A 115,343-nucleotide genomic window follows, 5' to 3' on the forward strand; every position below is an offset into this window, starting at 1 on the left:
TGGTTCTTCCCCACTTTTGGTGGTAATACCATCATATTTGTCTTCAATTAGCGTTCATATTTTAATGAATGCATCAAAACTTGTTTTTTCGGACGATGGTGATAACTTCAGGATTATATCAGTAGATAACCAGCAAGATGTACTGGTAGTTTATGTGCAGAGTACTACCCAAAGTGCTGTCTGCCCAAACTGCTGCATCACTTCGAAAAGAATCCACAGCTATTACACCCGCAAGATCACAGACCTTCCTGTCTTCGGTAAAACTTCCAGAATTATTCTTCGCTCTCGTAAATTTTATTGTCATCAAGACGAATGTCCGTTCAAAATATTCACCGAGAGGTTCGAGAGTCATTTCAGGCCATATAAACGGAGGACTGAGCGTCTGGAAAGTAAGATCAGACAACTTGGGCTTCTTGCCGGAGGAAGGCCTGCTCAGCGGATTTGTACCATATTGTCGATACCCACGAGCGATACGACTATACTACGGTTGATTGAAAAATGCGATTTTTCACCAGCAAAAGGTGTAACCGCCATTGGCGTAGACGATTGGGCTTACAAAAAAAGGAAAAGTTACGGTAGTATTTTGGTCAATCTCCACACAGGGAAAGTGATAGATCTATTACCAGACCGTGAACAGGAGACATTGCGTAAATGGCTACAGGAACGTCCAGAGATTGAAGTAATGAGCCGGGATAGATACAGTAACTATCGAAAAGCTATTACTTTGGGTGCTCCCCAATCTATCCAGGTCACCGATCGTTGGCACTTGTTGAAAAATTTAAGTGAGGCGGTACAGAAAGTTTTGATCAGGCATTACAGCAAAGCCACAGCTTTGTTGGCCAATAAGCAGTTGCGGGTTGACGATCAACAAATAGCTGAAAATCAAAGCACACTATCTGAAAACAGAAGCTCTCCGGATTCAGCTCATGGCGGGATCCGCTTAAAGCGGTTTGAGCAACTGAAGGAATTACAGAAAAAAGGATATTCCATACGTGCCATGGCACGGCATCTGTGCATGCACAGACAAACCGTCAAAAACTATCTGGACATGGAGACCTTGCCCCGGAAATCTCAATGCAAGATTAATCCGCTTGAAAAATTCTTTACGCATATAAAAAAGCGTATGGAGGAAGAGCCGAGCATATTGATCACCACATTGTGGCAGGAGCTCAGAACCCAAGGATATAAAGGAGCCTATTCAACTTTCTCAGAAGGCTTGAAATTCTATGGGATCCGAGTGGGCAAAAAAGCTGGGTTCACTAAAGAATTACCGAATCATGGTGCAGCAACTTTTAAAACATCATCAGCGGCGATATGGTTTCTGTCAGATCAACAAAATCTGTGGGATGACCAACGGAATATCATCCGCGAATTATGCAAATCCTCCAAAGAGCTGAATAAGACTTTTATCCTAGTGCAATCCTTCCGTAAAATAATGGCTGAGAAGTCGGGCGATACAAAATTGAGGGAGTGGATCGAGAAATCAAGCACCTCGGGACTAAAAGAAATAGCATCATTCGCAAAAGGACTGCTCGCCGATTGCCCCGCTGTTGAAAATGCGCTCACCTTACCATGGAGTAATGGTCCCGTGGAAGGAAACGTGAACCGACTGAAAATGATTAAGAGGCAGATGTATGGTAGAGCGGGGTTTGACTTATTGAGGAAACGTGTAGTATACGCTCCGTCTTGACCACCAAAAGTGGGGAAGAACCGCAAGCTGCCCCCTCAAAATTGAATTAGATCTAGGAGGTCATATTGCATTTACAGTCCACATTCGCCTGCCATACTGGCGGATGTTGACCCCCTAATTTCGATTTTCAGTTCATTGCGCTGGAGCATACTGCCCCCTTAGCGAGTAGTTTTTGTTACTTAGTGATCAAACAATTCGGATCACTGATGGCTGGAAAACCAAAACGAATGAGTCAGATAAAACAATTAATCAGATTGTACCAGAGCGGTAACGGGATAAAAACAATCGCGCGCATCCTTGGGATGAGCAAAAACACGGTGAGGTCCTACCTTAAAAAGATGGCCGAAGGCGGGTTCAATACGGAAGAACTACTCAGGCAAGATGATCCTTTACTCGAGAAATCCTTTCATGCCGGTAATCCTGCCTACAAAGCCGACAAGTTTGAGTACCTGAAAAGCCGTCTTGATTATTACGAAAAGGAACTTAAACGCACCGGTGTCACCAAACAGTTGCTCTGGCAGGAATACATCGAAAGTGATCCCACCGGTTATAGCTATCCGCAGTTCAACTATCATTTAAGACAGCAGCTTGTCTCCCGAAAAGGAAGCATGGTGATGGAACACACCGCCGGGGACAAACTATATATTGACTTTTCAGGAAAGAAACTCCATTATATCGACCGCTCCACGGGAGAGCTGGTCGCCTGCGAGGTATTTGTGGCCTGCCTGCCCTTTTCAGACTATGCTTTTGCCCTAGCTGTACCATCCCAACAGACCCCCGACTTTCTATACGCACTGAGTTGTTGTCTGGAAGCCATCGGTGGCGTCCCCAAGGCCATTGTTCCCGACAATCTGAAAGCAGCGGTGACCAGAGCCGATAAATACGAGCCACTCCTGAACCAGTCCATGGAAGACTTTGCCAACCACTACGGTACTGCTGTAGTCCCTGCGCGTGCAGGACGCCCCAAAGACAAATCACTGGTAGAGAATCAGGTAAAAATGATCTATACCCGTGTTTTTGCACCATTGAGGGACCGACAGTTCTTCGATATCCATTCGCTCAATGAAGCTATAAAGACCTGCATGTTAAAACATAACCAGACGCGGATGCAGCAAAAGCCCTATTGCCGGGAAGAACGCTTTTTAAGCGCGGAAAAGTCCACACTGGGTGAGCTTCCCAGAGAGCGCTTCGAGCTGAAGTACTACGCCGAGCTCAAAGTCGGGGAAAACGGACACATCTACCTGCAGCGCAACAAACATTATTACAGCGTACCTTTTGTCTATATCGGCACAAGGGTTAAGATCATCTACACACGTAGCATGGTATCGATATATTGTCAGGGCAAACAGATTGCTACCCATATACGCAGTTATCAGGAAAACACCTATACCACGGTTGCAGAACACCTCAAATCCGAGCATCAGGCCTATAAGAACCGATCCCATGGGACGTACCTGACAAGGGCAAAAGCGCATTCTGCAGAGTTTGCCGAACTACTGGAAGCCCTCTTTGAGCACGCTCGCTATCCAGAACAGTTGTTCCGTACCTGCGACGGGCTGTTCAGGTTAAAACGTGACTTCCCGACAGAAGAGTTCGACAGGGCATGTAAGTACGTTCTAAAAAACAAGCTATATACCTACTACTACTTTAGGAACGTACTTGAGAACGGGACGGCAAATAACCAGGAAGAAACTCCCGTAAAAAGCTCTTTGCCGGATCATGCCAATATCAGAGGTAGGGCATATTACGCAGGTAGCCAGCCCACACTCTTCGATCCGCCCAGCGGTGGGCCGGAAATGAGACCAGAATAGAATACGATAAACTATAATAAAACAAGATGAATATTGAAACACAGATGAGAGCGTTGCGCTTACATGGTATGGAGCGTAACTGGAAAGCGTTGAATGAAACACGACGTAGTACAGAACTCACCCTTTCCGAAGGATTGGCCCTATTGCTGCAGGCAGAAGCAGATGAACGGGATGAAAAGCGGTTTGACCGGCTTAAGCAGAATGCGGGGTTCCGCTATCAGGCTTCGATAGAGGAGGTAAACATGGTAGCTTCCAGAGGACTGGACAAGGGAACGATCTCTACGCTGGCCACCGGCGAGTACATCAGAAAAGGAGATCCCATACTCATCAGCGGTGCTACGGGATGTGGGAAGAGCTTTCTCTCTTCAGCCTTGGGACACCAGGCCTGTGCCCAGGGCTATAAAGTCCTGTACTTTAACCTGCAAAAACTACTGTTAAAGACCAAAATGGCACGTTTGGAAGGTACACTGCACAAGCTGATGGATAGGATATCAAAAACGGACCTGCTGATTATCGACGACTTCGGACTGGTAAATCTGGACCAGCAGCAAAGACTGGATCTGATGGAAATAATTGAAGATCGGCACGCTAAGGCATCGACCATCATTGCCAGTCAGTTGCCCGTAGCCAGCTGGTATGATGTGATCGGTGAAGATACCATTGCAGATGCAATACTTGATAGACTGATACATAGCTCATATCGGATTGAACTAAAAGGTGAAAGTCTAAGGAAAAAGAAGTAATATTGTCAGGTCATCAGTTGGACTGAGATACTAACTCCATAGAGGGGTCAGTATGTCCAGCGGAGGGGTCAATATCACCATTATATCCACGTAAGAGAGAGTTCAATCTATTCCCTATTTCCTATGCTGAATATGAGCATAACACGGGTTTTCTTAATGCTGTCGGCGATTTGGAAACTAGATTGGTCTATGGGTTTTACCCAGAATCGATAGCTAGCCGCGGTGAAGAAAGGGAAGTCCTCAATGAGATTTCTCAAAGTTATTTATATCGGGATATTTTAGCCTTGGCGAATATAAAGAAACCAGAAGTTCTCGAAAAGATCCTTCAAGCTTTAGCCTTTCAAATTGGATCTGAAGTCAGTTATAATGAAATTGCCCAGCTGACAGGAGTTGATAAAAACACCGTGTCTAATTATATCCATCTCTTGGAAATTTCTTACATTATATTTCCCCTGACATCGTTTAGCCGAAACCTGCGTAATGAAATAAAGACAAATCGAAAAATATATTTTTATGACAACGGAATCCGCAATGCTGTGATACAAAACTTTAATCCGATGGAATTAAGAGATGATGTGGGGGCACTCTGGGAGAATTTTTTGATTTCAGAACGCTTAAAACACAATAGTTATAGCCGGCGTTTTGTCAACCGGTATTTTTGGCGAACTAAACAGCAGCAAGAAATTGATTACGTAGAAGAAGCGGATGGTAAAATAACTGGTTACGAATTTAAATGGAATCCTAAGGCGAAAGCAAAAATACCATCAAATTTTGTGGAAACCTATAGCGCAGATGTTCAGGTAATCTCAAAAGATAATTTTAGAGCGTTTATTGGTCTTGAATAGCATTTGAAATAACGGTGCTTAGGCTTCTATTTTCAATGATCTCTTTTATTCAATTTGTACCTGCATTGTTTGGTTTGAAATTTTCTCAAAATAGCATTTCATCTCATCGTTACACTTTTCGATATATGTTTTGGTGTGTTGCTGCAATATCATACAAAAATGGAGGGCCCTAGACGCTGTCAAATTTGAGGTATTGAATTAATTTTGAAAAATACTCCTGACTCCAGATATCGAGAGCAGTATGATCGGGAATAAACCTTACGATATCTTCTTTCACACTATTCATATTCACTGTATTTATTTTGATCTTGAGTAGATCTAGTATATCTTCTTTTGATATTGTAGATTTTTTCCAATCATTTGTGTCTTGGGCACGTAATAGGAAGTGATTAATATCCAAAGGAACACCTTTTTTTATATACCATTCCAAATCATACCAATCTCTTCCCTTCACTCTATTTTTCCATTTTCTAAACAATAATGCGTGCATTTTACCCGCAAATAAGCTCGGCAGTGTAAAGCATTTAATATAAAAAGAGAATGGGCGAAGTAATAACTTATCTTCAGTTTCAAAACCTAATGGAGGTTTTTTGTCGACTTCTATTTTAATCTTAATGACAGGCATATTTCCCAGGCCCGCCTGGGGTATGACTTCTTCTAATACTAATTCTTTCCAGATAGTGTCAGATTTCAGAAAGGCAGATTCTACGGAGAAGGTAGCAGTTTTCTTTTTTTCATTTATGCTGATTGTCATTCCCAACGCTTTAAACTCATTTGTAATTGCCTCAAAATAGGGTTCAAAAGAAAAATTGGGATCTATTGATAAAAGTGAAAAATCAAGGTCCTCGGAGTACCTATCCAATTGGTAAAAAATACGAAGTGCTGTTCCGCCATAAAATGCAGCCTTTTCGAAAAAACCAGATCTTTGAAGCCCTGCTAATGTAACCTCTTGCATAATCTCCCGGATTGCGTCAAAGGTTTGTTGTTGATTCTGCGGGTTATATTCTTTGAGCCATTCTCTTATCATAAGTTGTGGAGAGTTTTGATTAACATTTCTAAGCTGTTTTTTTTCGGCGCATCAGGAATCCATGACGCTATTTCTGAAAGATTGAGTTCTTTGAGTTTTTCTTCGTCTATCCTCATATCTTCTATTAAAAAATCTATTACTTGATTTGTGCTTCGGAGAAGTATTCCAGAAGTGGTAATGATTTTGTCACATAATGCTTTTTCGGGTGAACCGATTATTATAGATTGTTTTGGGGTGAGTTGTGCCGTCTTTTGGCCAAAGGAATAATAAGGGAGGCCAAGGTGAGCGAAACTAAACCTACCAATTTTTGGATTAAAAACCTTTGTCGCTTTTAGAGTAATTGAACTAATTTCATACACTTTTTCAGGAATATAGCCCCAATAAGAAAGTGCAGATTCCATAGATATATAACTGGGGCCCCATAGATGGTTTGCTATTAAAAATAACTCTGGACCTAAGATTTTACTTTTGGGACCAGGTATATAAAATCCTCGCTTCAGTGCTGTCAATATTCCCGATTTCACAAGCTCATTTATTTTGTCGTTGGGGCGCTTGTAATCCTTAAGAATGGACAAGGCTATTTGTCGCGTAATAGGTGTTTCTGCGTAATTTTCTAAAGCCTGTTTAATATCCATTTTGTTAAATATTTATATAATAATCGGAATAATTCCGATTATTTGCAAATTATTTGACATGATTGTAGTTGGTTTTGTTACTTTGTAATATACTTTCTATTCAACTTGTTCGAGCAGCTGTTCTGTTGGTTTGAAATTTTCTCAAAATAGCATTCCATCTCTTCGTTACACCTTTCTATAAATGTTTTTGTGCGTTGTTGCAATTCTATAATTGCTAATGGATCTCCTTTATAATTTGCATTATACCTAAATTGCTGCTGTGCTTCCGTAATGTTCTTAAAAGCGGCGAAAAGTTCCTCATGGTCAAGGCAGAATGTTGCGTAGGCATTAGGGACTATCAATTTGCAGAGTGTCATCAGAAAAGTCAGGTTGACACGTTGCGGTCTGTATTGGAGTACCGTATTAATGACGCCGAGACAAATTTGTTCCAATGCGTGCGAAAGGGTGTAATATGCCGCCTCTACACCAAAAGACCAGCCCTCTTCAAAGGCGTAATATAAGCAACGTGCGTTGTCATAGCGCTTCTTCCATTGTTGACGTACATATTCAAGATTAAGTTGTGGGGCAACGATGCTTTCCAGATCGATATTTGCTATTGATGGATTCTGAAACCAGATGTCACCGGCTTTCAGGAGCGAAAGAAAAAAGGGATGACCCTTTGAAAGCTGTTTGCTGAAAGCGGTGGAGTTTTCAGTGGCGAGCGTAAGCGTTACATTGTTGGGGAGCAAATCCGTTATGAGCTGCGTTAGATTATTGATCTCGGCGCTTAAAATATCATAAGCGACAAAAATATAGTAGGCATGCGTGATACAATCATTTTTTGCCCTTCGGAGCGCATTCTGATATTTGTGATGATCAGAATCATAACCGAAACATACTACCAGCGCAGGCGTGCAATAGCGCTCTATAGCGTTTAAAATGAGGTCTCGATAATTGGTATTACAATAGTTTTGTTTGTATATTTCATTGTTATTTTTGTAATTTTCAACTTTGTTGTTAGCAACTGGGACTGGGTTAAGTTTTGACTTAATTTCTTCGAATAAAAGATTAGAATAGTCGTAGATCCAGTTTAACGTGTTTATTAAAATTTGATAGCCTGTTTCTAATACAGCTTCATCTATAAAATAGTCTTGATTATAACGATAACCAATATAAGCTTCATCGATTTTAGCTAAGGTTTGTTTTTCTTCTTTGTTGTCGATTAGTCTCGCTAGTTTGGAGTCAAAAGTTTTAAGGTAGCCCATACTACCTGTAAGCGAATGTGATTTTCGATCATCATTTAAAAGGATGTGTTCTGCGGTTTTTAAGGATAGTTCGATGGCCTGATGTAGCATAAAGGCTGCGTGTGCATAATTTTTATGCTCGAAATAGAAATTGTAGCCATCTATAAAAGATCGAATCTTGCCCTTTTCCTTATCGATATACGTCCGTGTTTTTTCGATGACTTCGTCACTTTTATTATTTGGTAAGACAAGGGGGATATCTTGCACAGGATTCTGATAAATGCGGTTTTCAGGTTGGCAAATAAGATAGGCCCGGCCTAAACCTTGATTTATTTTTTGTTGTATTTCGTGGGTGAAGTTCACATTGATATACACATTGGGATAGGAACCAACGGTTTTGTTTATCAGACTGTTTGCATCGGAAAATCGAATTCCGGCATTTGATGTGAGATTGACCTGTAACATTTGATACTTTTTGCCATCGTGGTCAAAAGTCCATTGGTAGATTTCATCGACAGCAACAGCACGAAGTATTGCTTCGATAATAGGGTTAATATCGGTGTTCATAATTAATTGGTTTGGTGTTGTGGTTATTTATCTATTTTTCCTTCATTTAGATGTATGGTTTTCAAAACAATTGGGAGATCTGAGAGTGTTTCTTGAAGAGGTATGAGATCTTCTGAATAACTTAAAAAAGTGCAACTAAAACTTGGGTCCAAGTAGGAAAAGAGAAGTTCGTCTATAGCGGTATACCAGTCTCTGTGACTTTGGTAGCTAAACATTTTCGTTAAAAAATCGGGAGGATATACTTCTAGACGATAATTACAGGAGCAGTCAATCTCGTCGCTATGGTTCGGAAGAACATATTTTTTATTCTTTCTTCTTAATCCGGATTTGTTAAATATCAGCCAAGCAAGATCGATCGCTTTACCGAGTTCTAGATAAGCATGCGTTGAGTTAAAATCCTTACAGCGGATCTCTTTGCATAAACACATGTTGATAAAATGCAAGAAATTTTTACTGCAATTTTTTTTATCCTCTGAAAAGTTTTTGAGGGTCAACAAGTGATTATTGAATTGGCCTTTACGGAGGTATCTAAATTCTCTCCATGTTATTTTTCTGCTTTTCTTTTTCATCTTCTTAGGTTATTTGATTATCAATTGTTTTTTTGATTGAGTTATTTATACTACACCAGAGAGGCGCAGTTGAGCTGTAACTTTCTGAGTACCTTCGTGGACGCACAAACTAGGTCTTTATTAAGCGCTGTTTTAAGCAATATTCAACGAGCCTAATGCCACTTATTAATTCCCCTCGTAATTACTCATGCATAGTTTATTTTTCAGCTGTATTCATGAATTCGTTGTATTTTGGTTGAATAAATTATGCGGATTTCATTGATCTTTAGTGCTTTAAAAGCGTTAGTTTATTGTTTCTGAGTTGCTACTTCGCTTACGGGGATTTCTGATATGTGTGAGTTTTGGCTGTCTTCAATATCATTGCTGTTTTCCTGCACTTCTTTTTGAGCATATTTTTTATCAATACTTTCTTCTATGATTTGCCGTAATTTAGTTTTCTCTTTGGTAGACTGATGAGGTTCATCATTTATAGCTTTTACATAGCATGGAACATTTAAGGATATTCCCTCATCTTCATAGATATAGTGTAGGGCGAATGCGAGTCGCATCAGCAATTCTCGTATGGCCATAATTTGATCGCCAAAATATTCGTAGTTACCTGAGTCGGATACCGTTAGATAGTGCATGATATCATCCATTGTTTGATACCATTTTTGAAGAGATTGGTATGAGAAAAACTTACTGATGGTGTCAGAAGGATCTATATGTCCGTTGGTCGTATATTCCAGTTTAAATAGATAATTGTGGTAGTCTTCTTTTGTCGAAAAGAAATTCAATGGCGTTTCTTGTATAGAGAGTTGACATTGATGAAAAATTACAAAAGCCACTTCAATCTGTTTGATCATTTGTTTGCAATGATATCCGTTTTCAGCAAAATTGTGATCTGCCATTTCGGGGACAGTTGCTGCGTTGACAAAAAGCTGAATATGATTCACCCAGTAAATAATATTTGTTTCATAGCGATAGAAATCCCTGATATAGATCATTGGATTTTTGACTATATCCTTGCTTAAATAGCGAAAATGTTTCGCTTTTAGTTTCTTTTGCGTATTTTTCATCAGATTATATTTTTTTAGTTGATGAAACTGCTACTTGGGCATATACCGATCTGTGCACTGATCTAAAGCCTTGTTGGTTTCATAAATTTTTTGGTTTGTAAAGTAGTTTATAATTGTCTTCGTTGACACTAAATTAAGAACTATTTTTCGGTAAAACAAATATTTTATATTAAAATTTTCGGTAATGAGTTCTATTTTGAAGAGAATTAAGATTGTTGCGGATAGGGAGGGGATGAGTGTTTCAGCTTTTGAAGCTACAATAGGGGCCAGTAAAGGGGTTTTTACTCGTGCGCTTGCCAATGGAACTGATATACAATCTAAATGGCTAATAAATCTTGTTGAAAAATATCCGCAATATTCTTCCGAGTGGTTGCTAAAGGGTGAAGGCGAGATGCTAAAGCCTAAGCTCGTATTAAAAGAAGAAGAGGAAACTTATTTAACTCCCGAATTGGAGGGAATTACGAACTCTGTAATCAATAGTTTGAGACAGGTTATAGCTTCACAAAATATCACGATAAAATCTCAAGAGAAGACAATTATGTCTTTGGAGAGATTATTGTCTTCATTGGAGCGGGAGATCGAATCCTTAAAGAATTAGTAATTAATCGACGATTTTTAAAAGGGACCTATAGGTGAATGTAAAGGAACGAGTGCTGCTTATTGCTGAAACCAAAGGGATCAGCAAAACCGAATTTTTCAAAGATGTGCAACTTTCCTATGCAAACTTTAAGGGAGGGCAGAAAAATACGGCACTCAGTTCCGATGCCATGGTTGCTATACTGTCTAAACATCCCGACATTAGTCCGGCCTGGTTACTCATGGGCGAAGGAACTATGATGCGGAAGGATGATAGGGATGTAGTCAGTGCCCCGTCTGCCGAAGCCGCTCCTGTCACCACCGAAGGCCTCGGAATTTATAAGCAGCTGGTCAATGCCTTAGAGCAAACAGTCAAGGCACAGGAAAAAACAATCCAGTCATTGGAAGGACAGGTGAGTTTATTGCAGCGCAAATAGCCATATCGCGTAGTTTAGAAACCTGATCGTTTCCTACCTCAAAAAATACCTGATTCCGGTGATTTCATTGGCCTCCTTTTTGTTTTAATTTCGTTATTGAAAAGGTGTTTGTTTTACCAGCATCTGGGAAGGCTTCTGTTGCATTTATGATGTCTCGTTCCCTGCTGTTGATCGCAATGGAACGATCGCTAGTCATGTATTCAAAGAATTAATTTTATGTCAAAAAAAGGATTACTTATACTGTGCTTTTTTGTTAGTTGGTTTGTGCATCACGCAGTAGCACAGCCAGCGGGTCAACGGCCAATGTATACCTCAACATGGGGGCACCTCTACTGTGAAGCAGGAAATAATAAAGATCTCTTAGGTGTTTTTCCGACCGAGGCACCTGTCTACCTGCTAGATTCCACCAGTACACAATATAAGGTGCAGGTGAGTAATGGGGATATCGGTTATATTGACCGTCAGCCTTTGACAAGTGCAATGTTCGGAAAGAGATCTGCCGGAGAGCCAAGGCAATATTTCTATCGTGGAATAACAGAAGCCCAATGCCCACATTTCTATGTACAGGTTGCTCAATTGCGCGTGCGTCAATCACCGACAACAGCAAGTCTTGCCGTACGTCGAGCCGGACTCAATGAAATGGTATGTATCGATTATGTGCCGCTCTACACAGATGGATGGGTCTACATTGGAGACCACTTTCATGAAAGTCCAGAATATATTCAGATGAAATTTTTGGGGTCTGAACTAACGTATGACAAAGTGCTAAAAGAATATCTGGCCGTAAAAGGAAAGGACCAGGAGAAAGAGCTGGCAGCAGCCGGCCGCCTGCGTGAAATCGGCTGGACCAAGTATCCTAAATTGAAACAGGCCCTTACCTATTGGAAGGAATCCTATACTCAAGCGGGAAAAGTGGATCCTAAGGTAGATATCGATTTTGAATTACTATTGGCCAATAGATTCCAAAATGAGCTCCAGTCCGAAGCCTATGCAAAGAAACTGAAAGCGTTGAACTTCCATTTCGAATGGAAAGGAGTGTCGTTATCTGACGGCAAGATTACGGATGTGCAGATGAAGCAACTGGCTTTACAACGAGTTTCCGAAATCCCCGATATGCCCGAATGTGGTTGGGAGCCGCGGTATTACTATAAATCACCGAATATGATCGTTGCCTTCGAAGAAAACTATAAAGGGAAAGTGGTCGGAAGCTTGTACAAGCTATCTTTTAGCGATGGTGAGGCTATTGTGTTAGGTGATCAGCGAATGGATGCCAATTACGCAGAAAAAGACTTTGTAAGCCACTTTGGTGAACTGCTTTCGGCAGATTGGATTTCAACGCCACATGTTTACCATATTCAAAATGGCGATGCCGGATTATTTATCTTCAGATTTGTCGATGGAAAACTGGCCAGCTATGAGTGCATGTATTATTGTTAATACTCTGAAATTGTGTCGGGTTCATGTATAGACTTCCAAGCATTTGAAAATGTCCTTCGTTTGTGATGTTCGCAAGGATTTTATGAACGAGGAGGAACAGGTATGCTTAAAAAAATAAGGCCCTTTGAAGGGGAATTAAAACTCCGCTTTCAAAGGGCCTTTATATGTTATTGAAATCTTGATCAGAAGACTTGCATCTCAAAGAGTTGCGCAATATGTCCTTTCAATTTTTCTTTCACGTCTTCCATATCGACTTCCTTGCCAAGTTCCCGTTTTAAAGACGTTACATCCTTATCGTCGATGCCGCAAGGAATGATGTTGCCAAAATAGTCAAGGTCTGTGTTGACATTGAATGCAAAACCATGCATGGTCACCCAGCGTGAAGCGCGAACGCCCATTGCGCAGATCTTGCGTGCGGTTGGTTTATCCGGTTCTATCCATACCCCGGTAAATCCAGGATATCTCCCGGCTTCGATTCCGTAATCAGCACAGGTCAGTATGATGGCCTCTTCCAATGTACGCAGATAAAGATGTATATCGGTAAAGAAGTTGTCGAGATCCAGGATCGGGTAACCGACAATCTGTCCCGGACCGTGATAGGTAATGTCGCCACCACGGTTGATCTTGTAGAATTTGGCCTCTTTCTCTTCGAGCCCTTTTTCATCTAACAGCAAGTATTCCTCATGTCCGCTTTTCCCCAAGGTATACACATGGGGATGTGCTGTAAAGATCAAGTAATTCGGGGTACTCGTTGCTGTGGCGTTGACTCTATTGTCGTGCTTAATGTCCAATACTCCCTTAAAGATGGCTTCTTGTCTGTCCCAGGCTTCTTGGTAATCGACAAGACCCCAATCTTGAAACTGTACCTCTTTGTTCATTTTGTATTTTTTTAAGCTGTGAATGGACATAAGGCCCATTCACAGCATTGTTTGTCAAAATTAATACAATAAGTTATTGTATGGGTAACGTTCATTGTGCATCTTCACAATGATATCGTAAAGTTTTTGTTTGAACTCTTCGATATTCGTTTTATTTGTTGCTGACAGAAAGATTGCAGGATCTGAATTTTTTGCCATCCAGGAATTACGGAAATCATCCAATGTTACCTCGATCTCCTCGCCATCGTGTCCTTCTTCGACGGCCGGTTTATAAAGGTCAATTTTGTTGAACACCGTAATCACCGGTTTGTCCAGCGCTTTAAGGTCCTTCAATGTTTCGTTTACCGCCTGGATATGATCTTCAAAATTCGGATGCGAGATGTCGACGACGTGAATCAGGACATCGGCTTCCCGTACTTCATCCAATGTGGATTTGAAGCATTCCACCAAGTGATGTGGCAGTTTGCGGATAAAACCAACGGTATCTGAAAGCAAAAAGGGAAGGTTGTCGATAACAACTTTACGTACTGTCGTATCTAATGTCGCGAAAAGTTTGTTCTCGATCAAGACGTCAGACTTGGAGATCATGTTCATGATCGTCGATTTTCCGACGTTGGTATAACCTACAAGGGCTACGCGGATCATCTCACCACGGTTTTTTCGTTGTGTCTCGTTTTGCTTGTCGATTGCTTTTAGGCGTTCTTTGAACAAGGAAATTTTGTCCAAGATGATCCGTCTATCGGTCTCGATCTGCGATTCACCCGGACCACGCATACCGATACCCCCGCGCTGACGTTCCAAGTGGGTCCACATACGGGTCAATCGTGGTAAAAGGTATTGCAGCTGTGCCAGTTCCACCTGTGTCTTCGCCTGCGCAGTTTTGGCATGTCGGGCAAAGATGTCTAGGATGAGATTGGAGCGGTCCAATATCTTGCGTTTCAGTTCTTTTTCAATATTACGCAACTGTGAAGGTGAAAGCTCATCGTCGAAAACAACAATGTCAATTTCTTCGGCTTCAACATATGCTTTTATTTCTTCCAGCTTTCCACTACCGACAAATGTAGCGCGATCGGGGAAACCTAGTTTTTGTGTAAACATACCTTTGGTCTCGCCTCCGGCAGTCTGCACCAAAAATTCAAGTTCCTCCAAGTATTCTTTTGCTTTTGTCTCCGTCACACTTGGCGTGATGACACTCACCAAGACGGCTGTTTCGGGTTTTATAGCTGTATCGTGTATTTTAAATCTGGCCATTTTGTACTATTAAGTCTTTCAAGTGAAGTCGATAAGTCTTCAAGCCTGCAATGTGCGCTATTGCCTACCTCTTGTTATACGTTCACTTTTTAATTATTTTCAACGAGCTCGCAAGCTCGGTTTTTGGATGCCGGTTATGACATAATTCTCCATTAACCAATAAATTTCCTGTGATTTGCTTACCAGGGCAACTCAAAATATGTAAGCGTTCGGTCGCCATCTTTTGCCTAGTAAAAGAAGGGATATTTTCTATATCATGTTCATAATGATGCAAAAGTAAATAAATTTGGTTTTATATACAAAAAAGATAAATTGTCTTCAAGCGCTAATTAACAACAATTCGTATCTTATTTATGTTGACGAACGGCCTTTAGATTCCAATGCGCTCTGTTTATTCACTTAAACACCTTATCGATTTATTTGCTGGTCCCGTTTTTTTTCGCGAAAATGACATGCGGTTAAGAAATCTTGTCCCAAGCAATGCCATCTGATTTTCTGGCGAGGAAGCTTCGTAGCAATTGATTCTTTTCGCTTTGTAGTGTTGGGTCTTCTTTGAAGATCTCAATGACGGTGTTACGGCATTCAGTAAGCAATGCCTGATCTGTTGCTAGGTTCGCCATCTTGAGGTCAAGTACACCCGATTGTTGGGTGCCCGATATATCGCCCGGACCACGCAGCTGCAGATCTACCTCTGCAATTTCAAACCCGTCATTGGTACGCACCATCGTATCTAGCCTTAACCTTCCTTCTTTGCTCAGCTTATTGCCCGACATCAGGATACAGAAAGACTGTTCGGCACCACGGCCTACGCGGCCACGCAATTGGTGCAGCTGGGATAGCCCAAAACGTTCGGAATTTTCAATGACCATGACCGAGGCATTGGGAACATTAACTCCAACCTCGATAACGGTGGTGGCAACCATGATCTGTGTTTCATGTTTGACAAAACGTTGCATCTCAAAGTCTTTATCTTTTACGGGCATCTTGCCGTGAACAATACTGATCTTGTATTGTGGCAGTGGAAATTCGCGTTGCAAGTTCTCAAGGCCTGCTTCCAGGTAAATCAGGTCCAGTTTTTCGCTTTCCTTGATGAGGGGATAGACCAGGTAGACCTGCCTACCCTTGGCGATCTCCTCGCGCATGAAGCCAAACATCCTTAGGCGTGAACTTTCAAAAAAGTGAACGGTCTTGATTGGTTTACGACCAGCAGGTAATTCGTCTATCACGGAGATGTCCAAGTCGCCGTACATGGTCATGGCCAATGTCCGTGGAATAGGTGTGGCTGTCATAACCAGCATGTGTGGTGGAATGACATTCTTTCGCCAGAGTTTGGCCCGTTGTTCCACGCCAAAGCGGTGCTGCTCGTCAATAACAACGAAGCCCAGGTTCTTGAACTGCACCTTATCCTCGATCAGGGCATGGGTACCAATCAAAATATCTAAGCTACCATCTTCCAGTGCCTGGTGGATCAAACGGCGTTCCTTTGTGCTTGTGGAGCCTGTAAGTAGCTTGATATTGACGATGTCATCGCCTACGAGCTGCTTTAGTCCATGATAATGTTGTGTCGCCAGGATTTCTGTTGGTGCCATCATACAGGCCTGAAATCCATTGTCGACAGCAAGCAGCATGCTCATGAGGGCAACAACTGTTTTCCCGGAGCCAACATCGCCCTGCACAAGCCGGTTCATCTGCGCCCCTGTATTGGTATCTATACGGATTTCCTTCACAACGCGCTTCTGCGCTCCGGTCAACGGGAACGGAAGACGCTCATTAAAGAACGTGTTGAATTTTTCACCGACTTTATTGAAGCGCTGGCCTCTAAACTTCTGGGTATTGAGCTGTTTGTTGTTGAGCAACTTGAGCTGAATAAAAAATAGCTCTTCAAACTTGATGCGTTTAATCGCTTGGTTCAGCTCCTTTTGATCGCTTGGAAAGTGTATGGATGCGAAAGCCTGCTGTCGCGATATGAGGCCATGTTTAGTGAGGACATCCTGAGGAAGGGATTCGCCTATAGTGCGAAATACGGTTTCCAATGCAGTCTGCTGTAGCCGCTGTATTCCCTTGGCATCAAGGTTGAATTTTTTGAGTTTCTCCGTTGAAGAATATACAGGCTGTAAGCTCATATTGCCGACCTGTTTTACCTGCGGGTTGTACAGGTCCATTTCGGGATGAGTAATGGATAGCTGTCCATTAAATTCGCTCGGCTTGCCATAAATAATATAGGCGGAACCAACTTTCAATGATTTTTGAAGCCATGGGATGGACTGAAACCAAACGAGTTCCATGGAGCCGGTCTCATCCTTGAATGAACCGACAAGACGTTTCGTTCTTTTCTCGCCCACGAGCTGTAGTGATACTAGGCGGCCAAGCACCTGTGCCGCCATCATATCGGGATGAAGTTTCCTGATTTTATGGAATTCCGTACGGTCGATATAACGGAAAGGGTATTGTGTCAGTAGATCACCAATGGTAAATACCTGCAGCTCTTTTTTGAGCACATCCGCCTTTTGTGGACCTACACCTTTGAGGTATTCTATGGGGGTAATTAAACTTAATTCAGCCATTCTTCTAGAATGGCTAAATTACGAAAAATTTATGCGTTTAGGGAGCCGCTTCTTGGGTAACCTCGCTATTTTGAAGCGGGTTCTTCATATTTAATGGCTGCTTTTCCTTCTTGACAGATCACGGTCAATGGTTTGCGATAAGGTATACAAGTTATTCTGGGCGCCATCATTGGCTGGTATATTTCCATTAGTCGGTTGTTGTCATGGATCATATTTTGCAAGGTTATTTTGTCAACGGATTTATGGTAGGGAATGTAACTTGTTCCGCAGACTGTCTGTATTGCTATCATTTCCCATTCCGTCGCATCATTGCATGCTTTGGGACTAGCAAAGGCAACGATTTTCTCGTATTTTTCATTGGATAGGGACTCGAGTTCCTTTTCTGTTTTGTCTTTTTAGGGATTTTCTAAATGTGATTCTGATTTACAAACAATAAATAGCATGCAACATGCCAAGAGAGTGGTTATACCCAAAATGGAAAGATTTTTCATAATGTTCTTCTTGGTTTTCTAACTAAACGGGTAATTCCTGATGATTGCTACAGAAGATTTCTATTAAGTTTTTGTTAAGAGACGTTTGATTTTGAAAGGTATTACAGAAGATTTCTGTTGTATTGAAGGTTTGAAACAACAATATTATCTTTAAAATGTAGTTTCAAAACAACATAATTTAGTTGTATTTGTAATATAGAAACAACAATATGGAAACTTTGATCAACTTTCAAGATATTCTTTTGCAGGGCATCAGCAATGATTTCAGGAGATACCTTCATGAAAAAATTAACTGGAATCAACGGATGATAGGGATCAAAGGGACACGTGGGGCAGGTAAGACGACGCTTTTATTGCAGCATATGAAATATGACCTGGGCGCATTAAAAGATAAAAGTCTATATATTGATTGCGGCAGATGGTATAGAAACTGGTTTTGGTGCAAAGATTCCACTACGGTTATTCGGATTTCTATATTAGTATTACCGTTGGATCATTGATCTTGCTTTCCCACATTCGGACCTTGCATAGATCATGACCCTCTCTGTGCCCATAAAATGACTTTTGAGTTGATAATAAAAGCAAAGCAATTGAATTAAGAGGAAGTATATGCATTGGGTGAGAGGGGTAACTTTGAGCATTGAATATCCGAAATGACGTATTAGCAGAATAAGTATAAATTGCATAAAAAGGGCTGTCCAATCATTTTGGACAGCCCCGTTTTGAAATTTATCTCCTTTTTGAGATTTATCCCGGCTAATCTCTCGATTAGAAATTACCCTTATTTACATCCCACCAAAGTCTGGTGCCACCATTGTCAGGTCCGCCCAACAAGGAGATTGCAGATTGTACTTCAGCGGCATTGGTATTGTATTCATTTTGTGGGAACGGTAAACGACGAATCTGTATTTTCGTGTCGATCAGTCCACCGCTATTGTTGACAACAACTGGGAATAGACGTGGATATCCTGTGCGGCGGAATTCACTCCATGCTTCTTGTCCTTCAGGGAAGATCGCCAACCATTTTTGTGTGATAATGCGTTCCAGTTTTTCTTCATTGGATGCCGCATCATCCCATTTGATTGTGATAGCACTTGGTGAATCTGCGTTATTCTTTGCATTGAAAGGGTCCTCGTAAGCTGCTGCTTTACTTGTGTTGTCATTAAGGTAAGTACTTAAACCAGATGTTACGCCCCATTGCGTAAAGGAAGTCTCGATCCCTTTTTCATAGAGCGATTGCGCTGTTCCGCCCGCATTGTTCCAACCTCTAAGCGCAGCTTCTGCACGCAGAAAATAAACTTCGGCTGCGGTCATTAATACCGGTGCGGTAGTCGCTACGAAAGTTGGCGTTGTACCTTCGGTATTCAAAGCGGATAGCTTTTGGTATTTGTCCTTTTCGATACCCTCTGCACCTGTACGGATTCCGATGTATTTACCAGCGAAAGCTGTTGTTGTTTCATCTTTAATGACCGGCGCCATATATTTAGAGATACGAGGGTCATTTAGTCCCACCATATAAGACGAAAGTGTCGCATTGATACGTGTGTCGGCCCAGTTTTTGGAAATAAACCAAAGCGGGTTGCTGTAGGTTCCGTCTGTCGGTACAGTGACTTTGAAGTTTTCGCTATTGCTCTCCAATACACCGCCATTTGCCGGATCCAATGCTTTTTCAGCTTGTGTCTTCGCTAATGTTGCGTCGATTTTAACTAAGCGCATTGCTAGACGGAGACGTAAAGAATTGGCGATTTTCAACCAATTTGCAAATCGGACCTGATTATCTGTATTTGGAAATACAAGATCAATCTCATCAATTTTAGCAGCCATTGGACTATCCGCTGTGTAGGATTTGAATGTGGCTACAGCCTCGTCAAGCTCTTTAAAGAAGGCTGCATATACATCGGATTGTTTGTCGTAAGGAATGGTATTAGAAGTACCTACTTGACTGTATGGGATCGGGCCATAGATATCCGTAACACGGCTTGCAGCCTCTACTTTGATCACCAAAGCGGAACCCCATAAAGCGGGATAGGTCTCGGCAAGTCCATTGCTTTTTAGCTTTTCAATAGATTTAATGACGTCAAGATAAAGGACTTTAAATGCTTCACCGTTCCATCCGTTCACCATCGCATAATTCAGGTTATTTTGTCCACTATTGAAAGGTGTAGGAGACATGAAAAATCCCGAAAAAACGTCTGCATTCAAGTTTTGTTGAACTTGATAGGAGTTGGGGTCTCCGGCTCCTGAGAAATTGTAAATAGACATTTGGGCTTTTTTGAAAAACGCCACAAGGTCCTGACCGTCACCTTTTAGGTCTTCATCTGTCAGGCCGATATTATTTTTATTATAGTCTTCGAAATTCTTTGTACAGCTACTCATTGTTCCACCAAGGAGTAAAAGTGCAAGTGAGAATTTGGCTATATGTTTGTTGTTAAATTTCATTGTTGATTGTTTAGAAAGTTGCATTTAATGTAAGACCATAGTTGCGTGTTGCAGGCATCATAAAGATATCCACACCACTCAGTGAATTGCCTGTTGACATCGTTACTTCCGGGTCAAAAGGAGCTTTCTTCGAAATGTAGAATAAGTTTCTACCTACAGCATTTACACGCAGTTTTTTGAAGAAGCTGTCTCTGATATTAAAGTCATAACCAAATGTCAGTTCGCGCAATCTTACCACAGTTCCATCGTAGATATATTGACTACTGACTGGACCCATGCCAGCGGTAGAGGTGTACCATTTTTCGGCGTCTACAGTTGTTACGGCTTGTCCACTTGGTGTAACCCCGTTGATACTAACACCGCCGTTGGCCCGAGCATCTCCAGTAGCTTTTGATACACCATAACCGTCCATTAAAGCTTGTGTGACAGACATTACTTGATAATCAAATTTGCCGTCGATGAGGAAGCTTAAATTGAAGTTTTTATAATTGAAACTGTTGTTCCAGCCCATTTGCCAGATTGGATTCGAATTTCCTAGCTTAGTATAGTTGCTGTTTTTTTGAGGGATACCATCGTCTGAAATAAGAATCCTACCTTGGTCATCACGAACAAAATCCAGTCCATAGATATCTCCGAAAGAGCCACCTTCTTCAAGTTTTGAGGCAAAATTATTGCGACTTTCACCTGTCAGGGTAAATTCCGATATACCATCAGCAAGTTTTACGATTTTGTTTTTGTTGTACGTGAAGTTGATGCTTGTTGTCCATTTGAAGTTGTCATTTCTGATCGCATCCAAAGACACTAACGCTTCTACCCCTTGGTTTTGGATATCACCGGCATTGATGGCATACTGTTCGTTGAGTGAAGCATGACTTGCGGCGATTTTGAAGAATTGGTTCGTAGTGTTGGTTTTATAATATGTTACATCCACATTCAGACGGTTGTTCCACATTTTCCATTCTGTACCTATTTCCAAAGATTTTGTTTTCTCAGGTTTTAATGTTTTGAGAAATGCAATATCATTGACCGTTAATACCCCATATGCACTCATTGAATTTGTCAGAAAACTGGTGTATGGAGGTAAGTCATTGCCCACGACAGCATAAGAACCGCGAACCTTGGCCATATTAACAAATGTAGGCAAGTTTAACTTGTCGTTCAAGACGATGCCCAAACCTGCGGAGGGATAGAAGAAAGATTTTGAATCGGTATAAGCTAATGTACTTGACCAGTCATTCCGGGCAGTCAGATCCAGATAAATCCAGTTGTCATAAGCTAAGTTGGCCGATGCAAATACCGATTGTAATTGTCTCCGGTTAGCCGACAAGGTAGAAGTAACAGGAGTTGTTGTGTTCTGAATAAAGAACTGATTAGGTATTGTCAGACCGTTTTTGCCTGAGTTGAAGTCTGTTCCTTCTGTTTTCCAGTCCGTGATACTCGTTCCGACCAATCCTGTGATCTGGAATTTGTCATTGACATGAAAGTTCATGTTGGCAACGAGGTCTCCGTATTGTTGCGTGATAGTCGTGTTGGTATAGCTATAAGCACCGTTTTCGCGCGCTAAGATGTGTTGTGTGCCGGCGTAGGCTTTTCTATCCCAAACTTCACTTGTACGATCGAGACTACCGCGAGCTTGGACGCTGATCCATGGCGCTATTTTGTATTTTGCGCTACCATTCAAGAGGAGACGATTGCGTGTAGAGCGTGTTGAATTGCGGTTTGCAATCCACCAAGGGTTCTGTTGTGTCGTTTCGTCGTCAGAAAGAGTAAACCAGTTTTGGTCGTACAGATTGCGGCTTGAATCGAAGGTTTCGTAATTTTTATAGTCTGCAATATTTAAGCTGCGAGGCAATAGATAAGTTCCAACCAATGGGCTATAATAAAAACCTGCGGTAGGTGCGTTATCCAATTTTTGTGTAATGTAGTTGGCACTTCCTTCTACGGTCAATTTATCATCAAAAAAGTTTGCACTCTCCTTGAGATTAAAATTATGCCTTGTCAGATCGTTTTCCGGAAGTATACCTTTCGCTAGTGTATTGGCATAAGAGAAGTAAGTCTGATTCTTTTCGTTACCTCCGGAAAGGGTCAATGAATTGGTGAAGTTGCTTCCCGTGCGGAAAAATTGACCTACATTGTCGTAGTTGGTGCCGTCCGTTTTGTCGCCCCAGCTAAAAATACTGGTGTTACTGTTTTTGCCACCTGAGCCCTGGCCATATTGGCTTTGAAACTCTGGCGTGGATACAGCTTGTTCAATTTGTGCACTTGAGGAGAAGTTGATTGTGGTACGGCCTTGTTTACCTGATTTTGTTGTAATCAGGATAACGCCATTGGCAGCTTGGCTACCATATAGTGCTGCCGCAGATGCTCCTTTTAGTACAGAGATGTTTTCGATATCCTCGGGATTGATTAATGAAATCGGGTCGCCACCATCGCGCTGGCCACCGAAGACATCGTCTGGCTGGTTTGCTAAAGTCTGGTTGTTGATCGGAACCCCATCGACAACATAAAGGACCTGGTTATTACCGGAAGCCGATTTGTTACCGCGTAAAATAACTTTTGCTGAACCACCCGGTCCAGAAGAGCTCGAGGCAATGTTAACACCGGCGACTTTACCGTTTAAATTATTAGCCAAGTTGGTGCTTTTAACCTTGTTTAATTCGTCACCACTGACTTGTTGTGTAGAGTATGTTAATGATTTTTGTGCACGGCTAATACCCAAAGCGGTAACGACCACACTTTCCAGTTGTTGTGTCTGTTCATCCAAACTCACCGTTACTGTCGTTTCCCCGGGGCCCAGTGTAACCGTTTTATTTTCGTAACCGACCGTACTGATGTTCAATACGCGGTTTTTGTCATCAACATTGATCTGGAATGCACCTTTAATATCCGTAGAACTTGCGTTGGAAGTACCCAATACTTTGATCGTGGCACCTGGAATAGGAGCTTTGGTTTTAGCGTCTACAACCGTTCCCTTTATCTGGTTGGTTTGCGCGTGCAATAAAGATGCTGAAAAAAGCATTGTCGGAACAATACCTAGCACCCTTAGTGTAGAGTATAATTTGTTATTCATATAGTATATGTGTTATATTCAGTTTTTTATATACATATTTTCATAACGGTGAAATTTCTAATGAAATGGGCTAATTCCATTTAGCATTTTGGTTAGAAGAGAGGGATATTGAATAATCGGGGGGCAAAATAAATGATTATTTTTTAATAGTGTTTGCTATTCAATACCTTGTTATAGGAAGAAAGAGCCGTGTGATTTCTCTTAATAAGGGTCTAATTTACTATTGTTGATCAAAAATCAAAAATTTCATGAAACAAAAATGATACAAATCATGTAATTTATGTGTTCAATATGTTGATAATCATGTTGATGTGTGTTTTGTCATTTTTTTTACCCGTATTTTAATTAATGAGCTGATATGAATAAAATAAATGTGTTTTACCTCAGATCAGTCATTTTCTCTGATTTGAGGTACGCTAATTCATTCAGGGTATTGTGCTTAGCTTTGTGATGGTCTGTGAAATCCCTGTTTTATGTTTGTTAGGTTAAATAGGGCGATTGCTATAAGTATAATACCGTATGCTACATATTTGACTGGCGAAACAGGTTCGTTGAAGTAGGTTGCTGCTAAAGTAAATGCGATTAGTGGATTGATATAGAGGAGAACGCCAGTCGTTGTCGATGAAATGCCAATGAGTGCATACATGCTCAGGAAAAGGGGGATAATCGTGAATAGCGATGCAATAAGAAATATCGTGCCCCAAAATAGAGGTTCTGCTGGAATGGCATGATGATTATAGCTAAGTTTGGGGATTACAAACAAGGCACATATGCTAAGCTGTATCAGCAGTTGGTTGAGTTTGTCGAAACCCGTAGATACCCTTTGTACGATCAGGTAAAAAGCGTAGCAGGTCGCAATAGTAATCGCCCAGAGGACATCGTGTAATGAACCATTTGCGAGTAGACATACGCTGCCGAAAGCAATAAAAAGTGCTATTTTTTGCCAGAGGGTCAGTTTCTCCCTGAGTATGAGGTAGGCTCCAGCTGCGGTGATCAGCGGACAGGTCAGGTAGGCTAAGGCGGCAGATTGGATGCTGATATGGTTGACGGCATAGATATAAGTAAACCAATTTCCAAAGATTAAGGCCGACGCGAGCAGCGTAAGGCAGATCTGGCGGAGCTTGCCTGTTTGAGGTAGCAGCTGGAACTTACGGATATCAGCTGCCATGGTTTTTCTGCGGAAAAGCAAAAGATATATCCAGAGTGCCAGAAGCGCAGTTATTATTCTAAAATACAGAATATCTTCGGCAGGATAATCCCGTATCCATCGTACAGGGATAGACATAAATCCCCAGATAAAAGGGGCTAAAAAAGCCGCGAAAAGATATTTTCCGCGGCTTGCTGTTTCGTTGCTGCTTTCCACGGACTAATCTTTCCAGGCAATGACCGAAATTTCGACATTGACGTTCTTGGGAAGGGTTTTTACCGCAACACACTCACGTGCTGGTTGGGCCTCTTTAAAATATTCAGCATATACTTCATTGACTAATGCAAAATTGCCCATATCACTTAAAAAAATAGAAGCTTTGACAACATCTTCAAAAGTATAGCCGGCATTTGTCAGGATAGCTTCTACATTTTTCAATACCTGATGAGCTTCGTCTTTTACTCCTGACGAAATCAATTCCATCGTCTCGGGAACAAGGGGGATCTGCCCGGAAACATATAATGTATTGCCTGCTTTGATCGCCTGATTGTATGGCCCGATTGCTGCAGGTGCTTTGTCAGTATTTAAGATCTCTTTTTTTGACATGGATGACTGTGTTTAGGATGTAAAAAATATTTTATAGATCAGCCCCAATAAAAACACAAGAATGGCCGTTGCATTAATGATATGCATGGCTTTAATACTGCTATTGCTGGGACGATCCGGATTGCGCTTTCTGAAAAAGTACATGGAACTAAGGTACAACAGTAAATTAGAAAGTTAAAATGAAAAGATCAAAAATTTTGAAAGAATTTCCAATAAACTATGAAACAAAATCTTGCGCAAGTGATTGGTTTTTTTGAATTTTGGTAACTTGGTAAGTGAAATAGAATTTAATAGAAATTATATGAATAAGCTAGCATTAATTGGGGGTAAAATATATACAGGCGACGCGATTTTGGAACAAAAAGCATTGCTGATCAGCGAAGGTAAAATTGATGGGATCGTCAATGATCAAGAGGTGCCCGCGGATTATGTTAGTTATCCGATTAACGGCGCTAATATTTGTGCTGGGTTGATCGATCTGCAATTGTATGGTGACGGATCGGACTTGTATTCCGCCGAGCGTAGTGTAGCCTCCTTGGAGCGTATCGCGGAGGGCTTGGTCCGTAAAGGGACAACCTCTTTTATGTTGACGCTGGCGACCAATACGATTCCCGTATTTAAGGACGCCATTCGGGTGGCAGAAGACTTCCGGCATAATGCATTTTTAGGACTGCATTTGGAAGGTCCTTTCCTGAATCCGAAAAAAAGAGGGGCTCATCCTGCAGAATTAATTATCAAGCCTACAAAGGAAAGGATTGAAGATCTTTTGGCGGGAAATCAGGTCGTCAAGATGATGACTATAGCACCTGAATGCATAGCGGACGATGTCCTGAAGTACCTGCAGGGCTATGGCTTATTGCTGAGTGCAGGTCATAGTGATGCGACTTTTGAGGAAGGGACCCATGGTTATGATCTGGGGATTCCAACAAGTACCCACCTGTTTAATGCCATGTCGCCTTTACACCATCGCGAAGTAGGGCTTGTTGGCGCAATTTTTAATCATCCGACAGCGCAAGCAAGTATTATTGTGGATGGACATCACGTAAGCTTTGAAGCGGTAAAGATCGCAAAAAGGCAAATGGGAGATCGGTTGTTTATGATTACCGATGCTGTAGCCGCTTGCGATAAAGATATCTATCAGCATATATTGAACGATGGGTATTATTCGTTGCCAGACGGTACTATTTCAGGAGCTGCAATTTCCTTGCTGGAGGGGATAAAAAATGCTGTACAAAAGGTAGGGATACCACTCGATGAAGCGATCCGGATGGCTACAGTGTATCCGGCAAACCTTTTAAAGCGAGCGGATATCGGAAATCTCAATCATGGAAGCACAGCCAATGTCATTGCCTTTAACGACGACTTTCAATTGGAGCAGGTGATCTTCAACGGTGAGTTAAAACGCTGATACATTTCGGAGAAGATTGGCCGGGATTGACTAATATTATATGTATCTTCGTTCGTTATTTTGAAAAAACACTATTCTATAGATTGATGAAACGTTCCCTATTATTTTTAGCGACAGCACTTTTTGTTTTATCCTCTTGTTCATCCAAGAAAAATAAAAAACAGGAGCCTGTCAGTACCACAACTACAAATGTCGAAATTGTAAAAAAAGATCCGCCCACGCAGCCTAAGCGCGAACGGGTGAAAACTGCAATTGAAACAAAAGAGCAGCCGGTTGCAGAAAAGAAAAAGGAAATTGTGGTCGATCTTCCGGTGTTACCGCGCGAGTTTCGTGCCGCTTGGGTGGCCTCTGTTGCCAATATCAATTGGCCAAGCAAAAACAATCTGAGTACGGCTGAACAGCAACAGGAGGCGATCGGTATTTTAGATTTTTTGAAAAACAATAATTTCAATGCCGTGATCTTTCAGGTGCGTCCATCAGCCGATGCTTTTTATAAAAGTGATCTTGAACCTTGGTCGTACTTTTTGACCGGGACAGAGGGACAAGCACCTTCTCCTTACTACGATCCACTTGATTTTTGGGTTGAACAGGCGCATAAAAGAGGGATTGAACTTCATGTTTGGCTGAACCCCTACCGTGCTCACCACACCGCTGGCGGTGCTGTTACTTCAGCGTCTATGGCGCGCAAAATGCCCGAGTCGGTTGTCAAATTAAAACAGGGGTATTATTGGTTTGATCCATCCAAACAATCGACACAGGATCATGCTGCGCGCGTAGTTATGGATATTGTCAAACGTTACGATATCGACGGCGTACATTTTGATGATTATTTCTACCCTTATGCCGAATACAATGGCGGACAGGATTTTCCGGATTCGGATAGTTACAATGAATACAAGCGTAATGGAGGGAATCTATCGCGCGGCGACTTCCGTAGAAATAGTGTAAATACCTTTATCGAACGTATTTATAAGGATATTAAGAAAGAGAAGAATTTTGTGAAATTCGGGATCAGTCCATTTGGTATCTGGAAACCTGGTTATCCTTCGGGAATTCAGGGGTCGAGTCAATATGATATGCTCTATGCTGATGCGAAGTTATGGTTGAACAAAGGCTGGATAGATTATTTTGCTCCCCAGCTATATTGGCCTATACAACCAGCCAAACAAAGCTATACGGCCCTGCTGAAATGGTGGGAAAGTGAGAATACATTGGGACGTCATCTTTGGCCGGGCATCAATACAGTTGGTAGACGTGGTCCGGAATATGTTCAGGAAATTGTCAATCAAGTGGAGGCTGCACGTACACTATTGCCGGATAACCGGGAAGGTGTAATCCATTGGAGTTTGGCTGGACTGACCAAAAACCCAGCCATGACACAAGCTTTGGTGAATGGTCCTTATCAGGTGAAAGCATTGGTGCCAACAAGCCCTTGGTTGAATGCAAATCCTTTGTTGAAACCGACTTTGCTACTGACTCCACAAGGAGGAAATATTTTTGCGAAATGGCAACATCAGCAAATTGATCAGGTTTCAAAATGGGTATTGTATCTCAACTACGGTGGCGTATGGCAATATGAGATTCTGGATCCCGGGGTTACAAGTAAGGATATTCCGACGACGTTGAACAACAAAAAACTGCAGTATGTTGCGGTTAAAGCGATTGATCGTTTGAGTAATGAGGGGCCTTATGTCGCTGAAAAGATAAAGTAGTTAGCTGTCGGTATTATCAACACTTACAAAAAGGATATCTGAGTTTTGGATATCCTTTTTTTCTGAAAGTGTCTGATCTTATTGGCCAGAAAGAACCTTCAGCTCGCTTTCATTGCTGTTGGTATCTGCGAAGTCATGAAGGTTTTGTTTTGAATTGTAATCTATCCAAGGTAAATTTATAGGTATGGAAGAAATCTATAAAACGGTAAGCGACTCTGTGATTCGGATGTCGCAGCTGATGTTGCCATCCAATGCTAATTTTGGTGGTAAAATACACGGCGGTTATATTTTATCATTGATGGATCAGATTGCATTTGCTGTGGCATCCAAATTTTCTGCACATTATTGTGTGACGGCGTCAGTTGGCAAAGTTGATTTTTTGAAGCCTATTGAGGTGGGGGAGTTGGTGACATTGATCGCTTCTGTGAATTATGTAGGGAACTCTTCTATGGAAGTCGGTATTCGGGTCGAAGCGATGAATATTCAGACGGGTGAAACCAAACATTGTAATTCCTCCTATTTTACGATGGTGGCGAAGGATGAAACAGGGAAGCCCGCCCGGGTGCCAAGGTTAATATTGGAAACCGAAAAAGATATATTTCGTTTCTACCGCTGTGTGGTGAAGATGGAGGTCGACAAAGAAAGAGATCGTGCTATTCACGATCTGGAAACGGACTCCGCCGAACAACAGGCTTATATTAAGCGGTATTTTGATGTAAAGATCGATCTGGCTCCGTAATGGAGTGAAAGCTGTTTGCTACCATTCGACAGTACCTAGATATTTACTGTCTGTGCATTCATCACTTCCGTCCGTTTTATGGAAGAACACATAGATGCGGTAGGTGCCGACATGCTGTTGTCGTTGGAGTTTTACCATCTGTGTTCGTTGGATAAGTGTATTCATGCCCTCATTGGTGAATGCAACTTCTTCTTCTGGGCAAGATAGAAGTAGTCGACAGCTGCTTGCATTGAGGTCAGAAGCTGCACTTAGCTTTGTGTCATAATCCCAGGAGAGCGTAAATGTTTCAGTCTCTTTATCTATCTGAAATGTATAGTCGGAAATGGGATTGGGAAGCCCCTTACTCACGCGAAAGTTTTCATAATTGATGGCATAGCCCGTTGCCGTTTTTTCTACTGCATGATTGAGGTTGTAGGACATAGCGTTGCTATAAGCCTTTTTATTGAGGTTATAGTTTTTAAATCCGACTCGTAATAAATAGAGCATTGAAGAGCTAAATTTTTGGATGAGGGAAAACCGTGAACGCGACTGGATTTGGTCTGTGGTAGGTTCTTTTTTGTTTTTCTTTGGTAAGCCTCTTGCATAGGTTGTATTTCCATTGGTAACGAAAACGACTGATCCTGCTTTCCCTGAAAGTGTGCCATTGGCACCGTTTTTAATGATGGCCATAATATAAGTGAATTGGTATTTATTTTTCTTTAAGGTACCAAATAAATAAGTATTTATCAATATTAACTTCGACTTTATCTCGTATTTTTTACGGAGTTCAGTCGGTGCTTGCTCGGTCTTTCTTCGGTCACAACCGAAGAAGCTCCGAGCAAGCACCGAGTAAGTACCGAAGGAGCACCGAAGAATCTCTGAAAGTGACTCCTATTTATTTAGTATAAATGGCGGTAAATACTGGATGTTTTCTTGCATAAGGACGCTGTTATTTATTGGTGTTGCGTATGATTTGTATTTTTCTTGCAGTTATGTGTGGATTTGGCGCGATATATAGTGAAAATGGTTCTGCTAAATGCTTTTATTATATGTTTTTTGTTTTATAATGCTGTTATATGCGTTTTTATATCTGTTTTTTGGGGTTTGTAGTGGATTTTTGCTGTTGTATTGTGCGTTGATGTGTTTATTGTTGTTTCTTTTTAAAATAATTGCGCATAAGCTTGCAAAAACAGGAAGCTTTTCATACTATTGTGTAGTAATTGATATAAGCCTGGGGTTGGAACCGCCCGCTATGGAAAATTATTAACAACTAACTAAAAACCATGAATAAAAAAATTCTCTTATTCTGTTCAGGGGTGATGCTGTCAACCAGTTTATGGGCACAGACCAAAACTGTAACGGGTAAAGTGACGAATGCCTCTGATGGTGGTACAATGCCTAATGTAACCGTGAGTATCAAAGGTAAGGCTGTCAGTACCCAGACCAAACCGGACGGAAGTTTCACGATCAATGCGGAGCCGGGCGATATTTTGATTTTTAGAGCCGTGGGGTCTCAAGAAAGACAACAATTAGTTGGCGCAAATGCAACGATCAATGTTGCGCTTTCTGGCAGTGAGGAGGCGCTTGAAGAGGTTGTTGTGACGGCAATGGGAATTAAGAAAGAAAAAAAGGCGCTTGGCTATGCTGTTCAGGATATTAAATCGGATGAGTTGATGAAGAATAAAAATCCCAATGTCATTAACTCATTGAACGGTAAGATTGCAGGTTTAAATATTACCAATTCAGGGGGAGCTCCCGGAGCTTCTGCCTCTATAATTATCCGTGGTGGAACATCTCTTGAACGAGATAATCAACCTTTATTTGTCATCGATGGGATGCCGATAGATAATTCCACCGGGGTTGGTGATATGTCCGCTTTTGATGGATCTACCAACATCTCGACAACATCAGGAAATAGAGCGATGGATATTAATCCAGAAGATATCGAGTCTATTTCGGTTTTGAAAGGGCCTACAGCTGCGGCTTTATATGGTATTCGTGCAGCGGCAGGGGCTATTGTAATTACGACTAAGAAAGGTCAAGACGGCGCGGTTTCCATTGGGGTGAATTCGCGAGTAAGTGCCAATTGGGTAAATAAATTGCCAAAGCAACAATCTATTTATAAACAGGGGACCAGTTTGTCTGGAACTGTAGATCCGAATAGTAATTTTTCTTGGGGAAATAAATTCGCGGAGGGCGAGACTGTCTACGATAATCTAGGTGATTTTTTTAAGACAGGTTATACTTATGATAACAATTTTAATGTAACAGGTGGTAATAAAAATGGTAATTTTTATTTGTCTGGAGGTAATCTGAAGCAAACTGGAATTATTCCTACTACGGATTATGATCGAACCAACTTCCGTTTAAACGGGGAGCAACGTCTCGGTATTATGACCTTTGGAGGAAATGCGGCCTTTTCGCAAAGCAAGACAACGAAGACACTGACAGGTACAGGCCTGTGGGGGACGGGAGGAAATGGTTATCTAGAATCCATTATTGCCTATCCCCGTAATGCTAATATGAAGAACTGGCAGAATGCCGATGGTAGTCAAAATTTATTGCTACCGGCAATTTCCCTAGAAGCTAATGTCGATAATCCCTATTGGACAGTTCATATGAATCCGCAGACTGATAAAACCAATCGGTTTTTAGGAACCTTTTATACCAATGCCAAATTCACGGATTGGCTGGATTTTACTTATCGTTTGGGTTTGGATAACTATACTTCTACTTATACTTCGAGGATTTCAGCAGGATCATCTGTGGTAGAGCAATACCAAAAAGGGATGTTGTCTCAAAATGTCACTCAATATACATTTACAAATCATAACTTTTTATTGAATGCACATAAAGTGGTCGCTCAAGACTGGGATCTGAGTCTATTGTTAGGTGCTGCTACTGAGGATCTAAATACGAAAACCAATGCGACAAAAGCGCAACGCTTTATTTTACCAAATTTTTATGCTTTTAATAATGCCGCGGATAAAGATAAGTTTGTTTATGATAACCTGACTCAAATTCGCCGGTTAGGTGTATTTGGTGATTTTAAGGTCGGTTATAAAAATTTGGCCTATTTAGGGGCGACATTAAGGAATGACTGGTCTTCGACCTTGCCTGTGGAAAATAGGTCTTTTATGTATCCTTCTTTTAGTGGAAGTTTGATCTTTTCTGAATTGTTACCCAAGAACGATATTTTTACATACGGTAAACTGCGGGCATCTTGGGCCCAAGTCGGTAAAGATGCGCCAGCCTATCAGACAAATTCTTACTTAGAGATTCCTCAAAATACAATTGGAGGAGGTTTTCGCAACTCATGGACTTTGGGAAACTCAAATCTAAAGCCTGAAAAAACCCAATCTTTTGAGGTCGGTACCGATCTTAAGTTTTTACGGAACCGTCTAGGGGTGGAGTTTACCTACTATAATAACAAATCTGTGGATCAGATATTGTCGCCAAGGGTAGATAATGCAACTGGTGGTATTTTTCAATATGTAAATGCAGGAAATTTACAAAATAAAGGTCTGGAGTTAACAATCAATGCGACACCAATTAAGCGGGAAAATTTTTCTTGGGATTTGGCCTTAAATATGTCTCATAATAAAGGTAAAGTAAATGCTTTGCCAGGTGGATTGGCTATCTTGTATGTGACAGATGTTCAAGTTGCCGATGGTAAAGCTGCGTCCTTTAATGATGGTGACTTTATGGGGATAAGTGGGAAAAAATGGAGAACTAATGAGGATGGAGAGCTGTTGTTGGATTGGACCACAGGGTATCCCTCTTCAGATGGGAATGCGACATATCAGGTGGGGAACCGCGAGCCCAAGTTTTTAGGAGGATTAAATAATAGTTTTACGTATAAAAATTGGAATCTTTCGTTCTTATTTGATTTTAGAAAAGGTGGCGATATTCTAAACGGTACGGAATATCAGCTCGCTTACTATGGTTTGAGTAGAAATACAGAGAATAGGGGTGATAAAATGTTGTTGAATGGCATTGCGACAAATCCGGCAACAAATCAAGCTGAACATGTTACTCGGGAGATCACACTAGATCAGTATTATTATCAAAATATCTATGCGCAACAAACAGCTAATTTTGTGGAAACAGTTAACTGGTTGCGTTTGCGGTCGGTTAATTTATCCTACGATTTACCGAGTTCTGTTTTCCAGAAAGTGAAGTGGATTAAAGGAGCAAACTTTACGTTGAATGCAACGAATTTGCTGTTGTTTACAAATTACTCTGGAATGGATCCTGAGGTTAGTGCTGCAGGTGCTGGTGTCAAAGGTTCTGGTTCGGTTGGTGTTGATTATGCAGGTGTGCCAAATACAAAGAGTGTGACGTTTGGTGTTAATTTAAAATTCTAATGCGATGAAAAGTAAACTATTAATATTTATAGCGATTGGCGGAGCATTATTTACATCATGTAAAGATTGGATGGACGTAAATGATAATCCGAATAATCCAAATACTTCTGTTCCTACTGCTGATCTCAGACTTCCACCAATTTTAGCTCAGTTTGTTGATGGTTACGAGAGTGCTGGTACGAGAGGGGCTCTCTTATCGCAGCAACTTGTTTCGGCTAACAACTCGGCGAGTAATTGGAATCTTACACAATGGAACATAACAAGTGCATCTATTAATTGGCCGTATCAATCCTGGTATGTCTATTGCGCTGTCAATATTCCTGATATGTTGAAAGCTGCTGAAAAATCAGGGGCGAATCATTATTATGGTGTAGGTAAGGTAATCTGGGCGTGGGGCTTTGCTAATCTTGCGGATATGTATGGAATGGTTCCCTATGATGAAGCATTTGTCGGAGGAAATATGACACCAAAATATGACCAGGATGAATATATCTATGAACAAGCATTGAAAGAGCTGGATTTGGGTATCGAATATTTGCAAAAAAACCAGGATCAAGGCGCTCCCGAACTTTCGAAAGGAGACTATCTTTATGGAGGCGATGTTCAAAAGTGGATTAAACTGGCCTACGGTTTAAAAGTCAGGATGTTAAACCATTTATCTAAAACTGATAAATATGATCCGGTGGCGATCTTGGCAAATATTGAAAAAGCGCCTAAAACTGTGGGGGAGTCTGCGGTGTATCAATATCAAGACGAGGCCGTGTCAGGGAATGCAGCAACAAATTCATTGCAATATGGTAATAATAATACCAATCGTCTGAGCCAATTGTATTTGAATTATATACTGAACGATTATACGGGGGCGCCGAAAGGGAGCAATAATGTGGAAGACCCTCGAGCTGCATTATTGATACCAAATATTATCGCCAATGACGTTCAGTCACGTACGGTAGGTGTGGATTTGGCGACCTTATCGGCAAATGGATTTCCTTCATCGGAGCCTAAATACGCCGCACTTAGGCCTTCAGCAACAAGTACGGGGACTTGGTATACGGCTAAAGGTTCAAAAGGCCTTCTGTTGACGAATGCAGAAATGTTTTTTATTAAAGCTGAGGTTTATTATAAGCAAGGTAATAAAGCTCAGGCATTGCAGGCATATAAAGATGGGATTAAAGCACATTGTGATTTGTTGGGAGTTAACTCGACTACTTTTTTAGCAAGTTCGTCCGTTGTTCAGGATGCTAATGCTTTAACGTTGAGTCAAGTCATGATTCAGAAGTATATTGCTTTGTCTTATTCACCTGAAATGTTCAATGATGTAAGGCGTATGGATTATTGTACCGATGCGTCAGGGGCTTATAATGAAACGCAGGGTGTTTATAAGGGCTTTATCCGTCCGAGCTTTGCTTATACAATTGCTTTTCCAACACAAGATTTATGGCCAAGAAGATTTAATGTGCCTACCTATGGAATTCAATATAATTATGCGCAAGTAATTGCGGCAGATCCCGATGTTAGTGCGGTGACCTATACGGCAAAGCCGGTTTTCTGGGATAAAAAATAATCGACTATCTATCTCTGGCAAGCAGAAGTTGTTACTTCTGCTTGCCAATTTAATTTATCCTTGATGTGGCTTTCCGTCGAAAATCAGTAGCTTTATTTATGAATTTGGATAAATTGTATTTAACACTGCTTTTAGTAGGTTTTTCTATTTTGGGGTTAGCCCAGTCGCCCAGGATCATTCAAAAACCAATTACCTGGGACAAGAACCGTATTCAGCTTTCGCTGGATTACCTGAAAAATCGGCACGGTCTGCCGCAGTCGACACCGGTGATCCATCCTAAGATGGTGGTGGTGCACTGGACGGCTAACAATAGCGTGAAAGCAACCTTCAATACCTTTAATCCTGTCCGGCTTCCGGGAAGGCCTGAATTGACCAAGGCCAGTGCCTTGAATGTTTCTTCGCAATTTGTCATTGATCGTGACGGTACGATTTATCAGTTTTTGCCAGATTCTATTTTTGCACGGCATACAATAGGTCTCAACTATTGTGCGATCGGTATTGAGAACATAGGTAGCCGTCAGAACCCGTTGACAGATGCGCAATTGAAAGCGAATGAAGAGCTTATCCGTTATCTGAGTGAAAAATATCCTATAGAATTCGTTTTAGGGCATCATGAGTACCAACGTTTTAAGAAAACGAGTTGGTGGAAAGAAACAGATCCCAATTACATCACTGGTAAAGATGACCCAGGGGATAAATTTATGAATGCGCTAAGAAAGCAGCTTGCTGATCTGAAATTAAATCCGTTGCCTTAATGTGATGCCCTCTGTGGCTAATGTCGTTTATGATTTCTAAGAGCGATGATCGATTTTTGTGAAAAGTTGCGGACGATAGTGTATAATCCAAGGGGTGTTATCATTGGTTGTGCAGGTTTGATGTATTTTGCTGCATTGTTAATAAAGTCTTAATTGTATTCTATTTGTTACATTGTGGTGTGTATTGCACACTTACTGGTTTTTCGTTTGAATCGTATTTTTGTTGTTAATTGTTTTATTATTAGTGTTTTGTGTTGAAAATATGTTTTTATTTTTGATGTCAGATTCCAATTTTAAAGAAAGTGTTGTCTCTAAAATGTAAGTGAATACTTACTTTCTTTTGCGTTTTTATGTAGTGTTTAATTTTAAAAACGAAAAGTTCTACTTATTTTTATTCTGATTTTCAATTATTCGTGCATAAAACTGCATTTGTGCATGAGCTAAAAGTCTATTTATGATGAAAAATGCCTTATTAAAGCTGTCTTTTTTGGTTTCTATTGTTGTTTTTGTTTCTTGTGGGAATTCTTTGAAGTCTGTACAAGGTAATAAAAGTGCAGGGAACAGCATTGTAGCTGATGTAACGAGCAAAGCTGTCGTGCCGGGTGCAGATCAACTTGCTTTGTATCTACCCCAGTTAAAAGGTAAAAAAGTTGGGATCATGGGAAATCAGACTTCCATTGTTGGGCCCGATAAAAGGCATCTTGTGGACGTCTTGCTCGAGAATAAAGTAGATTTAAAATTTGCTTTTGCTCCTGAACATGGATTTCGGGGGAATGTAGAACGTGGCGAGAAGTTTGGAAATGATATTGATCAGAAAACAGGTTTACCGCTATTTACATTATATGGGGGAAATAAGAAACAGGATTCGATTGTCAATTCCATCGATGTTATGATTTTCGATCTACAGGATGTCGGAGCGCGTTTTTACACTTATATCACTTCCTTACATCGTGTGATGGAGCTTTGTGCAAAACATAACAAGAAATTAATTGTATTAGATCGCCCAAATCCAAATGGAGATCAGGTCGACGGCCCAGTAAGGAATGATGATAAGTTTAAATCCGATGTTTCTTGGCATAAAATAGCGATGATCCATGGCTTGACCATTGGTGAACTTGCGCAGATGATCAATGGAGAGCATTGGCTGGAAAATGGACGTCAAGCTGATATACAGATTGTAACGGTTCAAAATTGGGATCACAGCATGCCGTATGACTTGCCTGTGGTTCCGTCTCCAAGTTTGCCTAATTCTCTTTCTGTTCGTTTATACCTTTCGCTTTGTCTGTTTGAAGGTACGGATATTTCCGTTGGACGGGGGACAGACTGGCCGTTCCAAATCTTGGGATATACAAATCCTGTGTATGGCAATTTTATGTTTACCCCTGGTGACCGCCATGGAATGACTAAACATGTTGAGGGAAAAGGTGCAACGAATTATGGTATAGACTTACGAGATTTGGAACCGGAAAAGCAAAAATTCACCTTAAAATATCTGTTGGATTTTTACCAAAAGACACCGGATAAGTCGACTTTCTTTGCGCGGCCTGATTTTTTTGATAAGCTGGCAGGTACGGATCAGTTGCGCAAACAGATTCTTGCCGGTGAATCCGAAGCGCAGATTCGTGCTTCTTGGTCTGATGACTTGAAAGCTTATAAGCAAATGCGTAAAAAGTATTTGTTATATACTGATTTTGAATAGCAATAACTAACAATATTAACTAGAATCATTTATTTTAAAACTCTATAATCAATGCGGAAATTTGTACTATTTTCTGTTGCTTTTGGCTTGAGTTTTCCTTCTGAATCCTATTCTTTTACAAAAAAGGAAGGTACTTTGAAGAGCGATAATTTAACCAATGTTCTTTTAAGTTCTTCTGCAAAAAGTGCGATTCAAAATACGGTGCAAGGTACTGTAACGGATGGAAAAGGTCCAGTCTCTGAAGTAAGCGTGTCTGTGGTTGGTGGTAATGCGTCAACAAAGACCGATGCTCAAGGACATTTTAAGATTACAGCTGCCGTGGGGAGCAAGTTACGTTTTTCATCTGTGGGATATGTAACACGCGAGGTTCCAGTGACTTCGAACTTGTTGAATGTGACGTTGGTCGGTGATCAACAAACATTGGATGAAGTGGTTGTAACCGCTTTGGGTATTGAGCGCTCAAAGAAAAATCTGACTTATTCCGTACAAAAAGTTACCGGAGATGATTTAAGAAAATCAAATCAAGGTAATATCGTGAATGCATTGCAGGGACAAGTCGCTGGGGCGCAGATATCATCGTCCGGAGGATCTCCAGGTTTGCCATCTGAAATCATATTAAGAGGGTCTACTTCCTTATCTGGAGATAATCAACCTCTGATGATTATTGATGGTATTCGTGTCAGTAATGCGTCGATTAATGGTAGTGTAAATAGACTTGCGGATTTTAATCCGGATGATATTGAAGATATTTCGATTTTAAAAGGGGCCGCGGCTGCAGCTCTTTATGGTATTGATGCCGCTTCTGGAGCTATTGTAATTACGACAAAAAAAGGCAAAGCAGGCGTTATGCAGATTAATGCTGGATATAAGGCATTTGTTGAGACAATGGGGAGGCTTCCACGTCAACAAAATATTTATACAACAGGGACTGGGGGGACATATAGCCAAGCAACTACTTCTTCCTGGGGACGGAAATTTAGGTCCGATGAAGCTATTTACGATAATTTAGAGCGTTTTTTTCAAACCGGAGTGACGCACGATGCGGTATTCAATGTTAACGGAGGGGCAGACAAATTCAATTATTATATGTCTGGAAATTATAGGAATCAAGGTTCTATGATTCCTAACACCGACAATGATAAATTTTCGTATTTAATAAAAGGTACTGCGAAATTGCTAAGTAATTTGGAACTGACTGCTTCGGCAAATTATATAAAAAATAATTTGAAAGAGGGGCTTGTTGGTGGTAGCTCGGGGGGGTGGATCAATAGTATTCTACGCTATCCATTGGCTTATGATATTTTGGATTATCAGTATGAGAATGGTGATCCGCATTACGCTTATTTTGAAACAGGAAAGGAAAACGAAGCAATTATCTCGCCGATGTGGTCGGTGATGAATAACCCTCGGTTTAATAATACTGAGCGGACTGTTATAAACGGTAATTTGGTCTATAAACCTTTGAATTGGATTAACTTGAATTATCGAATTGGACAGGATTATTTTAATCAAAGCTATAAATACGCTGTTAAGCCAGGTACTCCGGGTGAAAATTATACAGGGTATATTTCACAATCTAATGGAAATTACAAGAATTTTACACAGATGTTAAACGCGACTTTTGATCGCAAATTCTTGGAAGATTTTAGAACGACTTTGCTGTTGGGAGGTACAGAAGAATATTACGAGGCAAAATCAATCGCCCAGAGCGGAACGGGCTTTCTAAATCCGGATTTAGTTTCTATAAACAATATTGATCCGACAGTACTTAAGACAACTGAATCTAATCCTCGTCGAAGAAGGTATGCCTTATATGGTGATTTCCGTTTGGAATATAGAAACCTTTTAACTTTGGGGATTACGGGAAGAAATGATTGGACTTCTACTTTGTCAGAAGAAAATAGACAATTCTTTTCACCTTCTTATTCGGGGAGCTTTACTTATTCTGAGCTGTTTGAAAATAAAAATGATTGGTATGGAAAATTGCGGGTTAGCTATGCAAAGGTCGGTAAAGATGCCCCAATATATGCTACAAATACCAATTTAATCCAGAATCCAGGGTTAGGAGGTGGTTTTATTATTAATAGTACAGGAGGAAATCCATATCTTAAGCCTGAAAGAACGACAGAGTTTGAAATCGGGACTGAACTGCGCATGTTGAAAAATAGGCTTAGTGTGGATTTCGCCTATTATAATAAAAAATCTATTGACCAGATTATTACAGCTCGGGTGCCTTTGCCTACAGGGTATGTTATTCAAACATTTAATGCAGGTAGCTTGCGTAATAAAGGTATTGAAGTATCAGTGTCAGGGAGTCCGGTCAAAAAGGAAAATTTTGAATGGAAATCAACGGTCAATGCCTGGAAAAACAATTCTAAAATGTTAGAATTTCCTGGGCAGATTACGACTTTTCCCTATACTAATGCGCAATTATCTGCGGGGAAGGCAGCTTCTGTGTTAGGTGAGCCTGTTTTAGGGATTGTTGGGACAGATTATAAACGTACTGAAGAGGGGTATGTAATAGTCGGAGAGGATGGATTGCCTGTAATAGAAAGTGGTGAAACTTATATTGGGAATAGAGAGCCAGAGTTTAATATCGGTTGGATCAATAATTTTCGCTATAAAAGCTTCAGTTTATCATTCCTTTGGGATTTCAGATTTGGCGGAGATATTTTAAATGCTTCTCGTCAACAGATGATGTCTTCAGGTATTGCCTATGATATTGGTGAATGGAGAGATAAGGAATTTGTGTTTGATGGTGTTGTTGAACAGGCTGATGGGTCATACGTGAAAAACGCGAAGTCAGTGACGTTGGATTATAATTATTTTGTGAATAATTATGCTGCTGTAGGAACAAATTTTATAGAGAAGGTCAATTGGGCGAGATTACGTTATGTGACCTTGAGTTATAATTTACCGAAAGCCTTTACCAATCGTTATAAGCTCGGTAATGTTGCGCTTGAATTTTCTGCGCAGAATCCATTAATTTTTACCAATTATTCTGGTGGAGACCCTGAAGTAAATAGTGCTGGTCCCAATGCGGGAGGGACGGGTGCAAGTACTATGGGGGTTGATTATGGGGCCATACCATTGCCTAAGTCCTATTCTTTTGGTATAAACTTCACATTTTAAGTTGATTAATTATGAATAAGTCTATAAAAAATATTTTCGCAATGTTGCTGGTTACGAGTGCATTCGCTGCATGTAGTGACAAGTTGGATATTAATACTAATCCGGTGCAACCTGTGACAACCTCGTCCAATTTACGCCTTCCGGGAGTTTTGGGCAACATGGCATATCATCTGTATTCGCACGCACGATTCTCGGTTTACCATAGTTATTATTTTACAAACCGTTTGGGAAGTACGAGGGCGATAGAAGATACTTGGAACTATAACAGTATAACACGGATGGGAGCCTGGAGATGGCATTACTATGATGTTGGATCTAATGTAAACGGATTGATTGAGAGGGCGATAGAGGAAGGTTCTACTAATTATTTGGGTGTTGCTAAGATTATGCTGGCATTTTCATATCTAACTGCAACGGATAGTTTTGGAGATATGCCTTTCACGGAGGCCTATTCAGGCTCATATTACCCCAAATATGATACGCAAGAAACTATATATGCTGGAATAGCCAATTTATTGGATGAAGGAGTGGCGGCCTTGGATCAAGAGAGTAATAAATCTCTCGTTATGAATTCGGCTTCTGATTTGGTGTATGCGGGAGATTTGCAAAAATGGAAAGCATTTGCATTTGCCGTTAAATCCAGGATGTTGCTGCACACAGCTAATTTTACAAATAATTATGATGCTGTTATCAGTAATGTAAATATAGCATTGTCAAACTTTGATGATGCTATGATTAAGTATCCGGAATCGAGTTCGGATTTGTGGGAGAAAAATCTTTGGGGTGAAACTGCGGCACAGCCAGAATGGCAATTTGCTGATATAAAAAATATTAGTGCGAATTCTTTGCCAACGGATTTTTTGATGAATGCATTAACCATAGATGCTGTGGCAGGAAAATATGACCCTAGACTTTATGCGTTAACGACACCTGGGGAGAATAAAAAATATTTAGGAGCCAAAGAGTCAGAGGGGCTGTCGGATTTGAACCTGCCGACCGGAACTACTTATAAGGATTTTGCAACTTTGACCGGAGGTTTTTGGACGGCGGATAAATCACCATATCCTTTTATTTTGAAGGAAGAACTTTACTTTATAAAAGCTGAAGCTGAATTTTATAAAGGTAATGCAACAGCAGCGTTTGAAGCTTGGAAGCAGGGAGTGAAGATCAATTTTAGTAGGTTGGGAATAGCTGACGGGGAATCATTGAATTATCTAAGTTCCTCGAAAGTCCCGCAGGATGCTGGAGAGTTGAAAATCTCGGATATTATGATGCAAAAATGGTTGGCTTTGTATCTACAGAGTGAAACGTGGGTTGATATGAGAAGGTACAATTACAGTGCTACTGCTTATCCTGGGGTTTATTATCCGAAAAATGCGTTAAAAGAGTGGGGGGGGCGTAATATCCAACGATTCCCATACGATCCGCAAACGGAATATGTCTATAATCCACAGGAAATCGCTCGATTGGGGGCTACTGCGCGTGATTGGTGTTTTAATCCTGTATGGTGGGCGGAAAAATCAACTTTAAAATAGAAATAATATGAAGTCTTATATATTCAAAACTCTTCTTTATTTGCTTGGTGCAGTCTCTGTTGTGAGTTGCAAAAGAAATGATCCTATTGGGGATTTAGGTGAAACAAATGGACAGTATGTCGCTATGTTAAATGTTTCTTATGATATTAATAAACCCGTGTTTGGAGATACCTTGACGGTGACAGCATCAACATGGCAACGTGATGATAAAATTTCGTCCTTAGAAATGACGGAGACGGTCGTACAGAAATTTGGTGTTAATCTAACCTTGCAAAAGGGAACAGTATTAAATACGAATGATTTGGAATCGTCAGCATCAACATTGGTCGTGACAGATACTATTTTAAATAAAGTACCTTGGTTTTCTATTAAGAATGATAACGATCAATTGAATGCTTATTTTGAAACGGTTACCAATAATTACATTGTTAGGGCTAAGTACCCATTTGAATTAAATGAAGGTCATTATCCTAATGATAATACTTTGATAGAGAATTTAAAAGATGTGGATTTTGAAGTGTTGAAATCAATCTTAGCTTATCGTATTAAGGCAGATGATTACAGGTTGTTGTATCCTGATGCACCTTCAACGGATTTTACTTCTGGAGGGGTTTATGATTTAACACAGGCCGGAATTAATAATCTCAAGTCAACACTGACGAAAAAGATGTTGTCGATTGTCTTGGCGAGCTGTGCCAAGTCAGGTACCTTTCATGTTGATATTGTAACTAATGTTTATACCGCGACAGGGGCTTCTCGTTCTGTTACGCGAAACTTTCAAACGAATCTGTAGCTATGAAAAAGTGTAATATTTTTTTTATAATTCTATTATTGCTGACTGTCTTTAGTTGTAATAAAGATACGGTTTCTTATATAGATCCCGCCGGAAATTATGCGGTCAATTTTGATTTTCCTAGTGGAAATGTTACCGCTCCGGCTAAGGTTGTTTTAATTAACCGTTCAAAATATTCTGATAAGTATCAATGGGATTTTCAAGATGCTCAAAGTATTTCTAAGGATGGTAATCCTACGGATATTAGCTCGTCAAGTCAGATAGTTCCTGATACCTTGTATTACGAGGTTCCGGGGACATATGAAGTTAAATTGACAGCTTGGCAAGGCGAAAAATCTGAGTCATTAACGAAAACGTTGGTGGTTACTAAGATGCAACCAAAGATCGTAGTCCCAGAGAATATAGGTGTTTATTTGAAGGTGGGCTTTTCTGTTGAAGCTTTTGCTTATCCGGGTAAGACACTCACGTATGCATGGGATTTTGGGGAGGGTGGAACGTCGACCGAAGCAAATCCCGTTGTGATGTTTCAGACAGAAGGAGAGCATATCGTTAGGCTGACGATTAATGATGGAGAGGAGTCGCTTTCTACTGAAGTTACAGTTCAAGTAATGGGGGAACTTGCGCAATCGTTGTATTTTACGGATGTTAAAACAGGAAAGCTGTTTCGGTACGCATTTAAAGAGAAAAGTATACCTACGTTAGATGGGTACAATGTTTCTTTAGGGGTGCACCCAATGGCAATGCAGGTTTTTAATAATAGGGTGTATATTTCTGATGCAGGAAATAATATCTATTTCGCTACAGCAGCAGGTGACGGACGGATTTTCTCGGTCGATCTTAAAGGAGAAAATGAGAAGGTGCTAGGTCGTAATACTGTGTCTACTACTTCTGGTTATCAGTATGATCCATTCAATTTTGTTATTGACTCTGCTTCCGCTATGTTGTTTTATACTGGCCGAAACTTTAATATATTCGGCATTTCTGTGACATCAGATAACATTACATTGCCGACTACTCAGCGCATGGGTATTGTTGCAGCCAATGCAGGCGTTTCTTCTGTCTATAATTGGATTGATGGTGGGGTTCAGATTGTTGGTTCAGAACTTTGGTATTCGAAACAGGCAAATGGTAAGGGGCTCTATAAATTTAATTTGAGTACAAATACTTTTATAAGCCGCTTAAGCGCATTTGATAACTTTAGTATTCGGAATTTTATTGTGGATCAAGTGAATAGTAAAATCTACTTCGTCTTAAATAATGCTTCTGGCAGTTATCAAACCGGATTGTATCGATCAAATTTGGATGGTTCTAGTATACAGTTGATCGATGAGTTAGAAGGTTTCTCAATAGAGGGGTCGGGGACAGAAATTGCTTTGATCACTTCGTTGGCAATCGATAGAAATATAGCTGGTTATTTGTATTATGGATATCGTTCATCTACTGATGTAGGGACAACTGGAAGCGTGATTGGCACTGGAGCAAATTCTGGTATAAAGCGTTATAAACTGGATGGTTCTAAACAAGCTGAATTCCTTTTAAAGGGCTATATTCCATATGGTATAGCGATGGATTATGTAAAAAGATAGTGTAAATTTCAAGACATGAAAAGATTGATATTAAGCCTTATTGTAGCTGCTGGACTGGTTTCTTGTAAAAAGGAAATAAATAAAGTCCCGGATAACTATGGTATAGAGACTGAAGAAGGGCCTACAGGCGACTATGTTTCAGATGTGAGTTTTAAGAATATCGGATACTGCTATGCAAATACAGATCCGGCTACTGTAGATAGTGTGAAATTTAGCATGTTAACACATGTGCATTTTGCATTCTTATATCCAAAAACCGACGGTTCTCTGACGGCACTGACGAATGTTAGTAGATTTGTAGGGTTAAAAAATCTAGCAAAAGAACGTGGTGCCAAAGTAGCGATTTCATTGGGTGGGGATGCCGCTATTTATCGTACTCTTGCTGCGGATGCGACAATCCGTAAAGTGTTTGTGGAGAATGTTGTACAGTTTGTAAGGACTTATAAATTAGATGGGGTAGATTTAGATTGGGAGTATCCTTCGGCTGCAGAAGGTAGCGACGTAACAAATACATACTTAGTGAAAGAATTGGCTACTAAGCTCCATGCGTTGCATAAATATTTAAGTATTGCCGTGACGGCAGGCTTGTATGCAGGGCCAATAAAAGAGGGGATTACAGAGGAGGTAATTGATCAGGTCGATTTTGTGAATCTGATGGCTTATGATGCGAGAGGGTTGGATCCAGCATCTCTAAATCATCACTCAACTTACACGATTGCACTCAAGGTTCTTGATGCTTGGCAAAATGATAAAGGCTTGCCGAAGGAAAAATCAGTTTTAGGGATCCCTTTATATGGTAAAGATGTTAATAATAACGCGATTAACTTTGGTACATTGCTGTCCAATGGGGCTAATCCGGATGAAGACTCATATACTTTGGCTAATGTTATTTATTATTATAATGGTTTAAATACATTAAAACAGAAAGTAGGTTTAGCTAAAGAACGGGCTAATGGATTAATGTATTGGGAGATCAATCAAGACGCGAGTGGAAATGATTCGTTGATTAAAGCAGCTTCTTTGTTTATAGAATAGTGATTATGTGTTGGTTAATGAGCTTACTCTCCTTTTCGCATTGAGGTGATCTTCGTTGCCAGAATACACTGTCAAAAATGGATTTCAATACCAATATAGGCTAGATGAAAGAGTTTATTGTTGTTCACAATGGAACAAATCGGCATGCTGTCAGGTAAGGAGCTATTGTGACTGCGGTTCGTCAAGCTTAGATTGTGAACTATGTTTAGCGTAGTAGTGCGTAAACGACTGCATGATCGCTTTCTTTCTATAGGCTTAATATGAGCCCTGTAGTTTCAAATTGCAGGGCTTTTTATAGTATTTTTCTTTGTTTGAGTTTTTTTCTCAAATATGTAATGCATAAAAACGCATTTTTATTTTATTGTTGCGCATAAAAACGCTATTTTTAAGAAAACATTACGCATGAGACTTCCGATTATCCCCTTTTTTACTGCATTATTGTGCGTTTTTAACGTTGCGATAGCACAGCAGTCCTTTAAGTTTGCCCACGTAACAGATACACATGTTGGCGGTGCAACAGGAGAGGAAGATCTGCGACGTACTGTAAAGGACCTGAATACATTGAAAGATATTGATTTCGTTATACTTTCTGGAGATATCACTGAGTTTGGTGCTGATCATGAATTAAAGCTTGCGAAGCGGATCTTAGATAGTCTGCAGTTGCCCTGGTATGTTATCCCGGGAAATCACGATGGCAATTGGTCTGAAAATGGAGCCAACACGTTTCGCACCGTTTTTGGTGGCGAAACCTTTTTCTTTAAGCATAAAGGCAACGCATTCATTGGAACCAATTCAGGGCCCAATATGCGCATGAGTCCTGGTCAAATTCCTCGGGAAAACCTGGTTTGGATGGATTCCATTTTTGCAGCGAATCCGGATAAACAGCTACCATTGATCTATATTAATCATTATCCACAGGATTCATCGTTAAATAACTGGTTTGACGCACTGAAAAGAGTTAAAACGCGGAATGTCCAGTTGGCGCTTTGTGGGCATGGTCATGCCAATAAATTATACGATTGGGAAGGAATTCCGGGGGTGATGGGACGGTCTAATCTGCGTGCGAATAAAGCGGTTGGGGGTTATAATATTGTGACCATCGCCGATGGCAAAGCCAGTTATCAAGAGCGTAATCCCGGTGTAGGAATGCAGGAGAAACCTTGGGTTGTTGTTCCAATGTTCGAGCATCATTATGAAAATGAAACGATAAGCTACCTGAGACCAAGTTATGCTGTGAACGCAAAATATGCGGACCAGGTTAAAGTTAATTGGACGTTTGAAGACGCCAGCGATATCGGGGCGGGACTAGCCGTTTACAAAAATAGCGTGATTACATCAAATACCGCGGGCGATATCTTTGCGCTTGACTTAAAAACTGGCAAAAAGCTATGGGCATACCGTACCGGCGGTAAAGTTTATTCTACGCCTGCTGTGTGGAAAGGGATTGTCGTGGCGGGATCATCGGATCATGCAATTTATGCGGTAGATGCCGGTAATGGCAAGTTGTTGTGGAAGGTGGAGACTGAGAAGGCGGTTTTGGGTTCACCCTTGCTACATGATGGCGTGGCTTTTATCGGTGGCTCGGATGGTAAGTTTAGAGCGCTGGACATCAAGACGGGAGCTGTAAAGTGGAGTTTTGACCAGGTCAAAGGATTTGTATCGACGCTGCCAACGTATTATTTGGGGAATGTAATTTTTGGTTCCTGGAGCAATGGATTCTATGCTTTGGATGCCAAAACGGGTAAGCTTTCGTGGGAGTGGAATAATGGACAGGCCAATCGGATGTTTTCTGCTGCGGCATGCAATCCGGTGGGGGTAAACAATCGTGTTTTTGTAGTTGCACCGGATCGTTTTATGACAGCACTGGATGCGAAGAACGGTGCGGTCATCTGGCGGGAAAAGAAAGATACCATTCGGGTGCGCGAGTCTATGGGGTTGGCTGCAGATCATAAATTGGTTTATGTGAAGACGATGGATGGGGATCTTTTAGGTATTTCGGTTGCTGGTGATCGTATGGATGTTGCCTGGAAGTCCAAACTTAAATTGCCCTACGAATTGACGCCTTCTGCAATTACCTCCAATGGCAAATTGGTATTTGTGCCGAGTCATTCGGGTTTGCTATCCGGGGTTGACGCAAAAACAGGCGCGGTAGTATGGCAATATAAAATATCCAATGGAATGGTTAATCCTGTTGCGCTAAACGGCCGAAACAAGGTGATAGCGAGTACGATGGATGGCAAAATAGTTTCATTAGAGTTTTAAGCAATCGATTGAATTGATCTTTTTGAAAATAAATGCCTTGATATGATAAAAAAATGTCTAAACTTCTTAAATTTACGTCAAGCTTTTTTGCTTGTTTTTGCATGTTTTGTTTGTAACTTTGCGAAAGCACAGCAAAATGCTTGGATTAGAATAAACCAATTGGGCTATACCCCGGCGGGCAAGAAGGTCGCGGTATGGGGCGGGAAATCAATCAGGCAGCTTCGTTCTTTTGAAATTAAAAACGCACAAACGGGTAAAACAGTGTATGTGCATCCTGTCGGAAAAGATTATGGGGCTTATGGTCCTTTTGTTCAGAGCTTTCGTTTGGATTTCTCTTCTATGCAGGATACAGGACGCTTTTTTATTCAGGCTGGAGATGTGAAGTCTCCAACATTCCGAATTGCTCGGGACGTTTACAAAGGAGCGGCCGATTTTGTACTGCGTTATATGCGGCAACAACGGACATTGTTCAACCCTTTTCTGAAAGATAGCTGCCACACACACGATGGGTTTGCGCTTTATGCAGGAAAGGTTGGTATTCCCGATAGCTCCCGCATCGATGCTGGCGGAGGTTGGCATGATGCTTCTGATTATTTGCAATATGCGACTACGTCGGCAAATGCGACATTTCATCTGCTAGCGGCTTACCGCGATTTTCCAAAGGTATTTGGTGATCTAAAGCAAGCAAATGGTCTTGACGGAAAAAACGGTCGTGCCGATGTACTGGATGAAGCAAAATGGGGCCTGGATTGGTTGTTGAAAATGCATCCTAAAGCCAATCAGATGTACAACCAGATTGGTGATGACCGGGACCATGCAAGCATGCGGATGCCAAAGGAAGATCCCTATTATGGTCGTGGATTTGAAAGACCGGTGTATTTTATCGATGGCGAACCACAACAGCGTGGTAAGTTTATGAATAATACGACGGGGACGAGCTCTACTGCTGGTAAATTTAGTAGTGCTTTTCGCCTGGGGGCGATGTTGTTTGACAAAGAGGATGGTAAATATGCAAAGCTGCTTTCGAAGAAATCGGAAACGGCCTATGCTTATGCCAATATAAAACCAGGCGTGACACAGACAGTTTCTGTGAAATCGCCTTATATTTATGCCGAAGATAATTGGGTGGACGATATGCAGTTGGCCGCTGCAATGGGGTTTTCGGTGACAAAAAAAGAAAAGTTTGCTCGAGAAGCCTTAGGCTACGCACGGCAAGAAAAGATTACACCTTGGATGGTAAGCGATACTGCTGCACATTATCAGTGGTACCCTTTTATTAATCTTGGGCATTATGAATTGGCAAAAGGATTAAAAGGACAAGATCGCGAGGAGATTGTTTCTTATTATAAACAGGGGATTGAGGAAGTCAATCGGAGAGCCGAAAAAAATGCATTTTTTCGTGGAGTTCCCTTTATTTGGTGTAGCAACAACTTAACGGTATCCTTCGCGATTCAATGTCTCTGGTATAAAGAATTGACGGGAGATGCGCATTTCGATGAACTTGCTCAGGCTAATTTTGACTGGTTGTTTGGAACGAACCCTTGGGGCACGAGTATGGTATATGGTCTTCCGTCGTGGGGCGATACACCTGTTGATCCGCATTCGGCTTTTACCTTTCTGGGTAAACATCCGATCGATGGCGGTTTGGTTGATGGGCCCATTATGGCATCTACGTACCGCAATCTGATCGGTATCAAGTTGAATAATCCAGATAGCTATGCGGAGTTTCAAAGTGATTTGGCGGTCTATCATGACGACTATGGAGATTATAGTACCAATGAGCCGACAATGGATGGTACCGCTTCGTTGATTTATCTGCTGGCTTCAAAAGAAGGTAAGGCCTTGGAGGAGCCGGCCGGAAAAAAGTAACACGGGATGTTTTTGGGGCTATTGTCCGGGGCGACTCGACAAAACGGCAGGTAGCTTTGATGTTTACAGGTCATGATTTATCTGAAGGTACAGGAGAGGTGTTGGCAAGTCTAAAACGTAACGGCGTTAAAGGTTCTTTTTTCCTGACAGGAGATTATCTCAGAACACCGGGTTTTAAATCCTATGTCCATCAGATGATAAACGATGGTCATTGGATTTCGGGGCATTCGGATAAACATCTTCTGGTGAGTGACTGGGGGAGTAGGGACCTGCTTTTGGTGAAACGTGACTCTTTTGTCGCGGATCTAAAGGCAAATCTGAAAGCTCTGGAACGCGTGGGCGTTCAAAGAGAGCAGCTGTCCTATTATATTCCTTCTTATGAATGGTATAATAGTGAAACAGTCGATTGGGCAAAAGTAGTTGGTCTACATTCGATTAATTATACACCAGGAATACGGACTGCGGCTGATTATACTTATCCAGAAATGGGGGCTCGTTATGTATCGTCGGCAGCGATTCTCGACAATCTCTGGTCTTACGAAACTCGATATGGGCTCAATGGATTTCTGATATTGATTCACATGGGAACCGATGATCGTCGGAAAGATAAACTGTATCATCATTTGGATGATATCATTAGCATATTAAAGGGGAAAGGGTATCAACTTGTGGATGTGCCCGATTTATTGAAATAAAGAAATACAATATATACTAATAATGGTAAATACAACGGAGAAAGATTCGAATTATCAGGATTTAGACAAGATGTCTGTGCATGAGTTATTGACAAATATCAATAATGAGGATAAATCTGTGCCACTTGCTGTAGAGCAGGCTATCCCTCAGATTGAAGCATTGGTCAAAGTGACTGTGGAGAAAATGAAGGCTGGTGGTCGAACTTTTTATATCGGCGCTGGTACAAGTGGTCGTTTGGGCGTGTTGGATGCGTCAGAATTACCTCCGACTTACGGCGTTCCATTTGAATGGATCATTGGGTTGATTGCTGGTGGTGATACTGCAATTAGAAAAGCAGTCGAATTTGCAGAAGATGATTTGGAGCAAGCCTGGAAAGATATGGAAGCGTATGATATTGATGAAAACGATGTTGTTATCGGTATTGCGGCCTCTGGAACCACACCTTATGTTATTGGCGGATTAAAAACGGCAAACGAGAAAGGACTTGTGACGGGATGTATTGTCTGTAATGGGGGTTCTCCGATTGCTGAAGTAGCACAGTATCCGGTTGAAGTTATTGTTGGGCCAGAATTTGTTACCGGGTCTACCCGGATGAAATCGGGTACAGCACAGAAACTTGTTTTAAATATGTTCAGTACTGCAGTGATGATCCAATTGGGCAGGGTAAAAGGGAATAAGATGGTCGATATGCAATTGTCAAACCATAAGCTGGTCGGTCGTGGTGTACGTATCATTATGGATCAAACCGGGGCGCTTGAAGAAGAGGCAGCGGCTTTACTTGAACAATTTGGTAATGTAAGACAGGCAATTGAAGCTTATCAGGCTACCCATTGAGTATAACCTACTAAAAATCACCTATTTTAAAAACAAACTATGTCACCAGTAATATTATTATCTTTTATAATAATCTATTTTGCAGTTCTGCTTGCTGTAGCTCACTTCACCTCGAAGGGGGCTTCCGATAACTCTACCTTTTTTGTCGCAAACCGGAACTCTAAATGGTATATGGTCGCCTTTGGGATGATCGGTACCGCGCTCTCCGGCGTAACTTTTATCTCGGTTCCCGGCGCAGTCGGTGCGTCTGAATTTAGCTATTTTCAATTTGTTCTTGGGAACGCCGTTGGTTTTGTCATTATTGCCTATCTATTGCTTCCGCTCTATTATAGAATGAACTTGACTTCCATTTATACGTATTTGGAAGAACGTTTTGGGCACACCACGTACAAGACCGGTGCTGCTATTTTTTTGGTTTCCCGTACGATCGGTTCGGCGTTTCGTCTTTATCTGGTCGCAATCGTATTGCAGCATTTTATTTTTGATGCCTGGAATGTGCCTTTCGCAATTACGGTTGTTATATGTTTGGTGTTAATCTGGATGTATACAAATAAGGGCGGTTTAAAGACGATCATTGTAACAGATACCCTACAGACTACCTTTTTAGTGACTGCAGTAATTCTTTCCATTTATTTTATGGCAAAAGGATTAGATTTTGGTATTGTGGATACTTTCGAGGCTGTGAAAGAAAGTAGCTACTCTAAGATCTTTTTCTGGGATGATTTTGTTGGCAGTAAAGCAAATTTTTGGAAACAATTCTTGGGAGGGATTTTTGTGACCATTGCAATGACGGGGCTTGATCAGGATCTGATGCAAAAGAATTTATCGATGGGGACCATTAAAGAGGCGCAAAAGAACATGATTACGTTTACAAGTGTATTTGTGGTTATTAATATTTTCTTTTTGGCTGTCGGTGCTTTGTTGTATATCTACGCGGCCAAAAACGGAATTGATGTCACTCAACTGGCAACACGTGATTATTTATACCCAGAAATTGCATTAAACCACTTGGCTATTGTTCCTGCGATCATTTTTATGATGGGATTGACGGCGGCGACTTTTGCAACGACAGATAGTGCGCTGACTGCCCTAACGACATCTTTCTGCGTAGACTTTTTAAACTTCAATAAAAAAGAAAATCCCAATGATCCAGCGCTGATCAAACAGCGTAACTATGTGCATTTTGGTTTTTCCATTGTGATGTTGTTGGTTATTTTGGTCTTTAAGCTGATCAACGATGATTCGGTCGTAAATGCAATCTTTACTGCGGCGAGTTATACGTACGGACCTTTGTTGGGCTTATTCGTTTTTGGAATATTCACAAAATATGCCGTGCGGGATAAGGCTGTGCCCTATATCTGTGTGCTTTCGCCTACCGTATTATTTTTGCTTAAAACCTATGTTATTGAGGTGTACACACCGTATGTTATCGGATTGGATTTGATCATTATAAATGGTTTTATCACGTTTGTAATGCTTTTGATCAGTTCTCCAGGTAAAGCAAGTGAAAAAGCATTGTCCCACAATTAATGTAATTTGGTTATAAAAAGTTTCTCCATTGGTGAGAAGATGTAAATACAAGTATTGATTTTGATTTGTACGTACAGAAAAATTAAGTTAAGTTTGATATACTTAGTTTTTCTGTACGTATGTATCATAGCATAAATGAGACTACGGAATTTATCCGTAGAAAAATTGGAGATTTTGCTCCAGAATTCGGTATCATCCTAGGTACTGGTTTAGGTAAGTTGGTTGATGAAATTGAAGTCGAGTATCAGCTGATGTATTCCAATATACCTAATTTTCCTATTTCAACTGTTGAATTTCATTCTGGTAAGCTTATTTTTGGAAAGCTGAGCGGACGCAATGTGGTCGCTATGCAGGGGAGGTTGCATTACTATGAAGGTTATGATATGCAGCAGATTACATTTCCGATCCGGATCATGAAGGTTTTGGGTGTCCAGAAATTGTTTGTTTCCAATGCTGCAGGATCCCTGAATCCTGATGTGAAAAAAGGTGACCTTGGAATTATTGAAGATCATATCAATTTATTGCCGGATAATCCGCTTCGCGGACAAAATTTGGCTGAGTTTGGACCACGATTTCCGGATATGAGTGAGCCTTATAACCGAAAGATGATCGAGCAGGCTCTTGAAATTGCCGCCAAACATGCTATTGCTGCGCGAAAAGTTGTTTATGTTTCTTCTGCAGGTCCAAATTTGGAGACAAAAGCTGAGTATCGCTATATGCGGCTTATTGGTGGCGATGTAGTGGGCATGAGTACCGTTCCTGAAGTTATTGTCGCTAATCATATGGCTCTTCCGGTATTTGCTATTTCTGTTGTTACGGATGAGGGCTTTCATGAACAACTTAAACCTGTCTCGTTGCAGGAAATTGTCACTGTTGCGGAGAAAGCGGAACCTAAAATGACATTAATTTTGAAAGAATTAATAGCTTTGCAATAAATTGCATCTTCATGTAACACCGGTGAGGGAGAAGGTTGTTGGATTTGTGTGGGGTGAAGTGTAATTGGTTCATTCAGGTGAATTTAGCTTTTTTGGTTTTTATATAATTTTAGATGAAGTTGATCGTACGCATACTTGCCGCATGGTGTGTTTTATTTATTTATTCCGTGGATGTTATTGCGCAGAGCAAAGAGGATTGGAGCAGTGCATTGGATTCGGCGAGAGCCAAGGAGGATGGAAAGAAGGATTCTGTTATCCTGTCTGCAAAGTATATCCGATATGCAACGTTGGATATGCTAAAAAAAGGCACTTATACACGGCAGATTGATACGTCACATCATAATTATCAATATTATAATCCGCAGAATTTACCCTGGAATCCCAGTGTGAACCTTGGAGCCTATGGGCTTGCCACACGGGATCTATTGTTCCAGCCTAAAAAGACCATTGGCTTTCAGTCTGGTTTTACAGCATTGGAACGTTATTTATTGAACCCCGATTCGGTCCAATATTTTAGGGCCCGTGCGAGGTACTCCGAATTGTCTGCGGTAGGATTCTTTTTTAATGATCAGGTTTTTAGAGCTCGGGTGGCCCAGAATATCAATTCCCAATGGAATATGAATGTCGATTTCCATTCCACCAAAACGGATGGATTTTACCTTGGACAGAATTACTCCGATTTAAAAGCTTCGGTGGCATCCTGGTATGAATCAAAAAATAATCGCTATAATTTGTTGATCAATGGGGTATTTAATCGTTTGGATGCCATGGAGAATGGTTCTATTACGGAAGATCTTCCATTTGCGCCTGGAAATAGACAATCGCCGGACCGATTTATACCAAAATTCTATGATGCGAGTAATACAAATATACCTCGGTCTAAATGGTGGGATAATTCATTTTTCCTGAGACAGTCACTTTATTTGGGGCGATTGGATACGATCGATAAAGGTAAGCCTACGATGGAGATCCATCCGACCAATAGTATGGCGCATAATACGCGTATCCGAAGGCAGACATACAGCTTCTTCAAGAACATGGATGACCAAAATGCAGCATTACCATACAATAATAGAGCATTGGCGCTAAACAATGATAAGACGTTGATCACGAATGTTTCCAATGAATTTGAATATAACTTTTTTCTTAGAGGGAAGTCGGTCTTTAAGAACGAGGCAAAGTTGAATTTGGCTTTTCAGCACGACATGAACTGGGTAGAGCAGAATCAGTTGGACTCCATGCGGTATTATAATAATACTTCAGCCTATCCACAGCCGCTGAAGAAACTGCCGGATAGCACAACATTTGATCGTTTTTATCAGAACGGGATCGTGAAAGGTGAATTAGGGTATAAGTTTTCAGATCGACTTGATTTTAGTTTAAAAGCGAATCAAATCGTATTTGGCCACAACTTTGGAGATTTCTTGTATGAAGCTAAAGCGGATATCTCGATGGGGGATAAAATCGGAAAGGTGACGTTGTCAGCTTATTCACAGAACAAATCTCCGGAGATGGTTTTCGAGAATTTAAATTATACCTACGGAAAATGGAATGATTTAGATCTTAAAAAGACGAAAATTCAGAATCTGGGTTTTCAATATGCCAATCCGATGCTTGGTTTCCATGGTAAGGTGGAGTATTTTTTGATGAACAATTATACCTATTTCGAAGAGTTGTCCAATCCACAGAACGATCCTAAGAAGGATAAATGGATTGTTCCGACACAATTGGATAAAGCTAATTTGCTGAAGGTAACCGTTGGACAAAAATTTAAATTAAACCATTTTACCTTCGATAATCTTGTGGTCTATCAAAAGACAGATCAACAGAACACACTGGCTGTTCCGGAGCTGTATACCTGGCATAGTTTGTATTACAGTAACCTGTTTTATAAAGTTATTGATTATAGTATCGGTCTGGACGCAAAGTTCAACACACCCTATGCCAATCCGAATTATTCAATTGGGACGGGACAGTTTTATAATGCTTACAAACAGATTGAGTTTTCGACATATCCAATCATGGATCTATGGATTACAGCGAATATACAACGGGTGAATATGTTTTTGAGTTATAATTTTTTAAATCAGAACTTCTATCCGCATGGTTACTATACGGTCAGACGTTATCCGATGAATAGTGCTAATTTTAGGTTTGGTATTTCTTGGAAGTTCTATGATTAAAAATTATTTCGGTGTTTCTTAGCTTGTTGTGATATTAAAGGCATAAAATCTTATAAAATAATTTTGAGAATAGAATTTTTAAGCTATATTTGCACACGCAATTAGGGAACGGCGTTCTTTAAAAAAGTATGGAGGCTTAGCTCAGCTGGTTCAGAGCATCTGCCTTACAAGCAGAGGGTCACTGGTTCGAATCCAGTATTCTCCACCAATCCAAAACGGAGGCTTAGCTCAGCTGGTTCAGAGCATCTGCCTTACAAGCAGAGGGTCACAGGTTCGAATCCTGTAGCCTCCACCATACAAAGTCGGAGAATTAGCTCAGCTGGTTCAGAGCATCTGCCTTACAAGCAGAGGGTCACTGGTTCGAATCCAGTATTCTCCACCAATCCAAAACGGAGGCTTAGCTCAGCTGGTTCAGAGCATCTGCCTTACAAGCAGAGGGTCACAGGTTCGAATCCTGTAGCCTCCACAAAAGCATCATCAATTGGTGCTTTTTTTTGGTTAGGGGGTTTAGCTCAGCTGGTTTAGAGCACTACCTCGACAAGGTAGGGGTCACTGGTTCGAACCCAGTAATCCCCACGATAAAAAAAAGCGTTCTTCATGAACGCTTTTTTTTATGGGCTGAATGCGCTGTAAATTTGAAAGTCCCCGATCCGGTATTCAATCTATCTCGGGAATCTTTCGCATTTATTTTCTAACTATTTCCGTTTCTTCCCTAGTTTAATTCCGTAACCTGTTGTCCATTCAATAAAATCAGCTTTACCGCCATGGGCTTTAATGGAAACACCGGCAAAGAAATCTTTGTAAACTTTATAACGTACTCCTGCTCTTAAATACACGGGCATGCTCTCGCCATTGAATTCGTTGCGATGAAGATAGACTCCTACATTTCCGTTGATATAAAGGCGTGAATTTAACACATGATCAATGTAGAATGCGGGGCCGTAAGAAAATAAGGCGGAGAATTTTCCGGCTTTGTCGCCGGCAACCTTCTCGTCGTTTCCACTGGCTGAATAAAATGCATCAAACCCAGCGCCAAGCCGCCATTTGTAGCCGAAATGCTTGCTGTAGTATGCACCTAGCATAGATTTAAAATATTGGCTATCGTGTTCGCGATCAATCTGTTTGAAGCCAAAGGCATAGTTGAAATGGAGTTCCTCTGTTTTCTCCATTTGTGGAATACTACTTTTTCTATAATCAAAAGGCTTGTTTGTTGGTGTATACGAAACCGATAGGCTCAAGGGGACGAGGTTTATCCCTGTGTTCGGTAATGCCAGGGCGCCATTGCTGAAGTGGTGGAAGGCTGCACCAGCCCCTACCTGAAAGTTTTTATTTAGGCGGTAGTTGACCTGAAGTCCAAGATCAATAAATACATTGTTTTTGCTGCCAATAAGTAGGTTGAACGGATTGTCCTCCTCATTGTAGGGGTTGAATCTCCCGGAAAGACCGAGCGCAATGCGGTAGTTGAAATTCCATCTTGAATTTACTTTTGGCCGAATAGGAATGGCGACAAAGCCATAGGCGGCTAAAGGTCGTCCGAGGTGCTCCTGACCAAAAGTACTGCTGTAGATGCCTATGCCGTATATTGGATAGTTGTATATTTCATTGTAAATACTCTTTAATGAGTCTTGAAACTGGGTCTGAAAACCGACTCTAAAATTTAACCCACTATAGTATGAGTCAGCAAGGGTTTCTTTGGAGCGCTCATTGAATTTGAGTTCGCCCCCGCTTTCATGTTCAAGTTGGAATATAAGTCTCGTCTTAGCTGGGGTACGGCTTTGTAAAGTGTCATTCGGATTTTCTATTCGGGGTGTGACCTGTGCTGTGGCACGAAAGGAGAGCAGTGTCAGGGCCACAAAAGCAAGTATTCTTGATCTCATGAAATAAAACGTTAGCGTTTTTTAAAATTTTTGCAAAAATAAGAATGATATATCATTGTAACAACAGTATTTAAACAGTAGCGAAATCAAGTTATAAAAAATGCCATTTTTCAGCCACACCATGTCGGTTAGTGGTGAGAGAAATTAGGCAGCTTAACTATCAGGCTGTCAAATGGGTAAATAATTATTGTTTATGTCTGTAATTATATTGCATATAAAAAGCAATTTATCTAAGTTTGAGGTGAAAAGAAAAAGGAAATATGATTAAAAACCTATTTAGAATTACTGCTGTTACGTTTGCACTAACAACAGCAGGGTGTGCTTTGTTTGCTCAAAACGCCAAATTTGATTGGAAAGAAGCATCTGAGGGGGGGTACACCTACAAGTATGTAACCAACGATCCTACACATTCACGGTTTTATAAGCTAAAAAATGGCTTAACTGTGATTTTGAGTCCGACCAAAAAAGAACCACGTATTCAAACTTACATTGCAACAAAGGCGGGGAGTAAAACAGATCCGAAAGATCACACCGGTTTGGCTCATTACCTCGAGCATATGTTGTTCAAAGGAACGGATAAATTTGGCTCTAAAGACTGGGCAAAGGAGAAACCTTTGTTAGATCAGATTGATGCGCTCTATGAGAAATACAATGGTACAACAGACGAAACCGAACGGAAAGCAATCTATAAGGAAATCGATAAAGTATCTGGAGAAGCTGCGAAATATGCTATTGCGAATGAGTATGATAAATTGATGGCATCAATGGGAGCGGAAGGTACCAATGCTTTCACTTCATTTGAGCAGACTGTTTATCAGGAGCAAATTCCTAGTAATGTAATGGATAAGTACCTTGCTGTACAGGCAGAACGGTTTAGATATCCGGTATTGCGTCTGTTCCATACTGAGCTGGAAGCTGTGTATGAAGAGAAAAATATCAGCTTGGATAAAGATAATCGTAAGGCTGTGGAGTCGATGTTTTCAGCAGCGTTTCCCAATAATAATTACGGAAAGCAGACGACAATTGGTACGGTAGAGCACCTTAAAAATCCGTCTTTGAAAGCGATTCGTGAATATTTTCATACCTATTATGTCCCTAATAATATGGGGGTTATTATGTCGGGGGATTTTGACCCTACCGAGGTGGTGAAAAAGGTGGATAAGACTTTTGCTTTTATGCAGGCGAAAGAAGTTCCGGCCTATACTTTTGATGCGGAGAAACCAATTTTAACTCCTGTTGTCCGCGAGGTTAAAGGTCCGGATGCTGAATTTATGTTAATGGGATTCCGTTTTCCTGGGGCTGCGACAAAGGATGCCCGTATGCTTAATCTGATGAGTCAGATCTTGACAAATGGTTCTGCTGGTTTGATTGATCTGGATTTGGTGAAGAATCAAAAATTATTAGGTGCAGGTGCTTTTCCTTATGTGTTAAAAGACTACTCTTTGCTCCTGTTGCAGGGTAATCCTGGTCAGGGACAGAGCTTGGAAGAGGTGCAACAGCTGCTGTTGCAAGAATTGGCGAAATTGAGAAAAGGTGAATTCTCGGATGATTTGATTACAGCCATTGTCAACAACGCGAAGAAAGATGAAATCAAACAGAATGAAAGTTATGGTGACCGGGCTGAATCATTGATGGATGCCTTTACTTCGGGTCAGGATTGGGCGTCTGTTGTGGGCTATTCGGATGAATTAAATAAAATCACCAAGCAAGATGTAGTGGATTTTGCTAACAAATACTTGAATGACAATAATTATGTAGTTGTTTATAAGCGTAAGGGCGTTGATAATAATGTTGTTAAAGTTGTTAAACCTGAGATTACTCCTGTAACGGTGAATCGTGATGACCAGTCTGAGTTCTTGAAGCGGGTTGAAGCAATGCCAGAGGATAAAATCCAACCGGTATGGGTCGATTATAATAAAGATATTCAGAAAGCTACAGCGAACGGTTTATCTGTACTTGCTGTAAAGAACTCAGATAATGAGCTGTTTTCGCTGTCTTATCGTTTTGATGGTGGAAAATGGAGCAATAAGTTACTTTCATTGGCTGCGGGCTATCTTGAGTTTTTGGGTACAAAAGACAAATCCAGTGAGCAATTCAGCAAGGATTTCTATCAATTGGCTTCTGATTTTTCGGTGTCTGCAGGAAATGAGGAAACCATGGTGTCGATTTCAGGTTTGAATTCCAACTTTACGGCTACATTGAACTTGATTCAGGATTTGTTGCGTAATTGTGTTGCTGATCAGGAGGCTTTCAAAATGTATATTGCCCGTCTTAAAAAAGCGAGAGCAAATGCGAAAGAAAACAAGGGCGCGATCATGGAAGGCCTAAAATCTTATGCTAAATATGGCGCTAAAAATCCGTTTAATAATGTGTTTACAGATGCGGAATTGGATGCTTTAAAAGCGGAGGATTTGGTGAAGGCATTGCACGATTTGGCTAATATGAAACATACGATGCTTTATTTTGGCCCGTTAACTGCCTCGGAATTTGTAGCGAAAGCGAAACCTTTGAAACAAGGTGCTGGAGAGTATGTTCAGGCGAAAAAGGCGGTCGTGTTTGCAGAATTGCCAACAAACAAGAACCAGGTCCTTTTTGCTAATTTCGATATGAAGCAGGCTGAAGTGTTTTGGTATAGAAGTTCAGGAGTATACAACAGTGCCTTAACACCGACTGTTTCATTGTTTAATAATTACTTTGGTGGCGGAATGGGAAGTATTGTCTTCCAGACTATCCGTGAATCGAAAGCATTGGCTTATTCAACTTATGCCTATTATGGACAGCCTTATAAAAAAGAAAACCATTACACCGTTGGGGCCTATGTTGGGACGCAGGCTGATAAGTTTAACGATGCGATTAAAGGCATGAATGAGCTGCTGGATGTGTTGCCTGAAAGCGCTAAAGGGTTGGATATTGCGAAAGTAAGTCTGGAAAAATCAATTGCCAGTGAACGTGTGTTGAATGCGTCTATATTAGGTAGTTATCTAGCTGCACAACGTTTGGGAAATGCAACTGATATTCGTAAAGTTGTCTATGAGCAAGCGCCAAAATTAACTTATGGTGACCTAAGCACTTTCCATAAGAAAGAGATGAGTCAAAAGCCGTACGTTTATTGTATTGTAGCGAAGGAAGAAAGTCTTAAGCCAGAGGATCTTGCGAAACTGGGCGAGGTTAAAAAGCTGGATCTTAAAGAGATCTTCGGCTATTAGATCCCGGATGGCTTGTCTTAAGAATTAGATTAGCGTATGATACGAAAGAAGCCTCCGGTGTTTGCCGGAGGCTTCTTTCGTATCAGGTTTTGTGATGCCCTTTGTTTTTTATTCTTGTTTCACGCTACGGAATCCTTGTTTCACTGTTCGCGAGTAGGATTAGTTTTAAGGTGAATTCGCTATCATGGCTACTAAAACTAGCGTATTAAAACCGGATAATCTCCTCAATCTGTTCGTTGATAAATTGCAGCGTATCTTCTTTGAATAACTGCCCTTCATCATTCAGTTCGTTCTGAACATTGGGTAGAAAGATCTTAAGGGGAAGCACGTGCATTCTTAAGTAGTGGCATATGCCCGTCAGGTGATCTATGCCGCGGAGGTTGCCATAGCGACCTGAGGATAACCCAACCAATGCAGCTTTCTTGTGATAAAAACTAATCGGAAATGTACAGCAGTCAATGAACAGTTTCAGTGCTCCTGGAATACTTCCATTGTATTCGGGAGCGATGAAAATAAATAGCTCAGCTTTACTGACCATTTCTTGGATGGGTTCAAATGCGGTGCTTCTTTTTCCGTAAAGATCTGTTTCTAAAATGTTTGCTGGTAGATCTTCCAACGAAAAGATGTTACTTTCAATTGACTTACGATCAAGTAATTGCTGGTAGCATTTTGCTATTTTTAACGTCTTACTATTGGGACGGTTTGTTCCGGATATTATTAAAATCATTGTGTTGTTGATACTTATAAAAAGCGCATTTTCAAAGTGGATACATATCTTGATTTTTTGTATCTTAGCATCCTGAGGATATGTGCTTTCGATCAATCAAAAGTACGAAATATGCTGAATTAGTTTTGTTAATTTGAATCGCAGATTAAAATTTGGGCAAATTGATCTTCAGAGACGTGAAATGTAGTATAAAATGACATTTTAATTAAGAAAGGTTTTCATTCAAGATGGGAAAAGTAATTGCAATCGCAAATCAAAAGGGTGGGGTCGGAAAAACCACAACGTCAATTAATTTGGCGGCTAGTTTGGCGGTTTTAGAATATAAAACATTGTTGGTCGATGCAGATCCCCAAGCAAACTCTACTTCTGGGATTGGCTTTGACCCTCGTACAATCAGCGCAAGTGTATACGAATGTTTGGTAAATGATTTGGATCCTCGTGAGGCGATTCAATCAACAGAAACACCAAATTTGGATCTTTTACCCGCTCATATTGATTTGGTTGGGGCAGAAATTGAGATGATCAATATGCACGAAAGGGAGTACAAGATGAAAAAGATCTTGGATCAGGTGAAACAGGATTATGATTTTATTATCATCGATTGTTCGCCTTCCTTAGGCTTAATTACAATCAATGCACTATCTGCTTCAGACTCAGTCATCATTCCGGTACAGTGCGAATACTTTGCCCTAGAAGGACTTGGTAAGTTGTTGAACACAATTAAAATCGTTCAAAACCGTTTAAATACAAGTTTGGAGATCGAAGGAATTTTGTTGACCATGTATGATGTTCGTTTAAGATTGTCAAATCAGGTGGTCGAGGAAGTAAAAACACATTTCACAGATTTAGTTTTTGATACGATTATTCAGCGAAATACCCGTTTGAGCGAAGCTCCAAGCTTTGGAATTTCTGTTATCATGCATGATGCGTCCTGCAAAGGGGCAATTAATTATTTGAATTTGGCACGCGAGATTTTACAGAAAAACGGGCATCTTAATGAAATGAATAAAACAGTAACCGCATAATATGGCAGCACATCAGCGTAAAACAGGACTGGGAAGAGGTTTAGGTGCGCTATTAAACGATAGTGTAGAAGTTCCTGCTAAAAGTAATCAGCAAGTGGAAGAGGCTCCTCTAGTTACATCAACTGCTGTAAAAACAACAAAAGAGAATGGCAGTATCAGCCATGTTCGTGTAGAAGAAATATCTGTCAACCCTTTTCAGCCGCGTACGGAATTTGATCCGGTTGCTTTACAGGAGTTATCGGAATCAATTATTTTACAAGGATTAATTCAGCCGATTACCGTACGTAAAATTTCGGACGGTAATTATCAGTTGATCTCCGGGGAGCGACGTCTCCGCGCTTCTCGCTTGGCCGGTATTACCGAAATCCCAGCGTATATCCGTACCGCCAACGACCAGCAGATGCTGGAAATGGCCCTGATTGAGAATATTCAGCGGGAGAACCTAAATGCGATTGAAGTAGCCTTGAGCTTTCAGCGCATGATTGAGGAATGTAATCTAAAACAGGAAGAATTGGGGGAGCGAGTCAGTAAAAACCGTTCTACTGTTACAAATTATCTCCGTTTATTAAAACTCCCACCTGTCATTCAAGCGGCAATACGTGATGGAGCATTGACCATGGGACATGCTCGTGCCTTGATTAATATTCCTGAGGTTGATAAACAGCTTTATATCTTTAAGTTGATTATTGATCAAGGTTTATCCGTTCGTAAGGCGGAGGAGTTGGTTCGTGAGTTACAAAAAGGCGGTAAGAAAAAAGCCGGGAAAGATAAAGCTCCGATGTCTTTTCAATTGCAGAAGATTGAAGATGATCTGGCTTCGAAATTTTCTTCTCGTGTCAAATTGAATCTGAAGAGTACAAAAGGAAAAGGAGCAATTGAGATTCCTTTTGAATCGGAAGATGATTTAAGTCGCATTCTTGAATTGTTAGATTGGTAATATGGCCAAGTTAATAAGCTTGATATTTGCGGTGTTTGCACTGTCGGTGGTACATGGACAGACTGTGGATACAATTCCTAAGAAACAAATAACACCCGTCAAAATAGATAGCATAAAGCAAAAATCGGTACAGGATACCGTAAAGAAGGAATCTCGGAAGGAACGTAAAAAACGGGAGAAGGAGGAGGCTAAGGCGAAAGAGAAGGTTGTATTCAAGGATTCGACACGCTTGGCTATTGAAGCAAAAAATAAACAGGCTTGGAAACGTTCTTTGGTCCTTCCAGGCTGGGGACAATATACCAACGGTGGCGTTTGGTGGATAAAAGTGCCTGCAATCTATGGTGGCTTAATAACAACCGTACTTGTTTTTGATTTTAATAACCGTTATTATAAGGAATTACTGGGGGTGTTACAGGACAAAGCTCTTGGTAAGCCTATTGATCCTTATTACATCGGAATCTCAGACCAATCTATCATCCGAGCAAAAGATAATGCGCGGCGAAATCGAGACCTCATGGTGCTACTTACGTTAGGTGTTTATGGCCTGAATGTCGCAGAGGCTTATATTGACTCGATGCTTAAATATCGCTGGAGCATTGGCGACGATAAACCCAAAAAGACTGCTTTCTTAATTGGACCTACTTTAATGGATGCGAGTCTCGCGTCGGGAACTTATTCATTTAAACCTACTGTAGGACTTAAATTAACCATGAAATTCAATTAACTTCCGTATTCCTAAGGTGGATATTTCGATTGGAAATGATTGTTGATCAGGGTTTATCTAATTTGTCTTTTAGTGAATATTGCATATACACTGCTCGTTCAGATTGATGTTTGTGGTTTTTAAACATGGGTATTTCATTGGAATTTTTTAATTTTAAAAATAAACTATACTTTTTTTTCTAAATATATGAACATCATTCTCTTGGGATATGGCAAAATGGGGCAGATTATCGAAAGATACGCACTGAAAAGAGGCCATCAAATTTTTTTAGTTGTCGATGAACATAATCGTCCTAACCTGACTGCTGATGATATCAAAGGGGCTGATGTCGCAATAGACTTTAGTGTACCTTTCGCGGCACTGGATAATATGAATCTTTGCCTTGAGGCAGGTGTACCTATTGTCGTCGGAACAACCGGTTGGTATGATCAACTGGAGGAAGTTAAGGCGAAGTGTTTGGAGGCTGATGGTTCCATTTTGTATGGATCTAACTTTTCCATCGGAGTGAATGTATTCTTCCATATCAATAGAATGTTGGCGAAGGCCTTACAGCCGTACAAACAATATGATGTCCAGGTAGAGGAGATACATCACATTCACAAACTGGATGCACCTAGTGGTACAGCAATTACGATTGCTGAGGGGATATTGGATAATAGCGATGTGAAAACCAACTGGGTGAATACGGTTATTGGTGATCAGGATGAAATTATTCCAAAACCACAGGAGCTTTTAATTGAAAGTCATCGTATCGAAGAGGTTCCGGGAACACATACGGTACTTTATAGTTCTGAGGTTGACCAAATAGAGTTTAAGCATACCGCACATAGCCGCGATGGATTTGCCTTAGGAGCTGTAGTTGCTGCTGAATGGTTGAATGGCAAAAAAGGTTTCTATCAGGTTACTGAAATTTTTGATTTTAATAAATAGTATTAATAAGTAGATTATGGGCTTAATTATATTTGCGGTTTTAACAGCAATATCGGGATATGGACTGTGGCAATTGTTTGTTAAAGCTGGCAGAAATGGCTGGGAAGCAATCGTACCTTTTTATAGCCAGTATATTCAGGCGAAATTGACAGGAAGACCTACATGGTGGGTAGTTTTATTGCTCGTACCGATTGTCAATGTCTTTGTTTTCTATAATCTTTACCTTGATTTTATCCATTGCTTTGGAAAACGCCGTTTTTGGGAGAATGCTGCTGCAGTTTTAGTACCTTTTATTGTTCTGCCAATGTGGGCAAAGGACAATAACGTACGTTTTTTGAATGGCTTATATGCTAAGAATTTAAAGGCTGCAAGCCAAGAAGGTCTTGAATTGACTGAAGAGAAGCGTGCCGAAATTGCACTCGAATCTTATAAAGAATATAAAATTAAATATCCGTACAAGAAATCGATGGTACGCGAATGGGCAGATGCCATTGTATTTGCAACCGTAGCGGCATCGCTTATTCGTGGCTTCCTGATTGAAGCTTATATGATTCCAACAGGATCTATGGAGCGTACCTTGTTGATCGGGGATTTCTTATTTGTGAGCAAGTTAAATTATGGTCCCCGTGTTCCTAATACGCCGATTGCCTTTCCTTTTGCGCATCATACGATGCCCATCACTGGCGGAAAAGCATATTCTGAATTGATTGAGCTTCCTTATAAACGTTTGCCAGGATTTCAAAAAATTGAACGTAATGATGTCGTTGTTTTCAATTTTCCTGCGGGTGACACTGTCGCGCTTGAAAACCAAAATTCAAGTTATTATGATCTTGTTCGAGTTTATGGTTGGCAGACTATCAATTCTCAGTTTACAATTCAGGCAAGACCTATCGATAAGAGGGAGAACTATATTAAACGCTGTGTTGGATTGCCTGGCGATAAGATTTTCATGAAAGATGCTAAACTCTTTGTGAACGATCAACCAGGATTTGATCCTCCAGAAAGCCAATTGGACTATCTTGTATTAACGGATGGTACCCCATTAAATATGGATAGATTACGGGAGTTGAGAATAGAAGCGGTCGGTGGCGATCAGCAGCCTGGCGTTTATCAGTTGTTCATGACAAAAGATGAACTAGCCATTGTAAAATCTTGGTCGAATGTCAAAGAAATCAGAAGGAATCCTGTTGGAGAAGGAGCTTATCCGTATGATCCACAATACAAATGGAATTTTGACAATTTTGGACCGATTTTAATCCCGAAGAAAGGATGGACAGTGGCATTAAATGCACAGACTCTGCCCATTTATGAAAGAGCTATCCGTGTTTACGAGAATAACAAGTTAGAAAAACGTTCGGATGGGATCTATATCAATGATGTGAAAGCAGACCATTATACGTTTAAAATGGATTACTTTTGGATGATGGGTGATAATCGCCATAATTCCCTGGATTCAAGGGGCTGGGGATTTGTTCCCGAAGATCATGTTGTCGGAAAGGCTTTATTTACTTGGATGAGCTGGGATGACATTGGTACAGGACTTTCGAAAATTCGCTGGAACCGTATCTTTAAAGGAATTCATTAATAATTGCAAGTTCAGCAATAGTTTTGCTATTTTGAGGGTAATAAAAAGGGCTTTCGTTTAAGAAAGCCCTTTTCTATTTATGCATTTTTGTGCAATTCGGTAGATCACAAGAAGCTCATTTATAAAGTTAGCGCTCTTCGCCGAACATGCTATTACTTCAAACAAGCCAGATAACGTTTGATTGTTTCTTCTAATCCTAGGTATAGTGCATCAGAGATGAGGGCATGGCCAATACTTACTTCCAGGAGTTCAGGGATATGTTGGTTGAAATATTGCAAATTGTTGAGATCTAAGTCATGGCCCGCATTTAGACCTAAACCGACTTCACGTGCTTTTAATGCAGCTTTGAAATACGGTTTTATAGCGAGTTCCTTGTCAAAGCCATATTCCGTGGCAAAACCTTCTGTGTAAAGTTCAATGCGATCTGTTCCTGTTTCTGCCGCAGCCTCTACCATTTCTTCAACCGGATCAACAAAAATAGAAACACGTATACCTGCATCTTTGAACAATTTGCACATATCTTGTAGGTAGGCTTTGTTCTTAATGGTATCCCAGCCATGATTCGAGGTCAATTGTCCTTCGGTATCTGGCACTAAGGTTACTTGTGCTGGTTTATTGGCCAATACAAGGTCAATAAATTTCTGTTCCTGGCAATTTCCTTCAATATTGAGTTCGGTCTGGATTGCTGCTTTTAAGTCAAAGACATCCTGATAGCGAATATGTCTTTCATCAGGTCTCGGGTGGACAGTGATACCCTGTGCTCCAAAACGTTCACAGGCTAATGCTGCAGATACTAGATTAGGATTATTGCCACCTCTGGAATTTCTGAGCGTTGCGATTTTATTGATATTTACTGAAAGTCTAGTCATTTTCCTGTATGTTATGTTGTAAAAATACAAATAATATCTATTTTTTTTTAACTTGCATATATGGATGGAATCGACTATAGCCTGTTTAGCGGCTTTCGCCTATTGGACGTTATTGATATCATATTGGTAGCGATTATTATCTACTATATCTATAGTTTGATTAGAGGGACCATTGCTGTTAATATCCTGATTGGTGTAGCACTGTTTTATGGTGTTTATATAGTCGTTAAGCAGATGCACATGCGTTTACTGACCGAGATATTCGGCGGTTTTATATCTGTAGGGTCCATTGCATTGATTGTCGTGTTCCAACAGGAAATCAGGCGGTTCTTACTGCACGTTGGGAAGAACATATCCATGAAACGGAAAAAAGTTTTTTGGTCATTTATCGGGAATAAGAAAGCTATACAAAAGGATTTGACGGAAGACTTAAAACCGGTTATTGAAGCCTGTAGAAGCATGTCGCGTACACGGACAGGTGCTTTATTGGTTTTTTCAAAATATTTTGATGAGGAGTATTATCAGAGTAGTGGTGAGTATATCGATGCCCATATTTCGAAGCGCCTGATTGAAAGTATCTTTCATAAAAATAGTCCTTTGCATGATGGAGCAGTCGTTATTGTTGATTTTAAGATTATGACAGCATCTTGTGTGCTACCATTGTCGGATAGTGAGGATTTGCCGCTGCAATTCGGACTACGCCATCGCGCTGCTATTGGGGTGACGGAAATCTCGGATGCGATTGCTGTTATTGTCTCTGAAGAGACCGGTGAGATCTCTTTTGCGAAAGACGGAAATGTCAATATGAACGTTTCACCAGAAGAACTTGAGCAATTGCTAAAAGACGAGCTATAAAACTAAAAGCCGATTTATAAAAAAGGCTTTAAATGCAATGCCCCCAAAAAGTGAGATACTTTCTGGGGGCATTTTTTAGCTATAAATACCTATTTCTTTGCAGCGTTGATAACTTGTGTGTTCAATTTGATGTATTCACTATTTTTATCTGCTGTGGCAACTTCAAGACCTTTCGTTGCAGTTTCTATTGCACCTTTTTTATCTCCAGCTTTTAATTGAGCTTTTGCTTTCCAATAAAGGACGTGGGCAGCTTTAGGTTGAGCTTTGGCGGCTTCGTCATACCAGTTTAGCGCTTTATTTAGATCTAAGTTATTACTGAAGTAATATTGGGCTGCGGCAAAATAAGGTTTTTTCTCGCCCTTCATAGCTTCGTCGATGGAAGCTAATATTTTAGCCTGTTGATTGACTTTGAGATCAACCTTTACTGACGTTTTTTCCCAAGCCAAACTCAATACAGCACCTGTAGGCGTAACATTGTCGAAAGAAATGCTGAAAGTTTCTACTGGATTTGCTAGCGTATGAGGTTTCACATTGAAGCGCAAAGCATCTTCACTTTGTTTATAGGTATAGGCGCCCCATTGTTTTGTGTTTTTACTGATGATGATCGTCCATTCCGATTTGTTGGGGATTGTGAAAAGAGCATAGGTTCCGGCGGAAAGCTTGTGTCCATTCAGCTCAACATCCCCTTCAAAAGTTAATGTGGTATTTGTATTTGCACCTGTGCGCCATACTTCGTTGTAAGGAACAAGATCACCAAAAATCTTACGACCGTTCACGCTAGGTCTGCTGTAATTAAGGGTTACGTTTTCAATACCTAAACCTTGTGTAACTGTCTGTGAGCTACTTGCTGCAGGTAGCTTTAGCTGAGCAAAAGATTCGTTGACCGTAAACATCATTGTTGCGGCAATGGCAATTGCAAAAAGATTCTTTTTCATCTGTATCATTGTTTGTTTGTTGTATGCTTAATCCTGTGGTTCAATATGCTCTTGATATGCATTTGATCATAACTTCTATTTCTCCTGTTGAAAAACAGAAAATCTGATTATAGCATGGCTGTAATATTTAATGGCTCTTACAGCATCTATCTCCTAAAAATAGGAAGAATTTTAAGAAAAAAGGGCATCTATTTTTTAGATGCCCTTTTTTCCTAAAATATAAGATGGATTTACATTAATTCGTTTTGCCAACTTTATGGCCTACTATAGAGAAAAACATAATGTATAGATAGCCCGGAATCATTGCATATAGGAATGCATGTTGAAAATCAATATGTAAATGATCTTTTAACAATCCGTAGATCAAAGGCCATATAGCACCACCTGCAATACCCATAATCATGATGGCTGACCCTGTTTTCGTGAACTTTCCGAGGCCTTTAATTCCTAGCGGGAAGATCGCTGGCCACATGAGGGAGTTAGCGATTCCTAACAAGGCAACGAATATAAATGAAGTTGTACCAGTCGTAAAAACAGAAATAATGGTGAATGTGATGCCAATGATTGTGCAAATGCGTAAGGCCATTTGTTGTGATACAAATCTTGGAATAGAAATAATACCAATAATATAACCGATCAACATACAAGCGAGTGTAAATGCTGTTGCATAGGTTGTAAAGAAAGGATCAACTTTCAGTTCGCGTGCATAGACGCCAATGATATCTCCCGCCATAACTTCGACGGCCACACAGAAGAAGATTGCCAAAGCTCCCAAGAACAAATGTGGATATTGAAATATCGATGTTTTCTTTGCTGCCACAGTTCCGCTTTCTGCGCTGGTTTCTTCTTCTGCATCCACATCGACCTCAGGCAGGTGTGTGAACTTTAAGAATATTGCGAAGGCAACGAATATAATTGCTAGCGAGATGTATGGAGTATGTACGCGTTGAAGAAGATCATCTAAGATCGCATTCTTTTGGACAAGATCCGTTGTTGCTTCCAATTTTGCTGTTACCTTTTGAGCATCTTTTAAAAAGAGTGTTCCGAAAAGGATAGGTACAATGATACCAGCCGATTTATTGAAAAATCCAGCTATTGAAATACGTTGTGCAGCGCTATCAATGGGACCAATAATACTTAAGTAAGGGTTAACGGCTGTTTGTAATAATGCCATTCCTGAACCTTGGATGAAAATTCCTGTTAAAAATAGGCCGTAGCTTCTATTATCTGCCGCAGGAATAAAGATCAAAGATCCTAAACCTAATATAATAAGACTGACAACTAAACCATTTTGGAAACCAATTTTTTTAATGATGACTGAGCTTGGAAGTGCTAGGAAAAAATAAGCAATATAGGAAGCAAAGGTTACGAAGAAAGCTTGCAAATCTGTTTCGAGGTTACAAGCAATTTTTAAGAATGGAATTAAGGTTCCGTTTGCCCAGGTAATAAAACCGAGGATAAAAAATAAACCACAGCAGATGGCCATAGGGCGGAAAGCTGTTTTACCAACGTTAGGATTAGTGGTCATGTTTTGTTTTATTATATTTAGTTAAGTTATCGTTCGAGGATTGGTAAATCAGCAGGAATAAGGAATGAACAAACGATTGCGCTTCATAATTACTGATTTTTAAAGTATCCATCCTACAAGACTACTTAAATTTCTTGAATATTGGAAATAAATAAAGGCATATTTTTGGGGGATTTTGATAATTAATTGACAAAAAAAAGAAGGATAAATTGTGAAATTTATCCTTCTTTGCTTATAAATATTGTCGAATTGTAATTGGAACGTGGTGATAAATCGAGTTAGCAAGAGCCGTATAGTTATCGTTATTTTGGAACGATAGCTACTGTAAGTCTTGAGATACAATTTAATTTGTTGAAGCGATCGTACATTTTTATTTCCCAAATATGTGTGGATCGACCAATGTGTATTGGGCTACATTTTGCTGTTATTACGCCGCTACTTACCGGGCGTATATGATTGGCATTTACTTCAAGTCCAACTCCGCGGTATTTTTCTGGATCAACCACGAGGTTAGATGCGATACTTCCCAAAGACTCCGCCAGAACGACAGAAGCGCCGCCATGTAAAATACCATGTGGTTGCTTGACTTTATCTGTTACCGGCATGGTCGCCGTGATGGAGTTGTCATCAATTTCTGTCGCTTGAATCTCGAGCAGACCCGATAGGTATTTGTTGAAAAATACGTTTATTTCCTCAATGCTGTAATGCTGAAACCAAATTTTTGACATCGTCTGAGTTTAAATAACGTTCTTGAATAATGATGCGATGATGATTAAGGTGACCAGCAATGACATACAAGAGTGCTTTTACACTTGTTAGCCGTTCAGATGCCATCCCTTTACGTTCCAATTCAACCTCATTAAAACTGTTGAAAAGCATCATGTTCGCTTTGCGAAGAAAAGTAAATTCCTTACTCAGACTTTCTAAAGTGCGATCGTTGTAACGGGAATACTGAATGAAGTAGTCTTGGTCGTATCCAGCGAGCTCTTTAAGGTCATTACGTGAAAAACGCAATGCCCGATAAGCCATGATACGCTCATTATCGATGACGTGGCCAACAACTTCCTTGATTGTCCACTTATCTTCGGCGTATTTAAAATTACCTCTTTCCTCTGGTATCGTGTCCAGAAATGCTGGAAAGGAGAGCGTTTGTTCTTCTAGTGCATCGAACACATTATCGACGACAGTCTCAATATAAGGCGCGTAGACCGCTGGATATTCGTCAGATTTGAGTGGCTTCATATTTTAAGTTGCTTTTTAAGATTATTCGAAATGTTGTTCCTTTACCTACTTCAGATTCTTTTACAAAAATTTGCCCCTGGTGGTACCGCACCATTCTTTTTGTCAGACTAAGGCCAAGCCCCCAACCTCTTTTCCGTGTTGTGAACCCCGGCTGGAAAACAGATTCAAAATTAGATCTCGGAATTCCTTTGCCCGTATCACTAATGTCTATAAAAATTTCTTCTTTCGCAATATTTTCTGAAATATTAACAGTTATCTTTCCTTCTGTGCCAATGGCATTTACTCCGTTTTTCAATAAATTTTCGATAATCCAATCAAAGAGTGGAATATTAAGCTGTGCTTCAAGATGTGTGTCTCCTTTTAATTCGAAAGCAATTTTATTACTGGTTCGTATGCGAAAATAATCCATGTAATTTTTGATGACATCATACAGGTTATGGTTAGTCAGTACGGGAGTAGATCCTATTTTTGAAAAGCGGTCGGCGACGATTTCAAGTCGCTTAATGTCATTTTCCATTTCATTTAGGGTGTCATCTTCTTCGGCATCAAATTTTATGCGAATCAATTCTAACCAACCCATCAACGATGAAATAGGGGTACCCAATTGATGTGCGGCTTCTTTTGTTAGCCCTACCCAAACGAGATTTTGTTCAGATTTCCGGATAGAATTGAAAACGGTATAAGCAATAATGAGAAAGAGGGCAATCAGCGATAGTTGTACATAAGGAAACACCCTTAACTGTTGCAAAAACCATGAATCTTTATAATACACATGCCATTTTTGTCCATTTTCCAATTCCAACGTAATAGGCGGATGGCTTTTCTTCATAAACGCAAGCTGTTTTTGAAAATAAACGGGATCATAATCGAGATGTTTTGTAACACTGTCGTTGTGTCCGGGTTTAATATTTGTCTTTGTGGAATCGAGGTTACGCCAGAAAATGATGTCTTCCTTGTCGTCAGTAATAATTGCGGGTAAATTTAGACTGTCTCTTACGGCGTAAATAAATGTAATGAATTCATCATCAACATCGGGCATGGTCATTATATTTTTGGTACTCATAGCCCATACCTCAGCCTTCGAACGTTCGGCATGTGCAAGATTTCGAACGAGGTAATTGGTATAAACCAGGGAGGCGACAGCAATGACTGCTGCAAAGATAAGCAAGATAAATTTCCAGCGTTGCTGGCTAATCTGATAGGGTTTCATGATTCCGTATTCGTGTCCTTCATTTGCAAATTACTGAATAAATGTCTGTTTTCTGCACTTTTATTTCATTGATGAGGTTATCGTGCCGCCCAAATCAAAAATTTTGTGGTAATTTTGCGCCATGAGTTCAGAAAGAAAAGTAAGAGTGCGTTTTGCACCAAGCCCGACAGGTGGTCTTCACCTTGGTGGGGTACGTACAGCTTTGTTTAATTTTCTCTATGCGCGTCAGCATCAGGGAGATTTTATTTTACGTGTCGAGGATACGGACCAAACTCGTTTTGTCCCAGGTGCTGAGGAATATATCAACGAATGCTTAGCATGGTGTGGTTTGACTCCAGATGAAAGCCCATTAAAAGGAGGCGAGTACGGACCTTACCGTCAAAGTGAGCGAAAACCATCTTACCGGAAATATGCTGAACAGCTGATTGAGAATGGTTATGCTTACTATGCTTTTGACACAGCAGAGGAGCTGGATGAGCAGCGTAAGTTACAGCCTAATTTTCGATATAGTCACGAGAACAGACTTCAATTACGTAATTCATTGAGTTTGTCTGCCGCTGAAACTCAACAATTATTGGATGCGGGCACACCGCACACCATCCGTATAAAGATTCCAACTGATGAAACGGTATCGTTCACTGATATGATCCGTGGAAAGGTTGCTTTTGATACAAATCTTGTCGATGATAAGGTATTGCTTAAGGCAGATGGCATGCCGACTTATCACCTCGCTGTTGTTGTAGATGATAAGGCCATGGAAATATCGCATGTATTCCGTGGTGAAGAGTGGTTGCCTTCGGCACCTATCCACATCTTATTGTGGGAATACCTTGGTTGGGGGGATAGTATGCCAGGCTGGGCGCACCTTCCATTGATCCTTAAACCAGATGGAAACGGTAAACTAAGCAAGCGTGACGGTGATCGTTTGGGTTTCCCTGTTTATGCTATGAACTGGACCGATGCTAAATCTGGCGATACAACAAAAGGATTCCGTGAGATGGGCTTCTTACCCGAGGCTTTTGTCAATATGCTCGGCGTGTTAGGTTGGAATGATGGCACCGAACAGGAGCTTTTCTCCTTAGATGAATTGATTCAGAAATTTGGTGTTGACCGTATCAGTAAAGCCGGTGCGAAATTTGATTTTGAAAAAGCAAAATGGTTCAACCATGAATGGATTAAACGCACGTCGACAGAATCCTTGTTGCCAAAGATCAAAACAGTATTGGAAGATCATCAAGTAGATGCCGATGAAGCTTACGTGAGCAGGGTATTGGATGCTGTGAAAGAGCGTTTAACTTTTGTTGAGGACTTTTGGAGTCAGGCGTCTTTCTTCTTTTTGCAACCTGCGGAATATGATTTGAATGCTGTGAAGCCTAAGTGGACTGCTGAAAAAACAGCATTTTTTGAGGGTATAAACCAGTCATTCGAAGGATTTGATACGTGGAAAGCTGCTGAATTGGAGCCTTTCTTCAAAGATGCGATTCAGGCATCGGGAATGAAAATGGGTGAGCTGATGATGCCATTCCGGATTATGTTGGTAGGCGGTAAATTTGGACCAGATGTCTTTCAGATTGTTGAATTGCTCGGTAAAAACGAGGTCATAGCACGTGTGAAAAAAGCTCTTAAAGAATTTGATGCTTAAATAGATTAAGTACGAGATACCAAAAAGGGGGTGTCTGCATTGATTTGCAAACAGCCCCTTTTTTTGAAAGAACCAGTTTAATTGATGCGTATTGTTTTTATGAAGGCATCAATGAGCTCGTGATACTTGGTTTATTAGGCCGAAAGAATCTTCGGTTCGCTTTCATTGCTGTTACTGCTTGCGAAAGCATGAAAGTTGTATATAGGAGATTTAGCTGCCTCATTTACAAGTATGGGATTCTTAGGCGCATGAAAAGTGTTTTGGCTGGGCCGAATAAAAATATTAGCCCTGTGACCAGCATTCCCAGGATTCCCAGATAAGTAAATATCTCCATGTTACTGATTAGTGATGCTTGCTGACTTAGGGTTCCCGAAATACTTTTGCTTGCAATACGACCTGCTATTTGATCTCCATATATTCCGGTATATTTGTCCATTAATGTATTCCAATAGTTTATTGTCAGTGGGTTGCTTGTATTCAGTGTCTGTTCGAGTTGAATATAATGCTTTTGATTTAGTGTATAGCTGGCATTTTGAATAAGTGCAAATCCGACATTCGTACTCCAAAACCGAACGGTTGTGCCCATGAGGCCTGCATTGCCAGCATGATGGGATTCTACACCTGTCAAAATATAAATAACCAGTGGTGTAAAAAGCCATCCTTGTCCGATTCCTTGAATAAACAAAGGAAGCCCGATTGCCCAGATTGTGGTATCAGGGTAAAATATAGGTACAAATAAAAAACATGAAGTCGCCAATATCAAAAAGCCAAAACCAAAGATATATTTAGGAGATACATCGCGGAGGAGTAAGAATCCTGAACTGCCAACACCCAGTATTGTACCAAGGACATTGATGTACTGTACATCAACAATATAATGCCAGGGCCACTTCCATACGGTAGCCATCACTGTGTATACATTATTGAGACAGCTGCGAATAATATAAAAGAGAAAAAATAGGATAACACCAAAGATCACATTTTTGTATCTGAGGATCTCAAAATGAAACAGCGGTCTTTTGACAATCCGCTGTTTAATGATGAAAAGTGCTCCGAAAATAAGGAAAAGTGCGAAGTTGATGGTGATCTTGGAGCATTCAAACCAATAGTATTTGCGACCATAAATTAAAACGTAGGCCCCGCAGCTCAATGATATCAATAAAAATAGACAGCTGGCCAGATCCAGTTGATAGAGTGGAAACTTTTTACCCAAGCGATTATTGTTGAGTAACAGCAAGGCTATTGCAATCACTATCAAATGCCAATAGAGTACGACATGGATCATATCTTGCCATCCATAGTCCATTATGCTTTCTTTGAGTAAGGATGTCGTTAAAGTTGATCCTGTAAGCATAAAGGTATATAGGAAAAAATAGGCGATCGTTCGGCTTTTGGTATGCTTAATCTGCATCATAAGCAGTGGAAGAAAGCATGCACCTTCCAACACACAGAAAATACCTTCGATCACGCGGAGAATACCAATAAGGAAAGGGTCTCTTGTAAGTGAAATACCGAGTAGAATAAGGATGGAGAGGCTACAGGTCAAGAGTATGTATGTCCTTACCCTAAAAAACGAAAACAGCCGTTGAAATATGAGTAAGGTAACGACAATGGCACCATACATCAAGGATAGAAAATACTGAATATCCTCAGCTTCAATATCCAGTGCCGAAGCGGTAAATGCCGTATTGGAATGGAAGAGCGACATTAGCATGAGATGTGGGAACATCGCTACGATCATTAGCGGGAGTTTTATCCATTCGGGTACCCAGCTGTAGTATAAAGATTTGTTCGTACTCATGGGCGATTAGGATTGATGGGCGGCATGGACAACGACATTCATACCTGCACGTAATTTCTTGAGATCCTGATTTGGATCAAATACAATTTTAATGGGAATCCGTTGCTCAATCTTTACGAAATTTCCGGTTGCATTGTCTTGTGGTATCAGGGCAAATTTGGAACCTGATGCCGGAGAAAATGAGTGGATTCTTCCTTTAAAACTGAGTTTGGGAAAAGCGTCGACCTGTATAGTAACGATAGTGCCTTCTGCAAGATTTTCGAGTTGAGTTTCCCTAAAGTTAGCGTTGATCCATTTCTCTTCACTAATGACATTGGCAAGTGTCTGACCTTCCTTTACATATTGTCCTGCTTGGATGGTTCGTTTTCCAACAAAGCCATCATAAGGTGCTGTAACTACGGTATACGAAAGAAAAAGCTGTGCATTTGTTTTTGCGGCCTTTTTAATATTGATATTGGCTCTTGCCGGTAGTTCGCTTGTTTTTTCTTTGTTGGTGTTTAGTTGAGCTGAATTATATTCTTCGATTATAGTGTGCAGTTGTGCCAATGCTATATCATATGCTGCTTTGGCATTATCGTACTGTTGTTGGGTCGCAGCCTCTGCTTCAAATAAATTCTTGAATCGCTTGTAATCCTGTTCGGTCTGCCATACACTTACTTTTGCCGCTTCTAATCTTGCCTTTTGAACAGAAATGCTATTGGCTGTTGCATTGGCTGTTTTGCTGATTACCTCAGCATTGCTCTGGCTACTTTGGAGCTCGGCATTCGCCATATCAACCTTTGTTTGATACTCACTGGCATCTATAATTAATAAGGTATCGCCCCGATGTACATATTGGTTTTCCTCAAATCGTACCTCCTTGATAAAACCAGAAACCCTACTGGCAATAGGTGTCAAGTATTGATCAATTTGTGCGTCATTTGTTGTTACATATTGATTGGTAAAAATAAGGTGTCTGACTAAGACGCCGATACCGGTCAATAATAATAGGCTGGCAAATATGACGAGCATTTTATTAAATCCTTTTGTTTTGTCTTTTTTATCTTCTTTATTCATTGTTATTTTGATTGCGTAATTTTAATAGTCTGCTTTATGTGTTTATAGTGTGTCAACACAGGCGAACTGTGTACTTTTAGCATCATCTAAATTTACAGTTGAGCCTTTTTATTTGATCCGATGTTGTAGGAGACTTTTAAAAATTTAATTAAAGTCCGTTGTGCCAGTATTCAGTTCCGCTTATGATGTACTCGGAGTAGCAATTTTTCTGTTTTTGTATGTTACTTAATCAGGGTTACCCGGAATACGAGCAAACTTCCTCTGAGAGCATGAGCATATGGCTGTACAAAGATACTGTGGAATAGAAACGTTTTGTTTTGTATAGTCGGACGGATATATGTTCATTTGCGCCATGTTGTAGGAAAAGTGTAATTTTAAGTTATGGAAGAGGAAAAACTTGTAGCTATTGATGCTGACCAATATGATTTTTATGTAGACCATATGTATGTCGATCGTATCGATTCTCGTGAGTACAAACATAAAAAGGCGCGGCTGCTCTATGCTGACGGTGGTATTATTCATGTGTTTACAACAACAAAGCACTGGTATTTGCCAGCAAGGTTTTATATGTGGATTCCGGCAAATACAACTTATCATCTGGAAAGTACAAGCTCTCGTATTCCGCTATATAGTTTTTATTTCAAGGAGAAGCAGCATATGCCGTCCGTACTTTCAACGCCAAATATATTTCTAAGCAATGATCTGGTGCGTGAAATGTTTTTATTTGCTCAGGATTGGAGCGGAGGGATCAGCAAAACGGCTGATTATTCAAAGTACTGTCTCTTGCGTGCGATGATGGCGATTATTCCGGATACGAGTTCACCAATAGATGCTTTTCCGATGCAGCATCCTTATCCTAAAAGTGAAAAACTCAGGAGCGTAGCGAGATATCTAAATAGCAATATTGATCAAGCATTTACCATTGAACAGGTTGCTGTGCGCTTTGGTATGAGCAGCCGCTCGTTGTCACGGTTGTTTAAAGAAGATATGGGGATTAGTTATATCCGTTTTTTAAGAGCCATACGAATTGCGAAAGCCCTGGAACTGATGTCTGAGAATAGCTATTCCATTCTAGAAATAGCCATGCGTGTAGGGTACAATGAGCTGTCTTCTTTTAGCAATATTTTTACGCGTGTAACGGGTATCCGTCCATCGATATATATGGCGAAGATTAATGAATATAAACAGTAATGTTTTTATTTAGGCCAAAAGTTCCTGCAAATCTTCCTGTGATAGTGACTTGATGAAGCTTTCTTCTGTCGTGATCAGGCTTTGTGCAATCGACTTCTTTTTATTCTGTAAAGCTAATATCTTTTCTTCGACGGTATCTTTACTGATAAATTTATAGATAAACACGTTGCGCGTTTGACCGATGCGGTGTGAACGGTCTACAGCCTGTTGTTCCACAGCTGGATTCCACCACGGATCCAGAATAAAAACATAGTCAGCTTCAATCAGATTGAGTCCCACCCCACCTGCTTTTATCGATATAAGGAATAACTTGGTATCGTTGTTTTTACGAAATTGGCTGACGGCTTCATCCCGATTCTTTGTGCCGCCATCCAGGTAGGCATAATTTGTTCCTTTATGATCGAAATACTGACGGAAAATATTGAGCTGTTTTACGAATTGGGAGAAAATCAGCACTTTGTTGCCTCTTCGCATGACCATCTCAAGCGTTTCAATGACAGCTTCAAACTTGCCGGAATCACCCGAGAATTTCTCATCCACCATTCTGGGATGATTGGCTAATTGTCGGAGCTTTGTCAGGCCTTGCAACAACGCAATTTGCGTAGATTTAGGCTTGCTGTCCAATTGTCCGTCAAGAATTGCATTGCGATATTCAGATTTGACTTTTTCGTACAACTCGGATTGTTTTTCAGTCATTTCACAATAAAGGATCTGTTCAGTTTTTGGCGGTAATTCTGTTGCCACCTGATCTTTTGTACGTCTTAATATAAATGGTTTGACAATCGCTTGAAGACGCTGTGCTTTTTCTTCATCTTTTTTCTTTTCTATGGGCTGTACAAATTCCTTTTGAAAATAAGTATAGCTGCCTAGTAGTCCTGGATTGGTGAAGTGCATCTGTGCCCAAAGATCCGAAACGGAATTTTCTACAGGAGTTCCACTCAAAGCCAATTTGTTTTTGCTTTTTAGGCTTTTGATGGCTTTAAACGATTTGGAAGTTGGGTTTTTGATATTCTGGCTCTCATCGAGGATAATGTAATTAAAATAAAAGCTACTCAAGGTTTCTTCGTCAATACGGGCAATTCCGTAGGTGGTAATTACCAAATCATATTTGTCGAAAAGAGTAGCATCTTTGATGCGATTGTTTCCGGTATGAAGGTGGATATTAAGCTGTGGGGCAAATTGCTGCGCTTCTTTCTGCCAGTTGTATACCAATGATGTTGGCAACACCAAAAGTGAGGTACGGATATCCTGTTCGTCTTGGAGTTGTTCTTTCTGCTGTTGCAATAGGGCTAAAGTCTGTATGGTTTTACCCAAACCCATATCATCTGCAAGACAGCCGCCAAATTTATACTGCTTCAAAAAATTAAACCAATTGTATCCTGCTTTTTGGTATGGGCGAAGATTTCCCTTGAAATGTTTTGGTTCGGGAATATCAGCAATCTCTTCAAAGTTGGCTAAATTCTGTAGTTTTCGTGTAAATACCAGCTGTGTATGCTCACTAATTTCAAAGAGTAGACCAATATGTACCTTATTTAGTTTGAGCTCATGCCGATCTGCAGAAAACTGGAAGAGATGATTGTATTTTGCAAACCATTCATCCGGAATCATGGCAATTTCTCCATTCGGTAAGGTAAATTCCTTAATGTTATTAAGAATATGATTGCGCAGCTGGATAAATGGGATCTCATAGGGACCAAATTTTGCGATAGCGCTGATATCAAACCAATCATTGTCTTCATCAATGGAGATATCTAAGGAGGTGTGCCCTATGAAGAAGCGTTTTTCTTCACTATTTTGTATAATGTGGAATCCTAGAGTCTCAAGTTGTTCTTGATGGTTGTTCATCCAGTCAAATACTGAAAGCCGTTTTCCATTATGGGTAGTTGGCGTTAATAAACCGAGTTGGAGGTCGACATCCTGTAGCCCCAATTTTTTTAAGCTTTCATGTTGTTGTTCTTCCCATTGCAAAGATCGTTTTACACGGTGGAATATATATTGATCATCTTTCTCATTATATTCCATACGAACAGTAACTTTATTCTCGGCTCCTGCGGTAAAGGTGTGCGGCCCGTACTTGAATTGCAGTTGTAATTGCGATGCCCCGTCTTCAATATAAATCAAATGGAGGAGTGGAATTGCTTGGTGTTGGTGGGTTTGAATTTCAAATCCTTCGGCATAGACATGATAGCGTTCAATCAGCCCACATACAAAGGTTTCGAAATATTTTTTTTCGGTACTTCTACCGACAGAAATGTAACGTTTATTTAGGAAAGGGCTGAGTTTCTTGCCCTCAAGTGCCTGATCGAAATAATATAGGGTATTGTTTAGAAGTAACCATGCTTGTACATTGGTCAAGACAATGGCATTTTTGAACATAAACTCCAGACGCTGATTTTCGTATTTGATTGTCGGGAAATAACGTGTTTCTTCTTCGTTTCGTCGAAAATGAAATAGAATCGATGCCGCGGAGGTTGCCAATTTAATTTCTTGATCTGCTGGATAACCATCTTTGCTCATCATGAAAAGCGGTTTGTCTCCAACAGCTTCAAAAAATTGGATCATTTTTTCATCAATTTTAGGACGAAGAAGCTCATGTAGCTTTTTATCGAAAACTTTGGAAAAGAAATCGACAGGTCTAATTGCTTTTTTGTAGTATTTTTTAATGAGGTGAGTTTGTTCGATTTCATCGAGCAATCGAATTAGTTTGTAATCTAATTCATCCAATTCAGCGGCGTAAGCATCTACAGTATTGCTAAATATACGTTGATAGCGTAGTGAGTAAGTCCCATTGGGATTGAGTTTGACCATGTGTGGCTCAATAAGATAGCCAAGATAGGGGTGCTCACATATAGAATAAACGATTTTATATACTGGAAATGACTTTGACTGTTGCATTAAAAATAGCGGACCTTATAAATAAAGGTTTCTAATATACAATAAAATATACCATTAATCGCAATTTGCGCGTTGAAATTTTAAAAATCGATTCTAAGGGATAGCTAGTTAAGATCTCGTACTAACCTTCATTATGAGGTTGTGCACAGGTGTCGTTAAATATCAAGGGGCGTAGGCCCTATTTCACGGCTTGATTTGCTTGGACTGAAAATTTGGGTTGCAATTAGCCTTGATCGCTATAGGAGTAAAAATCTAATAGTTCCCTTCAAAGACAAACTGTGCCGGCCCTTTTAAGAACACCTCTGAGAAATGGGAGCCTTTCTTATGGAAGGAGATATATAGCTGTCCTCCTAATACTCGGATAGGAATATTGATATCACCTTCTAAATTTTGCTGCAAGGCGACAGCCATGGCCGCGGCAGTTGCTCCAGTGCCGCAGGCATAGGTTTCATCTTCAACACCGCGCTCAAATGTACGGAGGAAATAACCATCTCCTTCAGCTTCAATGAAATTTACATTGATGCCTTCTTTTCCATAAGTAGCGTTATTGCGAATTGCGTAGCCATCTTGGAAGACATTCTTATCCTGCAGATTTTTTACGAACTCAACATAATGTGGAGAACCGGTTTGTAACAGATAAGCTTCTCCATCACGGGTAAAATCCGTTACATCGATCATCTGGAGATTGACAAGATCTGCTGATAAAGAGGCCTGGTGTATGCCGTCTACTGCCAAAAAGACAGTTTTGTCAGTAATAATGCCTAAGTCGCGTGCAAAAGCGACGATACAACGCCCCCCATTACCACACATGCTGCCTTCTCTACCGTCGGCATTATAATAAATCATCTCAAAATCGTAATTTTCTTTGGTTTGTAAGAGCATTAAACCATCGGCACCAATGCCAAACCGGCGGTTACAGAGCTTTTCTACCAATGCTTCATCTGCGCGGTCAAATGCTTTGTTGCGATTGTCTACTAAAATGAAGTCATTGCCTGCTCCCTGATATTTTGAAAATCTTACTTTTGATGCCATTACGTTGATTTGTAGTAACAAAAGTACGTTTTTTTGTTACAAAAAAACGGAGAAAAGTTAAGATTTGTTAAAATGGTTGCATTTGTCTAGTAATTAACATTTTTTAACGTGTCGGATTTTCCGAAGGCTTCGAAATGGTATTACATTTGAACATATCCGAATAAAATCGGTAATTTTAAGAGCAAAAGTTATCAGCTTATATTAAGACATTTTAAAATAAAAATAAGTTTATGAATAAGGTCGGTTTAACGCTATTAACAGCTGTTTTCGGTGGAGCGGTAGCATTAGGAGGTTACAAGCTTATTGAGAATAAGAAGTTTGATGGTATGTCTTTCGAAGACAAACAAAAGGTTTATTTCGCAAACAATCCAACTGGGGTGATGTCCTCAACAGGTAACCCTGATTTTACCCAAGCTGCAGCGGCGGTATCACCTGGGGTTGTACATATTAAAACAACATATAGTCGTAAGGGGTCGCAGCAATCGCAAGGTTCTCCGTTCGATATGTTTGAAGAGTTTTTTGGGATGCCACAGGGTGGTGGACGTCGTCAAATGCAATCGCAACCTATACAGGCATCCGGATCAGGTGTAATTATCTCTGATGATGGTTATATTGTAACCAACAACCACGTCGTTGAAGATGCAGATAAAATAGAAGTCGTATTAACAGACAAACGTACGTTTGAAGCCAAATTGATCGGACGTGATCCGAACACAGATTTAGCCTTGTTGAAAGTATCAGGTAAGGGACTTCCTGTTGTCAAATTGGGTAACTCAGATAATGTCAATGTCGGTGAATGGGTACTGGCTTTCGGATACCCACTTGGACTTCAATCTACAGTGACCGCAGGTATCATTAGTGCTAAAGGTCGTCAGATTGGTATTTTGAATGAAGGTCAACAACAACGTGGTAATCCATTTGGTGGTGGACAGGATCAAATCCCTGTAAGTTCAGCGATCGAATCCTTTATTCAAACAGATGCGGTTATCAACAAAGGGAACAGTGGCGGAGCCTTGACTAACGCTTCAGGAGAATTGATTGGTATTAACTCTGCCATAGCCTCTCCAACAGGAACATATGCGGGTTATGGTTTTGCGATTCCAGTTAATTTAGTGAAAAAGATTGTTGATGACTTTGTCGAATACGGTAATGTAAAACGTGGTTATATAGGTGTTACTTATACTGAAATAACACCTGAATTGGCCAAGGAAAAAGGTTTTACAGATGTGGATGGTTTATATGTTCAAGATGTAGTTGGTGGCGGTGCTGCAGAGGCTGCCGGTATCAAAAAAGGAGATATCTTGACAAAAATCAATGGAAAAGTGATTACAGGTTCACCGGTCTTAAGTGAAACTATAGGCCGTGCGCGTCCTGGAGATAAGGTGAACGTTACCTATAAACGTGATGGTAAAGAGAAACAAGTAACCATGACATTGAAAGGCGAAGAATCCTTAAAGACTGCAAGCACTGGCGGAAAAGCTTCGAAAAGTGCAACGGAGATCTATAATAAATTAGGAGCAAGCTTTATTCCTGCTTCAGCTCAGAAGAAAAAGGAATTGGGCGTAAATTCCGGAGTTGTTGTAACTCAGGTGAACCGTGGTGGTATCTTTGATTATTTCGGTGTAGAGCGTGGACTGGTCATTACAGAGGTGAATGGAAAAGCGGTCAATACAGTAGATGATGTTGAAACAGCGCTTGGTGCAACGCAACGCAATATTGTACGATTGAAAGGAGTATCTCCGCAAGGTGGTGCTGTTCAATTGAGCTTCCCTGTAGAATATTAAGCATTGAATTAAGAATTGGTTGATTAATATAGTTTAGGTGGTTCTAACCGTAAGGTTAGGCCACCTTTTTTATGCTTTGTGTTATTGATCGTATTTTTTATGACGATATCATTCAGCTCGTTACATTTGGTTTAATGAAAAGTGTTTAGTCTCATTGGCTTCATTGAATTGGGGTATTGGACAGCAAAGTTCTCCAGTCTGTTTTCATTGCTGGCGGTGGATCCGGAATCAGAAGGACTTTATGGGAAAGCTAGGACACTTGGTAAGAAGTAAGTCAATTTTAAGCCGGTTGTTTCCTTAATCATTTTAGTTTAGCTATTTTGCGGAATGAAGTGCCGATACAGTTCCAGCACTTTTTATGCTGGGCCTTTCTGGCCTTGTGATTTATTACATATTTTGCTATTGACAAGCATGAAAACCTGATTATGTCGGCTAATCGCGTTCTTTGCGCCGTTTAGTTGGATCATAGCGTGGTATTGTTACTCTTTGATAGCTTTTAAAAATTATAGAGATGAAGATTTTAATGGTTTGTTTGGGAAATATCTGTCGTTCTCCCCTTGCACATGGTATATTGAAACAAAAAGCAGCAGATAATCAATTAAACTGGGTCGTTGAATCGGCGGGTACAGGCGACTGGCATATTGGTGAAGCCCCCGATCGTAGAGCTATAGCAATTGCAAAGAAATATGGTGTCGATATTTCCGGTCAGCGGGCTCGGCATTTCAAACCGCAATTTTTTTCCGAATACGATCTTATATTTGTAATGGATAGACAAAACTATGCAGATGTATGCGCTCAGGTGATTGATAAGGAAGATCTGCACAAAGTTAAATTGTTTTTGGGAGATGATGTTGTTCCTGATCCATATTTTGATGATAATTTGTTCGATCCCGTGTTTCAGATGATTGATCAACGTTGTGCAGAGGTTATTGCCAAAGGAGGGAATCCAACAGCATAACTATATTTATCTGTGCGTTAATTTGCTTGCAAATCATCGTAAATTTATCTTAGTTTGTTTAAAACAAAAAAATGAAGGCAGCAGAAGTAAACAAGAAGTGGAACATCCTACAGGATGAAATTGCTTCGCTATTCGATATGGAAAAGCCTGACATCAAGGTTTGTTTATTCCTTATTGGTGTTCAGGAATTGGGCAAAGGTGCCCAAAAATTCTCAAAACGAGAAAAAGAAGAGTTGATGCACATTGCGACGTGTCGTCTTTTCAGTGCTATGGGATTTTATAATCTGAAAGGTCTGGATGAAGAAGGGTGGCCACATTGGGAATTGGTAAAACCTATTCCTAACTATACTCTTTTGGAGCAAGAACTGATTATGAAGTCCTTGATCATAAATTATTTTGAAGAGTTAAACGTTATCTAGAAGATAACACAAATGAAAAGATAGGAAGTTCTAAATGGGAACATATAATTATTAACAGATGAGATTTTTAAAGGCTAGTTTAATAGCAGTATTCTGCTTTTTGCAGGTTTTGGCATTTGCGGCTAAACCCGAGTTTAAATATGTACAGATCGTCACTGACAAGGGGACCTGTGTGCTGCGGTTGTACAATGAGACACCAAAACATCGGGATAACTTCGTGAAATTAGCAAAAAGTAAATACTACGATGGAACCTTGTTCCATCGCGTCATCCAGAATTTTATGATCCAGGGAGGCGATCCTGACTCAAGAAATGCAGTTGGAGGAGCGCAGCTGGGTAATGGAGGACCAGGGTATACCATTCCTGCAGAGATTCAGGACGGTTTGTTCCATAAAAAAGGGACCATTGGAGCGGCTAGGGATAACAACCCCGCAAAAGCTTCTTCGGGTTCTCAGTTTTATCTTGTTCAGGGAAAGGTATTCACACCTGAAGATCTTAATCGTTTGGAGCAAACACGGATGAATGGTAAGAAATTTTCGGAAGCACAGCGTCAGGCTTATACAACTATTGGTGGTGCACCTCATTTGGATTGGAATTATACTGTATTTGGTGAGTTGGTCAAGGGAGTAGATGTTATCGATCAGATTGCAGCTGTGAAAACAGATAAGCACGATAGACCAGAAGTCGACCAAAAGATGAACATGCATGTACTAACGCGGCGAGAAGCGTTAAACTTAGAGCGGGAACTAAAAGGTCTAAAACCTCAGACTGGTATCTTTTCTAAAATCGGTGATCTGTTCTCTTCTAAGGATTATTAATGTTTTTATGAAGTCGTAAATCAGGGATTGAAGCGCTTTTTTCCCTATTATTTAGAATCTCAATACTCAAAAAATGAAAATAGTAACCTATAATGTGAATGGTTTACGTGCAGCCTTGAAGAAAGATTGGTTAGGCTGGTTGAAAACTGTAAATGCGGATGTCATATGTCTTCAGGAGATTAAAGCTACACCGGATCAGATTCCCGAAATTGCTTTGTTGGAGCAGATGGGCTATGAGCATTACTGGTATCCAGCTCAAAAAAAGGGGTATAGTGGAGTCGCCTTGTTTACGCGGATCACACCTAAGCATATTGAGTATGGTTGCGGCCATGAAGATTATGATTTTGAAGGACGTATTATCCGTGCTGATTTTGATCGGGTCTCCGTGATGAGTACCTATTTTCCATCAGGTACAACTGGAGATGTGAGACAGGATTTTAAATACCGTTTTCTGGAGGATTTTCAGTCATATAGTGATAAGCTTTTGATCGAAAAACCGAATTTGGTCGTTTGTGGTGATTATAATATTTGTCACCGTGCCATCGATATTCACAATCCAAAATCAAATGCAAATTCTTCGGGATTTCTTCCGGAAGAGCGCGAATGGATGGAGAATTTTATTAATTCGGGTTATATTGACTCTTTCCGCCATTTAAACCCTGATCCACACCACTACAGTTGGTGGAGCTATCGTGCAGGGGCTCGTGCAAAGAATTTGGGCTGGCGTATTGATTATAATATGGTTTCAAAACCTTTGGCGGAACAAATCAAATCTTCCAGTATAATGCCGGATGCAGTCCATTCCGATCATTGCCCGGTATTGCTGGAACTTGCTATCTAATACTTAGATGACATTTCATAAAAAAGGCTTTCATACGTATGAAAGCCTTTTTTATGGTGAAGCGCAAGAGCGCATTATTCACTAACTATCTCCCTTGGCTATGGATAATGGAAAGTTGCTGGGCAACTTTCTCTGCGATCGTTAAAAATGATTTCGTTACAGGATCTTCGTTATCTATGGCAACAGGGAAACCATTATCTCCTGCGTCAGAAATGCCTTTTAACAAAGGGATTTCACCTAGGAAAGGAACTTTATATTCTTCTGCAAGACGTTTTCCGCCATCTTTACCAAAAATATAATATTTGTTCTCTGGCAGTTCTGCTGGTGTAAAATAGGCCATATTTTCCACGACACCCAATAATGGGATATTGATGCTATCCATTAAGAACATTCCGATTCCTTTGACAGCATCAGCCAGGGCAACGTGCTGCGGGGTTGTGACAATCACAGCCCCGGCAATCGGGAATGTCTGTGATACGGTGATATGGATGTCACCAGTACCCGGAGGCATATCAACAACCAAATAATCCAGTTCACCCCAATGTGCATCGTTAAAAAGCTGCTTGATGGCCGAGGTCGTCATCGGTCCACGCCATGGAATAGGTTGGTTTGGATCGGTGAAAAATCCTATTGAAAGTAATTTCAGTCCAAATTTTTCAAGCGGTTCAATTTTAACCTGGCCGTTTGGCATTTCTATCGAACCCGGTTTGGCACCTTCTAGGCCAAACATAATTGGAAGCGATGGCCCATAGATGTCGGCGTCTAAAAGACCTGTTTTAGCTCCTTTCGCATGGAGTGCAAGTGCAAGATTTGCAGCGACAGTAGATTTACCAACTCCACCTTTGCCTGAGGATACCAGGATGATGTTTTTAATACCCGACACTTGCGCGCCTTGTTTCCCGATCACATTGGAAGTCATATTGATATGAACTTCGAGGTTTTTGTCGATGAAATGGGCTATGGCGTTTCGGCAGGCATGCTCAATATGGTCCTTAAGCGGGCAAGCTGGTGTAGTTAAAATGACATCGAAAGAAATTTTTTCACCTTCGATCTCGATATTTTGAATCATATTCAATGTTACAAGATCCTTTTTCAAATCAGGCTCTTCAACATAGGATAATGCATTTAATATTTGTTCTTTGGTAACCATCTATTATTCATTTGTAATCATGGATTACAAAACTACTCATTGCGGATCAATTTCATGTCATTTCTTTGTTTTTAATGGGATTAAGATTACTGTATCGTACTCCTAATCTTTAGGAAAGATCCGTTATCCAGTACATTTTCGTTTTCGGGTAACCAACCTGTTTTCTAAATAATTTTGTTGGACTGTAGAAAGGGATAAAGGCCATCCTTGTTTCAGTGAATTATAATTGTATATGCAGCCAAATTTATCTAAGTTTGACTGTTGATATGCACGAATTTGCATTAAGTAATAATTATGTCCAATCGATTTATAACATCTTTTAAGTCCCGCAAATGGCGATGGCTTTATATCGCTTTAGCTGCTATTTTGGTTTTGGCGATCGCAGTAGGCACGTATGCTTATCAGAAAAGAGATGCCATGCTCATGGGAGCAATCAACAAAGCGAAAGCGAAGTTGCTTGAAAAGTATGATATGGAATTGAAGATTCAATATTATGCTTTCCAGGGGATTAATGCCGTACAGTTTAAGAATATACAGCTATTGCCCAAAAATAGAGATCAATTGGCTCAAATCAATGATTTGACAGTGTCTGTAAAATTGTGGCCTTTGTTATTTGGGGATGTGAAGTTAGGACAAGTTCTTTTAGATAATGGGAAGGTTTCTCTTGTTAAAAAGGATTCGATCAGTAACTACGATTTCCTGTTCAAGAAGCAGAAAAAGGATACTATTGAAAATGATAACCCAAAGCAGAATCTGGCGGCCTTGGCAGATCGATTGTTGAAAAATGTATTTTTTAAGATTCCAAATGACCTCGATCTCAAGAACCTTGAGCTTTCCTATCGTGACGACAGTACTTCACAACGCATTGTAATTCCTTCTGCTGTGATAGACGGCGGAGATATGGAAACCAAGTTTCTGTTAAATGACCATGAGGCGGCCTGGAATCTGACCGGAACGATTGATTCAGATAATCAAGAATGTGACCTTCGTCTTTTTTCCGATAAAAAAGAGGTAAATCTTCCACTATTACAGCGCAAATTTGGTCTCGCGGTAAGTTTTGATGAAATATCCTTCCGATTGGACAAGGCTCATCGAAGAAATAAGGAGTTGCTGGAGTTGCATGGGCAATGGGGATTTAAAAATCTGAAAGTAAATCACTGGCGTATTTCTAGTAAAGATGTTATTTTTCCTGAGGCCATCATGCAGGGGGCATTGAATATTGGAGCATCATCGATTGAAGTGAGCAAAGAAAGTACCGTTCAGGTCAAAGATTTCGTGTTTTCTCCTTATATCAAATATGTGCACAAGCCGGAAAAAGAACTCTTCCTCGCCATTCATACCGATAGGATAGAGGCTCAGCACTTTTTTGATGCCATGCCAGTTGGATTATTTCCTGGCTTAGACGGTATTCAGGTGGAGGGGCATATTCAATACGATCTGAACTTTGCTCTCGAAATCAAAAAGCCCGAAAAGCTTCTTTTCTCTTCCAAAATGGATGATAGGGATTTAAAAGTTGTCAAATGGGGGGAGGCCGATATTGCGATGTTAAATACACCATTCACGTATACAGCCTATGAAGATGGTAAGCCGATGCGGGAAATTGTTGTCGGACCTCAAAATCCTAATTTTACACCTATAGATCAAATATCCCGTTATATGCAGATTAGTTTGATCAATACCGAAGATCCATTTTTCTTTAAGCACAAGGGCTTTGAGGAGAAAGCTTTTAAACTCTCTATTGCTACAAACATTAAGGAAAAAGGATTTAAGCGCGGGGCGAGTACGATATCAATGCAACTGGTGAAAAATGTTTTTCTAAATCGCAATAAGACGGTTGTACGGAAGCTGGAGGAAATTTTGCTGGTATGGCTGATGGAACGCTCGCAGCAAGTGAGTAAAAAACGCATGTACGAGGTTTACCTGAATGTCATCGAGTGGGGAAATAATGTATATGGTATTACCGAAGCTGCACGCTATTATTTTGGGAAAACACCAGCGCAATTAGGGCTTGGAGAAAGTATATTTTTGTCGAGCATTGTTCCACGGCCTAAAAAGGGACTCAACTTTTTTGACTGGACAGGACACCTGAAAGGGAATATGTTGCGCTATTTTAATACCTATGGTCATATTATGACCAAAACAGGGCAGATTAGTGTGGATTCAACAACTTCAAATTATGGTTTTTATGAAGTTGTTCTGCAGCCGCATCTGCGGGCAGCAAGACCTGCTGTGGTAGATTCTGTTGATGTATTTGATATGGGAGATGATCCATTGTTGTTCGATCGTCTCGAAAGTAGTTCTCCTGCCGACAATCTTGAGCATGTATCTGTTCCGAAGAAGCTAAAACAAATGGATCTAACAGAAAAGAAAGATGAGGAGGCTAGTGAGCAGGAGAAACCAAAACGGTCGCTATTTGACAAGATATTAGGGCGTAAAAAAGAGGAAAAAGAAAACGACACACACAAATAGTGCCTGTGTTGAAAGAAGAATATTAGCATGAAAAAGATAGAAATTGACGGATTGCTTTTCGAACCTTTATTTGAAGAGGAGCAAATTCAGAAACGAGTGCGCTTGATGGGGATTGATATCAGCCTGCGTTATGAACACAAACAGCCTGTTTTTATAGGCGTCTTGAATGGATGTTTTATGTTTATGGCAGATTTGCTTAAGCAAATTGATGTTCCTTGTGAGATGTCGTTTATTAAGTTGGCTTCTTATATTGGAACCGGGCAATCTGAATTAAACGAGCTTTTAGGGCTTGGTATCGATCTTGAAGGCCGTGATGTGATTATTGTAGAAGATATTGTCGACTCCGGGCATTCCCTGAAGTATACCTTGGATGCCGTAAAAAAATTAAATCCAGCAAGTGTGATTGCCTGTGCACTTTTGGTGAAACCCGAGGCGCTGCAGTATCATTTCGAGGAATTGACCTATGTTGGCTTTGAAATAAGTAAAGAATTTGTAGTTGGGTATGGTATGGATTTTAATGGTCTTTGTCGGAATCTCCCTGATATTTATAAAAACGTAGCAGTCTAATGTACTAACAAGTGATCATTAGATTTTAACTATAGAATTTTGATCTATTCAGGTGTTTGATCGTTGTATAATTCTTTCAGATTTATGCGTAAAATTTCTAATTCTGATAACGGTAGTTTGGAGACAGTTTCAAGTATTTCCTTTTCATCAAATTTAATGACTAAAACACCTTTGTTATCTTCCTCATAGCCCGATTTTTGTATTGTAAAGTCTATCTTTTCAAAATCAAATTCTTTTTGACCTCCTTTAAACCATTGGTAGTCGGCGGTGTAGTTGATTTTGTTTTTTTGAAATTCAATAATTTCAGCGCCATAAGTATTCCATAATGAAACACGGAGCATATAGTATGCTATTAATCCAAATAAACCAAGCATGATAACACTCACAATTGTCAGCCCGCTATTGGATACATTGACAGTGACGCCACCAAGGGGTAGAATTATAGAAAATATGGTAAGTAAATAGATGAATAGTCTGGCAATTAGAGGCCCCCTTTTTTCTTTTAATACCAATTGGTTTTGTTTTAGGTCGATTTGATTCATATGTTGTATTGCTGTTCTTAACGGTCTGTTTTTATGGGTAGAGAACCGGTTTTGATTCCTATAAATTGGTGTTTGCGAAACCTATGCGCATTTTAATGGTTAACTTATTTAAACGAACAGGTTTCGATATGGTCGTTCACCATTCCAACGGCCTGCATATAAGCATAACAGATGGTAGAACCGAAAAATTTGAATCCCCTTTTCTTCATGTCTTTTGCTATTTTATCAGAAATCGCTGTAGTTGCAGGTACCTGTTGCAGACTGGTCCAGTGGTTGACGATCGGTTTTTTTTCAGGCAAAAAGCTGTATAAATAGTCGTAGAAGCTACCATATTCTGCTTGGATTTTCTTAAAATGCTGTGCATTGGTAATGGTGGATTCAATTTTATTCCTGTGTTTGATAATTCCCGAATCGACCAAAAGTCTAGCAACATGTTCGTTGGTATAAGCAGCGACTTGATCAACATCAAAATTGGCAAAAGCTTCTTGGTATGCCTTTCTTCGCCGAAGAATCGTAATCCAGCTTAAGCCGGCTTGTGCAGACTCTAAGATCAAAAATTCAAATAAAGTTTTGTCATCGTGGACTTGTCGTCCCCATTCTTTATCGTGATAATCGACATATTGCGGATCAGATCCGCACCATTGACAACGTATGATTTCTTTGTACATGTTCTCTGAAGATTTTTTGAATGCAATATAACTTTTTATCCTAACTTTACGACCACAATTAAAGAGTTTCGAATATAGACGGTTCATGAGCATTTCATTACCGTTAAGAGACAATTCATTTTAATGAGCGTAACTATCTTCAAATATCATATTCTATTTGTAGTACTACTGCTGTTTTCAATTACGGGATTGAATGCGCAGCGGCGGACTTTTCGGACGGTTGTACAGGACAGCAGTACAGTTAGTACTGATAGTCTAAATATCGTAAAGGATTCTGTTGAATCGCCAAACCAGAAAGTTTTGGCATCCTTGAATCCTGCGTTACAGAATCAATATCGGATCGTAACAGTGAACGGGGAAGGTTTAAGGATTCATAACATTTATAATTTTGATGTTCAGCAGTATTTTCAGAGCAAATTAAGAAGTAGCAATTTGGATCGGCAATATGGAACGCTCAAGGCTCATCGTGAAAACTGGATTTTATTTACAGTTCTCGCATTAATTTTTGGTGTTGGGTTGATTCGGGTATTTTTCCCTTCTGATATTAAATTGGTTTTTCAGGGGTACTGGGATGATAGGGTCTTATTGTCTGTAAGCAAAGAGGATACGATCCTGACATCTTGGCCATTTATTTTTCTATTTATATTATTTTCTGGGGCAATAGGCTTATTTGTAAGTCTATTTTATGCATATGAATTAAATAGATTCGATTTTATTACTTTTCCCAATTATATGAAGACTGCGGGAATGGTTGGTGCTTTGTTTGCGTTAAAAATCGGATTTATCCGATTCCTATCCTTTGTTTTTCAAATTAGAAAGTTGGTAAAGGAATATGTGACCGTGCTGTATCTGATTTATTTCAATACACTTTTTTTAATGCTTCCTGTACTATTAATTTTGAGTCTTGTGCCTTTGACATCGGTCGGAGTTGTACTGCATTTGGCTATTGTTGGAGCGGCCTTACTCTTTTTCTATCGGTTTCTTAAGACAGCGACTCATATTATGTCTATGTATAAATTTTCAATTTCCTATTTAATTTTGTACCTTTGTTGCCTAGAAATAGCACCAATATTAATACTGTTAAGATTATTGAGCTAAAACTGGTTAATATGCAAACTTCAGACGTAGAAAGAGCAAAGAAGGTAAAAAGTGTACTGGTGACTTTACCAAAACCTGAAAACGATAAGTCCCCTTATTATGATTTAGCAAAGAAATACGGGTTAAAATTAGACTTTCGAGGTTTTATACACGTAGAAGGAGTTCCTGCCAAAGATGTGCGTAGGGATAAGGTTAATTTAGCAGATTATTCTGCTGTAATATTTACGAGCAGAAATGCTGTAGATCATTATTTTAGAATTTGTGAAGAGATGCGATTTGAAGTGTCTGCAGAAATGAAATATTTCTGTATTTCAGAGACGATTGCCCTCTATCTTCAAAAGTATATCCAATATAGAAAACGGAAGATTTTCTTTGGTAAACAGACCGCGAAAGACCTTGAAGAGGTATTGAAAAAACACAAAGGGGAGAATTTCTTGTTCCCTTGTTCGGATGTAGCCAATGAGGAAACAAGTAATTGGTTACAACAAAACGGCTATAAATTTACACCGGCTGTGCTTTTTAGAACTGTTGTAAGCGATTTGACTGATTTGAAAGATGTTTTCTACGATGTTATCGTGTTCTTTAGTCCTTCAAGTGTACAGTCCTTATATGATAACTTCCCTGACTTTAAGCAGAATAATACAAGGATTGCAGCATTTGGTGCTTCTACGCAACAGGCTCTTTTAGATCACGGATTGATTTTAGATATCCCTGCTCCAACACCAAAAGCGCCTAGTATGACGATGGCTGTTGAAGAATATATCAAAAAGGTAAATAAGTAATAGCCTAACATAAGGTAAATAACAAAAAAAGGGTTCTTAAGACCCTTTTTTTGTTATGTGTGCAGTTTAAGATCGGCAAGGATCTGTAAAGACTTTTACGGGCGTTGCTGTTGAGTTTTATCATTCCGAATCGGGAATGGTACGATGACAATTTTACGAATTGGCCGGATGATCAATTTGTGGGGTATGTTCATCTTGTATGAAAGATAGATGAATCGTATTTTTATCTGTAGGGGTATAGAAATGGTGGCGAGTCGAATCGATGATGTTAAAATGTAATAAAAGTGACGATGGTCATTGAGATTTTAAGTATATTTCTATTAAATTGCTTGGAGTAATTTATTCCAATTAAAAATAAAGCATAGGCAGTATTTTTAAAATTTGATAGAAATATTTTTTTTATGTTTGTAATTAAGCAAAATTAGTCAGTCGTGAAGTTAAAGCAAGTTGATAAAATTTCGGGCATTCAATCAGAGGACTTTTTAAAGAATTATCTGAAACCAGGTTTTCCTGTAATCATATCAGATTTTATCAGTGCAGAAAGTCCAGCGTGGAAGAAATGGAGTTATGATTACTTTAAGGAAATCGCAGGAGATATAAAGATAGATGTCTATGGAAAAGAGGAAGAATCAATGGACCGTGCTGCCAGTGCTCCTGTTGGCCATATGACATTTGCAGAATATTTGGATCTGATCACAAAAGAGCCTACAGAGTTACGGTTGTTTTTGTTCAATCTACTCAAGATACGTCCTGAACTGAAACACGATGTTATTTATAACGATGTTACAGGCGGTAAGGTATTGCAATGGTTGCCGTTTATGTTCTTTGGTGGAGAGGGGTCAAGTACCCGTAATCATTTCGATATTGATATGTCACACGTGTTTATTTCTCAATTTCAAGGATTAAAACGTATTTGGCTTTTTCCGAATGATCAATCTGATTTGATGTACAAATTGCCATACAATTTTCATAGTATTGCAAACCCCAAATATAGTAGTGAAGAGGAATATCCCGGGATAAAGTACCTAGATGGTTATGAAGCTGTCATTCATCCTGGAGAGACCTTATATATGCCAGCAGGCTGGTGGCACTATATTCAGTATGAGACAGAGGGCTATTCGATTTCTGTTAGGGCGTTAGCAAATTCGATCAGTGAGAAATTGCAGGGGGCGCGTAATCTGTTTATCACAAGGCATTTTGACAATACGATGCGAAAGATCTTCAAAGACCATTGGTTCCATTATAAAATTAATACAGCAAAGCGTCGAGCCAATAAAGCAATTAAAAGAAACAAACGTTAATATAGAAAGGGGACAGTAAAATGTCCCCTTTTGTTTTTTAGCGTATTTTATGTATCAAACCTAGCTTACCCTCACACTGCAATAAGGCTTTTTTATTCTTCTGTATCGTCCCATTTGCTAGCTTCCCGGTAGAATAGTGTATAAGGGTCGCTTGGGTAAATCATTGCGTCCGGGTTATGCCGAAATGGAACATCTGGGTTAAAGATTTCCTGAAGAATATCTCGCAGGAATCTGACAAAATTTTCTTTCTGGAAAGCAAGGAATTCATCAGTCAATATTCCCGATTTACCACTGAATAATGTCCCTTCTTCCCGCATTTTACGGGCGACATAGAGATGAGGTTCGAGTTGTTTCCTTCCTGTCTTTTGTTCGAATACATAGGCATAGAATAGCGTCTGCACCATGGCTTTATTTTCGGTATTTGGCGCAAATACCTGGTCGATTTCTTTGAATATGATCGAGTCTCCACCAGTCTTGTAATCAACAATTCTACTGATAATACGATCGTCGTGTGTTACGACCTCATCTACACGGTCAATGATGCCGTAAAGTGTGACCTGTTGTTCTTCTCCATTGATCTCAATAGGAAAGGGCAGTACATAATCGTTGTCATTCTCGAGTTCAATAATCCGAAATGCTTTGTAGTTGTTGATGTCATATTCAAGATACATCTTGACATACTCGCAGGCAATCTTCAGCATGATCCGCTGCAGGCTGTTTAAGTCATGTGTTGTCTTTAATTCGATCTGATATTGCAGGCCTATTTCACGAATCACCTGTGCTTCTATTTTGTCGATCTCGTGCCGTAAGACAGTTGTCGGTGTAAAGTCCTGCTGCCCCTTGAAAGGTAGGAATATCTTCTCCATGACATTATGGATGACAGTTCCCAGTTTATTCATCTCAAATTCCTGAGAGATGGAAGGTGGTTCTTTGATACCGGCAATATGTTTTAAAAAAAACTGTAGCGGGGATTGCAGGTAAGTTGTTAGTGCCGTTGCAGATATCCTTTTCTGGTTGACGATAAAATCCTGATACATCTTTTCCCAGACTTGACCACGTTTCTCGATGACAATCTCTTGCGCCTTATCCGCAAATTGGATGGTCTGTTGTTGAATTTTTCGGTCAAACTGAAATTTACTTTCAAACTCCAGCTGTTTGATAAAGCGACTTTCTTCGCCGGTAGAGCTTTCGTCTACTAAGCCATTGTAGAAAATATGTATTCCTTCACTGTATTGAAAATGGCGATAGAATAAATAAGCTGACAGTGCATCCTGATTCTCCAATATGGGAAGGCCATAAGCGCTTCTCAGGCTATTAGGTATAAAGGTCGGTGAATTGGACGTTTTGGGTAGAATGCCTTCATTTGCGCCTAAAATATATACGTTGTCAAAATTTAAACAACGGCTCTCCAAGAGTCCCATAATCTGAATTCCTTCTAGCGGATCTCCTTCTATCGCTGAATTTATTGGAGCGATTGCTTTTTTAATCAGGCCAATCTGGAAGCTGATGCTTAAGGGCGCAACTGTTTCAACGCCCAGTAGCAGCTGATTTAACGTTTTCTTTGTTTCGATCAAAAGGTTGTTGTCAATTTGGCGGATGCGCTCCTGAGAAGAGATGCTATGCAATAGGTCATCGACGATCAGAATGAGCGCAGGGATCAAATGTGCCGAATTTTCGATTGGCACAAAAAACTGAGGCAGGGAGCTTTTGAGATGAAGTTCCTCCAATGCGATCTCAAAGAGCTGTTTGTCGGCAATCTCTTTTTGGATCTGAAGTTTATCTGCTAAAGAAACCATGCTGAGCGGATGGTTGATAAAGGTCTCTATGACCTGATAAGGAATCTTCCGCCTCTTGAACTGTGATATCTCCAAATGTACATCCATCCATAGGTCCAGGATACCGAAAATGGGAGACTGCGTCAGTGGATATCCCGTTGTGATGTTGGGGTTGACATCGGGTAGACTCTGTAGCAAAGGAACCAGTAGGTTTTCATCTGCTAGAAGAATGGCAGAGGTCTGTTCCGCTTTATGGTGCTGTTCGAGGATATCATAGAGCAATTTTGTTTGGCTGATTTTTCCGGTGCTGGCATATAGATTTACGGTTGAGGTTCTATTGCCTATAATGTTCGGGCTATCGCCAAGCGCATTGACCAAACCTGTTTGAAAAATATTTCGACGGATAAAAAGTCCCGCCTCCTGCATAGTGTCCTCCAGGTAATAGGCATCGGCATCAAAATAGAATAGTGCGCTGCCTTTGTCCTGCCATTGTCTAAATAATTTTGCCTCAACTTTATTTAAAGCATTGAAACCGACAAAAAGGATATGCTGAAAGGAAGATGCAAACTGCTGATTTGTAGCCTTGCCTTCAACCAGATCACGGTAGATTGTTGGATAGTTGGTTTGGCCTTCTGTTTTAAGCTTTTCTTTGAATCGATCATATAATACCGGCAGTCTTTTCCAAAGTTGAAGAAAGCGCTCTTGTACTCCACTATGCCCCGCAATAGAAAAAGACTGCCAAAATTGACGGATAAACCCTTGCTGTTCTTGCGTGAGATGTTGGAAAGCAATGTCGATTTTGGTATTGTCATAAAGTTCTAAATAGATCTGCTCGATGGGAACGAGATCATAATCCAGTTGACCGAAGTCACTCAATATAATTTCGGCAATGGGATAGAACTCTTCCAGCGTTTCTGGTTGCCTGCCCTCAGCTACCAATAACTCATTATGAATATTAAACAGATGAAAAAATTGGGTTAAAGGACTGGCTTCGGTATCATCGGTCGAAAGTCTGAAAAATTCCTGAATCGTAAAAAACTGCGGCGACCAGATCGCCTGGCCATACACTTCAGAGAGATGTTTTTTGAGGTAGGTAATCGGCCGTTTATTATTAAACACGATGGCAATTTCACTCAGATCGTTTCCAAAACGTTTTTGAATGTCTGCTGCTACTAATTTTAGAAAGGCTGTCTGCATCGTGCTATTATTTTACTTCAGTTAATTGATTTGATTTCGCATAATAGAGATAGGCTTTAACGTTGTTATAACCAAGGTTCTCCAAATTCTTTTTATAGTTGTCGACTTGGTACTTGTGCCCAATATAGTCTGTCTGTGTGAATTTAAAATCCAGAACGATTGTTTCTTCCACGGAGGTGAAGACCTTATCTGGACGAATGGTCTCACCCTTGGCGGTAATAATGCTTGCTTCATTCCAGATTTTATAGTTCCCGGTGAGCCATTTATTGATTAGGGGGTGCTTCCAGATCTGATTGATCTCCTGCATGAGAAAAGGCTCTTCCTCTTTGGAAAGGATTCCTTCCTGGATCAGTTGGCCTACCAGTTTATGGATGTCTTCTTCCTTTGAAATTTGAGCCATAATATCGTGGGCCAATATGCCGTACTGCGCGGCTTTTTCCAGCATCATAATATCATTGATGTTACGCGTACTCGATTTTTCTAAGGCCATTTCCAATTCTTTGGAAATGGGGTAATGGCGAAGGGAAATAATATTGTCTTTCTGAGCCTGATGTTTTTTTTGTTCGATCGTTTGATCGATGTGTACACCTTTTTCTTCCAGTGCAAACGGAGCTATGGGGCTATCCAAGACTTGATAGAGCACATCGCTGATATATTCGTCTTTAATATCATATCCTGTAATTTCACCCGTTTTTTTGTCAACAGATTCTTTAAAGGAAGGAGCCGTAATATAGAGGTGTTCAACAGCACGTGTTGTTGCTACATAGAATGTGTTGAGGGCGTCCATGTAGTTGAACAGCATCTCTTCAAAATATTGCTTGAAAAATACAGATTTGCCGACTGTAGATGTATATTTTATTGGAATTTTTCCCAATTGGGCAAAAGGAGTATCCGAGGTCTCTATCCAAAAATCGCCATTGATCATGCCATCGAGATCCCAGGAACAGAATGGAATCATCACAACGTCATAGGCTAGACCTTTTGATTTGTGGATTGTTGTTACCTCGATCGCATTAATTTCTCCGTTGGAAGGGAGCACCGCCCGGTTGCCATCTTCTTCCCAAAACTCCAGGAACTGTATAATGCCACGTTCGCCATTGGTGGAGAAAGCTGAGATCATATCTTTGAACGCCAGGAGGTAAGGGAGGTGGATATTGTCTGTGGTTGTGAAACCGTAGATTTCAATGAGTTTTTCAATTAAATGAACTAAAGGCTGTTTCTGCGCCATTTCCCAGGAGTCAATCAGCGCCTCGGGGAGATAATCTTTAAGTGCGCGGATGTCATTGCCGGCAAATTTTAACCATGCATTCTGATCGATTGTCTTGTTTTGAATATGCTGGTATAGATAGACCATCTTTGCTTTATGGATGGTATGTTTATCCGAATTATAGACTAAAGCCTTCAACGTTTCGATCAACAATAGTACAGCATCATTGCTTGCTAAGGATAATGCATCACCAGATATCACTTCAAATGTAAGCTGCTGCTCTTTTTTGAAGTCCATGAGCTTTTGGATGACCAATTTAGCCTGCACATTACTCCGTACCAGGATACCGATCTGCTGCGCCTGATATCGTCCACTACCGAGCCAGTCGCCTATTTTTTGACATAGTTGTAGTAGCGATTCTTCAATAACCTGATTTCTTCTGTAGCGTCCATCAGTGACAGGAATGTAGGAGATTTCGATAGATCCTAATTGCTCAAGTTTCCCTTTTTTATGTTCAGGTATTTCCTGTTGGCTGTTTTCATAAGCTTTGACCAGCATCGTGTCATTGCCAGTAGAAATCCACCACTGTTTACCTTCTTCATCAAGGCTTTCGAATACTTTTTCATTCAATACCTGTTGCAGATGCTGGGGAATACTGCTAAAGAGGTAATTGTTTAAATGGATGATATTTGGAAGACTTCTAAAATTGGTGTCAAGGCTTCCGTTTTCGATAAAGGTGGTTTTGCTATCCTCGTCTAAGTGAAAGGTGTGACCAACCTGTTGTTCTACCTGTTGCAGGAGTATACGCCAATCCCCATTTCGCCAGCGATAAATACTCTGTTTGACGTCCCCAACGATCAGGTGTTCGCTGATTGTGCCTTTGGCATCTGCCAATGCATTGATCAGTAGTGGGCTATAATTTTTCCACTGAATACGCGAGGTATCCTGAAATTCGTCAAACAAAAAGTAGTTAAAACGATTGCCGATTTTCTCCCAGATAAATGTTGGGTCGCTATTTTCATCAAGTCCGAGTTTGTTTAATAAAATCTGCGAGTCGGAAATTAATTGAGCGCCATTGTCCCGCCGCCATTGCGTCAGTAAGTCGCTCATTTCCTTAAGCAGGCGTAGGTAATAGAGATTACTTTGTACCGCTTGATAAGCAATGTAAGCCGATAGATTATCGTGTAGCTTTTGGAACGATGCCAGAATGGGGCTGAGTGCGGCGATAAGATCATGCCGTATATTTTTGTCACTATCTGTAAAAGCATCTTCATTGTCGATCAACTGGAGATACTTTTCCAGTACCTTGGCAATTTCGGAAGCGCTCAGCTTTTCCGTTTTTTTATTGGTTTTGCTAGCGGAGATTATTTTATTGCGCGATTTACCTTTCAGGTCACTTTCGGAGATATTAAAATTCCTGAATGTTTCACTAAAGGCTTCAATTGTCATGGAGAGTGCTTCCGTGAAGGAGTTTATCTTCTGTTCAACTTCCTGATTGAGGAGATTAAAAACCTCCTTTGGATTGGCAGAATTGATGTAGCCATCAAATTCCTGAAAATTTTCAGAGAAAATAAGACTTGCCAAACCCATTAGTTGTTGGCGGTAGTTCCAATTTTCATTTTTTGCTATTTTCTTTTCCGCATAAGCGATAATCCAATCCAGTAGGTCGGGTCGTTCATCCAGCAATTGATTAAGCATGACTGTCAGGTCATTTTTCACTTTATTGACATTCATTTCAATCTTATAAGCAGCATCAAGATTGAGTTCATACGTAAATGCGCGAATAACTTTTTGGGAAAATCCATCAATTGTACTTATGGTAAAATGACTGTAGTCATGTAGGATACGTCGATACACCCGAAAAGCTTTCTCTTGTACCAGATGCGGATTCCAGTCTGGCTGCTGCTGGAGTAAAAGCTTTCTGAAATCTTCAATTTTAGGGTTAGGATCGCCTGTTGCCAAGCCATGGAGTACCGAGAGGATACGTTCTTTCATCTCGGCGGTTGCCTTATTGGTGAATGTCACCGCCAAAATCTCCTTATAGCTATTCTCGTTGGAGAGTAGGAGTGTGAGATAGTGTAAAGTCAAGCTAAAGGTTTTTCCCGAACCGGCCGAAGCTTTTAGTATTTTTAATGGCGCAACAGATTTCATAGAATGAAGGTAGAAAGTAAAAAGTGAATTGGCAAAAATGTCGATGACTATTTCGAAGGTACTGTACCCAAACGGTTCATCCTGCTTACCGATTTGGTAAAGATGTCCTTTTGAAGGAAGGAACTGTTTTTTGTCTTGATTTTTGAAAAGTTTGTTGTAGCTTCCGTATGGAAGCAAGAAAAGATGAAGGTCTAAGGGGCAGGTATTACGGTTGAAAGAGCTTGTTGAAAGAGCTAACCCTGTCGTTTTCAGTGAAGTTTTATTAAATTATAATGATGATTAGAAAAAAATAACTATCTTTGCATCCCCTCTAGTATGAAGCTCGGGGGATATGTTGAATACATAAAATAAAATTAAAAAATGGCAACTAAAATCAGATTGCAAAGACACGGTAAAAAAGGACGTCCTTTTTACCACGTAGTCGTAGCGGATTCTCGCGCTCCACGTGACGGTAAATTCATCGAACGTATTGGTTCTTACAACCCAAACACAAATCCAGCAACTATCGTTTTGGATTTTGAAAAAGCTTTGGATTGGATGAATAAAGGTGCTCAACCAACTGACACTGCTCGCGCTATCCTTTCTTACAAAGGTGTTCTTTACAAAAAACACTTGCAAGGTGGTGTGAAAAAAGGTGCTTTTGATGAAGCTGCTGCTGAAGCTAAATTTACAGCTTGGACTGAAGCTAATGATGCAAGAATCTCTGGTAAAAAAGATGGTTTAGCACAAACTAAAGCTGAAGCTAAAAAAGCTGCTTTAGTGGCTGAAGCTAAGAAAAAAGAAGAAAAAGCTGCTGCTGTAGCTGCTAAAAATGCTCCTGTAGCGGAAGAAACTGCTGCTGAAGAGACTGAAGCTCCTGCATCAGAAGAAACTGAAGGTTAATTCTTTCATAAAGTATTCGAGAAAGCCGACTCAATCTTGAGCCGGCTTTTTTTGAAACAGCCAATAGGCTAATGGTTTGCCAAATCATGTCTCACAGCTAATCGCTAAATACGAAATATATGACTATTGATCAAAGCTTTTACATCGGTTACATCAGTAAAACAAGAGGTCTTAAAGGAGAAGTACAACTATTTTTTGAATTCGAGGAATACGAGAGTTTGAATATCGATGTTGTCTTTGTGGAAGTGAACAAAAAGCTTGTTCCTTATTTTGTTGATACCATTAAATTTCAAAAAAATAGTACAGCGTATGTGACATTTGAGGATGTGGATCATATCGATAAGGCTCAAGTACTTGTACGTAAAAAGCTATATCTTTCCAATGATAAGATGCCCGAGCGCGATCCAGATGATTTTAGATATACTGATTTAATCGGTTTTTTAGTGATTGATGAAAACCATGGTGAATTGGGGCAAATAACAGATGTTCAGGAATTCCCACAGCAATTTGTCGCTTCGGTAAATATGGACGGTAAAGAACTGATGTTCCCCTTGTCCGATGATTTAATCTTAGGAATCGATGGCGAAGAGGAGATCATTGAAGTTGAATTGCCAGAGGGCTTGGTGGATCTTTATAAAGAATAAGCATATCCCCAAGCTTATTCAAATAAATAGCGGTATACGAACTATTGCAGTAATTTCTTATCTTGGTCTGTATATTATTACTGGCCATAATTATTGATTTATTTTGAAACCGTTATTACTGCTGCTATTCCTATTCTCGTTGTCTTCTTGTGCTTTCTTTGGGAAGAAAAAGGACTTTCCTGAAGGCAATTACCAAATGATATTGGGCTATTCAAATGAGGAGTATCATAAAGTAAAAAGAGAATCACCCCAAAATGTGGAGGCAGATGTCTATGGTAATGACCCGACGATATATCGGTCCTTTCTCTCCCTCCGTGATAAAGATAAGTTTGTGATGGCGATCGATGATATCTTACTCTACGGTAAGTATAGATTTAACGGCGATCGATTAGAATTGACCGATGAGAAAAAGGGTAGTCTCGCTTTGGATATTGTTAAGGTAAAAAACGATTTTGTTCAGCTGAGAGGTGATTTTTCACAGTTTAGCTCAGCACGTGTACCCACTAGCGAAAAACTTTATATCAACTTTGTGTTAGATAAAACCCCTATCCGGGAGACTCCGAGCAAATTTGATAGCCAGGTAAATCTATGGCGAAATGCCCCTGTAAAATCAGAAAGTGAAGAGGAGATAAAAGCCAGGGCATTGAATTTTGTAGATTATTCTATCGCTTATTTCCAACACATATCAAGTTCAGGCACACATCACGATTATCGAATGGATGGTGTTGAATCACCCATTATGTATGCCGAGAATGGCATTGTGCTCAAGGCATGGGCAGATGTACCCGATTCTTGGAAGGAATTATTTTACAACGAAAAAAATGCATTAGTCGCCTACCAATATTTATTTGATGGTTTTAAATATGGATCGAAAGAGGAGTACCATGTTAGGGGACTCTTATTGATCACGTTTTATCTCAGAAATCTGCGGAATTCCCTAGCAACGAATCTTTAGCCAATCCTGTTGTGGCGTAGTCAGTCTCTTCGCGGTCGATGATCCTCGATCGTTAATTTTATCTGTTTTTTTAGAGCCTTTTATATTTGGTGGAGCCTAAATTCCTGTTGTTGAATGGGAATGAATCCGAAGCCGTATTTATTGCAGTCTTTTTGTCGCTATTTTTGCCTTTTCGAAAAAATATTTTTGTCGTTTGATTTTTTAAAACGATATTAGCAACGCTTATAGAGAAAGGCCGAGGGACTAGACCCGTTGAAGCCTTAGCAACCTGTATTGTTCAAGGTGCTAAATTCTACCCTACTCCATGTGGGAAAGATAAGTTACATGTAGATAAACGATTCCTCGACGTGTGCGTTTCGATGTAAGCCAACCAAACTAAAAACAGTTTTTTAATGAAGATTATCGATCATATCCAGAATGCCAAAGGAAAAACATTGTTTTCTTTTGAGCTATTGCCACCGGCGAAAGGGCAGGGCATCCAAAGTATTTTTAAAACCATGGATGAACTGATGGAGTTTAAACCTCCTTTTATCGACGTAACCTACCATCGGGAAGATTATATCTATAAAGAGCATGCGAGTGGATTACTGGAACGCGTTTCCTATCGTAAACGTCCTGGGACAGTGGCGATATGTGCTGCAATCATGAATAAATATAAAGTAGATGCGGTGCCCCATTTGATATGTGGTGGTTTTACAAAAGAGGAAACTGAAAATGCATTGATCGATTTGAACTTCCTGGGGATAGATAACGTCTTGGTATTACGGGGCGATGCACGTAAGGGCGATGCCGATTTTATACCGACCGATGGTGGACATGCCTTTGCAACAGATCTATTGGAACAGGTAACTGATATGAATAAAGGAAAGTATCTGCATGAAGACATTATCACATCGGAAAAGACTGATTTTTGCATCGGTGTAGCGGGTTATCCCGAAAAGCATTTTGAATCGCCAAATTTCAATACTGATTTTAAATACCTGAAACAAAAAGTCGATATGGGAGCAGAGTTTATTGTGACTCAGATGTTCTTTAATGTTGAAAAATACAAGGAGTTTGTAACAAAATGTAGGGACAACGGAATCCATGTCCCTATTATTCCAGGGTTAAAACCACTGACAACGAAAAAACAGTTGGTGACCTTACCAAGGATATTTCATTTAGATATTCCGGAGGAACTGAGCGATGCTGTTTCAGCATGTAAAACGAATGCCGACGTCAGACAAGTAGGTGAAGAGTGGTTGGTGCAGCAATGTCAGGAGCTAATTAAATTTGGCGCTCCGGTTTTACATTTCTATACGATGAGTAATCCTGGTCCAACAAAGAAGATTGTTGAAAAACTAGCCTAACTCATAAAAATAAAACGAAAAGGGAGCGCATAAGCTCCCTTTTTTTATGGTAGTATTCGTTGTGAAAGCCTAAAATATGTCCAGAATTTTGATCGTGTGGTTTAGGTCGATCGCTATATTTAGGGTTTAATAGCCTGTTTATAGTCAGATACTTGTGTTAAATAGTGTTAATTAACTTATTGGAGTCAGGATAACTTTTTAACTTAAAGTGCTAAAAAAGATTTTAACAATAGACCAAATTGACCTTATGACGTACACTAGATTAAATTCTCTACTCGGCTTTGCTTGCGGACTAATTGCTACATGTGTATATATCTCCACCGTTGAAAAGACGGTAAGCTGGTGGGATTGTGGTGAATTTATTGCCTGTGCCTACAAGCTGGAAGTGGCACACCAACCGGGAGCACCATTATTTCTTCTTATTCAGAATATATTTTCCAACCTGGCTTTGGGTAATGCAGGTAAAATCGCCTATTGGATGAATATTGGATCCGCAATCTGCAGTGGGCTTACTGTTACATTTTTATTCTGGACAATAACAGCAATTGCCAAAAAGATACTCAACAGGCAAGAGAAAGTTCAATTATCGAATTATTTCCAAATTTTTGCTGCGGGCTTAGTTGGTGCAATGGCTTTCTGCTTCAGTGATTCATTTTGGTATTCGGCTGTTGAATCCGAGGTATATGCGATGTCTTCATTGTGTACTGCGATTGTTTTTTGGGCAATTTTAAAGTGGGAAGTCCGTGCAGATGAGGAAGGTAGCGATCGTTGGCTGGTTTTTATTGCTTTTGTTATGGGCCTTTCGATCGGAGTGCACCTATTAAATCTGTTGGCAATTCCGGCTATAGCGATGGTTGTCTATTTCAGAAGAGCAGGACAGGTTAATGCGAAAGGTACAATAAAAGCTTTCTTGGTAGGAGTGCTGATCTTGGGGGCTGTTTTGTGGGGAATTATTCAATGGTTGGTCGTTCTCGCAGCTAAGGTAGACCTCTTATTTGTAAATTCATTAGGTTTAGCCTTTGGCTCAGGTATCTTCTTCTTTTGTCTGCTGTTGGGGTGCTTCCTCATTTATGGGCTATATTATTCTTATAAAAAGCGGCAATACACACTGCATACCGGGTTACTGGTCTTTTGTTTTATTCTATTTGGTTATAGCTCCTATACTATGGTTTTAATCCGTGGAAAAGCCAATCCGTCGTTAAACAATAATGCGCCGGACAATGTGTTTTCTTTTTTGGGTTATCTGAGCCGGGAGCAATATATCCGGGAACCTTTACTCAAAGGGCCCAATTATGATTCACAAGTCGTTGGTGTAGAGAGTAAAACCGGTTATCGCAAAGATGAATCAGGGTATATTCCTTTTAGTCAGGTCGATAAGTATAAGTTTGATAAGGAAACTTTCTTTCCCCGCATATATAGTCAAGATGGAGCCCATCAGGCTTATTATAGGAGTTACCTCAATTTGAAGGAGGGGCAGCAGCCACAGTTCTCGGATAATTTTAAGTTCTTTTTTAATTTTCAACTGGGTGATATGTACACCCGATATTTCTTGTGGAATTTTGTCGGTAGACAGAATGACAGGCAGGGGTATGGGACCTATAGTGACGGCAACTGGTTGTCGGGGATTAAACCATTGGATAATTGGCGTTTGGGAGGGCAAGATAAAATATCCCAATCACAGGAGCATGACCCGAGCCGGAATACCTATTTTTTCCTTCCATTGCTACTGGGAATAGCCGGAGCGATCTGGTTGTATCGAAACAATAAACCTTATACCTTGGTCTTGACCTTACTGTTTGTGTTTACGGGAATAGCGATCGTTGTTTATCTTAACCAAACTCCTATGCAACCTCGGGAACGAGATTATGCTTACGTAGGATCTTTTTATGCGTTTGCGATCTGGATCGGACTGGGAGCAATAGCATTTGTTCGGTTTCTCAATCGTTTTGTACAAACACGGTATGCGTTAGCGACAGGTATTTCTTTCGCTTTATTGGGCGGTCCCATTATTTTGGCCCATCAAAATTGGGATGATCATAATCGTTCTGAAAAATCGCTGGCAAGGGATATGGCACGTAATTATTTAGAATCCTGCGCTCCAAATGCTATTCTATTTACCTATGGAGATCATGATACATTTCCTGTATGGTATTTGCAAGAAGTGGAAGGAGTACGCCCGGATGTTCGGGTTGTGGTATTAAGTTATCTGACTGGCGATTGGTATATGCAGCAGGCGAAGCAGCCGACGTATCAAGCGGCAGGTCTTCCCGTGACGATCCCAGCTGAAAAGACAAAAAAAGGCGTTCGTGATTATATCCCTTTTGTGGATAGACAGCTTGATAATGCGGTGGATATACAGCAATTATTGCAGTTTGTCACATCGGATGATCCGGAGTATAAAGTTCAGCTGAATTCAGGTGATATGGAAAACTATTTCCCTTCCAAGAAAGTCCAATTGCGCGTTGATAAAGAGGAGGTGGTTAAGAAAAATGCGGTTCCGGCTTATTTTCAGGATGCTATTGTTTCTGCAATGGAATGGGAAATTCCGAATGATCATCTGACCAGGGCGGATTTAACCCTGTTATCGGTGCTTGAAAATAACCATTGGGACAGACCGATATATTTTTCGAACATGTTGCCAAGTGACATTAAATTGGGTCTGGATAAATACCTGGTCAATGAGGGCTTTACTTCCCGATTGATGCCTGTTGCTGCTACAGATCAGTCGACAGGAAAACGAAATGAGCAGGCCGGGCTAGTTAATATGGAAGCATTATATAACAATATTATGCATACGTATCAGTGGGGCAATGTTAAAAATGCACAGTATTTGGATACCGATTCGTTTCGCTTTACAAGTATGTACGCCCGTGATATATTTGGAAAAGCCGCCCGGATACTCTTGGCCAATGGTCAGGTCAAACAAGCTGGGGAAGTAGCGAAAAAAGCATACGATCAATTACCCGATCGCGTATATGCGATGTCAGATGCCATCAATTATGCCGATATTATCGATAGTCTATATCGTTCGGGACAACCGCAGCTAGCCAACAGGATGATGGACCGAAACCTTGATTATGTGGCTGAAAATATGGAGTATCTACATCAGTTGGTGACGGATAAGAAAAACCTGAGCTTCGAGTGGAATGATATTCAGACCGGTTTGGATTCTGTAGACCGGTACCAGGCTATTTTATTGGAAGCAAAAGATACCAAGCGATTGGCACGTGTTGAGCGCTTGAGACAGCAATATCAAAATTGGTACGGAGTAGAATAATTTTGATGACACACTGAACCAAATTTACGCAGTCTGCCTAAACGGCAAATTGACTGCTATGCTTGAGGTGAAAAAACCAGATGAGGCCTCTTCTAAAATATTGGAAGAGGCCTCGATACATATAGGATAGGGAATGAGCCAAATGATTAGAATTTCATGCCGACTCCAAAGCCGAGCAGGAAGGGATTGATGTCAACTTTTGCCGGTATGGATAAGTTAGGTGCAAGATTTGATGCATCAACATTGACATCGGTTTTTAAAAGAATGTACTTCGCATCCAAATTCACGAAATATTTTTCAGATAGCTTAAAATCAATTCCCAGCTGAGTCGCAAAACCGAAAGCATTATCGTATTTTACATTTTTTACCGTTTGTCCCGCGTTGACGCTATAGAATATTGTATAATTTATTCCTGCACCTACATAAGGTTTAATGGCACCATCGGGGAAGAAATGATACTGAGCTGTCAGTGTCGGAGGAAGGAGCCATACACTGCCAAGATCGACATTGCTGGATGAACTGCCACCAATGGCAGTTAAATTTGAACCGGTTGTATTAACTTTATGTTTTGTAGTCCCAAGGATCAATTCCGCAGCAATGTTTTTTGTGAAGAAATAGGTGAAGTCCAGTTCAGGGATAAATTTCGTATTGATGTCGACGTCTCCGCCTATGGTATTAATATTGGCCGATTCGTTTGGCATGACTGTCACACCTCTGAGTCTCATTTGCCAGCGTTGATTAGGGATTGTTTGTGCCTGTAAACTTAGTGCGCCTAGGGTGAGTGTCAGTGCAATTAAAAGTAGCTTTTTCATATCATTAAGGGTATTTTGTTTGCTGTAAAACTATTGCTAAAATCACGGCAAAAGAGTGACGATAATCAGGTTGAAAAATGAATTATACGATGTTTTTCTTATTGCAGATGATGTACCTTTATAAATTACTGCTGTAAAAAAAAGAGAAGTACGGGAGGGCATAAATCGGCTGTTGTAGTTTTTCAGTTCGAAGAAAGTAAACGGGCAGGCAGTTTTCAAGCAGTTATCTGGATTGAGAACGAGCTAACCTGATAAAAGGTGGTCATTTTCGAGCAGGAGTGGATTCTTTGGGAAGCTTTATCTATGAGAGCTGATGTTCCAAGAGGTTGACAGAGCTGTAGTTTAGCCAGATTAATGGGGATATAAATCCAGCATGTTGGAGAATATTTGGGATAGGAATATACTATAAAAAGAAGAGGTTGGAATCACTTCCAACCTCTTCTTTTATGGGTTACGGTTTTACGCGTTTTTCTTTACTTCTTTACCCCAAGAGTCTTTTAATGTAACCGTACGGTTAAAGACTAAATGAGCTGGAGTTGAATGTGTATCTAAGGTAAAATATCCCAATCGTATAAATTGATATCCTTTCCCCGGGGTTGCATTTGCAAGATCCGGTTCAATGTAAGCACGTTCAATAATATGTAGGCTTTCAGGATTGATCGATGCTTTAAAATCTTCTGCTGCAGCAGGATTTTCATCATTGAACAATCTGTCGTACAATCTCACTTCAGCTTCTTTTGCATGTGGAACCGAGATCCAGTGGATTGTTCCTTTTACTTTTAATCCCGAAGTGTCTTCTCCCGATTTTGAGTTTGGAACATACGTACAATGAACTTCCGTTACATGGCCATTTTCATCTTTCACAAAATCATGACAGGTGACGATGTAAGCATGTTTCAAACGTACAGAAAGTCCAGGGCCTAAACGGAAGAATTTTTTTGGTGCATCTTCCATAAAATCATCGCGCTCTATCCAGAGCTCCTTTGAAAATGGAATGGAGCGTGAACCTTCACCACCTTCGACTTCTGGATTGTTCTCGCCAAGAAGATCCTCTACCTGACCATCAGGATAGTTTGTGATCACCAATTTGATTGGATCAAGAACAGCCATTCTGCGCCATGCCGTTTTGTTGAGATCCTCACGGATACAAAATTCCAAAAGACTGACATCGATCATGTTTTCACGTTTTTGAACACCGATTTTTTCACAGAAGTTGCGGATACTCGCAGGTGTATACCCTCTTCTGCGCAATCCTGAGATCGTAGGCATACGCGGGTCGTCCCAGCTTTCAACAAACTTATCATTGACCAATTGTAGCAATTTACGTTTACTCATGACGGTATAAGTCATATTCAAACGTGCAAATTCGTATTGTTTGGAAGGGAAAATCTCCAATTTATCAATACACCAATCATAAAGTGGACGGTGTGGAATAAATTCCAGCGTACAGATCGAATGTGTAATTTTCTCAATGGAATCTGATTGTCCATGCGCAAAATCATACATCGGGTAGATACACCATTGATTCCCTGTTCTGTGGTGATGTGCATGTTTGATGCGGTATAACAAAGGATCACGCAAATGCATATTCGGGCTAGCTAAATCAATCTTTGCGCGTAGCACTTTTTCACCATCTTGGTATTTACCGGCACGCATAGCCGCGAATAAGGTTAGATTTTCCTCAATAGACCTATCGCGATAGGGCGTTGGAACACCCGGTTCTGTTGGGGTACCTTTTGCTGCTGCAATTTCTTCAGCAGTACTGTCGTCGACATAAGCTAGACCTTTTTTAATTAGATCAACGGCATAACTATATAGTGTCTCGAAATAATCTGAAGTATATAATTCCTCTGCCCACTGGAATCCAAGCCATTGAATATCTTTCTTGATACTTTCAACATACTCAGTGTCCTCAGTGACAGGGTTAGTGTCATCAAAACGTAGATTAGTCTTGCCATTATACTGCTGTGCTAATCCAAAATTCAAGCAGATGGATTTGGCGTGACCAATGTGGAGGTAACCATTTGGCTCAGGAGGAAAACGTGTCAATACACGTCCGCCATGCTTCCCTGTACGAAGATCCTCTTCGACAATTTCCTCGATAAAATTTAATGATTTTTCTTCACTCATAATACAAAGTTAATTATTCGCCGTGAAATATTAGCTAGGAGATCGTAGATATTCGGCTTAGCATGAGCGGTTGAATATTGCAGCTGTATCTGTTGGAATGGAGAGACTTAATAACGTTGGGATATCAAATAAAAAAGGGACGAAATTTCGTCCCTTTTTACCGATTTTTGTTACTACTCTATTTATAAGCGAAGACTTCACCTAGCTCATCATTATTGGTAAAGGTACAGTGTTGATCGATCAATTCTCCCGTGCCGATATTGATAATCATTCCATGTACCGCAAGATCATTACGCTCTTTCCATGCGTTTTGGATAATCGACGTCGCACAAAGATTGAAAACCTGTTCTTGTACGTTGAGCTCGATTAAGCGATTTACTTTTTTATCATGTTCCTGGATCGCATCGATCTCTGCACTATGTAAGCGATAGACATCCTTGATATGGCCCAACCAGTTGTCGATAATACCATACTGCTTACGGCTTAAAGATGCCGCAACACCACCGCAGCCATAGTGACCAGCGATAATCACATGTTTTACTTTCAGCACATTCACGGCATAGTCTAATACGGAAAGCATACTCATATCCGAGTGAATGACCATGTTGGCAATATTACGGTGAACGAAAACCTCCCCCGGCTTTGTACCGGTCAATTCATTTGCGGGCACACGGCTATCTGCACAACCGATCCAAAGAATTTCCGGATTTTGACCTTTAGCAAGTTGTTGGAAGCGTCCCGTAGCGTCATTCTTTACGAATTCCATCCACTCTTTATTTCCTTTTATGATATTGTCAAATCCTATTTTTAAATCTTTATTTTCCATATTCTTCTTATTTCACTCTTGCCCAAAGGCATCGTTTCGATTTTATTATAATAATACAAATGTCTAAATTCATTGTTTACTTCAAACAACTTATTTTTTATTGAAATCTGTTCTTGATGTTCAATAATCCTTCATCTTGTTTCAACCAACGGTGCTGGTAGAACGATGGAAGGTAATGGCTTACGCGATACGTCGAAAGCCTTTCCCTTATGAGGAGGGTTTTTTATAGACAACCTGCAAAAGCTCGATGTCTTTTCCCTTACTTCTCGCGTTCTGCTCAAAATCTTTTATGACTTCGATGACATCCTTGTCTATAAATTTACTGAATGTTCCATCGATGCGGATCTTACTGATCGATTTTGGTAAACTGTATAATTTCTGTTGGATCGGAACCTTGTTCAAAAAGGATACCTCCTCCGCTAATGTAATGACAGCCTTATCTTCTTCATTGTCTTTTTCAATATTATATTTGAAAGCATTTTTCATATTTGCTCTCAAAATATAGAATGTCGCCACGACAATGCCTATTCCTACACCCATAAGAAGGTCGGTAAACACGATCGCTACAATGGTGACAAAAAATGGAATAAATTGATCTAAGCCTTTTTTGTACATTGAGGTGAATAGACTTGGTTTAGCCAATTTATACCCTGTATGGAGAAGGATAGCCGCTAGGCAGGCCAAAGGAATCATATTCAGCATTGTTGGGATAGCAAGCATAGCGACCAATAGCCACATACCATGCATGATAGCAGACTGTCTCGTTTTTCCACCTGCATTGACGTTTGCTGATGAGCGTACGATAACGGATGTTAAGGGTAGACCGCCTAGAAGTCCACTGGTCATATTACCGATTCCTTGTGCAACGAGTTCACGGTTGGTTGGCGTGTTTCTTTTGTAAGGGTCTATTTTATCGACCGCCTCGATGCTCAATAAGGTTTCTAGGCTTGCAATAATTGCAATCGTAAATGCAGCTATCCATACATCTTTGTTGACAATCTGTGTGAAGTCCGGTAGGGTAAATAATCCTGTGAATTCAGCAAAAGAACCGACAATAGGGACCAAAACAAATTGTTTATCATACAATTGAAGCGCTGAGCCGTTGAAAAAATAAGCTAAGCTTACGCCCAGAATCACGACAACCAATGGGGCCGGAACCTTATTAAGCTTTGGAATAGATGGCCAGAAGATGAGGATTGCCAATGATAGTGCACAGATGATCAATGCACCGAAGTTGATCGCGGAGGCGATCGTATCAAAATAGGCGCCAATACCATGTCCATTGTCCATTTCGAAGGCATGTGTTTCCACTAAGCCCAATGCCAAAGGAATCTGCTTCATGATAATTGTGATGCCGATCGCGGCAAGCATACCTACAATGACCGCTGAAGGGAAATAATTGCCGATCATCCCGGCTTTTAATATACCAAGAATGACCTGTACTACACCAGCGATCACGACGGCAAGTAGAAAGGTTTCATATGCGCCCAGGCTTTGAATAGCACCTAAGACAATAACGGTAAGACCAGCAGCTGGCCCACTTACACTGAGTGGTGATTTACTGATTGAAGCGACAACGATTCCACCAATTACACCAGTCAATAATCCTGCAAACAATGGCGCACCAGAGGCCATTGCAATTCCCAAACATAATGGAAGTGCCACCAAAAACACCACAACACTAGCAGGGAAGTCATATTTTAAGTCTCTTTTCGATAGTTTCAGAAAAGCCGACGTACGAGTTCCAAACATAAAATTTGTGTTCATCTATAAATAAAGTTTTCATCAGGCAACCTTT

General features: G+C 40.3%; 86 protein-coding genes, 5 tRNA genes and 1 riboswitch. Of the genes, 56 read left to right on the forward strand and 35 right to left on the reverse strand.

From position 1 onward, the window contains the following. Positions 1–64: 64 nt before the first annotated feature. The 4 genes from IQ31_RS17700 to IQ31_RS17715 all read left to right on the forward strand — a co-directional run bounded on the left by IQ31_RS17700 (position 65) and on the right by IQ31_RS17715 (position 5,089). Positions 65–1,690: an ISL3 family transposase gene (locus IQ31_RS17700; protein WP_145328944.1), complete on the forward strand. Its 1,626-nt coding sequence runs from the start codon at positions 65–67 to the stop codon at positions 1,688–1,690. 227 nt (positions 1,691–1,917) lie between these two features. Beyond that, complete coding sequence (istA, locus tag IQ31_RS17705) at positions 1,918–3,501, forward strand: IS21 family transposase (protein WP_244294524.1); 1,584 nt, start codon at positions 1,918–1,920, stop codon at positions 3,499–3,501. 26 nt (positions 3,502–3,527) lie between these two features. Next, the gene (gene istB / locus IQ31_RS17710) at positions 3,528–4,244 is read left to right on the forward strand and encodes an IS21-like element helper ATPase IstB (protein ID WP_145328948.1); all 717 of its coding nucleotides are present in this window, start codon (positions 3,528–3,530) and stop codon (positions 4,242–4,244) included. 170 nt (positions 4,245–4,414) lie between these two features. After that, complete coding sequence (locus IQ31_RS17715; protein ID WP_208734302.1) at positions 4,415–5,089, forward strand: ATP-binding protein; 675 nt, start codon at positions 4,415–4,417, stop codon at positions 5,087–5,089. A 169-nt stretch (positions 5,090–5,258) separates the two neighbouring features. On the opposite strand, the gene IQ31_RS17720 is transcribed toward IQ31_RS17715, so the two are convergent. From IQ31_RS17720 to IQ31_RS17740, 5 genes are all read right to left on the reverse strand, one after another. Next, positions 5,259–6,116, reverse strand: a complete 858-nt coding sequence (locus IQ31_RS17720) for a nucleotidyl transferase AbiEii/AbiGii toxin family protein (protein WP_145328952.1) — start codon at positions 6,114–6,116, stop codon at positions 5,259–5,261. Beyond that, on the reverse strand, positions 6,113–6,751 hold the full coding sequence (locus IQ31_RS17725; protein WP_145328954.1) for a type IV toxin-antitoxin system AbiEi family antitoxin domain-containing protein: 639 nt from the start codon (positions 6,749–6,751) through the stop codon (positions 6,113–6,115). Before IQ31_RS17725 ends, IQ31_RS17720 begins: the two co-directional genes overlap by 4 nt. A gap of 77 nt (positions 6,752–6,828) precedes the next feature. Beyond that, positions 6,829–8,541: a HEPN domain-containing protein gene (locus tag IQ31_RS17730; RefSeq protein WP_145328956.1), complete on the reverse strand. Its 1,713-nt coding sequence runs from the start codon at positions 8,539–8,541 to the stop codon at positions 6,829–6,831. A 23-nt stretch (positions 8,542–8,564) separates the two neighbouring features. Further along, the gene (locus IQ31_RS17735; protein ID WP_145328958.1) at positions 8,565–9,110 is read right to left on the reverse strand and encodes a hypothetical protein; all 546 of its coding nucleotides are present in this window, start codon (positions 9,108–9,110) and stop codon (positions 8,565–8,567) included. 287 nt (positions 9,111–9,397) lie between these two features. Next, on the reverse strand, positions 9,398–10,168 hold the full coding sequence (locus tag IQ31_RS17740) for a hypothetical protein (protein WP_145328960.1): 771 nt from the start codon (positions 10,166–10,168) through the stop codon (positions 9,398–9,400). A gap of 184 nt (positions 10,169–10,352) precedes the next feature. Between IQ31_RS17740 and IQ31_RS17745 the strand changes: the two genes are divergently transcribed. The 3 genes from IQ31_RS17745 to IQ31_RS17755 all read left to right on the forward strand — a co-directional run bounded on the left by IQ31_RS17745 (position 10,353) and on the right by IQ31_RS17755 (position 12,618). After that, the gene (locus IQ31_RS17745; protein ID WP_145328962.1) at positions 10,353–10,766 is read left to right on the forward strand and encodes a hypothetical protein; all 414 of its coding nucleotides are present in this window, start codon (positions 10,353–10,355) and stop codon (positions 10,764–10,766) included. 34 nt (positions 10,767–10,800) lie between these two features. Next, a complete protein-coding gene (locus IQ31_RS17750) occupies positions 10,801–11,181 on the forward strand; it encodes a hypothetical protein (RefSeq protein ID WP_145328964.1) in 381 nt (126 codons plus the stop codon). Between the two features lie 216 nt (positions 11,182–11,397). Continuing rightward, positions 11,398–12,618: an SH3 domain-containing protein gene (locus tag IQ31_RS17755; protein ID WP_145328966.1), complete on the forward strand. Its 1,221-nt coding sequence runs from the start codon at positions 11,398–11,400 to the stop codon at positions 12,616–12,618. Positions 12,619–12,800: 182 nt separating this feature from the next. Here the strand turns inward: IQ31_RS17755 and lipB are convergent, their stop codons facing one another. The 3 genes from lipB to recG all read right to left on the reverse strand — a co-directional run bounded on the left by lipB (position 12,801) and on the right by recG (position 17,311). After that, positions 12,801–13,496, reverse strand: a complete 696-nt coding sequence (lipB, locus tag IQ31_RS17760) for a lipoyl(octanoyl) transferase LipB (RefSeq protein ID WP_145328968.1) — start codon at positions 13,494–13,496, stop codon at positions 12,801–12,803. A gap of 60 nt (positions 13,497–13,556) precedes the next feature. Beyond that, on the reverse strand, positions 13,557–14,747 hold the full coding sequence (gene hflX, locus IQ31_RS17765; protein ID WP_075994499.1) for a GTPase HflX: 1,191 nt from the start codon (positions 14,745–14,747) through the stop codon (positions 13,557–13,559). Between the two features lie 458 nt (positions 14,748–15,205). Then, the gene (gene recG, locus IQ31_RS17770; protein WP_145328970.1) at positions 15,206–17,311 is read right to left on the reverse strand and encodes an ATP-dependent DNA helicase RecG; all 2,106 of its coding nucleotides are present in this window, start codon (positions 17,309–17,311) and stop codon (positions 15,206–15,208) included. A gap of 700 nt (positions 17,312–18,011) precedes the next feature. Here recG and IQ31_RS17775 point away from each other — a divergent pair. Further along, positions 18,012–18,302, forward strand: coding sequence for a P-loop NTPase family protein (locus IQ31_RS17775; protein WP_145328972.1), 291 nt, complete (start codon positions 18,012–18,014; stop codon positions 18,300–18,302). 268 nt (positions 18,303–18,570) lie between these two features. Here IQ31_RS17775 and IQ31_RS17780 read toward each other — a convergent pair whose 3' ends face one another. The 5 genes from IQ31_RS17780 to IQ31_RS28160 form a co-directional block, all read right to left on the reverse strand. Beyond that, positions 18,571–20,241, reverse strand: coding sequence for a RagB/SusD family nutrient uptake outer membrane protein (locus IQ31_RS17780; RefSeq protein WP_145328974.1), 1,671 nt, complete (start codon positions 20,239–20,241; stop codon positions 18,571–18,573). 10 nt (positions 20,242–20,251) lie between these two features. After that, on the reverse strand, positions 20,252–23,311 hold the full coding sequence (locus IQ31_RS17785; RefSeq protein ID WP_145328976.1) for a SusC/RagA family TonB-linked outer membrane protein: 3,060 nt from the start codon (positions 23,309–23,311) through the stop codon (positions 20,252–20,254). A gap of 439 nt (positions 23,312–23,750) precedes the next feature. Then, positions 23,751–24,674, reverse strand: a complete 924-nt coding sequence (locus IQ31_RS17790) for an EamA family transporter (RefSeq protein WP_244294525.1) — start codon at positions 24,672–24,674, stop codon at positions 23,751–23,753. Between the two features lie 3 nt (positions 24,675–24,677). Next, positions 24,678–25,064: a RidA family protein gene (locus tag IQ31_RS17795; protein WP_046672670.1), complete on the reverse strand. Its 387-nt coding sequence runs from the start codon at positions 25,062–25,064 to the stop codon at positions 24,678–24,680. 12 nt (positions 25,065–25,076) lie between these two features. Beyond that, entirely contained in the window at positions 25,077–25,208 is a 132-nt protein-coding gene (locus IQ31_RS28160; RefSeq protein WP_342212507.1) for a DUF6728 family protein, read from the reverse strand. 157 nt (positions 25,209–25,365) lie between these two features. Between IQ31_RS28160 and nagA the strand changes: the two genes are divergently transcribed. The 3 genes from nagA to IQ31_RS17810 all read left to right on the forward strand — a co-directional run bounded on the left by nagA (position 25,366) and on the right by IQ31_RS17810 (position 28,923). After that, the gene (nagA, locus tag IQ31_RS17800; RefSeq protein ID WP_145328978.1) at positions 25,366–26,472 is read left to right on the forward strand and encodes an N-acetylglucosamine-6-phosphate deacetylase; all 1,107 of its coding nucleotides are present in this window, start codon (positions 25,366–25,368) and stop codon (positions 26,470–26,472) included. Positions 26,473–26,558: 86 nt separating this feature from the next. Next, entirely contained in the window at positions 26,559–28,184 is a 1,626-nt protein-coding gene (locus IQ31_RS17805; protein ID WP_145328980.1) for a glycoside hydrolase family 10-like protein, read from the forward strand. A gap of 184 nt (positions 28,185–28,368) precedes the next feature. Continuing rightward, positions 28,369–28,923, forward strand: a complete 555-nt coding sequence (locus tag IQ31_RS17810; protein WP_145328982.1) for an acyl-CoA thioesterase — start codon at positions 28,369–28,371, stop codon at positions 28,921–28,923. An 18-nt stretch (positions 28,924–28,941) separates the two neighbouring features. On the opposite strand, the gene IQ31_RS17815 is transcribed toward IQ31_RS17810, so the two are convergent. Next, positions 28,942–29,592: a DUF6266 family protein gene (locus IQ31_RS17815; RefSeq protein ID WP_145328984.1), complete on the reverse strand. Its 651-nt coding sequence runs from the start codon at positions 29,590–29,592 to the stop codon at positions 28,942–28,944. A 593-nt stretch (positions 29,593–30,185) separates the two neighbouring features. Between IQ31_RS17815 and IQ31_RS17820 the strand changes: the two genes are divergently transcribed. The 21 genes from IQ31_RS17820 to IQ31_RS17915 all read left to right on the forward strand — a co-directional run bounded on the left by IQ31_RS17820 (position 30,186) and on the right by IQ31_RS17915 (position 56,253). Continuing rightward, positions 30,186–33,269: a SusC/RagA family TonB-linked outer membrane protein gene (locus tag IQ31_RS17820; protein ID WP_145328986.1), complete on the forward strand. Its 3,084-nt coding sequence runs from the start codon at positions 30,186–30,188 to the stop codon at positions 33,267–33,269. Between the two features lie 4 nt (positions 33,270–33,273). Beyond that, positions 33,274–34,833 carry a SusD/RagB family nutrient-binding outer membrane lipoprotein gene (locus IQ31_RS17825; protein WP_145328988.1) on the forward strand — a complete coding sequence of 520 codons (1,560 nt, stop codon included), beginning with the start codon at positions 33,274–33,276 and terminating at the stop codon, positions 34,831–34,833. A gap of 98 nt (positions 34,834–34,931) precedes the next feature. Further along, the gene (locus IQ31_RS17830; protein ID WP_145328990.1) at positions 34,932–35,588 is read left to right on the forward strand and encodes an N-acetylmuramoyl-L-alanine amidase; all 657 of its coding nucleotides are present in this window, start codon (positions 34,932–34,934) and stop codon (positions 35,586–35,588) included. A 454-nt stretch (positions 35,589–36,042) separates the two neighbouring features. Continuing rightward, on the forward strand, positions 36,043–37,287 hold the full coding sequence (locus IQ31_RS17835; RefSeq protein ID WP_244294526.1) for an exo-beta-N-acetylmuramidase NamZ family protein: 1,245 nt from the start codon (positions 36,043–36,045) through the stop codon (positions 37,285–37,287). Between the two features lie 51 nt (positions 37,288–37,338). Next, positions 37,339–40,419, forward strand: coding sequence for a SusC/RagA family TonB-linked outer membrane protein (locus tag IQ31_RS17840; RefSeq protein WP_145328992.1), 3,081 nt, complete (start codon positions 37,339–37,341; stop codon positions 40,417–40,419). An 11-nt stretch (positions 40,420–40,430) separates the two neighbouring features. Beyond that, positions 40,431–41,954, forward strand: a complete 1,524-nt coding sequence (locus tag IQ31_RS17845; RefSeq protein ID WP_145328994.1) for a SusD/RagB family nutrient-binding outer membrane lipoprotein — start codon at positions 40,431–40,433, stop codon at positions 41,952–41,954. A gap of 7 nt (positions 41,955–41,961) precedes the next feature. Continuing rightward, entirely contained in the window at positions 41,962–42,747 is a 786-nt protein-coding gene (locus IQ31_RS17850; RefSeq protein ID WP_145328996.1) for a hypothetical protein, read from the forward strand. A gap of 2 nt (positions 42,748–42,749) precedes the next feature. Further along, complete coding sequence (locus tag IQ31_RS17855) at positions 42,750–44,333, forward strand: PKD domain-containing protein (RefSeq protein ID WP_145328998.1); 1,584 nt, start codon at positions 42,750–42,752, stop codon at positions 44,331–44,333. Between the two features lie 15 nt (positions 44,334–44,348). After that, the gene (locus IQ31_RS17860; protein ID WP_145329000.1) at positions 44,349–45,368 is read left to right on the forward strand and encodes a glycosyl hydrolase family 18 protein; all 1,020 of its coding nucleotides are present in this window, start codon (positions 44,349–44,351) and stop codon (positions 45,366–45,368) included. 402 nt (positions 45,369–45,770) lie between these two features. Beyond that, positions 45,771–47,630 (forward strand): outer membrane protein assembly factor BamB family protein, encoded by a 1,860-nt coding sequence (locus IQ31_RS17865; protein WP_145329002.1) that lies wholly within the window; start codon positions 45,771–45,773, stop codon positions 47,628–47,630. Between the two features lie 42 nt (positions 47,631–47,672). Continuing rightward, complete coding sequence (locus IQ31_RS17870; protein WP_237241873.1) at positions 47,673–49,499, forward strand: glycoside hydrolase family 9 protein; 1,827 nt, start codon at positions 47,673–47,675, stop codon at positions 49,497–49,499. 59 nt (positions 49,500–49,558) lie between these two features. Beyond that, positions 49,559–50,194 (forward strand): polysaccharide deacetylase family protein, encoded by a 636-nt coding sequence (locus tag IQ31_RS27950; protein WP_244294527.1) that lies wholly within the window; start codon positions 49,559–49,561, stop codon positions 50,192–50,194. Between the two features lie 22 nt (positions 50,195–50,216). Then, positions 50,217–51,029, forward strand: coding sequence for an N-acetylmuramic acid 6-phosphate etherase (gene murQ / locus IQ31_RS17875; protein WP_145329004.1), 813 nt, complete (start codon positions 50,217–50,219; stop codon positions 51,027–51,029). Between the two features lie 39 nt (positions 51,030–51,068). Further along, a complete protein-coding gene (locus tag IQ31_RS17880) occupies positions 51,069–52,559 on the forward strand; it encodes a sodium:solute symporter (RefSeq protein ID WP_145329006.1) in 1,491 nt (496 codons plus the stop codon). A 119-nt stretch (positions 52,560–52,678) separates the two neighbouring features. Continuing rightward, complete coding sequence (locus IQ31_RS17885) at positions 52,679–53,494, forward strand: purine-nucleoside phosphorylase (protein ID WP_075994483.1); 816 nt, start codon at positions 52,679–52,681, stop codon at positions 53,492–53,494. A gap of 113 nt (positions 53,495–53,607) precedes the next feature. After that, entirely contained in the window at positions 53,608–55,677 is a 2,070-nt protein-coding gene (locus tag IQ31_RS17890) for a putative porin (protein ID WP_145329008.1), read from the forward strand. A 130-nt stretch (positions 55,678–55,807) separates the two neighbouring features. After that, positions 55,808–55,885 (forward strand) — tRNA-Val (locus IQ31_RS17895). A 9-nt stretch (positions 55,886–55,894) separates the two neighbouring features. Beyond that, positions 55,895–55,972: transfer RNA gene (locus IQ31_RS17900), tRNA-Val, on the forward strand. Between the two features lie 9 nt (positions 55,973–55,981). Further along, positions 55,982–56,059 (forward strand) — tRNA-Val (locus IQ31_RS17905). A gap of 9 nt (positions 56,060–56,068) precedes the next feature. Continuing rightward, positions 56,069–56,143 (forward strand) — tRNA-Val (locus IQ31_RS17910). A 35-nt stretch (positions 56,144–56,178) separates the two neighbouring features. Further along, positions 56,179–56,253 (forward strand) — tRNA-Val (locus IQ31_RS17915). 119 nt (positions 56,254–56,372) lie between these two features. Here the strand turns inward: IQ31_RS17915 and IQ31_RS17920 are convergent. After that, the gene (locus IQ31_RS17920) at positions 56,373–57,554 is read right to left on the reverse strand and encodes an acyloxyacyl hydrolase (protein WP_145329010.1); all 1,182 of its coding nucleotides are present in this window, start codon (positions 57,552–57,554) and stop codon (positions 56,373–56,375) included. 260 nt (positions 57,555–57,814) lie between these two features. Here IQ31_RS17920 and IQ31_RS17925 point away from each other — a divergent pair, with 260 nt between their 5' ends. Next, complete coding sequence (locus IQ31_RS17925; RefSeq protein WP_145329011.1) at positions 57,815–60,760, forward strand: M16 family metallopeptidase; 2,946 nt, start codon at positions 57,815–57,817, stop codon at positions 60,758–60,760. A gap of 205 nt (positions 60,761–60,965) precedes the next feature. Here the strand turns inward: IQ31_RS17925 and IQ31_RS17930 are convergent, their stop codons facing one another. Continuing rightward, positions 60,966–61,487: an NADPH-dependent FMN reductase gene (locus IQ31_RS17930; protein WP_112375441.1), complete on the reverse strand. Its 522-nt coding sequence runs from the start codon at positions 61,485–61,487 to the stop codon at positions 60,966–60,968. Between the two features lie 227 nt (positions 61,488–61,714). Here IQ31_RS17930 and IQ31_RS17935 point away from each other — a divergent pair, with 227 nt between their 5' ends. The 5 genes from IQ31_RS17935 (at position 61,715) to lepB (ending at position 66,688) form a co-directional block, all read left to right on the forward strand. Then, complete coding sequence (locus IQ31_RS17935) at positions 61,715–62,512, forward strand: ParA family protein (RefSeq protein ID WP_070561294.1); 798 nt, start codon at positions 61,715–61,717, stop codon at positions 62,510–62,512. Between the two features lies 1 nt (position 62,513). Beyond that, positions 62,514–63,449: a ParB/RepB/Spo0J family partition protein gene (locus tag IQ31_RS17940; protein ID WP_075994480.1), complete on the forward strand. Its 936-nt coding sequence runs from the start codon at positions 62,514–62,516 to the stop codon at positions 63,447–63,449. Position 63,450: 1 nt separating this feature from the next. Then, a complete protein-coding gene (locus tag IQ31_RS17945) occupies positions 63,451–64,173 on the forward strand; it encodes a DUF5683 domain-containing protein (protein WP_088163206.1) in 723 nt (240 codons plus the stop codon). Positions 64,174–64,359: 186 nt separating this feature from the next. Then, entirely contained in the window at positions 64,360–65,103 is a 744-nt protein-coding gene (gene dapB / locus IQ31_RS17950; RefSeq protein WP_075994478.1) for a 4-hydroxy-tetrahydrodipicolinate reductase, read from the forward strand. A 16-nt stretch (positions 65,104–65,119) separates the two neighbouring features. After that, positions 65,120–66,688: a signal peptidase I gene (gene lepB, locus IQ31_RS17955; RefSeq protein ID WP_088163205.1), complete on the forward strand. Its 1,569-nt coding sequence runs from the start codon at positions 65,120–65,122 to the stop codon at positions 66,686–66,688. Positions 66,689–66,840: 152 nt separating this feature from the next. On the opposite strand, the gene IQ31_RS17960 is transcribed toward lepB, so the two are convergent. Next, positions 66,841–67,557, reverse strand: coding sequence for a pyridoxine 5'-phosphate synthase (locus IQ31_RS17960; protein ID WP_075994476.1), 717 nt, complete (start codon positions 67,555–67,557; stop codon positions 66,841–66,843). Positions 67,558–67,617: 60 nt separating this feature from the next. Here IQ31_RS17960 and cdaA point away from each other — a divergent pair, with 60 nt between their 5' ends. Then, complete coding sequence (gene cdaA, locus IQ31_RS17965) at positions 67,618–68,412, forward strand: diadenylate cyclase CdaA (RefSeq protein ID WP_046672648.1); 795 nt, start codon at positions 67,618–67,620, stop codon at positions 68,410–68,412. Between the two features lie 89 nt (positions 68,413–68,501). On the opposite strand, the gene IQ31_RS17970 is transcribed toward cdaA, so the two are convergent. From IQ31_RS17970 to IQ31_RS17990, 5 genes are all read right to left on the reverse strand, one after another. After that, on the reverse strand, positions 68,502–69,347 hold the full coding sequence (locus IQ31_RS17970; protein WP_088163797.1) for a DUF2911 domain-containing protein: 846 nt from the start codon (positions 69,345–69,347) through the stop codon (positions 68,502–68,504). A 235-nt stretch (positions 69,348–69,582) separates the two neighbouring features. Beyond that, positions 69,583–70,875 carry a glucose/galactose MFS transporter gene (gene gluP / locus IQ31_RS17975; protein WP_075994474.1) on the reverse strand — a complete coding sequence of 431 codons (1,293 nt, stop codon included), beginning with the start codon at positions 70,873–70,875 and terminating at the stop codon, positions 69,583–69,585. Positions 70,876–71,177: 302 nt separating this feature from the next. Further along, complete coding sequence (locus IQ31_RS17980; protein WP_046673622.1) at positions 71,178–71,603, reverse strand: hotdog fold thioesterase; 426 nt, start codon at positions 71,601–71,603, stop codon at positions 71,178–71,180. Further along, positions 71,569–72,117, reverse strand: coding sequence for a DinB family protein (locus IQ31_RS17985; protein ID WP_088163202.1), 549 nt, complete (start codon positions 72,115–72,117; stop codon positions 71,569–71,571). Before IQ31_RS17985 ends, IQ31_RS17980 begins: the two co-directional genes overlap by 35 nt. Next, a complete protein-coding gene (locus IQ31_RS17990) occupies positions 72,098–73,327 on the reverse strand; it encodes a sensor histidine kinase (RefSeq protein WP_075994471.1) in 1,230 nt (409 codons plus the stop codon). The genes IQ31_RS17985 and IQ31_RS17990 overlap by 20 nt, the downstream gene beginning before the upstream one ends. A gap of 121 nt (positions 73,328–73,448) precedes the next feature. Here IQ31_RS17990 and gltX point away from each other — a divergent pair, with 121 nt between their 5' ends. Further along, positions 73,449–74,969 (forward strand): glutamate--tRNA ligase, encoded by a 1,521-nt coding sequence (gene gltX, locus IQ31_RS17995; RefSeq protein WP_145329013.1) that lies wholly within the window; start codon positions 73,449–73,451, stop codon positions 74,967–74,969. Between the two features lie 223 nt (positions 74,970–75,192). Here the strand turns inward: gltX and IQ31_RS18000 are convergent, their stop codons facing one another. After that, positions 75,193–76,770 (reverse strand): MFS transporter, encoded by a 1,578-nt coding sequence (locus IQ31_RS18000; protein WP_145329015.1) that lies wholly within the window; start codon positions 76,768–76,770, stop codon positions 75,193–75,195. Positions 76,771–76,776: 6 nt separating this feature from the next. Then, positions 76,777–77,826 carry an HlyD family secretion protein gene (locus IQ31_RS18005; RefSeq protein ID WP_088163199.1) on the reverse strand — a complete coding sequence of 350 codons (1,050 nt, stop codon included), beginning with the start codon at positions 77,824–77,826 and terminating at the stop codon, positions 76,777–76,779. A 381-nt stretch (positions 77,827–78,207) separates the two neighbouring features. On the opposite strand from IQ31_RS18005, the gene IQ31_RS18010 reads away from it, so the two are divergent. After that, on the forward strand, positions 78,208–79,017 hold the full coding sequence (locus IQ31_RS18010) for an AraC family transcriptional regulator (protein WP_075994467.1): 810 nt from the start codon (positions 78,208–78,210) through the stop codon (positions 79,015–79,017). Positions 79,018–79,026: 9 nt separating this feature from the next. Here the strand turns inward: IQ31_RS18010 and IQ31_RS18015 are convergent, their stop codons facing one another. Then, positions 79,027–81,912 (reverse strand): DEAD/DEAH box helicase, encoded by a 2,886-nt coding sequence (locus IQ31_RS18015; RefSeq protein ID WP_145329017.1) that lies wholly within the window; start codon positions 81,910–81,912, stop codon positions 79,027–79,029. A gap of 252 nt (positions 81,913–82,164) precedes the next feature. After that, positions 82,165–82,944, reverse strand: coding sequence for a diaminopimelate epimerase (gene dapF, locus IQ31_RS18020; RefSeq protein WP_088163197.1), 780 nt, complete (start codon positions 82,942–82,944; stop codon positions 82,165–82,167). Between the two features lie 230 nt (positions 82,945–83,174). Between dapF and IQ31_RS18025 the strand changes: the two genes are divergently transcribed. From IQ31_RS18025 to IQ31_RS18045, 5 genes are all read left to right on the forward strand, one after another. Continuing rightward, positions 83,175–84,728, forward strand: a complete 1,554-nt coding sequence (locus tag IQ31_RS18025; protein ID WP_088163195.1) for a Do family serine endopeptidase — start codon at positions 83,175–83,177, stop codon at positions 84,726–84,728. 511 nt (positions 84,729–85,239) lie between these two features. Beyond that, positions 85,240–85,686, forward strand: coding sequence for a low molecular weight protein-tyrosine-phosphatase (locus IQ31_RS18030; protein ID WP_075994463.1), 447 nt, complete (start codon positions 85,240–85,242; stop codon positions 85,684–85,686). A 71-nt stretch (positions 85,687–85,757) separates the two neighbouring features. Continuing rightward, the gene (locus tag IQ31_RS18035; RefSeq protein ID WP_075994462.1) at positions 85,758–86,105 is read left to right on the forward strand and encodes a hypothetical protein; all 348 of its coding nucleotides are present in this window, start codon (positions 85,758–85,760) and stop codon (positions 86,103–86,105) included. Positions 86,106–86,163: 58 nt separating this feature from the next. Beyond that, positions 86,164–86,922, forward strand: coding sequence for a peptidylprolyl isomerase (locus tag IQ31_RS18040; protein ID WP_088163194.1), 759 nt, complete (start codon positions 86,164–86,166; stop codon positions 86,920–86,922). A gap of 73 nt (positions 86,923–86,995) precedes the next feature. Continuing rightward, complete coding sequence (locus tag IQ31_RS18045; RefSeq protein WP_088163193.1) at positions 86,996–87,763, forward strand: exodeoxyribonuclease III; 768 nt, start codon at positions 86,996–86,998, stop codon at positions 87,761–87,763. Between the two features lie 85 nt (positions 87,764–87,848). On the opposite strand, the gene IQ31_RS18050 is transcribed toward IQ31_RS18045, so the two are convergent. Continuing rightward, complete coding sequence (locus IQ31_RS18050; protein ID WP_088163192.1) at positions 87,849–88,913, reverse strand: Mrp/NBP35 family ATP-binding protein; 1,065 nt, start codon at positions 88,911–88,913, stop codon at positions 87,849–87,851. Between the two features lie 294 nt (positions 88,914–89,207). On the opposite strand from IQ31_RS18050, the gene IQ31_RS18055 reads away from it, so the two are divergent. Continuing rightward, positions 89,208–91,382 carry a transglycosylase domain-containing protein gene (locus IQ31_RS18055; protein WP_145329019.1) on the forward strand — a complete coding sequence of 725 codons (2,175 nt, stop codon included), beginning with the start codon at positions 89,208–89,210 and terminating at the stop codon, positions 91,380–91,382. A 27-nt stretch (positions 91,383–91,409) separates the two neighbouring features. Next, positions 91,410–91,949, forward strand: a complete 540-nt coding sequence (gene hpt / locus IQ31_RS18060; protein WP_075994457.1) for a hypoxanthine phosphoribosyltransferase — start codon at positions 91,410–91,412, stop codon at positions 91,947–91,949. Between the two features lie 44 nt (positions 91,950–91,993). On the opposite strand, the gene IQ31_RS18065 is transcribed toward hpt, so the two are convergent. Together IQ31_RS18065 and IQ31_RS18070 are read right to left on the reverse strand one after the other, a co-directional pair. Continuing rightward, complete coding sequence (locus tag IQ31_RS18065; RefSeq protein ID WP_145329021.1) at positions 91,994–92,491, reverse strand: hypothetical protein; 498 nt, start codon at positions 92,489–92,491, stop codon at positions 91,994–91,996. A gap of 104 nt (positions 92,492–92,595) precedes the next feature. Then, positions 92,596–93,159 carry a DNA-3-methyladenine glycosylase I gene (locus IQ31_RS18070; RefSeq protein WP_145329023.1) on the reverse strand — a complete coding sequence of 188 codons (564 nt, stop codon included), beginning with the start codon at positions 93,157–93,159 and terminating at the stop codon, positions 92,596–92,598. A gap of 123 nt (positions 93,160–93,282) precedes the next feature. Between IQ31_RS18070 and IQ31_RS18075 the strand changes: the two genes are divergently transcribed. The 3 genes from IQ31_RS18075 (at position 93,283) to IQ31_RS18085 (ending at position 96,340) form a co-directional block, all read left to right on the forward strand. Beyond that, positions 93,283–94,257, forward strand: coding sequence for a DUF4271 domain-containing protein (locus tag IQ31_RS18075; RefSeq protein ID WP_145329025.1), 975 nt, complete (start codon positions 93,283–93,285; stop codon positions 94,255–94,257). An 11-nt stretch (positions 94,258–94,268) separates the two neighbouring features. After that, positions 94,269–95,039: a uroporphyrinogen-III synthase gene (locus tag IQ31_RS18080; RefSeq protein WP_075994453.1), complete on the forward strand. Its 771-nt coding sequence runs from the start codon at positions 94,269–94,271 to the stop codon at positions 95,037–95,039. Between the two features lie 431 nt (positions 95,040–95,470). After that, on the forward strand, positions 95,471–96,340 hold the full coding sequence (locus tag IQ31_RS18085) for a cupin-like domain-containing protein (RefSeq protein ID WP_075994452.1): 870 nt from the start codon (positions 95,471–95,473) through the stop codon (positions 96,338–96,340). Between the two features lie 92 nt (positions 96,341–96,432). Here the strand turns inward: IQ31_RS18085 and IQ31_RS18090 are convergent, their stop codons facing one another. Continuing rightward, positions 96,433–99,312, reverse strand: a complete 2,880-nt coding sequence (locus IQ31_RS18090) for a PD-(D/E)XK nuclease family protein (RefSeq protein WP_145329027.1) — start codon at positions 99,310–99,312, stop codon at positions 96,433–96,435. A 7-nt stretch (positions 99,313–99,319) separates the two neighbouring features. After that, a complete protein-coding gene (locus tag IQ31_RS18095; protein WP_158638908.1) occupies positions 99,320–102,847 on the reverse strand; it encodes a UvrD-helicase domain-containing protein in 3,528 nt (1,175 codons plus the stop codon). Positions 102,848–103,030: 183 nt separating this feature from the next. On the opposite strand from IQ31_RS18095, the gene IQ31_RS18100 reads away from it, so the two are divergent. The 5 genes from IQ31_RS18100 (at position 103,031) to IQ31_RS18120 (ending at position 109,777) form a co-directional block, all read left to right on the forward strand. After that, complete coding sequence (locus IQ31_RS18100) at positions 103,031–103,552, forward strand: 30S ribosomal protein S16 (RefSeq protein ID WP_075994449.1); 522 nt, start codon at positions 103,031–103,033, stop codon at positions 103,550–103,552. A gap of 119 nt (positions 103,553–103,671) precedes the next feature. Next, a complete protein-coding gene (gene rimM / locus IQ31_RS18105) occupies positions 103,672–104,196 on the forward strand; it encodes a ribosome maturation factor RimM (protein ID WP_075994448.1) in 525 nt (174 codons plus the stop codon). 103 nt (positions 104,197–104,299) lie between these two features. After that, positions 104,300–105,151, forward strand: coding sequence for a hypothetical protein (locus IQ31_RS18110; protein ID WP_145329031.1), 852 nt, complete (start codon positions 104,300–104,302; stop codon positions 105,149–105,151). Between the two features lie 219 nt (positions 105,152–105,370). After that, positions 105,371–105,473, forward strand: a riboswitch (SAM riboswitch). 70 nt (positions 105,474–105,543) lie between these two features. After that, a complete protein-coding gene (gene metF, locus IQ31_RS18115) occupies positions 105,544–106,500 on the forward strand; it encodes a methylenetetrahydrofolate reductase [NAD(P)H] (RefSeq protein WP_088163184.1) in 957 nt (318 codons plus the stop codon). Between the two features lie 247 nt (positions 106,501–106,747). Beyond that, positions 106,748–109,777, forward strand: coding sequence for a glycosyltransferase family 117 protein (locus tag IQ31_RS18120; protein ID WP_145329033.1), 3,030 nt, complete (start codon positions 106,748–106,750; stop codon positions 109,775–109,777). 146 nt (positions 109,778–109,923) lie between these two features. Here IQ31_RS18120 and IQ31_RS18125 read toward each other — a convergent pair whose 3' ends face one another. From IQ31_RS18125 to IQ31_RS18140, 4 genes are all read right to left on the reverse strand, one after another. Further along, a complete protein-coding gene (locus tag IQ31_RS18125) occupies positions 109,924–110,589 on the reverse strand; it encodes an OmpW/AlkL family protein (RefSeq protein WP_088163182.1) in 666 nt (221 codons plus the stop codon). 459 nt (positions 110,590–111,048) lie between these two features. Beyond that, complete coding sequence (locus IQ31_RS18130) at positions 111,049–112,719, reverse strand: glutamine--tRNA ligase/YqeY domain fusion protein (RefSeq protein WP_183043963.1); 1,671 nt, start codon at positions 112,717–112,719, stop codon at positions 111,049–111,051. A gap of 178 nt (positions 112,720–112,897) precedes the next feature. Continuing rightward, entirely contained in the window at positions 112,898–113,545 is a 648-nt protein-coding gene (locus IQ31_RS18135) for a carbonic anhydrase (RefSeq protein WP_075994442.1), read from the reverse strand. Positions 113,546–113,752: 207 nt separating this feature from the next. Beyond that, positions 113,753–115,297: a SulP family inorganic anion transporter gene (locus tag IQ31_RS18140; RefSeq protein ID WP_145329051.1), complete on the reverse strand. Its 1,545-nt coding sequence runs from the start codon at positions 115,295–115,297 to the stop codon at positions 113,753–113,755. Positions 115,298–115,343: the final 46 nt, after the last annotated feature.

It is taken from the genome of Sphingobacterium siyangense, assembly GCF_007830445.1.
Lineage (GTDB): Bacteria > Bacteroidota > Bacteroidia > Sphingobacteriales > Sphingobacteriaceae > Sphingobacterium > Sphingobacterium siyangense.

Coding starts and splice junctions, on each gene's coding strand:
- IQ31_RS17700 (WP_145328944.1), top strand. CDS start 65: ATGAATGCATCAAAACTTGTTTTTTCGGACGATGGTGATAACTTCAGG.
- istA (WP_244294524.1), top strand. CDS start 1,918: ATGAGTCAGATAAAACAATTAATCAGATTGTACCAGAGCGGTAACGGG.
- istB (WP_145328948.1), top strand. CDS start 3,528: ATGAATATTGAAACACAGATGAGAGCGTTGCGCTTACATGGTATGGAG.
- IQ31_RS17720 (WP_145328952.1), bottom strand. CDS start 6,116: ATGATAAGAGAATGGCTCAAAGAATATAACCCGCAGAATCAACAACAA.
- IQ31_RS17725 (WP_145328954.1), bottom strand. CDS start 6,751: ATGGATATTAAACAGGCTTTAGAAAATTACGCAGAAACACCTATTACG.
- IQ31_RS17730 (WP_145328956.1), bottom strand. CDS start 8,541: ATGAACACCGATATTAACCCTATTATCGAAGCAATACTTCGTGCTGTT.
- IQ31_RS17735 (WP_145328958.1), bottom strand. CDS start 9,110: ATGAAAAAGAAAAGCAGAAAAATAACATGGAGAGAATTTAGATACCTC.
- IQ31_RS17740 (WP_145328960.1), bottom strand. CDS start 10,168: ATGAAAAATACGCAAAAGAAACTAAAAGCGAAACATTTTCGCTATTTA.
- IQ31_RS17745 (WP_145328962.1), top strand. CDS start 10,353: ATGAGTTCTATTTTGAAGAGAATTAAGATTGTTGCGGATAGGGAGGGG.
- IQ31_RS17755 (WP_145328966.1), top strand. CDS start 11,398: ATGTCAAAAAAAGGATTACTTATACTGTGCTTTTTTGTTAGTTGGTTT.
- lipB (WP_145328968.1), bottom strand. CDS start 13,496: ATGAACAAAGAGGTACAGTTTCAAGATTGGGGTCTTGTCGATTACCAA.
- hflX (WP_075994499.1), bottom strand. CDS start 14,747: ATGGCCAGATTTAAAATACACGATACAGCTATAAAACCCGAAACAGCC.
- recG (WP_145328970.1), bottom strand. CDS start 17,311: ATGGCTGAATTAAGTTTAATTACCCCCATAGAATACCTCAAAGGTGTA.
- IQ31_RS17775 (WP_145328972.1), top strand. CDS start 18,012: ATGGAAACTTTGATCAACTTTCAAGATATTCTTTTGCAGGGCATCAGC.
- IQ31_RS17780 (WP_145328974.1), bottom strand. CDS start 20,241: ATGAAATTTAACAACAAACATATAGCCAAATTCTCACTTGCACTTTTA.
- IQ31_RS17785 (WP_145328976.1), bottom strand. CDS start 23,311: ATGAATAACAAATTATACTCTACACTAAGGGTGCTAGGTATTGTTCCG.
- IQ31_RS17795 (WP_046672670.1), bottom strand. CDS start 25,064: ATGTCAAAAAAAGAGATCTTAAATACTGACAAAGCACCTGCAGCAATC.
- IQ31_RS28160 (WP_342212507.1), bottom strand. CDS start 25,208: ATGTACTTTTTCAGAAAGCGCAATCCGGATCGTCCCAGCAATAGCAGT.
- nagA (WP_145328978.1), top strand. CDS start 25,366: ATGAATAAGCTAGCATTAATTGGGGGTAAAATATATACAGGCGACGCG.
- IQ31_RS17805 (WP_145328980.1), top strand. CDS start 26,559: ATGAAACGTTCCCTATTATTTTTAGCGACAGCACTTTTTGTTTTATCC.
- IQ31_RS17810 (WP_145328982.1), top strand. CDS start 28,369: ATGGAAGAAATCTATAAAACGGTAAGCGACTCTGTGATTCGGATGTCG.
- IQ31_RS17815 (WP_145328984.1), bottom strand. CDS start 29,592: ATGGCCATCATTAAAAACGGTGCCAATGGCACACTTTCAGGGAAAGCA.
- IQ31_RS17820 (WP_145328986.1), top strand. CDS start 30,186: ATGAATAAAAAAATTCTCTTATTCTGTTCAGGGGTGATGCTGTCAACC.
- IQ31_RS17825 (WP_145328988.1), top strand. CDS start 33,274: ATGAAAAGTAAACTATTAATATTTATAGCGATTGGCGGAGCATTATTT.
- IQ31_RS17830 (WP_145328990.1), top strand. CDS start 34,932: ATGAATTTGGATAAATTGTATTTAACACTGCTTTTAGTAGGTTTTTCT.
- IQ31_RS17835 (WP_244294526.1), top strand. CDS start 36,043: ATGATGAAAAATGCCTTATTAAAGCTGTCTTTTTTGGTTTCTATTGTT.
- IQ31_RS17840 (WP_145328992.1), top strand. CDS start 37,339: ATGCGGAAATTTGTACTATTTTCTGTTGCTTTTGGCTTGAGTTTTCCT.
- IQ31_RS17845 (WP_145328994.1), top strand. CDS start 40,431: ATGAATAAGTCTATAAAAAATATTTTCGCAATGTTGCTGGTTACGAGT.
- IQ31_RS17850 (WP_145328996.1), top strand. CDS start 41,962: ATGAAGTCTTATATATTCAAAACTCTTCTTTATTTGCTTGGTGCAGTC.
- IQ31_RS17855 (WP_145328998.1), top strand. CDS start 42,750: ATGAAAAAGTGTAATATTTTTTTTATAATTCTATTATTGCTGACTGTC.
- IQ31_RS17860 (WP_145329000.1), top strand. CDS start 44,349: ATGAAAAGATTGATATTAAGCCTTATTGTAGCTGCTGGACTGGTTTCT.
- IQ31_RS17865 (WP_145329002.1), top strand. CDS start 45,771: ATGAGACTTCCGATTATCCCCTTTTTTACTGCATTATTGTGCGTTTTT.
- IQ31_RS17870 (WP_237241873.1), top strand. CDS start 47,673: ATGATAAAAAAATGTCTAAACTTCTTAAATTTACGTCAAGCTTTTTTG.
- IQ31_RS27950 (WP_244294527.1), top strand. CDS start 49,559: ATGTTTACAGGTCATGATTTATCTGAAGGTACAGGAGAGGTGTTGGCA.
- murQ (WP_145329004.1), top strand. CDS start 50,217: ATGGTAAATACAACGGAGAAAGATTCGAATTATCAGGATTTAGACAAG.
- IQ31_RS17880 (WP_145329006.1), top strand. CDS start 51,069: ATGTCACCAGTAATATTATTATCTTTTATAATAATCTATTTTGCAGTT.
- IQ31_RS17885 (WP_075994483.1), top strand. CDS start 52,679: ATGTATCATAGCATAAATGAGACTACGGAATTTATCCGTAGAAAAATT.
- IQ31_RS17890 (WP_145329008.1), top strand. CDS start 53,608: ATGAAGTTGATCGTACGCATACTTGCCGCATGGTGTGTTTTATTTATT.
- IQ31_RS17920 (WP_145329010.1), bottom strand. CDS start 57,554: ATGAGATCAAGAATACTTGCTTTTGTGGCCCTGACACTGCTCTCCTTT.
- IQ31_RS17925 (WP_145329011.1), top strand. CDS start 57,815: ATGATTAAAAACCTATTTAGAATTACTGCTGTTACGTTTGCACTAACA.
- IQ31_RS17930 (WP_112375441.1), bottom strand. CDS start 61,487: ATGATTTTAATAATATCCGGAACAAACCGTCCCAATAGTAAGACGTTA.
- IQ31_RS17935 (WP_070561294.1), top strand. CDS start 61,715: ATGGGAAAAGTAATTGCAATCGCAAATCAAAAGGGTGGGGTCGGAAAA.
- IQ31_RS17940 (WP_075994480.1), top strand. CDS start 62,514: ATGGCAGCACATCAGCGTAAAACAGGACTGGGAAGAGGTTTAGGTGCG.
- IQ31_RS17945 (WP_088163206.1), top strand. CDS start 63,451: ATGGCCAAGTTAATAAGCTTGATATTTGCGGTGTTTGCACTGTCGGTG.
- dapB (WP_075994478.1), top strand. CDS start 64,360: ATGAACATCATTCTCTTGGGATATGGCAAAATGGGGCAGATTATCGAA.
- lepB (WP_088163205.1), top strand. CDS start 65,120: ATGGGCTTAATTATATTTGCGGTTTTAACAGCAATATCGGGATATGGA.
- IQ31_RS17960 (WP_075994476.1), bottom strand. CDS start 67,557: ATGACTAGACTTTCAGTAAATATCAATAAAATCGCAACGCTCAGAAAT.
- cdaA (WP_046672648.1), top strand. CDS start 67,618: ATGGATGGAATCGACTATAGCCTGTTTAGCGGCTTTCGCCTATTGGAC.
- IQ31_RS17970 (WP_088163797.1), bottom strand. CDS start 69,347: ATGAAAAAGAATCTTTTTGCAATTGCCATTGCCGCAACAATGATGTTT.
- gluP (WP_075994474.1), bottom strand. CDS start 70,875: ATGACCACTAATCCTAACGTTGGTAAAACAGCTTTCCGCCCTATGGCC.
- IQ31_RS17980 (WP_046673622.1), bottom strand. CDS start 71,603: ATGTCAAAAATTTGGTTTCAGCATTACAGCATTGAGGAAATAAACGTA.
- IQ31_RS17985 (WP_088163202.1), bottom strand. CDS start 72,117: ATGAAGCCACTCAAATCTGACGAATATCCAGCGGTCTACGCGCCTTAT.
- IQ31_RS17990 (WP_075994471.1), bottom strand. CDS start 73,327: ATGAAACCCTATCAGATTAGCCAGCAACGCTGGAAATTTATCTTGCTT.
- gltX (WP_145329013.1), top strand. CDS start 73,449: ATGAGTTCAGAAAGAAAAGTAAGAGTGCGTTTTGCACCAAGCCCGACA.
- IQ31_RS18000 (WP_145329015.1), bottom strand. CDS start 76,770: ATGAGTACGAACAAATCTTTATACTACAGCTGGGTACCCGAATGGATA.
- IQ31_RS18005 (WP_088163199.1), bottom strand. CDS start 77,826: ATGAATAAAGAAGATAAAAAAGACAAAACAAAAGGATTTAATAAAATG.
- IQ31_RS18010 (WP_075994467.1), top strand. CDS start 78,208: ATGGAAGAGGAAAAACTTGTAGCTATTGATGCTGACCAATATGATTTT.
- IQ31_RS18015 (WP_145329017.1), bottom strand. CDS start 81,912: ATGCAACAGTCAAAGTCATTTCCAGTATATAAAATCGTTTATTCTATA.
- dapF (WP_088163197.1), bottom strand. CDS start 82,944: ATGGCATCAAAAGTAAGATTTTCAAAATATCAGGGAGCAGGCAATGAC.
- IQ31_RS18025 (WP_088163195.1), top strand. CDS start 83,175: ATGAATAAGGTCGGTTTAACGCTATTAACAGCTGTTTTCGGTGGAGCG.
- IQ31_RS18030 (WP_075994463.1), top strand. CDS start 85,240: ATGAAGATTTTAATGGTTTGTTTGGGAAATATCTGTCGTTCTCCCCTT.
- IQ31_RS18035 (WP_075994462.1), top strand. CDS start 85,758: ATGAAGGCAGCAGAAGTAAACAAGAAGTGGAACATCCTACAGGATGAA.
- IQ31_RS18040 (WP_088163194.1), top strand. CDS start 86,164: ATGAGATTTTTAAAGGCTAGTTTAATAGCAGTATTCTGCTTTTTGCAG.
- IQ31_RS18045 (WP_088163193.1), top strand. CDS start 86,996: ATGAAAATAGTAACCTATAATGTGAATGGTTTACGTGCAGCCTTGAAG.
- IQ31_RS18050 (WP_088163192.1), bottom strand. CDS start 88,913: ATGGTTACCAAAGAACAAATATTAAATGCATTATCCTATGTTGAAGAG.
- IQ31_RS18055 (WP_145329019.1), top strand. CDS start 89,208: ATGTCCAATCGATTTATAACATCTTTTAAGTCCCGCAAATGGCGATGG.
- hpt (WP_075994457.1), top strand. CDS start 91,410: ATGAAAAAGATAGAAATTGACGGATTGCTTTTCGAACCTTTATTTGAA.
- IQ31_RS18065 (WP_145329021.1), bottom strand. CDS start 92,491: ATGAATCAAATCGACCTAAAACAAAACCAATTGGTATTAAAAGAAAAA.
- IQ31_RS18070 (WP_145329023.1), bottom strand. CDS start 93,159: ATGTACAAAGAAATCATACGTTGTCAATGGTGCGGATCTGATCCGCAA.
- IQ31_RS18075 (WP_145329025.1), top strand. CDS start 93,283: ATGAGCGTAACTATCTTCAAATATCATATTCTATTTGTAGTACTACTG.
- IQ31_RS18080 (WP_075994453.1), top strand. CDS start 94,269: ATGCAAACTTCAGACGTAGAAAGAGCAAAGAAGGTAAAAAGTGTACTG.
- IQ31_RS18090 (WP_145329027.1), bottom strand. CDS start 99,312: ATGCAGACAGCCTTTCTAAAATTAGTAGCAGCAGACATTCAAAAACGT.
- IQ31_RS18100 (WP_075994449.1), top strand. CDS start 103,031: ATGGCAACTAAAATCAGATTGCAAAGACACGGTAAAAAAGGACGTCCT.
- rimM (WP_075994448.1), top strand. CDS start 103,672: ATGACTATTGATCAAAGCTTTTACATCGGTTACATCAGTAAAACAAGA.
- metF (WP_088163184.1), top strand. CDS start 105,544: ATGAAGATTATCGATCATATCCAGAATGCCAAAGGAAAAACATTGTTT.
- IQ31_RS18120 (WP_145329033.1), top strand. CDS start 106,748: ATGACGTACACTAGATTAAATTCTCTACTCGGCTTTGCTTGCGGACTA.
- IQ31_RS18125 (WP_088163182.1), bottom strand. CDS start 110,589: ATGAAAAAGCTACTTTTAATTGCACTGACACTCACCCTAGGCGCACTA.
- IQ31_RS18130 (WP_183043963.1), bottom strand. CDS start 112,719: ATGAGTGAAGAAAAATCATTAAATTTTATCGAGGAAATTGTCGAAGAG.
- IQ31_RS18135 (WP_075994442.1), bottom strand. CDS start 113,545: ATGGAAAATAAAGATTTAAAAATAGGATTTGACAATATCATAAAAGGA.
- IQ31_RS18140 (WP_145329051.1), bottom strand. CDS start 115,297: ATGTTTGGAACTCGTACGTCGGCTTTTCTGAAACTATCGAAAAGAGAC.